Raw genomic sequence first — 112,471 nt, forward strand, 5'->3', positions numbered from 1 at the left:
TGGGTTGGTGGGCCGGGGGCGGGGCCTCCGGGGTGGGCATTCTGTACCGCATATTTATGTGCATGGCGGGCAGCACTCGTCGGTGCCGTCGCTGCCGCACATCAAATACACGTCAGCGTCCAGAACGCCCGCCCCTACGACCCCACCCCCTCCGAATCGACAGCGACCAACGGCCGGTGGGTGGTCACAAGGCAGTCCAGGGCACCGCCCCTGCCTAACGCGCCCGCGCTAGGGCGTGTCGTCAAATGCCCGCCTGCCCAGCGACGCCTGGCACGGCACCCCGCTGCGTTGTCGAATCGTCCGAGTAGCCCACTACGAGGACGACTCTCCGCCTTGCGATGCACGACACCAGACGCCGGTGGGCCCGCCCTTCGGGCGGCCGGCGCTCATTTGACGACACGCCCTAGCGGCGAACCCGATGCCGAATGACGTGGGCGCAATTCTCATGGCCGCGGCGGTCATGCGCACACAAGAGGGGGCGTGGCTGGGGTGCCTCCCCCCTGACCGAAGGCTGGGGAGGGACGAGCGCCGGCACCGAATGATGTGGGCGTAGGGCCATGGAGCCGTGGGGGTCAGAGAGCGGTTCGGGGTACCCCTGCACGCCTATCTGACCCCCCACCGGCCGTTGTGCGCCCGTACCTCGGGAGGGGGTGTGTCGGGGTGCGCCCGGAAACGACGAGCGGCGGACGCGGTGCCCAAGGATGTTGGCGTAGACCGCGAGCGTTGAGGACGTGCGCCGGCGCGGCGCCGACCCCCGACGTACTTGCGCAGGCCCGCACCAATCGCGCCGGGCAATCGGGCGGGAGGGTGGGGGAGAAACCCCAACCCCAGCCACAAACGACCCGCAGACAACCACCCACCGGGCAGCCCGGCGCAGCCGCCCGCAGGCTCATCCCGAAGGGACAAGCGCCCCCCGCGCCCCCACCAACGCAGCCTCGCAGAGAACAGGCACCGGCACCACGATCCCGCACCGCCCGCACACGGGCCCCGCCCCGGGGTAGTGGTTGAGCCCGTTCCGCCATCGCAGCCGCTGCTCACCGCAGACCGGGCACCCCGCCCCCGGCCCGGCGTCGATCGCCGCGATGAGGCGGCGCAGCACGTCCGCCAGCCGGTCGTCCGGGTGGACGCGGGGGTCCTCGCACCAGGCGACCCCGTTGCCGCCCCACGTGCGCCGGTGCCAGTCGTCGAGCGCGCCGGGCTGCCGGATGCCGTAGTACTTCTCCTCCTTGCGGCGGGCCGCGAACTCCCGCTCGTAAGTGAGCCAGACCGCTCGCGCCTCCTCCAGTTCCGCGAGGGCCGTGACGAGCCGGACCGGGTCCGGCTCGCGGTCGTCGGGCGCGATCCCCGCGCCGGTGCACAGGTGGTCCCAGGTCGCGCGGTGCCCGTACGGCGCGAAGCGCTCGAGGCACCTGCGCAGGTAGGTGCGGCGCTGGGTGGGGGAGCGCCGGGGATCGCGCACCTGTCTGGCGAGGCTCCGGAATCCGGCCATGGTGTGCCACCTCCGTCGTCGGTGTCGCATCGCTGTCGAATGGACGTAACGGACGGCGTTCCGGATCCATCCCCGGCGCGGCGAGTTCCAGCCGGGATGGCGTAGCTGAAACGTGACGCATGTTCACCTTACTCGGCGGTCATCTCCCGAAGTAACCTGCGTCACACCGCGCTTCGGGAGGAGTGGTCATGCGATCCAGAATTGGCAGGTTCAGGACAAGCCTCAGAACGGCCGCGGCGGCGGCGGTGCTCGCCCTGGGGGCGAGCCTCGTCGCGCCGCTGCCCATGGCGGCGCACGCCGCCCCCGTCACCGACTACTGCCAGGGACGGTGCTCGGACGTCCTGCCGCCGGGCCAGAACGGCAACGCGACCCTCGCCCAGATCCTGCTGAACCAGATCTTCGGCACCCAGCCGGAGCACGCGGAGGACCAGCTCGGTCCGTACGCGAACCTGGCCGGCGGGTACCAGAACCTCACCGACGCCACCATCAACACCTTCTTCAACGACGCCTCCTTCGGCGTCCCGGCCGGGCAGGTCGCCTCGACGACCTCGCCCCGCAGCGACGTGACGATCACCCGCGACAAGAAGACCGGGGTCCCGCACATCTCCGGCACGACGCGGTACGGGACCGAGTTCGGCGCCGGGTACGCCGCGGCGCAGGACCGGCTGTGGCTGATGGACCTGTTCCGGCACGTGGGGCGCGGTCAGCTGACCTCGTTCGCCGGCGGCGCCCCCGCCAACCAGGGTCTGGAGCAGGAGTTCTGGCGCGCCGCGCCGTACACCGAGGAGGACCTGCAGGCCCAGATCGACTGGATCGCCACGCAGAACGGGGAGCGCGGCCGGCAGGCGCTGGCCGACGTCAACGCCTACGTGGACGGGATCAACGCCTACATCGCGGCCTCCGACAGTGGCCGCTACTTCCCCGGCGAGTACGTGCTGACCGGCCACAAGGACGCCATCACCAACGCCGGGACGATCGAGAGGTTCAAGTCCACCGACCTGATCGCGCTGGCCTCCGTGATCGGCGCGCTGTTCGGCACCGGAGGCGGCGGTGAGGTGACCAACGCCCTGTCCCTGCTGGCCGCCCAGCAGAAGTACGGGGTCACCGAGGGCACCAGGGTCTGGGAGTCGTTCCGGGAGCGCGACGACCCCGAGGCCGTGCTGACCGTGCACGACGGCCAGAGCTTCCCCTACGCCGTCCGCCCGGAGAACCCGCGGGGCAGGGCGCTGCCCGACGCCGGGAGCGTGACGGTGGAGCCGCTCGTCCACGACCGCACCGGCAGCGCGGGCACCGCGAAGGCCTCCGCGGCGTCGAAGAGCGCCACCACGAGCGCGCTCTCCGCGAACACCCGTGGCATGTCGAACGCGCTGCTGGTCAGCGGCGCGCACACCGCGAGCGGCCACCCGATCGCCGTGTTCGGCCCGCAGACCGGCTACTTCGCGCCACAGCTGCTGATGCTCCAGGAGATCCAGGGCCCCGGCATCAGCGCCCGCGGCGCCTCCTTCGCGGGCCTGAGCATGTACGTGGAGCTCGGCCGCGGCCAGGACTACGCGTGGAGCGCCACCACCTCGGCCCAGGACATCACCGACACCTACACCGTCGAGCTCTGCCAGGACGACGTCCACTACCTCTACCGCGGCACCTGCACGGCCATGGAGAAGCTGGAGCGCAGCAACTCCTGGAAGCCCACCACCGCCGACGGCACGGCGGCCGGCTCCTACCGGATGCAGATCTACCGCACCGAGTACGGCCCGGTGACGCACCGCGCGACGATCGACGGCAAGAAGGTCGCCTACGTGGCGCTGCGCAGCTCGTACATGCACGAGGCCGACTCGGTCGTCGGCTTCCAGATGCTCAACGACCCCTCCGCCGTCACCGACGCGGCCTCCTTCCAGCAGGCCGTCCAGCACATCAACTACACCTTCAACTGGTTCTACGCCGACTCCCGTGAGGCCGCCTACTTCAACAGCGGCGCCAACCCGGTGCGGGCCGCCGACGTCGACCCGACCTTCCCCGTCCGCGCCGAGCCCGCGTACGAGTGGCGCGGCTTCGACCCGGCCCACAACACTGCCGACTACACGCCCGCCTCGGAGCACCCGCAGTCCGTCGGCCAGGACTACTACGTCTCCTGGAACAACCGGCAGGCGAAGGGCTACGACGCGGCCGGGTTCGGCAACGGCTCGGTGCACCGCGGCAACCTGCTGGACGACCGGGTGAAGAAGCTCGTCGCGGCGGGCGGCGTCACCCGCGCCCAGCTCACCAAGGCGATGGCCGATGCGGCGCTGACCGACCTGCGCGGCGAGGACGTGCTGCCCGGCCTGCTCAAAGTGCTGCGCAGCGGAGCGGTCTCCGACCCAGCGGTGTCCGCGGCCGTCACCAAGCTCTCCGACTGGGTGGCCGCCGGTGCCAAGCGCCGGGAGACCTCGCCGGGTTCGCACGCCTACGCCAACGCCGACGCGGTGCGGATCATGGACGCCTGGTGGCCGCTGCTGGTCAAGGCCCAGTTCGAACCGGGCCTGGGGAGCGAGCTGTACGCGGCACTGACCGCCAACCTCACCGTGGACGAGGCGCCCTCGGCCGGGCACGGCCCGACCGGCTCGCATGCCGGCAGCTCCTTCCAGTACGGCTGGTGGTCCTACGTCGACAAGGACGTACGGGCGGTGCTCGGCGAACCCGTGCGGGGCGGTCTGGCCCGCACCTACTGCGGCGGCGGCGACCTCGCGGCCTGCCGTGACGTGCTGACCGGCACCCTCAAGCAGGCCGCCGCCAGGACCGCCGCCCAGGTGTACCCGGGTGACGAGAACTGCTCGGCCGGCGACCAGTGGTGCGCCGACACGATCATCCACCGCACCCTCGGCGGCATCAAGCACGGCAAGATCAGCTGGCAGAACCGCCCGACCTACCAGCAGGTCGTGGAGTTCCCCGCCCACCGCTGACCCGCCGAGCACGGCCCGCGCGGGCCGGCGAACGGCCTACGGCCTCAGGCCAGGAGCCGGCCCGCGCGCAACACGATCCGCGCCAGTTCGGGGTGGCAGATGTCGCTGTGCGCCCCGGACGGCGGGCCCCCGCGGCTCACCACGGCCGAGGCGTCCACGCTCACGCAGCCGGCCCGGGGGAACGCCCCGCGCAGCGCCTCGGCCAGCGGCACGTCCATGGTGCCGTCGACCGCCTTGATGCCGTCGTGGCCGGTGGCCCCCCAGCGGTCGCCGAGGTCCGGCCCGAACCCGCGGTCGTCGCCCGCCAGCCGGGAGGCGATCGGGTACATCGTGCCCAGCGCCGTGTCGTGGCGCGAGTAGCAGGACACCACCGGGCCCGCCACCTTGAGCCGGGCGGTGCCCAACGCGCCGCCGTGCGCGCCGTCGTGGGGCAGCCGGGACGCGAACGCGTAGTGCGAGAAGGCGCCCTGGAGCAGCGTCACCGACTTCACCGCCCGCACCCCCTCCGGCAGTCCGCGCAGCGCGTAGGAGACCAGCCGGCCGCCGAAGCTGTGCCCCACCAGGTGGACGGAGAGCGAGGGGTGGGTGCGGGCGAGGCGGCCGAGGAGCGGGCCGAGTCCGCGCTCGCCGACCGTACCGGCCCGCCGTTTCATCGCGTAGTACGTCGCCTGGCGCAGCATCTCCTTGGCGCCGTTCCACAGCCGCGTCCAGCCGCCGCCCGCCAGCGGCAGCCGGGCGCCGCCCTCCAGGGCCGCCGCGTACTCCTCGCAGGCGGCCACGGGATCGCCGCACAGGACGGCCGGTTCCGCGCCCGGCGCCGCGTCCGAGGTGTCGTCCGCGCACAACCCGGCGACGGTCTGCGGTGCGACCCCGGTCAGGCGCCGCACCAGGGCGGCGAACTCCACGAACGGCTCCTCGCCGTCGGGGCGTTCCTCCAGCAGTTCGGCGATCCGGCGGATCTCGTCCTCGTGCCCGGGGAAGACCGCCACGAGCGCGTCGCGGCTGGCGGCGTCGAGCGCCGGCTCCGGCCGGGGCGGCTCCGGGACGGGCAGCAGGGCCTCGAAGTCCGGGATCGGCTCGTCCGAGAAGCGCATGGAGGGCCACAGCACGCCGACGTAGCCCAGGACCGTGCCGGGCCGGGCCCGGCCGGCGAGCAGCCCGGGGACGGGGGCGAGGAAGCGGTCGTACAGGGCGGTCGCGCCGGAGCGGTCGTTGTTCCAGCCGTGCGAGAAGACCAGCAGATCGGTGACGCCCCGCGCGCCGACACCCGCCGTGAGCCGGTCGCGCTGCGCCCGGTCGGGGTCGCCGTCCGCGTCGAAGGTCAGCTCCCAGTACGGTTCGACACTCATCCCCGGCATGACCGTCCCCCTGGTTCGCCCGGACCGATGCGGTCGCATCATCCCAATCCGGCGCGGGTGCGGCCATACACCGCGCGGGGGGAATCCCGCCACCGGCCCGGTGCGCCCTTCCCAAGGTATGACCGACCGCTTAGTATGTTGACCGGAGCCGTTCCGAGTCGAAGTCGAAGGAGACGCGATGGAAGCGCTGCGCGATGCCCGGGTGGTCGTCACCGGTGCTGGGGGCGGGATCGGGGCGGCGCTGGCCCGGGGGTTCGCGGCGCAGGGCGCGCGCGTGGTCGTCAACGACCTGGACGAGGACTGCGCCAAGGCCGTCGCGGACGAGATCGGCGGCATCTGCGTCCCCGGTGACGCCTCCGCCGTCGTCGGGCCCGCCCGCGCGGCCCTCGGCGGGGGCGTCGACGTGTTCTGCGCCAACGCCGGAGTCGGCAGCATGGCCGGGGCCGAGGCCGAGGACGCCGTGTGGGAACGGGTCTGGGACGTCAACGTCATGGCCCACGTGCGTGCCGCCCGGGCACTCCTCCCGGAGTGGCTGGAGCGCGGCGAGGGCCGCTTCGTCGCCACCGTCTCCGCCGCCGGGCTGCTGACGATGGTCGGGGACGCCCCGTACTCGGTCACCAAGCACGGCGCCCTGGCCTTCGCCGAGTGGCTCGCCCTCACCTACCGGCACCGGGGCGTGCGCGTCCACGCCGTCTGCCCGGAGGGCGTGCGCACCGACATGCTGCGCGCCGCGGGCCCCGCGGGCGACCTCGTGCTCGCCCCCACGGCCATCGAGCCGGAGGACGTCGTCGCGGCCGTGCTCCAGGGCATCGCCGACGAGCGCTTCCTGATCCTGCCGCACCCCGGGACGGCCGCCCACTACGCCGCCCGCGCCGGGGACACCGACCGCTGGATCGGCGGGATGAACCGGGTGCAGCGGAAGCTGGAGGAGGGGCACGGCGCGTGAGCCCGTACGCGAACAAGCCCTGGCTGCGGCACTTCGACGAGGAGCTGCACACCCTCCCCGACCCGCCGGTCACCCTGCTGCACGCCTTCCGCGAGGTCGTCGCCCGCGTCCCCGACCGCACCGCGCTGGCGTACTTCGACGGCCGCCTGAGCTACCGCGAACTCGACGCGCTGTCGGACGGGCTCGCCCGGTACCTCGCCGCCCGCGGCTTCGCGCGCGGCGACCGGATGGCTGTCCTCCTGCAGAACGTGCCGCAGTTCGCGGTCGCGCTGCTCGGCGCCTGGAAGGCCGGCGGCACCGTCGTGCCGGTCAACCCCATGTACAAGGAGCGCGAACTCGCCCATGTGCTGGCGGACGCCGGGGTCACCGCCCTGGTGTGCGCCGACCGGGCCTGGGACGCGTACGTGCGCCGGACGGCGGCCGGGTCGCCGGTGCGGATCCCGCTGACGACCAGTGAACTCGACCTGCAGACCAGGGACGACGAGCGGGTCCTGCCCCAGCGGCGCACACCGCCCGGGGACACCGACGACCTGCTGGCCGCCGCACGCGGCGGCGCGGCCGGCCCGGAGCTGCCCGACCCCGGGCTGACCGGGGCCGACGTCGCGCTGATCAGCTACACCTCGGGGACCAGCGGCGTCCCCAAGGGCGCCATGAACACCCACGGCAACATCAGCTACAACGCCGACCGGCAGCGCGCGCACAGCGTCCTGCCCGACGGCGCCACGCTCTTCGCCCTCGCCCCGCTGTTCCACATCACCGGCATGGTCTGCCAGCTGGCCGCCGGCCTGGTCGCGGGCTCCACCGTCGCGCTCGCCCACCGGTTCGAGCCGGGCGTCGTCCTCGACGCGCTGCGCGAGCACCGCCCGGCGTACATGGTCGGCCCCTCCACCGCCTACATGGCGCTCATGGCGCGGCCCGACGCCACCGCCGAGGACTTCTCCTCCTTCCACCTGCTCTACTCCGGCGGCGCCCCCGTGCCGCCCGCGCTGGTCGCCGCCTTCCGCGAGCGCTTCGGCCACTACCTGCGCAACGGGTACGGCCTCACCGAGTGCACGGCGCCCTGCGCCAGCGTCCCCGCGGGGCTGGAGGCCCCGGTCGACCCGGTCTCCGGGACGCTCTCGGTCGGCGTCCCGGGCCCCGGGACGATGGTGCGCATCGTGGACGACGAGGGCGCCGACGTGCCCTTCGGCGAGCACGGCGAGATCGCCGTACGCGGGCCCATGGTGGTCCCCGGCTACTGGAACCAGCCGGAGGCCTCCCGTGCGGCGCTGCCCGGTGGGGAACTGCGCACCGGCGACATCGGCTTCATGGACGAGGAGGGCTGGCTCTTCGTCGTCGACCGCAAGAAGGACATGATCAACGCCTCCGGCTTCAAGGTGTGGCCGCGCGAGGTCGAGGACGTCCTGTACGCCCACCCCGCGGTGCGCGAGGCGGCCGTGGTCGGGGTCCCCGACGCCTACCGGGGCGAGTCGGTGAAGGCCTTCGTCAGCCTCCGGCCGGGGGCCGAGGCGGACCCCGCGGAACTGGTCGGGCACTGCAGGGACCGCCTCGCGGCGTACAAGTACCCGCGCGAGGTCGAGGTCCTGCCCGAGCTGCCGAAGACGTCCAGCGGCAAGATCCTGCGCAGGGAGCTGCGCGCACGGAGGGATTGAGCCACATACCGGTCGGTATGCTGTCCGGGCGCACCGGTACGGAGAGAGGGCAGGCCATGGCACGGAGCACCACCCCCCCCAAGGCGACCGCGACCGCGGTACCCCAGCGGCTGCTCGCCGAGGCCACCCGCCTCTTCGCCGAGCGCGGGTACGACCGGACGTCGGTGCAGGAGATCGTCGAGGCCGCCGGGGTCACCAAGGGAGCGCTCTACCACTACTTCGGCAGCAAGGACGACCTCCTGCACGAGATCTACGGGCGCGTGCTGCGGCTGCAGATGGAGCGCCTGGAGGCGATCGCCGGCAAGGAGACGGCCCCGGTGGCCGAACGCCTGGTCGAGGCCGCCGCCGACGTCGTCGTCACCAGCATCGACAACCTCGACGACACCAAGATCTTCTTCCGGTCTATGCACCAGCTCAGCCCGGAGAAGCAGAAGGCGGTGCGGGCCGACCGGCGCCGCTACCACGAGAAGTTCCGCGCACTGGTCGAGGAGGGGCAGCGCGAGGGCGTGTTCCGGCCGGAGGTCCGGCCCGACCTCGTCGTCGACTTCTTCTTCGGGGCCGTGCACCACCTCGGCACCTGGTACCGGGAGGACGGGCCGCTGTCCGCCGGCCAGGTCGCCGCCGACTTCGCAGACATGCTGCTGCACTCCGTGCGGCAGCCCTGAACCGAACCGGGAGCAGACCGCATGAAGGCATGGCGAGTGCACGAGAACGGGGAGCCGCGCGCGGCGATGCGCCTGGACGAGGTCCCCGACCCGCAGCCGGGCCCCGGTGAACTGCTCCTGAAGGTCCGGGCCGCGAACGTCAACTTCCCCGACGCGCTGCTGTGCCGGGGGCACTACCAGGTGCGGCCGCCCCTGCCGTTCACCCCGGGCGTCGAGCTCTGCGGCGAGGTCGTCGCGGCCGGCGAGGGGGTCACCGGGCACACGGCCGGCGACCGGGTCATCGCCCCGGCCGCGCTGCCCGGCGGTGCCTTCGCCGAACTCGCCGTCGTCCCCGCCGCGAACGTGCTGCCCGCGCCCCCGGCCCTGGACGACGCCGAGGCCGCCGCCCTCCACATCGGCTACCAGACCGGCTGGTTCGGGCTGCACCGGCGGGCCGGGCTGCGCGCCGGCGAGACGCTGCTCGTGCACGCCGCGGCGGGCGGTGTCGGCAGCGCCGCCGTCCAGCTCGGCAGGGCCGCGGGCGCCACCGTCATCGGGGTGGCCGGCGGCCCCGACAAGGCGAAAGTGGTGCGGGAGCTGGGCGCCGACGTCGTCGTCGACCGGACCGCCGAGGACTTCGTAGCCGTCGTCAAGGAGGCGACCGGCGGGCGCGGCGCCGACGTCGTGTACGACCCGGTGGGCGGCGACGCCTACACCCGGTCGACCAAGTGCATAGCCTTCGAGGGCCGCATCCTGGTCGTGGGCTTCACCAGTGGCACGATCCCCAGCCCCGGCCTCAACCACGCCCTGGTCAAGAACTACTCCGTCGTCGGCCTCCACTGGGGCCTGTACAACACCCACGACCCCGCCGCGGTGCGCCGCTGCCACGACGAGCTCACCCGCCTCGCCGCGGAGGGCGCCGTCAGGCCCCTCGTCAGCGAGCGCGTCCCGCTGGAGGGCGCGGCGGACGCCGTCCAGCGGGTCGCCGACGGCGCGACGACCGGCCGCCTGGTGGTCGTGCCCGGCTGACCGCGCGGCGGGCACCCGGCCGCGCGGCGGATCCCACGCGGCCGGCCGGGTCCTCACGCGCCGCGATGCGGTGGCGCCGCGGCGGGGTGCCGTGGGGCCACCGCGGGGCCGCCGCTGGGTCAGCCCTCCTGGGCGTGGCGCTTCAGCTCGCGGCGCGCCAGGGAGCGCTTGTGGACCTCGTCGGGGCCGTCGGCCAGCCGCAGCGTGCGGGCCGCCGCGTACAGCTCGGCCAGCGGGAAGTCCTGGCTGACGCCGCCCGCGCCGTGCAGCTGGATGGCGCGGTCGAGGATCAGCCCGACCTTCTCCGGGGTGGCGATCTTGATGGCCTGGATCTCGGTGTGGGCCCCCCGGTTGCCGACGGTGTCCATCAGCCAGGCGGTCTTGAGCACCAGCAGCCGCAACTGCTCGATCTCCACCCGGGCCTCGGCGATCCACTGCTGGACGACACCCTGTGCCGCCAGCGGCTTTCCGAAGGCGACCCGCCCCGTGGCCCGGCGGCACATCAGCTCCACCGCCCGCTCGGCCATGCCGATCAGGCGCATGCAGTGGTGGATGCGGCCCGGGCCCAGCCGTGCCTGCGCGATGGCGAAACCGCCGCCCTCCTCGCCGATCAGGTTCTCCGCGGGGACCCGCACGTCGTGGAAGACGACCTCGGCGTGGCCGCCGTGGTCCCCGTCGTCGTAGCCGAACACCCGCATGCCGCGGCGCACTTCGAGGCCGGGGGTGTCCCGCGGTACGAGGAGCATGCTCTGCTGGCGGTGCCGCTCGGCGGACGGGTCGGTCTTGCCCATGACGATGAAGATCCGGCAACGGGGGTTCATGGCGCCGGAGATGAACCACTTGCGGCCGTTGACGACGTACTCGTCGCCGGCCCGCTCGATCCGCGTCTCGATGTTGGTCGCGTCGGACGAGGCGACGTCGGGCTCGGTCATCGCGAAGGCCGAGCGGATCTCGCCCGCGAGCAGCGGCTCCAGCCAGCTCTTGCGCTGCTCCTCGCTGCCGAACTCGGCCAGCACCTCCATGTTGCCGGTGTCCGGCGCGGCGCAGTTGAGGGCCGGCGGGGCGAGGTGCGGGCTGCGGCCGGTGATCTCGGCCAGCGGCGCGTACTGCAGGTTGGTCAGCCCGGCGCCGCGCTCGCCGGGGAGGAAGAGGTTCCACAGTCCGCGCTCGCGGGCCGCCGCCTTCAGCTCCTCGACGACCGGCGGCGCGGACCAGACCTCCTCGCCCACAGCCGCCTCGCGCTGCCGGTGGAAGACCGGTTCCGCGGGGTACACGTGCTCGTCCATGAACGCGAGCAGCCGCCCGCGCAGTTCCTCGGTCCTGGCGTCGTACGCGAAATCCATGGCTCAGCCTTCCTGAAGCGTCCGCAGGCCGTTGTCGATGAAGGCCGGGACCAGGGCGCCGATCCGGTCGAAGCCGGCGCCGAGGGTCTGGCCGAGGGTGTAGCGGTAGTGGATGCCCTCGAGGATCACCGCGAGCTTGAAGTAGGCGAACGCGGTGTACCAGGCGACCGAGGACACGTCACGGCCGGAGCCGGCCGCGTAGCGCTCGACGAGCTCGGCGGGGGAGGGGTGGCCGGGCGCGCCCCCGGTGACGGAGACGGGAGTGCCGGGCGTCGGACGCAGCTCGCCGTACATCAGCAGCAGCCCGAGGTCGGTGAGCGGGTCGCCGAGGGTGGACATCTCCCAGTCGAGGATGGCCCGGACGGTGTCGTCGGCGCCGACCAGGACGTTGTCCAGCCGGTAGTCGCCGTGCACGACCGTCGCGGGCGCGGAGGCCGGCAGCCGGGTGCCGAGCAGGGCGGAGAGCTCGTCGATCCCGGGCAGTTCGCGGCTGCGCGAGGCGTCGAGCTGCTTGCCCCAGCGGCGCAGCTGCCGTTCCAGGAAGCCGTCGGGCCGCCCGAAGTCGTCCAGTCCCACCGCCCGCGGGTCCACGGCGTGCAGCGCCACCAGGGTGTCCACCAGCCGCAGCACGATGTCGCGGGTGCGTTCCGGTCCGAGCGCCGTCAGCTGCCGCTCGGTGCGGTAGGGCGTGCCCTCGACGAAGTCCATCACGTAGAAGGGCGCCCCGACGACCTCGGGGTCCTCGCAGAGCAGCACGGCCCCGGGGACGGGCACGGGGGTCTCGCGCAGGGCGCTGATGACGCGGTGCTCGCGGGTCATGTCGTGCGCCGTGGCCAGGACGTGGCCGAGCGGGGGACGCCGGACGACCCAGTGGGAGACGCCGTCGGTCACCGCGTAGGTCAGGTTCGACCGGCCGCCCTCGATGAGCTCGCCGTCCAGCGGGCCCGCCAGCAGCCCGGGCCGCTCGGCGTCCAGGTGCCGCCGCAACCGCTCCAGGTCGAGTCCCGGTGGGTTCTCCGTCCCGCTCATCCTTGCTCCTCGCCGCTGCCGTGGGCACCTGTCCCGGCTATCATGCCGACCAGTCGGTATGTCGTCCAGTCCGCCGCCCCGCCCGCCGCCGGGAAAAGCAGGTGACCGGCGTTGCGGACGCTGCGAGACTGATGACCATGATCCCGCCCGCCGCGCTCGACTCGCTGTACGGACTGGCCCACGGCGACGCGTTCGGCGACCGCTGGTTCTTCACCTCGCGGGAGGAGCGGGAGGGCGGCATGGCGCACCGGATCGCCCCCGAGGACGTTCCCTGGTACTGGACCGACGACACCGCCCAGGCCCTGGTGCTCTTCGGGCACCTGGCGGGGAACGGCGGATCCGTCGGGCAGGACTCCCTGGCGGCCGGCCTCGCCGGTGCCTACGCCGCCGATCCCCACCGCAAGTACGGGCCCTCCATGCACGACGTCCTGCGCCGCATCGGCGCCGGCGAACGCTGGGCGGACGTCGTCGGCGAGCAGTTCGGCGGGCAGGGCTCGTACGGCAACGGCGCCGCGATGCGGGTGGCACCGCTGGGCGCGTGGCTCGCCGCCGACCTGGAGGGCGTGGCCGGGGCCGCCGCGGCGCAGGCCGCCGTCTCCCACCACCACCCCGAGGCCGCCGTCGGCGCCGTCGCCGTGGCGCTCGCCGCCGCCTTCGCCGCGCGCAGCCGGGGCGGACCGGCGCCGCGGGACCTGCTCGCGCGGGTGGCCGACCGGCTGCCCGACAGCGAGGTGCGCTCCGGGCTGCGCATCGCGAGCCGTTTCCCGGAGGCCACGTCGGTCCGGCACGCGGCCGAGGTCCTGGGCTCCGGCTACGGGGTCTCCGCGCAGGACACCGTCCCCTTCGCGCTGTGGTGCGCCGCGCGGCACCCGGACGACCTGGAGGGCGGTCTGTGGGACACCGTCGCCGGGCTCGGGGACATGGACACCACCTGTGCGATCGCCGGCGGGGTCATCGCCGCCCGCACCGGGGTCGGCGAGCTGCCCTCCGCCTGGAGGGCGGCCCTGGAGCCGTTGCCGGACTGGGTCCCGGCGCCGTCCGGCGAACCGGTGTAGCGCCGCCGACCTGCGCGTTCTTGACGGGCATCCGGACGCCACCTAGGGTCGCGTTCTGGTGGACGCACAGGATTCACATATATGAACGCGAGGGGTGGCGTGCCGTGGCACAGCAGAGGGATCTGACGATCACCGGGGTGAGCCTCACCCCCGTCCTCATCTCCGACCCGCCGCTGCTCAACACCCAGGGCGTGCACCAGCCCTACACCCCGCGCCTGATCGTCGAGGTGACCACCGCGGGCGGGGTGAGCGGCGTCGGGGAGACCTACGGCGACACCCGCTACCTGGAACTCGCCCGGCCGCTGGCGGAGGCCCTGCCGGGCTGCCGCGTGGACGACCTGAACAACCTTCCGGTCCTCGCGGCGCTGGTGTGCGCGCCCCCCGAGGAGACCACCGACGCGGTGGACGCCGGCGGCCTGCGCGGCGTCCAGACCGCCGACAAACTGCTGCTCTCCGTGGTCTCGGCCTTCGAGGTGGCCTGCCTGGACGCCCTCGGCAAGGCGCTCGGGCTGCCCGTGCACGCCCTGCTCGGCGGGAAGGTCCGCGACACCGTCGACTACAGCGCCTACCTGTTCTACCGCTGGGCCGAACACCCCGGCGGCCACGGGGAGAAGGACGACTGGGACGCCGCGCTGGACCCCGCCGGGGTGGTCGCGCAGGCCCGCAGGCTGGTGCGCGAGCACGGCTTCACCTCGTTCAAGCTCAAGGGCGGGGTGTTCGCGCCCGAGCAGGAGATCGCCGCCGTACGGGCCCTCGAGCAGGCCTTCCCCGAGCAGGCGCTGCGCCTGGACCCCAACGGCGCCTGGTCCGTGGAGACCTCGCTGCACGTGGCGCGGGAGCTCGGCGACGTCCTGGAGTACCTGGAGGACCCGGCCACCGGCACCGCCCTGATGGCCGAGGTGTCCGCGGGCACCGACGTGCCGCTCGCCACCAACATGTGCGTGACGACCTTCCCCGAGATCGCCGAGGCCTTCGCCAAGGACGCGGTCCAGATCGTGCTCTCCGACCACCACTACTGGGGCGGGCTGCGCAACACCCGTGAACTGGCCGCGATCTGCCGCACCTTCGGGGTCGGCCTGTCGATGCACTCCAACACCCACCTGGGCATCAGCCTGGCCGCCATGACCCACGTCGCCGCCACCGTGCCGGACCTCCACCACGCCTGCGACTCGCACTACCCCTGGCAGACCGAGGACGTCATCACCCGCCGGCACGAGTTCCGCGGCGGCCGGCTGCCCGTCTCCGACGCCCCCGGGCTGGGGGTCGAACTGGACCGGACGGCCCTGGCCGCGCTGCACCGCCGCTGGCTGGAGGACGACGGTACCTTCCACGTGCGCGACGACGCCGCCGCCATGCGCAAGGCCGAGCCCGGCTGGGCCGCCCGCCGCTGGTGACCCGGCGACGGGCGGCCCGCACGGCCCTCAGGCCAGGCACTCCGGGATCCGGCCGCCGTTCAGCACGGCCATGTCGGTGATCACCGGCGGCAGGTCCAGCGGCGAGCCGAGCGGCAGGCCGTCCAGCTCCGCGTAGGCGCGGTGCAGGTTGGCGACCAGCCGCTCCGGCTCGCGCAGCGTCGCGAACCCGCCGAGGTCGGCCGCCCGCGCCACCTCCATCGGCGTCCGCCCCGCCTTGTGGCCCTCGGCCGCAAGCTCGGCCACGAAGCGCAGGTAGCCCTCGACGGTCGCGTACACCGAGGGGTCGCAGATGCCGCCGTGGCCGGGCACGACGACCTCGGCGTCGAGCGAGCGCAGCACCTCCAGGGCGCGCAGCGAACCCTCGAGGGAGCCCATGGGGACGAACGGCGCGCCGCCGTTGAAGACCAGGTCGCCGGTGAAGACGACCTTGCGCCCCGGGAGCCAGACGATCGTGTCGCCGAGGGTGTGCGCCACGCCGGGGTGCAGCAGCTGCACCTCCTCCTCGCCGACGTGGAGGGTGAGGCGGTCCTCGTAGGTGACCGTCGCCGGGACCACCGGCACCTCGCCGTACTCCACGTCCGGCCAGATCGCGTGCAGTTGGTGCCCGGCCGCGATCTGCTCGGTGACGCACGCCGAGTGGCCGACGATGCGGGCGCCCTCCGCGAAGACGCTGTTGCCGTAGGTGTGGTCACCGTGGTGGTGGGTGTTGACCACGTGCGCGGGCATCGGCGCGCCGGAGGCGAGGAGGGCGTCGCGCAGCATCAGGGCGCGGCGTTCGGTGGCGGCGGTGTCGATCAGCAGCGTCGTGGCCCCGTCGGTCACCCAGCCCGCGTTGTTGAGGCACCACCCCCCGTCCGGCTGGACGTAGGCGTGGACCCCGGGGGCGATCTCCTCGGTGAACGGATGGTCGGTGTGCAGCTGTGACATTTTGACGCCTTTCCCTGGTCAGACGCATGGAACGTATCAGGGCAGGGCGTACGGGCGACGACGTGGAGGCGTCGCCCCGCCGCCGTGACGCCTACAGGACGAGCGAGAGCAGCAGCACGAAGACGATCCCCACGACGGAGATCACGGTCTCCATGGCGGACCAGGACTTGAGGGTCTGCGGGACGTCCATCCCGAAGTACTCCTTCACCAGCCAGAAGCCCGCGTCGTTGACGTGCGAGAAGAACAGCGAGCCCGCGCCGACGGCGAGCACCAGCAGCGCGGCGTGCGTCCCGGTCATCCCCTCGGCCAGCGGCGCGACCAGACCGGCGGCGGAGATGGTGGCCACGGTGGCGGAGCCGGTGGCGACCCGGATCAGGACGGCGATCAGCCAGGCCAGCAGCAGCGGCGAGATGTTCCAGCCGTCCGACCAGCCGAGGATCATGTCGCCGATGCCCGCGTCGATGAGGGTCTGCTTGAAACCGCCGCCGGCGCCGACGATCAGCAGGATGCCCGCGATCGGGCCGAGCGACCTCTCTACCGTCGTGGAGATCCGCTCCTTGGTGAAGCCGGCCGCCCCGCCCAGGGTGAACATGCCCAGGACGACAGCCGACAGCAGGGCGATCAGCGGTGAGCCGATGACGTCGAAGACCCGGAAGACCAGGCTGTCCTGGTCGTCCACGAGGACGTCCACCAGCGCCTTGCCGAGCATCAGCACCACCGGCAGCAGCATCGTGGCCACGGTGGGGGCGAAGCCGGGGCGCTGGTCCAGGTCGTCCGAGGCCCGGGTGGGCGTGAGGTGCTCGGGCGGGGTGACCTTCACCCAGCGGTCGGCGACCCGCCCGAAGAGCGGGCCGGCTATGGCGACGGTGGGCAGCGCGACGAGCACGCCGAGCGCGAGGGTGGTGCCGAGGTCGGCGTGGATGGATTCGATCGCGGCGAGCGGGCCCGGGTGCGGCGGCACCAGGCCGTGCATCACCGACAGGCCGGCCAGCGCCGGGACGCCGATCCGGATCAGGGAGTGGTTGCCGCGCCGGGCCACCAGCAGGACGACGGGGATCAGCAGCACGATGCCGACCTCGAAGAAGAGCGGCAGCCCGATCAGGCCCGCGATCAGCGCCATCGCCCAGGGCAGCCGCCGTTCGCCCGTCCTGGCCAGGACGGTGTCGACGATCTGGTCGGCGCCGCCGGAGTCGGCGAGCAGCTTGCCGAGGATCGCGCCGAGCGCGATGAGCACGCCCACACCCGCGACGGTCGAGCCGAGGCCGGTGGTGAAGCTGGCGATGGTCTTGGCGAGGGGGGCGCCCGCGACGGCACCGAGGACTCCGGTGCCGATGGTGAGGGCGAGGAAGGCGTGCATCTTCCAGCGGGTGATCAGCAGGACGATCACCGCGATGCCGGCGAGCGCGGCGACGGCCAGGCGGGTGTCGCCCGCGCTGGTGATCGGCTCCGTCGCCGCGGGGGCCGCGGCCAGCAACTCGGCGCTGAGTGCAGACACGTTTCTACTCCGTGGGGGGAGGGGGTGGGGGACGGTGGCGGGGGAGGACGGGCTCAGTGGGGGAGCACGGCCAGGGCGCGGTCGGTTATCCGCCGGGGGTCGCCCTCGACGGTGACGACGGCGCCGGCCTCGTCGGGTTCCAGCGGTTCGAGCGCGTCGAACTGGGAGCGCAGCAGGCCCGCGGGCATGAAGTGCTCCATCCGCGCCGCCAGGCGCGCGCCGATCAGCTCCTCGGACCCGTCGAGGTGCAGGAAGAACAGACCGGGGGTGTCCTTGCGGAGCCGGTCGCGGTAGCGGCGCCGCAGCGCCGAGCAGCTGACGACGCCGCCGCGCTCACCGCGCTCGACGATCCACGCCGCGATGGCGTCGAGCCAGGGTGCCCGGTCCTCGTCGTCCAGCGGGTGCCCGGCCGACATCTTGGCGATGTTCGCCGGCGGGTGGAAGTCGTCCGCCTCGGCGTAGGGGACTCCCAGCCGCTCGGCGAGCAGCCCCCCGACGGTGGACTTGCCGGAACCGGACACGCCCATCACCACCACCAGGGGAAGGTGCGGGGCCCGCGGGCCTGCCTCGGTCATCACTGGTACCTCCTCGTCCGCGTGACCGCCCCAGGAAACGCCATAGGTACTACTTATTCAAGGGGCCGACATCAAATCGTCACACGAAGCGTTGGCCGCATAGGCTGTCGCCCATGGACGGGTTCATCGATCGGCAGGCGGAGCACGGCGGTCTGCACGCCCGTGTCCTGGCGGAACTCGGTCCGGCCATCGCCTCGGGCGCGTACCCGCCGGGCACGGTGCTGCGCATCGACGAACTGGAGCAGCGTTACGGCGTCTCCCGCACCGTCGTCCGCGAGGCCGTACGCGTCCTGGAGGCCATGCACCTCGTCGAGTCGCGGCGCCGGGTCGGCGTCACGGTGCGCCGCACCGAGGAGTGGAACGTCTTCGACCCGGCCGTCATCCGCTGGCGCCTGGCCGGGGCGGACCGGCCCCGGCAGCTGCGTTCGCTCACCATGCTCCGCACCGCCGTCGAGCCCGTGGCCGCCGGTCTGGCGGCGACCGCCGCGACCCCGGAGCAGTGCCGCGAACTGACCGTCCTCGCCGCCGAGATGGCCGCGGCGGGGCGGGCCGCCGACCTCGACGAGTACCTGGTGCACGACGTGGCCTTCCACCGGGTGGTGCTCACCGCGTCCGGCAACGAGATGTTCGCCCGGCTCGGCGACGTCGTCGCGGAGGTGCTGACCGGGCGCACCGCGCACCACGTCATGTTCAGCGCCCCCGACCCCGAGGCGGTCACCCTCCACGTGCGCGTCGCCGAGGCGGTCCGCGCCCGCGACGCGGAGGCCGCGGAACGCCTGATGCGCGAGATCTGCGTCGGCGCGCTGCGCGAACTGGACGTCCTGGCCCCCTGACCCGCGAACCGCCGCCCTGCCGCGCCCTTGCCGGGACCGGGTCAGCCGGTGGGTCCGGCGTGGCGGAGGACGGCGTCCACGGTCTCCTGCGGGGTCTGGCGTGAGGTGTCCAGCCACAGGCCGATCCGCGGGGTGCCGGCCCGCAGGGCGCGGTCGAGGTCGGCCGGCGTCCAGGCGCCGTAGGCCCGTTTGGCCCGCCCGGCCTCGCGGGCGGCGATCGCCTCCGGGGAGGGCACGAGCACCACGACGTGCAGTGGCCGGGTGCGCAACAGGGCGATCGTGCGCGGCAGTTCGTCGCCGAGGATGACGTCCTGCAGCACGGGGGTGAACCCGGACGCCGCATAGGCGTCGGCGCTCGCCGCCGCCAGGGAGTGCCGCAGCCGCAGTTGCCGCAGCGCCTCCTCGGTCAGGCCCGCGACGTCCCCCGAACCGTCGCCGGGCAGCGCCTCCGCCCGCCCTCCGACGATCATCCGCCGGAACGAGTCGCCGCGGACGTGCGCCGAGCGGGGCAATCGTTCGGCCAGTGCCTGTGCCACCGTCGACTTCCCCGACGCGGGGATCCCGGTGATCAGGAACATCGCTCGCACCTCACCGCCGTGTGCCCTTTCCCTCACGCCGCCCGGCACCGCGTGGTGCCCAGGGCGACTCTATGTTCGAGACATGTCAAGCGGAACGTTTCCGCGCACCGAAAACCAGGTGACCGGGGCGGAGTCGGGGTGCTGCACTGGGGATCATGACGCCTCCGCCGCCCGCCCCGCCGCCCCAGCCGTACCGCTGGGCGCTGTCGCGTGCCCGCGGCGGGGCGCCGCCGGACCGGCTCGGCACCCTCACCGAGGGCGCCGCACGCCCCCGCCTGTGGTTCCTGCCCGAACTGACCGTGTGCGCGGGGAAGGTGCTCGCCCGCTCCGGCGGCGCCGACCTGTGCTTCGTCGGCCGCTCCCTGGACAGCATGTACGACCTGCTGACCGGCGCCTTCGAGGGCTCCTCCCGGGAAGGGAGCCTGCTGCGCCTGCCGTTGTCGCTGCGCCTGCGCCCGGTACCGCCACCCGCCCACACGGCCCGGCTGCGCGAGCACCTGGCCGCGGCCGGCCTCGCGCCGCACGCCCTGGCCCGCCGCACCCGCCCGGTGGCGCTGGTCGACCTCGTCTCCGGGGGCAGCACCTACGACGCGCTGTTCGCCGCCCTCGCCGACTGGGTGCGCGAGAGCCGTGAGCCGTGGCCGGTGATCCGCCGCAAGCTGCGCTTCGTCGGGGTCACGGCCCGCCGGCGGACGAGCCCGAACACCTGGCGCTGGCAGCAGAACACCGCGGGCGACTGGGCGCGTTCCCTGCCGTCCGGGCACGTCGCCGGGGTGTCGCTGCACCCGGTGGTGTGGTCGTACTTCGGCGACTCGCAGGCGAAACTGCAGCCGTCCTTCCCGCCGCCGCGCTGGTTCGACGCGTACGCCGCGGAGCCCTGGCACGGACCGGACCTCCCCGCGGCGCTCGCCGAGTCGCTGGCCCTGGTCGAGGCGGGTCGCGGACGGGCGGTGCGCGGGGAACTGGTGCGGGTGATCGCGGGGGAGCCCGGTTTCGCGGACCGCGAGGTCCGCGCCCTCGTCGCCCCGCTGCGCGGCCTGGCGCCGACCGGCTCCCGCCCCCGTTCCCGCGCCGGGGGCGGTTCCCGTGCCCGGGCCGGGGCGCGTCAGCGGTCCTTGCCGCGGGCCTCCATGACCGGGCGCAGCCGCTCCAGCAGCGCGTAGAGGGCCGCCTGCTCGCCCTCGTCCAGGGTGTCCAGGGCGCCGTGGGTTGCCTGCATCTCGTCCCGTACGCGACGGATGGTCTCGCGCCCGAGGTCGGTGGCCACGACGTTCTTGACCCGGCGGTCGGTGGCGCTCACCTCGCGGCGGACGAAGCCGTGCGCCTCGAGCCGGTCGACGATGCCGGTGACGTTGGACGCGTCGCACACCAGCCGCTCGGCCAGTCCGCGCATCGGCACCGGGCCGCCCAGCTGGGCGAGCACCTTGGCCTGCATGGAGGTCAGCCCGTGCCGGGCGGCAGCGGCGGCGAAGTCCTGCCACTGGGCGGTGCCGATGGCGGCGAGCAGCTCCAGCAGCTCGATCTTGGTGGGCTGCGCGGTCGTCGCGGCGGTCGGGGCGCTCATGTCTGCGAGTGTACTCAAAAGCTTGAGATGGTAAATGATTAGCTTGAACTCTTCAAGTTCTTGCCGCGTCCTCGCTCAGCGCGGGCCGAGGAACACCAGCAGCGCGCCCGCGACGGCGAGCACCAGGACGCACAGCAGCGCCCAGGACGCAGTCCCGTACGTCATCGCGGCGGGCCGCGCCGGGTTCAGGGCGGCGATCCGCCGCTGGGCGGTGACGGAGAACGCCAGCCATGCCAGCGCGCACAGCGAGAGCCCCAGCAGTCCGGCCGGGGACACCCCGTGCAGCAGCGCCTCGCGCCCGGCCAGCAGCGCCGCCACCGCGAAGGCGAGGGTGGTGCGCCGCCAGGCCAGCCGGGTCCGTTCGGGCTGCAGGCCCGGGTCGCGCGCCGTGTCCCCGCCCGGGGCCGTCATCAGCCCGCCCACCCCAGCACCGCCGTGAGCAGCATCGCCACCGCCACCAGCGCCACCAGCACGGCCAGCAGGGCGGGGAAGCGCGAGACCGGCAGGTCCTCCCCGCGCCGCATCGCCCGCTCGGAGCGCACCCAGTGGTTCACCGCGCGGACCGCGCACATGGCGCCGCCGACCACCAGCACCACCGCGAGCGTCACCCGGACCGGACGGCGCAGGTCCCGCAGGAACTGGTCGACCGCGAACCCGCCGCCGACCAGTGCGAGGGCGGTGCGCAGCCAGGCGAGGAAGGTCCGCTCGTTGGCGAGCGAGAAGCGGTAGTCGGGCGTCGTCCCCTCGGCCCGCACCCGCGCCGGGGCGAACCACAGGGCGACCGCCCCGAACGCGGCCCGCGCATGCTTGATCACGGCCCCCACAGTACCGAGCGCCGTCCGGCCGGGCGCGTCCTGGGCGGGGCCGTGAAGGGACGGTCCGCGGACGGCATAGTGTAACAGTTGATCCAGAAATGGTAGGCTCGCGCCATGGCGCGCACCAGGGAGTTCGACCTCGACCAGGCCCTCGACCGTGCGATGGACCTGTTCTGGCGCCGCGGCTACGCGGCGACGTCCCTCCAGGACCTGCTGACCGAGCTCTCCATCGGCAGCGGCAGCCTCTACGCCGCCTTCGGCTCCAAGGACAAGCTCTACGCCCGCGCCCTGGAGCGCTACTGCTCCCAGTACGCCGGCGGACTCGTGGAACTGCTGGAGAACGCGGACGAGATCCGCCCCGCCGTCCGCACCGCGCTGACGCAGATGGTCGAGGCCGACCTGGAGGACCCGGAACGCGGCTGCCTGCTGGTCAACGCCGCCACCGAGCGCGGGGACGACCCCGGCACCATGGACCGGGTCGCGGTCACCCTCCGCCTGCTGGAGTCCGCCCTCGCGGCGGCACTGGAGAAGGCGCGGGCCCGGGGGGAGCTGTCCGCCGACAAGCAGCCGGTGGAGCTCGCGCGCTTCCTCACCACCTTCGTCCAGGGCCTGCGCGTCGTCGGCCGGGCCCGCCTCGGCCGGGCCTTCGTCGACGACGCCGTCGCCACCGCCCTGCGCTCCCTGGACTGATCGCGCCGCCCGCCCGCCCACGACCGTGGCCGGAACGGGCCGCACGTGGCCGGAACCACGGCGGTGCCCCGCGGTGTCCCCCTCCCCATGGGACCGATCGTCACCGGCATCCGCAGGCTCGTGCTCTTCGGCTGGACGGAGGCGCGCTGCTGCGCCTTCGCCGTCGCGCTGATGGCGGGCGTGGCCGGCTCGCGGCTGCTGCCCCCGCTCCCCGTCGCCCGCTACGACCTGCTGCTCTGCTACGGGGTCGCGCTCAGCGCGCTGTTCTGGGTTTGCGGCTGGGAACGCGGACGTGACGTCGCCGTCATCGCGGTCTGCCACGCCGTCGGGCTGCTCTTCGAACTCGTCAAGGTGCACCTGGGGTCCTGGAGCTACCCCGAACCCGCGCTCACCAAGTTCGGCGGCGTCCCGCTCTACGGGGGCTTCCTCTACGCCGCCGTCGGCAGCTACGTGTGCGCCGCCTGGCGGCTGTTCGAGCTGGGCCTGACCGGCTACCGCCGCCGCGCCATGACGATCCTGGCCGCGGCGGTGTACCTCAACTTCTTCACCCACCACTGGCTGCCCGACGCGCGGTGGCTGCTGGCCGTCCTGCTGCTGTGGGCCACCGCCGGCACCTGGGTGCACTTCACCGTCGACGGGGCGCGCCTGCGGATGCCGCTCGCGCTCTCCTTCGTCCTCATCGGCTTCTTCCTCTGGGTCGCGGAGAACGCCGCCACCTACGTGGGCGCCTGGCGCTACCCCGACCAGGAGCACGGCTGGGTGCCGGTCTCCCTCGCCAAGTTCGGCGCCTGGGCGCTGCTGATCAGCGTCACCTTCGTCGTCGCCAGTCGCGCAGCCGCTCCCAGGCCTCCAGGCCGTCGGGCACCCATTCCCGCTCCGGCAGGAGGCGTTCCAGTTCCTCCTCCGTCACGAAGTCGTGCCAGGCGACCTCCTCGACCTGAGGCGCGACCGGCAGATCGCAGCGCACCTCGTACACCCGGGACCACCAGGTGTGACCCGCCGCCGCCCCCTCCCCCTCGTACAGGAAGCTGAACAGCGGCGTCGGACGCGGCAGACCGCAGACCCCGAGCTCCTCCTCCGCCTCGCGCAGCGCCGCGTCGTCGTACGCCTCGCCCGCACCCACCACACCGCCGACGAACATGTCGTTGAGCGAGGGGAACACCAGCTTCTGCGCGGTGCGGCGGTGCACGAACACGCGCCCCTCGCCGTCCCTGGCCAGGATGAAGACGCAGCGGTGCCGCAGGCCGCGCGCGGTGGCCTCGCCGCGCGTCGCGCGACCGACCACCCGGTCCTTCTCGTCCACGATGTCCAGCAGTTCGTCCGCCGAGCGCGGCGCGTCCTCCATGGTGCCTCCCGTCCGTCCCGGGCCCGTGGTGCCCCTGGCGCCCCATGATCGGTCCCGGGGCGGGTTCGGGCCAAACTCCCGGCCCGGACCCCGTCGCCGCCGCACCGGGCGCACAATCGCACCATGACGACCGCCCACACGAAGGCGCCGGGCCCTGCGGGGGTGCCGCTCCTCGGGTCCCTGCTCGACCTGCTGCGCGACCCCCTCGGCACCTACGAGCGCGCGCGGAGCGACCACGGCGACCTCGTCCGCCTCACCGCGGGCCCACCGGGACTCCGCGCCGAGGTGTACGCGGTGTTCTCACCCGAGGGCGCCCAGCAGGTGCTGGCCACCGACTCGGCCGGCTTCCGCAAGGACAACGCGTTCTACGAGGAGGTCCGGCAGTCGCTCGGCAACGGGCTCCTCACCAGCCAGGACGCCGACTACCAGCGGCAGCGCAGGCTCCTGCAGCCGCTGTTCACCCCGCGGCGCGTCGACGGCTACGCGACCGCCGTCACCGCCGAGGCGACCGCCCTCGCCGGCACCTGGCACACCGCGCCCGGCGGCACCGTCGACGTCCTGGACGACATGCACGGCCTGACCCTCCGCACGATCGCCCGCGTGCTGTTCGGCGGCGCGGTCGAGCCGGCCGTCGACGCCGTCCGCCGCCGCATGCCGGTGGTCGACGACCACATCCGGCGGCGCGGCTTCGCCCCGGTGCGCACCCCCCGCCACTGGCCGACCCCGCGCAACCGGAGGGCGGCCGCCGCCACCGCGGAGCTGTACGCGGTCTGCGAGGACATCATCGAGCGCCGCCGCGCGGAGGGCGGCGACGGCCAGGACCTGCTCTCCCTGCTCGCCTCCGCCCGGGACGAGGACGGCCGCCCCCTCGACCCCGCCGAGATCCGCGACCAGGTGCTGATCTTCCTGCTCGCCGGGCACGAGACGACCGCCACCTCGCTCGCCTTCGCCCTCCACCTGCTCGCCCGCCACCCCGAGGCGCAGGCCCGGGCCGCGGACGAGATCGACCGGGTGCTCGGCGACCGCGTGCCCGGCGCCGCGGACCTCGACGCCCTGCCCTGGCTCACGGCGGTCATCAAGGAGGCCATGCGCCTCTACCCGGCCGCGCCCGTCATCGGACGGCGCGCGGTCGACGCCACCCTCGTCGCGGGCCACCCCGTCCCGGCCGGCGCGGACGTCATCGTCGTCCCCTGGGTGATCCACCGCCACCCCGGCCACTGGACGGAGCCCGACCGCTTCGACCCCGGCCGCTTCTCCCCGGAGGCGGAGGCCGCCCGCCACCGCTACGCCTGGCTCCCCTTCGGCGGCGGCCCCCGCGCGTGCATCGGCAGGCACCTGTCCGTGCTGGAGTCGGTGCTCGCCCTCGCCGTGCTGCTGCGCGGCCACGAACTGACGGCCGTCGACCAGGACGTACCGCTCGGCGCCGGCATCACCCTCCAGGCCCGCGGACCCGCCCGCTGCCGCGTCACGCCCCGGGCGGCGGCGCGGCCGGCGGACTGACCCGCGTCCGGTTCCCCCGGCCCGGTCCCGCCGAACCCTTCATCCGGGCACGCCGGGGCCGGTAGCGTGCCGCTCCGGGACGGGCCGCCGCCGCTCCGTTCGCGCCGCGACGAGGCGTGTGCGAGCGTGGCCGGAGGCGTATCCGCACACGCCGCGGGTAGGGAATCGGGCCCCGAACGGTCCTACGGGAGGCGAGTGATGAAGCGACCCAGGATCCTGGTCGTCGGCGGCGGCTTCGCGGGCATGGAGTGCGTGCACCGGCTGGAGCGGCGGCTGACCCAGGACGAGGCCGAGATCACCCTGGTCACGCCATGGAGCCACCAGCTCTACCTGCCCCTGCTCCCCCATGTCGCCGCCGGCGTGCTCACCCCGCAGGCGGTGGCCGTCCCGCTGCGCCGCATGGTGCACCGCAGCGAGGTCATACCCGGGCGGGCGATCGGGGTCGACCCGGCCGCGAAGGCCGTCGTCATCAAGAAGATCACCGACGAGGAGCTCGTCAGGGAGTACGACTACCTCGTGCTGGCCCCCGGCAGCGTGACCCGCACCTTCGACATCCCCGGCCTGACCGAGTACGGCCGCGGCATGAAGACCCTGGCCGAAGCGGCCTACATCCGCGACCACGTCATCGCACAGCTGGACCTGGCGTCCGCAACGACGGACCAGGCCGAGCGGGAGTCGCGGCTGCAGTTCGTCGTCGTCGGCGGCGGCTACGCCGGCACCGAGACGGCCGCCGTCCTGCAGCGGCTGACCACGGCGGCGGTCAAGCGCTACCCGCGCCTCGACCCGGCCCTCATCAAGTGGCACCTGATCGACATCGCGCCCCGCCTGATGCCCGAACTCGGCGAGAAGCTCGGGCTGAAGGCGATGCAGATCGTCAGCGAGCGCGGGGTGGAGGTCTCGCTCGGCGTGTCCGTCGCCGAGGTCACCCCCGACACCGTGACCTTCACCGACGGGCGCAAGCTGCCCTGCCGCACCCTCATCTGGACGGCCGGCGTCGTCTCCAGCCCCCTGGTGACCACCCTCGGCACCGAGACCGTCAAGGGCCGGCTCGTCACCGACCCCGAGATGTGCATACCCGGCGCCGACGGGGTCTTCGCCCTCGGCGACTCGGCCGCCGTCCCCGACCTCGACGTGGGTGGCGGCGCGGTCTGCCCGCCCACCGCCCAGCACGCCATGCGGCAGGGCAAGGCCGTCGCCGAGAACGTGGTCGCGGCGCTGCGCGGCCGCCCCCTCCGGCCGTACCGGCACCGGGACCTCGGCCTGGTGGTGGACCTCGGCGGGGTCGAGGCGGTCTCCAAGCCCCTCGGCATCCCGCTCAGCGGCCTCCCCGCCCAGGTCGTCGCCCGCGGCTACCACCTCGGCGCGCTGCGCACCTTCCCCGCCCGCTTCCGCGCCGCCGCGGGCTGGTTCCTCAACGCCGTCGCCGGGGACGACTTCGTCCGCACCGGCTTCCAGGCCCGCAGGCCGGCCGCGCTGAAGGACTTCGAGGTCACCGACATCTACCTCTCGCCCGAGGAGATCCGCCGCCACGTCGAGTCGCTGCGCGCGACGGCCGCCTGAGCCCGTACACGAGCACCACCCACCACCCACATCTGAACACCGACACCGCTGACGGCGAGGGACATGACCCAGCGACGTGAGACCCTGCGCATCGCCAACTGCTCCGGCTTCTACGGCGACCGCCTATCGGCCGCCCGTGAGATGGTCGAGGGCGGCCCGATCGACGTACTGACCGGCGACTACCTCGCCGAGCTGACGATGCTGCTGCTCTGGAAGGCCCGGCAGCGCGACCCCGAGGCGGGCTACGCCCTCTCCTTCCTCGCCCAGATGGGCGACGTCCTGGCCACCTGCCTGGGCCGCGGCATCAAGATCGTCGTCAACGCGGGCGGGCTCAACCCCGCCGGGCTGGCCGGCAAGCTCCGCGAACTGGCCGCCCTGGCGGGGCTGAACCCCTCCGTCGCCCACCTGGAGGGCGACGACCTGATCGACCGGCTGCCCGAACTCCAGCGCGCGGGGCACCCGTTCGCCCACCTGGCCACCGGACTCCCGCTCGCCGACGCGGACGTGCGCCCGCTCACCGCCAACGCCTACCTCGGCGCCTGGGGCATCACCGAGGCCCTGCGCGCCGGGGCCGACGTCGTCATCTGCGGCCGCGTCACCGACGCGTCCCTCGTCGTCGGCCCCGCCGCCTGGGCCTTCGACTGGGCCACCGACGACTGGGACCGGCTCGCCGGCGCGGTCACCGCCGGGCACATCATCGAGTGCGGGGCCCAGGCCACCGGCGGCAACTACTCCTTCTTCACCGAGATCGAACGGCCCGTGCGCCCCGGCTTCCCCATCGCCGAACTGCGGCCCGACGGCTCCAGCGTCATCACCAAGCACGAGGGCACCGGCGGAGCGGTCACCGTCGACACCGTCACCGCCCAGCTGCTCTACGAGATCGACCGCCCCGCCTACCTCAACCCCGACGTCGTCACCCGCTTCGACACCGTGACCCTGCAACAGCAGGGCCCCGACCGCGTCCTGGTCTCCGGCGCCCGCGGCGAACCCGCCCCCGACACCCTCAAGGTGTGCCTCAACCACCACGGCGGCTACCGCAACGCGGCCTCCTTCGTGCTCACCGGCCCCGACATCGAGGCCAAGGCCCGGTTCGCCGAGGCGTCCCTGCTCGACGCGACCGGCGGCCCGGCCGGCTTCGCCACGTACGACCTGCGCACCGAGCCCACCGCCTCCGGCGCCCGGCTCACCCTCACCGTCAAGGACCCCGACCAGGACAAGGTCGGCCGCGCCCTGTTCGGCGCCGTCGTCGGCACCGGCCTGTCCACGGCGCCCGGGCTGCACATGGAGCACTTCTCGCCCCGGCCCACCGAGTACGGCGTCCACTGGCCGGCCCTCGTCCCCGCCGCCCTCGTCCACCCCGAGGTGGTGCTGCAGGACGGCACCCGCGTCCCTGTGCCGCGTCCGCCCGCCACCTCGGTACGCGTCCCCGCGCAGCCCCCGGCCCCGCCCGGGCGGCCCGCCGAGGGGCCCACCGTGCGCGCCCCGCTGGGCCTGCTCGTCGGCGCCCGCTCCGGCGACAAGGGCGGCGACGCCAACGTCGGCCTCTGGGCCCGCGACGACGCCGCCTACACCTGGCTGCGCCACTGGCTCGACGTCGAACGGCTGCGCGCCCTGCTGCCGGAGACCGCCAAGCTCCCCGTCAGCCGCTACGAACTGCCCAACCTGCGCGCCCTCAACTTCGTCGTCCACGGCCTGCTCGGCGAGGGCGTCGCCGCCTCCACCCGCCCCGACCCCCAGGCCAAGGGGCTCGGTGAGCACCTGCGCGGCCTGGAGGCCGACATCCCCGCCGCGCTCGTCCCCGGGCAGCGCCGCGAGGACGTGAACGTGACCGCGCCATGAGCAACCTCGACGTCCATCCCGCGCCCGCCACCTGCGGCGGGCGCGAGGACGTGTCCGCGCGGCCCGTCCACGACCTCCTCACCGGACGCCTCGTCCCGCTCGGCGAGAGCACCGCCGTACGCCGCCTGCTTCCGGGCCTCGGCCGCCGCATGGTCGGCGCCTGGTGCTTCGTCGACCACTACGGGCCCGACGACATCGCCGACCAGCCCGGCATGCAGGTGCCCCCGCACCCGCACATCGGGCTGCAGACCGTCAGCTGGCTGCACGAGGGCGAGGTGCTGCACCGCGACACCCTCGGCAGCCTGCGGACCGTCCGCCCGCGGGAACTGGGCCTGATGACCTCCGGCCGGGGCATCGCCCACTCGGAGGAGTCCCCCCGGGAGCACGCCCGGCTCCTGCACGGCGCCCAGTTGTGGGTCGCCCTCCCGGAAGCGGCACGGCACCGCGAGCCCTCCTTCGAGCACCACGCCGACCTGCCGGTGCTGCGGGGCGGGAACGGCCTGACCGCCACCGTCGTCCTGGGCGAACTGGACGGCGCGGCCTCGCCCGGCACCGTGCACACGCCCATCGTCGGCGCCGACCTCGCGCTCGCCGCGGGCACCGACGTGACGCTGCCGCTGCGGCGGGACTTCGAGTACGCGGTGCTGTCGATGTCCGGCCGCGCCGACGTCGACGGCGTCCCCGTCGAGGCCGGTTCCATGCTCTACCTCGGCTGCGGCCGCACCGGACTGCCGCTGCGCGCCGAGTCCGCCGCGGGCCTGATGCTGCTGGGCGGCGAGCCGTTCGAGGAGAAGCTCGTCATGTGGTGGAACTTCGTCGCCCGCAGCGGGGAGGAGATCGCCCGGGCCCGCGAGGAGTGGAACACCGGCAGCGCCTTCGGCACCGTGCACGGCTACGACGGCGCCCGCCTCCTCGCCCCGGAACTCCCCGCGACCCCCCTCAGGCCCCGCGGCCGCGACCGCTGAGCACCGCGCGGCGCGCGCCGCCGACGCCCCTGGTAGGGCTCTGCCGGGGGGCTGGTCAGGGGTGGGGCCGGTGGTTCGCCGTGGTCATGACGCCGGACGGCCCGCGGGCTCGCTCGGCGCCGACGGCCGGGCACCGCGGCAGCGTGACGCCGGGCCCGTCGCCACGTGCCGCACCCACAGCGCCTCGACCTCCCGGCCGTTCTCCAGGGTGTGGGTCGGCGGCCCGTCGGCGGGGACGAAGCCCGCAGCGGCGAGTGCCCGAGCGGACGCGGTGTTCGTCGGCTCGTAGCCGGCGCGTACGGTCCGTAGTCCGAAGTGGGTGTGCGCGAGCAGCAGGGCTGCCCGGAACAGTTCCGCGCCCAGTCCCGTGCCGCGCGCATGGGGGGCCAGCCAGCCGCCGATCTCCTGGAGGACGGGGTTCAGTTGGATGCACCCGGCGTATCTGCCGTCGTCCCGGCGGACACCCACGAGAACCTCTCCTTCTCCTGTGGGCTCGAAGGACTTCGTCAGCATGTTCCGTGTCCACGGGGCCGCACGGAGCGAGGCGGGGTCACCAGGACGCACATTCAGGACGGCTTCTCGGATACGGGCGTCAGCCAGGTGGGCAGTCGCCTCGTGTTCCGCTGAACCGAGCCACTGCTGCGCTTCAGGGTCCGCGGCGGCGGCAAGCACAGCGACGACGTCCAATGCCGTCTCCGGTGTACGGAACGACAAGTGCTCTGTCCCCAGGACGTGCCGACGGTACGCGCACATGCCCGGCAAGGGCGGCAGTGGCGCCGCCGGCCCCCGACGCAGCCGTGACCAGACCATGTCGCCCCCTCGGACGTTCCAAGGCTCCCCAGCCGCGGATGGCATGCGGAGTCTAGACCGCTGATCGGGAAGGCTCCACGGCCGTCGACCGGATGCGGCTGTGGCGCGTGCGGCGTGAACCGTCGTCCGGGTGCTCCTGGCCACGAGGGCCCGAGGTGTGTGGCGGCCGTTCGCCGCCTGGCAGGACCGCCCGGCGCGGCGGACTCCGCGGACGCGCACGCGGTGCGGCCGTCCTGTTCGGGGTCGGGCCTTCCCGGCCAAGGGGTGCCGGAGGCCCGCCGCCCGCGGCAGCCCGGGGTGGCGTCCGGTGCTGCCCGCCGCCCGCCCGCGGCCGTCAGACGCGGAAGACCGAGCCGACGAACTCCGTCAGCAGCCGTTCCTTGAGGGGGACCGGCAGCGCGTCGAGCAGCGCGAGCACCGGGGCCATCCGGCGCGGCAGGGCGGCGCCGCCGCCCATGCCCGCGAAGGCCAGGACGGCCTCGACCTCCTCCGGGCCCAGGGTGTCCGGGTCGAGCCCGGCCGCGAACTGCGCGATCGCCGGGTCCACCGCCACCGGTTCCAGGGCGCGCGCCGCCTTCGACGCCGCGTCCAGGTCGGTGAGGAGGGCGTCCACCAGCCCGGCCGCCGCGGGGGTCAGGGTCAGGTGCAGATTGGGCGGCAGCCCGTCGAAGGACAGCTGCGGCTGCAGGTACCAGCCGCGTTCGCGCATCTCGTCGGCGAGGTGGAGCAGCAGGCTCAGGTCCGGCTCGCCGTCGGCGCCGAGCAGCGTGAACGCGACGAGCCCGGCCTGGGGATCGCCCAGCACCCGCACCCCCTCGACCGCGCGCAGCCCGGGCAGCAGCCGGTCGGCCGCCGCGGCGGTGCGCTCGGCCAGCGCGCGGTAGCCGTCCTCGCCGATGTGCCGCTGCACGGCCCACGCCTGGGCCAGGAGCCCGGCCGACTTGGTGCCCTGCACCGTCGGGTTGACCACGGGGTAGCCCGGCCAGCCCGCGTGCGCGAAGTACTGGTGGCGGCGCAGCTCCGCGTCCCGGTAGAGCACCACGGACGCGCCCTTGTCGGCGTAGCCGTACTTGTGCAGGTCCACCGAGAGCGAGGTCACCCCGGGCACCGACAGGTCGAAGTCCGGTACGTCCCGCCCCGCGCGCCGCAGGTGGGGCAGCAGCCAGCCGCCGATGCACGCGTCGACGTGGCACAGCACGCCCCGGCCGGCCGCCGCGGCGGCGATCTCCGCGACCGGGTCGACCACCCCGTGCGCGTACGAGGGCGCCGAGGCCACCACCAGCGCCGTGCGGTCGGTGATCGCGGCCGCCGTGCCCGCCGCGTCGGCCCGCATGGTCCCGCGGTCCACCGGCACCACCACGGGCTCCAGGCCCAGGTAGGCGGCGGCCTTGTGGAAGGCGGCGTGCGCGGTGGAGGGCAGTACCAGCTGGGGCGCGGTCACCCCGCGCACCGCGCGGGCGTGGTCCCGGGCGGTCTTCACGGCCAGCAGGATGGACTCGGTGCCGCCGCTGGTGAAGGTGCCCTGGGCGCCGGGTGTGCCCAGCAGCGCCACGGCGGCGGCGACCAGGTCGTTCTCCAGCCGTGCGACGCTGGGGAAGACCGTCATGTCGAGCCCGTTGACGGTGGCGAACTCCGCGTACGCGGCGGCGGCCAGCTCGTCCACGCCGGACAGCCCGGAGTCGTAGACGTACGCGAAGGTGCGGCCGCCGCGCGTGGGGGCGTCCTGCGCGCGCAGCCCGGCCAGCCGCGCCAGCACCTCGCCGGCGGGAAGGCCCTGCGGGAGGGCGGGGGAGGGAACGGGCTCACTGGTCATGGTCGTCGTTGTCCTCGGGCCGGTCGGTACGGACGGGGGTCTGCGGGGCGGGACCGGCGGGGTCCTCGCGGTAGCGGTGGAGCAGCCACAGGCTCGCGGCCGCGAGCAGCGCGGGCAGCACGCTCATGCCGGCCGTGATGCCCGCCAGGGCCGAGTCCGGCTGGTCGGCGTGGTGCGAGGCGTCCGAGGAACGGAACCCGCTCACCGCCAGCACCAGCGCGAAGGCCCCGGCGCCCAGCGCGAACGCCAGCGTCTCGGCGGCCGTCCACAGCCCGGTGAAGGTGGCCGCCCGCCGCCGCCCGGTACGGACCGCGTCCGCGGCCAGGGTGTCGGCGAGCATCGTCAGCGGCAGCAACTGCAGCCCCGCGTAGGCGATCCCCACGGCCGCGACCGCCGGGTAGCCGAGGCCCGGCCCGGCGTACGGGGTGAGGGCCAGCAGCGCGGCGGCGGCGACGAAGAGCAGCGAGGCGCACCACTGCGCGTACTTCACGCCACGGGCCCGGGCCAGCCGGTTCCACAGCGGCATCACCAGCACCAGCGGGCCGATCATGCAGACGAACAGCGGGGTGACCGCCCCGGCCGCGCCCAGGGTGTACGTGGCGAAGTACTGGACCCCGGCCAGCATGACGCCCACGGCGAGCGCCTGCAGCGTCCACATCCCCACCAGGAACAGGAACGGCCGGTTCTCCCGGGCCGCCGCCAACTGCGCCCGCAGCGACGCCTCCGACTCGCTGCGGGCGACGGAGGGCGCGTGCCGGGTGAAGTGCCAGGCGCCGAGCATCCCCACCAGCAGCAGCACCGCCACGACCGCGCCCATCAGCCGGTAGCTCGCGGGGGTGTCGCCGTTCTCGTGGGCGACCGCCGGGGCCAGCGCCCCCGACAGCAGGATCGCCACCCCGAGGAACCCCACGCGCCAGCCCAGCACCCGGGCGCGCTCGTCCGGGTCCTGCGTCATCTCGGCCGGCATCGTCACGTACGGCACCTGGAAGACGGCGTAGGCGGTCGCGGCGAGCAGGAAGAACACCGCCACGTAGCACGCGGCCGCCGCCCCGCGCAGCGGCGGCGCCGCGAAGACCAGCGCGAACAGCGGAGGCAGCGTCAGCGCCCCGGCCAGCAGGAACGGCCGTCGTGAACCGCCCTGCAGGCGGCTGCGGTCGGCGGCCGCGCCCACCAAGGGGTTGATCAGCACGTCCCACGCCTTCGGCAGGAAGACGGCCGCGCCCGCCACGGCCGCCGGCACGGCCAGCACATTGGTGAGGTAGTAGAGCAGGATCAGGCCCGGCACCGTGCCGAAGGTGCCGGTGCCCAGCGACCCCAGGCCGTAGCCGATCCGCACCTGCCGGGGCAGCGGCGGGCCGGAGGCGCGGCGGGCGTCCTCGGCGGGTGCGGAGGGCAGCGTCTCGGACATGGCTCCCCTGCGGGTCCGGGCCGTGTCGCGGCGGGCGGGCGGATGCGCGTACGCGACGGCGCGGCGTGCCGTGGCCGGACGCCGCGCCGTCAGGCGTAGGAGATCACGCCGACCCGGGACTCGGACAGACCCCTGAGCAGGTCAATTCACGCGGGTACCGGCCCCGCCACCACCCGGCCCGCGACCTCGCCGAAACCGATGCGGGTGCCGTCCGGTCCCGGGGCGCTCGCCGAGATGACGAGCTCGTCGCCGTCCTCAAGGAACGTCCGCTTCGTGCCGTCCGCCAGGACGAGCGGCTCCTCGCCGTTCCACGTCAGCTCGATCAGCGCACCCCGCTGCTCACGCAGCGGGCCGCTGACGGTGCCCGAGGCGAAGAGGTCGCCCGCCCGCAACGAGGCCCCGTTCACGGTCATGTGGGTGAGCATCTGGGCGTACGTCCAGTACATGGTGGAGAACGGCGGACGCGAGACGACCTCGCCCCGCAGCCGGACCTCCACGGCGATGTCGAGCCCGCGCGGCGGCGTCCCGGCGCCGCGGTCGTCCAGGTAGGGCAGGATCCCCACGTCGTGCGGCGGCGGGTCGACGCGCGCCGCGGACAGCGCGTCGAGGGGGACGATCCACGGGGAGACGGAGGTCGCGAAGGACTTGCCCAGGAACGGGCCGAGCGGCACCGTCTCCCAGGCCTGGATGTCCCGGGCGGACCAGTCGTTGAGCAGGCAGACCCCGAAGACGTGCTCCTCGGCCTCCGCCAGTGGCACGGGTTCGCCATGCGCCGTCGGGCCGCCGACGACGAAGCCGAGCTCGGCCTCGAAGTCCAGCCGCTCGCACGGCCCGAAGGACGGGGCCGAGAGGCCGGCGCCCCTGCGCTGCCCGTTGGGACGCACCACCGGCGTCCCCGAGACCACGATCGTGCCGCTGCGGCCGTGGTAACCGATCGGCAGGTGCTTCCAGTTGGGGGGCAGCGGCTCCCCGTCCGGGCGGAAGATCCGGCCGACGTTGGTGGCGTGGTGCTCCGAGGCGTAGAAGTCGACGTAGTCGGCCACGTCGAAGGCCAGGTGGAGCGTGACGGAGTCGCGCGGCAGCAGGTGCGGCTCGACGGCCGGCCGGTGGGCCTCGTCGGTCAGCCACGCGGTGACCAGCGACCGCACCGCCGTCCACGCCGAACGCCCGGCCGCCAGCAGCGGGTTGAGCGTCGGCGCGGTCAGCAGCCCGGCCTCCGGGCCGGCCGTCCCGGCACCGGCGGTGCGGGCGGCGGCGCCCGCGTCGAGCACGTGGTCTCCGATCGCGACGCCGATCCGGCGTTCCCGCGGGCGGTCCGCGGTGGTGAACACCCCGTACGGCAGATTGTGGACGCCGAAGGGGGAGTCGTCCGGCACGGCGACCCAGGTGGGGGCGGCCATGGCACCTCCAGATACGTCGGGGCCGCGCTTCCTCGCGCGGTCGGCTCACCCTAACGTCCAGCGTGCCCTGCGCCTCGGTGCGGCCCCGCGTCGGTAGTCTCGCCGGACATCACCCGTTCCGCCCCATTCGCGAGCGAGGAGGCCGGCGATCAGCCACCCCGGGAACCAGCCTCAGGAAGCGGACCAACTGCGCGAACTCCTGTGCCGGCCGGCGTACCGCAGGACCCTGGTGTTCTCCGCGCTGATCGGCATCCCGGTGTCCTTCCTGGCCTTCTGGTTCCTCGTCGCGCTGCACGAACTGGAGCGGCTGCTGTGGCAGGTGCTCCCCGGGCAGTTCGGCCTGCGGACGCCGCCGTGGTGGTGGCCACTGCCGCTGCTCACCCTCGCCGGCGTGGTCGTGGGCCTGGTCGTCACCCGCCTGCCGGGGCGCGGCGGCCACGTCCCGGCGGGCGGCCTGCACACCGGCGGGATCACCCCGTCCGCGTTGCCCGGGGTGGTCCTCGCCGCCCTCGCCGGCCTTCCGCTGGGCGCGGTGCTCGGACCCGAGGCCCCGCTCATCGCCGTCGGCGGCGGACTCGCCCTGCTCTTCCGCGACCTGGTCCGCTCGCCGGCGACCCCGCAGAACAACGCGCTGCTGGGCGCGGCCGGTTCGGCGGCGGCGATCGCCACGATCTTCGGCAATCCCGTGGTCGCCGGAGTCCTCCTGATGGAGGTGGCCGGGATCGGCGGGCCCCAGCTGTTCGCCGTGATGCTGCCGGCCCTGCTCGCCAGCGGCGTGGGCGACATCGTGTTCACCGGCTTCGGCCGCTGGACGGGACTGAAGACGTCCCACCTCGACATCGGCCTGCCCCGGCCGCCCACGCTCGACGCCGGCGACGTGGTGTGGGGCGTGCTGCTCGCCCTGGCCGTCGGAGCGGGCGTGCACCTGACCGTCACCGGCGGCAGGGCCGCCGCAGTGTTCGTCTCCCGCCGGCCGCTGCCGCACACCGTGCTCCTGGCGCTCGCCGCCGGTGCCTGCGCCGCCGGGTACGCGCTGGCAACCGGCCGTACCCCGGAGGAGGTCGCCTCCTCCGGGCAGACGACGCTGGCGCGGATGGCCGCCGACCCGCACCTCTGGCCGGCCGGCGCCCTGGTCGCGGTGCTGCTGTGCAAGGGCGCCGGCTACGCGCTGTGCCTGGGCGGCCTGCGCGGCGGCCCGATCTTCCCCTCGCTCTTCCTGGGCGGTGCCGCCGGCCTGCTGGCCGCCCCGCTGCCGGGGTTCGGGGTCGTACCGGCGATGGCGGCGGGCATGGCCGCGGCCGGCGCCGCCGCGATGCGCCTGCCGGTGAGCACTGTGGTGCTCGTGGTGCTGCTGCTCGGCAACGCCGAGTCGGTGCCGGTCGTGGTGCTCGCGGTGGTCGTCTCCTTCGTGGTGGCCGAACTGCTGCCGCAGGGCCCCGACATCCCTCCGCTGCCGCCGCTCAGAGGCGGGCGCCCGCCCGCCCCCGGCCGGGCGCCCCGCCCGGCGTCGTCGCGCCCGTGACGACGTCCCGACGGCGTGCCGCGCCACCGCGCGGGCGTCAGACGGTCTCCGCCCGGACCCGTCCGGCGCGGACGGCGTCCACGAGCGCCCGGTGGTCCCGCTCGTTCTGGTCCGCGTACGCCTCGGCGAACCGGGCGACCGCCCGGTCGAAGACGTCCGAGCCCCCCAGGTACGCCGCGATCGCGATCCGGTCCCCGGACCGCGCGTGCGCCCTGGCCAGGGTGGCGCCGCACACCTCCCCGAACAGCGTCATCGTCCGCGGGACGAGGTCCTCGGCCACCACGATGCCCTTCCAGTCGCGCAACTGCCGTACGTAGAAGTCGCGCTGACGCCCGTCGACGCCGTACAGGCGCTCCCAGCCGAGGAAGATGTCGCTGGTCGCCTGCATCAGGCGCTGCCCGGCGACCACCCGCTCGCCCTGCGTACGGTGCGTCCCCGCCCCCGCGTAGGGCGCCAGGACCGACTCCTCGGCCTCCTTGGCCTGCAGGAACAGCGGATCCCCGTCGTCCTTGCCCAGCAGGAGCAGGATCCAGCAGCGGGTGCCCACGCTGCCGACCCCGACGACCTTGCGCGCGCAGTCGGCGAGCCGGTACTGCTCGAGCAGGAAGCGGCGGTCGGGCTGCAGGGTGTGCCCGTACCGCTCGACGAGCCGGGCGATCTCCTTCTCCAGGGCGGCGCGGGCGTCGCCGTCGAGCAGGTCGCGCAGCGGCATCAGCAGCGGGGGATCGGGGGCGATCAGCCGCCGGCCCTCGATCACCCGGGTCAGCCTGTCGAAGGCCTGCAGGGTGTCGCGCGCCCGGGCCCGGGCCCGGGCGCGCTCCCAGCGCGCCACGTCCCCGCCGCCCATCATCGGCGCGAACTGCTGCTGCAACTCGTCCGCCTCGAAACGGGTGTACCAGACCTGCAGGTTGCCCATCCCCGCGAAGCCGCGCATCCGGCGCCGGTATGCGCCCACGGCCGCCCGCACCACCCGCGCGCGTTCGGCCGCCGAGAAGCCGTTGGCGCGCGCCCCGCGACGACCAGGCTCGCGGCCAGGCGCTTGACGTCCCACTCCCAGGGGCCCGGCAGGGTCTCGTCGAAGTCGTTGATGTCGAACATCAGCCGCCGCTCGGGCGAGGCCAGCAGCCGGAAGTTCAGCAGGTGCGCGTCCCCGCACAACTGGGCCCGCAGGCCCGAGCGCGGCGTCCCCGCCAGGTCCCGGGCCATGATCGCGGCGGCCCTGCGGTAGAAGCGGAACGGCGACTCGGTCATGCGGCCGTAGCGGATGGGCACGAGTTCCGGCACGCGCCGCGCCGACTGCTCCTCCACGACGTCCACCGGGTCGGGCCGGTCCGCCGCGGGCGCGTACTCGGCGTGCGCGGACCGCGGCGCCGCCTTGCGGGCCGCCTTGCCGTGCGCGGCCCGCTCGCCGGGGGGTCCCCACCGGGCGTCCACGGTCATCGCGGTCACCGTCCTCCGGGCCGCACGGCCCGCGGGGAACGGGCGGGTGCGCGGGCCACCTCAAACGTAAGCCCGGCCCGTGGGCACGGCGAATCGGGCCCGGACGCGGGCCGCCCGGGTCCTGCGACGTGCGGGCCACCCCGGACGCCGCTGCGTCCGGCCGTTGATGACCCCTGGTCAGGCGTTCCCGCCGACGACGGTGAAGCTCATCCAGGGCTCCGCGTCCGGGACGCCCGGGTTGCTGGTCTTCGTCGCCAGGTAGTAGCTCTCCGTGCCCTCCAGGTTCTTGCAGCCGGGGCCGGTGTGCAGGACCACGTCGTTGAGCGTCTTGTTCGTGATGGACCGGGCACCCGTGGGCGGCAGCTGGTGGCAGCCGTCCACCGAGGGGTTGTCGATCTGCACCACCTTGTTGTCGGGGGTGGTGTACACCACCGAGCCCACCGCTGTGGGGGTCACACCGGAGCAGCTCGCGGCGCCGAGCAGGAGGAACAGTGCGCCGGCGCGGATGCCGTGCCGCCGGGGATCGGCCATGGTGAGCGTCCTCGTCTGTGCGGAGAGCGGTGCGAGGGCAACGCTGCCCCCGGCCGCCGGCGCTGTCATGCCGGGCGCGACCAGTCGGCCGATCGTCCGCCGCCCCTTTCACCTGCCCGGGTGACCGCGGGGCGGGCGTCCCCACCGGGGAGAGGTCCCGGACGCCGCAAACGCCTGTGGGCGGCACCGCCGGTCTCCCGGTCGTGCCGCCCACAGGCGTCTGTGTGGTGTCCGAGGGGGGACTTGAACCCCCACGCCCGATAAAGGGCACTAGCACCTCAAGCTAGCGCGTCTGCCATTCCGCCACCCGGACAAGGTGTTCGCCGCCCGGCACTCGGCCCGGCGACGTGGAAAACAATAGCAAACATCCGGAGGTCCCCGATCACACGCCTGCCGTGACGGGAGCAGGGCGGCCGGCCCGGGGCCCTCGCGGCGCGCGGAGGGGGCGCGGGAGGATGGCGGGGACCGACGAACGAAGGAGACAGCGTGAGCGAGTCGAACTCGGCCGCCCGTACGACCACCGCAGAGGACGAGGTCGTCGACCTCTGCCGGGACCTGATCCGGATCGACACCAGCAACTACGGCGACCACTCGGGGCCGGGTGAGCGGGCCGCCGCCGAGTACGTGGCGGAGAAGCTCGCCGAGGTCGGCCTGGAGCCGCAGGTCTTCGAGTCCCACAAGGGACGGGCCTCCACCGTCGCCCGCATCGCCGGCGAGGACCCCTCCCGCCCGGCCCTGCTGATCCACGGCCACACCGACGTCGTCCCCGCGAACGCGGACGACTGGACCCACCACCCCTTCTCCGGCGAGATCGCCGACGGGTGCGTCTGGGGCCGCGGCGCGGTCGACATGAAGGACATGGACGCGATGACCCTGGCCGTCGTGCGCGACATGCTGCGCAGCGGCCGCCGGCCGCCCCGCGACATCGTGCTGGCCTTCCTCGCCGACGAGGAGGCGGGCGGCGTCTACGGGGCACGGCACCTGGTCGACCGGCACCCCGGGCTGTTCGAGGGCGTGACCGAGGCCATCGGCGAGGTCGGCGGCTTCTCCTTCACCGTCAACGAGGACGTCCGGCTGTACCTGATCGAGACCGCCCAGAAGGGCATGCACTGGATGCGGCTCACCGTGGACGGCACCGCCGGCCACGGCTCCATGACGAACACCGACAACGCCATCACGGAGCTCTGCGAGGCGGTCGGGCGGCTCGGCCGGCACGAGTTCCCGGTACGGGTGACCAAGTCCGTGCGGGGATTCCTGGACGAGCTCGGCGACGCCCTCGGTACCGAGCTCGACCCGGAGGACATGGAGGCGACGCTGGCCAAGCTGGGCGGCATCGCGAAGATCATCGGGGCCACGCTGCGCAACACCGCGGCCCCCACGATGCTGGGCGCCGGCTACAAGGTGAACGTCATTCCCGGCCAGGCCACCGCGCACGTCGACGGGCGCTTCCTGCCCGGGCACGAGAAGGAGTTCCTGGCCGACGTCGACCGGATCCTCGGTCCCCGGGTCCGGCGCGAGGACGTGCACTCCGACAAGGCGCTGGAGACCAGCTTCGACGGTGCCCTGGTCGAGGCCATGCAGGCGGCGCTGAAGGCCGAGGACCCGATCGCCCGCGCGGTGCCGTACTGCCTGTCCGGCGGGACCGACGCCAAGTCCTTCGACGACCTCGGGATCCGCTGCTTCGGATTCGCCCCGCTGCAATTGCCGCCGGAGCTGGATTTCGCGGGGATGTTCCACGGCGTGGACGAGCGGGTGCCGGTCGACGGACTGAAGTTCGGCGTGCGCGTTCTCGACCGTTTCCTTGCGAACTGCTGAGACGACGCTCGCATCATCGACATTTCTTGCCGCTTAGCCGAAAAGAGTGAATGAATCCCGGCGGCAGTAGCGCGCCTCCTCCCTGGTCGTTGGTTCGTGTGCGGTCCGAGGTTGGGGCCGTTTTGCCAACAAGGAGGAAAAATGATCAAGAAGGTCGTCGCTGCTGCCGCTGTCACCGGTGGGCTCGTGGCTGCGGGTGCCGGCGTGGCCGTCGCCGACTCCGGCGCTCAGGCTGCCGCCGTCGGTTCCCCGGGGGTCCTCTCCGGCAATGTGATCCAGGTGCCCGTCAACATCCCGGTCAACCTGTGCGGCAACACGATCAACATCGTGGGGCTGCTGAACCCGGCTCTGGGCAACGCCTGCTTCAACAACTGACGCCGCGGCGGGCCGCACTGCTGCAGGCCTGATCCCGGCGGCCCCGGAGGCGCCATCTCCGCGTTCCGGGGCCGCCGCACCGGCTAGGGGTGGGACACCGGTCATCCGGCCCCGGGGGGTCATTCATTCCCCCGGCGGGCGATAGTCCGCCGGTTTCCGTATCGGAAAAGCAAGAGGCAAGGACATTCAATGCGACAAGTCGCGAAAAAGGGGCTGCTCACCGCAGTCGCGACAGGCGGCGTGCTCGCCGTCACCACCGGCGGTATGGCCTACGCGGACTCCACCGCGTCCGGCGTCGCCGCCGGCTCTCCGGGCGTTCTGTCCGGCAACACCATCCAGGCGCCGGTGAACATTCCGATCAACGCCTGCGGCAACACCGTCAACGTCGTCGGGCTCCTCAACCCGGCGGCGGGCAACACCTGCGTCAACGGCTCCATCGACCACGGCAAGGGCCACGGCTACGGCCAGGGCAAGGGCTACGGGAAGAAGGAGAGCGGCGGCTACGGCGGCGGCAAGAGCGGCGGCTACGGCCAGGGTGGCGGCAAGGGCGGCAAGAGCGGCGGCTACGGCGGCGGCAAGGGCTACGGCCAGGGCGGCAGCAAGGGCTACGGCGGCGGCAAGGGCTACGGCAAGGGCCACGACGGCGACGAGGGCTACGGGCACCGCGGTGGCGGCGCCTCGGCCCGCGCCGCGGCGGTCGGCTCCCCGGGCGTCCTGTCCGGCAACGTGATCCAGGCGCCGATCAACATCCCGGTCAACGTCTGCGGCAACACGATCGACGTCATCGGGATCCTGAACCCGGCGGCGGGCAACACCTGCGCCAACACCGGTGGCTACTACCACCACGAGGGCAAGGGTCACCACCACAAGCCCGGGCACCACGGCAACCGCCACAAGCCCGGCAAGGAGAACGAGAAGGAGAACGAGGGCGGCGGTGGCGGCGGCGGTGGCGGCGGCGGCGGTGGCGGCGGCGGTGGCAACCAGCCGCAGTCCATGGGCCACGGCGGCGGTCCGTCCCTGGCCCGCACCGGTGCCGGCGACATCGCCACGGGCCTGCTGACCAGCGCCGGTCTCCTGCTGGGCGGTGCGGTGCTCTTCCGCCGCGCCCGCGCGGTCAAGAACTGAGCGGCACGGTCTCACCCCTTCGGGGCCCCGCGTTTCGCGGGGCCCCGTTCCGCGTCCGGGGGCGACCTCACCAGGTGGCGCGTATCTGCCGGATGATCCGTCGGCGCAGCCGCACCCGGCGGCTGCCGTCCGGATAGAGGCGGAGCCGGTCGAGCTCCCAGTGACCGTACTCGGCGTGGTCGGTCAGCAGGCGCTGAGCCTCCTTGCGGGAGACTCCCCGCGGCACGTACACATCTCTGAATTCGTATTCGGGCATCGCATCTATTGTGCGGGGAGCGCCCCGGTACGGATAGCGTCTTCTGCATGTCTGATGCCGCGCAGCCCACCGTTGCCGAGGTACGAGCCGCCGTCGAGGCGGTGAAAGCCGCGCTGGACCGCCACCTGGACGCGATCGAGAACCGCACCGGGGAGGACGATCCCGCGGTCTACCGGGCCTTCGAGGGCCTCGCCTCGGCCGCCGAGGCCTACGACGAGCTGCTCTACGACACCTACGACGAGGTCACCCCCTTCGAGGTGCCGCTCGGGGACACCCTCCCCGACTACGCCGGGCCGGGGGAGCCGGGCGCGATCAGCGTCCTGATCCGCCGGGACTACACCGTGGCCGACCCCCAGCGGCTGCGCCGGCAGGCGGAACGGGTCTCCGGCTCCACGGCGGAGGACGGCGGGGACATCGGCGCGGCCGTGGGCGCCCTCTTCGGGGAGTACGAGCCCGACGAGATCGCCGAGCGCCACAAGGAGTTCGGCCTGGAGGAGGGCGACTCCACGCTCTGGGTGACCGCGGCGGGGCATGCCGAGCCCGGCGAGTGGCTCTCCGCGCCCTTCGACCAGGCGGACCCGCGGCACCTGCTCTGCCGCTTCGACGTCAGCGCCGTCTACGACGACGAGGCCGAAGCGGACGAGCTCGACCGGCTGGCCTGATCCGGCTCGGACACGGCCCGGCCGCGGGCCCGGGGGAGCCGCCCCGGGCCCGCGCCCCGGGTCACTCCGCCGCGGCGGCGGCCGCCTGCTCGCGCAGGATGTCCCGCAGACGGGTGGTGCGCTCCCGGGCGGGGACCTCCGCCACGGCGTGCGGGAGCGCCTGATCGACGCCCTGCACCACGGACAGATGGCGTTCCCCGCGGCTGAAGGCGGTGTAGACCCAGGCCCGGGTCAGGTCCTTCGCGGCGTCCCCCGGCAGGACCACGACGGCGGCCGGCCAGCGGCGGCCCGCCGCCTGGTGCGCCGTGACGGCCCAGCCGTGCCGCACCTCGCCGGGAACGGCGTCGGGCGCGACCACGACCTGCGTGCCCCCGCAGTCGAGCCGCAGCCCCTCCGCGCCGGCGGAGACGACGGTGCCCGGCACGGCCGTCCCGGGGGCCGGCGAGTGGACGATCCGGTCACCCGGGTCGAAGCCGCCGAAGCGGCCGGGCCCCGGGTTGAGCCGCTCCTTGAGCGCGGCGTTGAGCGCGCGGGTGCCGGCGGCACCGCCGTGGCCCGGGGTGATCACCTGGGTCTGCTCCGGGGGGACGCCGATGACCCGGGGCACGGAGTCCGCGACCAGTTGGACCGTGCGGTGCACGGCCTCGCCGGCGTCCCGCACCGGGACGATCACGACCTCCTTCCCGGGGGCGTCGACGGTGGCCAGCTCGCCGAAGCCGATCCCGGAGACCAGTTCGCCGACCGGGCCGGGGTCGGGCGTGCGCGAGGCGACCTGCGGGCACACCTTGGCCGCCAGCAGGTCGGCGAAGACCCGGCCGGGCCCCGGGGACCACAGCACCGCCGGGTCACCGGAGAGCACCAGGCGCGCGCCGTCGGGCACGGACTCGACCAGGGTCGCCGCCGTCTCCACGTCGAGCTGGGGCGCGTCCAGCACCGCCAGCAGGTCCAGCGCCAGGGCGCCGTCCTCGTCCCGGCCGGGGCCCTCGTGGCCCGAGAGCAGCCCGGCGAGGGTGGCGGTGGCCTCCGCGTCCACGGACCCGGCCAGCCGCCGCCTGCCGTCCTCGGTGGCCGCGACGGCCCAGGCCCGCAGCCCCAGGGAGCGGGCGGCCGCCACGAGCGCCGCCGGCTCCCCCCGGGCCGCCTCCGCGCCGGTGTGGACGACCAGACCGCTGCCGGCCGCGGCCCGGACCAGCGCCGCCGCGGACGGGGACGGGGCCGCGGCCGCCGCGCCCTCCCAGTCCTGGGACGCGTCCGCGTCGAAGGTGTTGAGGAGCCTGCCCAGGCCGTCCGCGAGGCTCTCCTCGGCGAGCGCGTAGCGGTCCAGGCCGAGGAGCAGCCGCACCGGCGCCTCCTCGTCCTCCTCGCCGGCCGCCGGACGGGCACCGGCGCTCTCGTCCGGGACGTGGAAGACCAGCACCAGGCCGTCCGCGACGGCGGCCTTCAGGGTTTCCTCGGCGCCGGTGACCCCGTTCTGCCCGAGTGCCGCGCCGAGCGTCCCCCATTCGAGCGCGGTGTGGCCCCGCTCGGCGGCCCGCTCCAGCAGCCAGACGACCAGCGCGCGCACCCGGCGCGCGTCGTCGGGGCCGGCCTCGCCGCCGAGCAGCGTCTTGGCGAAGCCGTCGGCCTGGTCCACCCGGACCCCGGCGAGCGCCAGCACCTGCCACGGGTCCTCGCGCAGCGTCTCACCGGCCCGTTCGCCCAGCGCCGTCACGGCGGCCTCGGCCATGCCCTCGGGGGCCCCGCCCGCCGCCAGCACCGTCCGTGCGGCCGCGACCGCGTCTTCGCTGAGCCGGTCGGGCAGCGCGGGCCGCGCCACGGGGGCGGGCGCCGGGGCGGGCGCAGGGGAGGGGGCGGCCGCGGGCGGCGCCGCGGCGGGACGTACGGGCCCGCCGCTCCTGGCGGGCGCGGTGGGACGCTCGCCGCGCTCGATGGCCCGCACCGCCGCGGCCAGGTCCGAGAGTTCGGCGGGGAGCTGCGAACCAACGCCCTCGGTCGAGGGCCGGGGCCGCCGGGGAGCCGCGGACTCCTCGGCGGCGGCCTCCTGCGGCTCGGCGCCCTCCTCGCGGGCGCCGTCCTCGCGGTCGTCGCGGTCCTCGGTCACGGTGGCCTCCGTTGTACGGCGGACTACGGCCGGGGCCCGATCACAGCGTGCTCCAGTCGTGGTCCGGATAGCGGTGCACCGGCGCAGAGACGTCGTCCAGCGCCTGGCAGATCTCATCGGGAAGACTAAGGGTCTCCACTGACAACGCGGCAGCGAGCTGCTGGGCGTTGCGCGCCCCGACGATCGGGGCGACGACCCCCGGGCGGTCCCGCACCCAGGCGAGCGCCACCTGCAGGGGGCTGGCGGCCAGCCCGTCGGCCGCTATGGCCAGCGCGTCCACGATGAGCCGGGCCGTCTCGTCGAGGTAGGGGGCGACGAAGGGCGCCATGTCCTCGGAGCCGCCGCGGGAGTCCTGCGGGGTCCCGTGCCGGTACTTGCCGGTCAGCACCCCGCGTCCCAGCGGCGAGGAGGGCAGCAGCCCCACCCCCAGGTCCAGCGCGGCGGGCAGCACCTCGCGCTCGATGCCGCGCTGCAGCAGCGAGTACTCCATCTGCGTGCTGGCCAGCGGCGTGCGCGTGGGCAGCGCCTGCTGCCAGGTGGCCGCCTTCGCCAGCTGCCAGCCGCAGAAGTTGGACACCCCGACGTAGCGGGCGCGGCCGGAGCTCACGGCGAGGTCGAGGGCCTGCAGCGTCTCGTCGAGCGGGGTGGTCGCGTCGTACGCGTGCACCTGCCACAGGTCGACGTGGTCGGTGCCGAGCCGCTGCAGGGACGCGTCGAGTGCCGCCAGCAGGTGGCCGCGCGAGGTGTCGAAGCGGCGGTAGGGGTCGGGCACGCTGCCGGCCTTGGTGGCGATCACCAGGTCCGAGCGCGGCACCAGGTCCTCCACCAGCCGGCCGAGGAGGTACTCGGCCCCGCCGTCCCCGTACACGTCGGCGGTGTCCACGAGCGTGCCCCCGGCCTCCCAGAAGGCCTTGAGCTGGTCGGCGGCGTCGAGTTCGCCGGTGTCGCGCCCCCAGGTCAGCGTGCCGAGCCCGAGCCTGGACACGCGCAGTCCCGTACGGCCGAGGTGCCTTTGCTCCATGAGGGGTGAGATTACTGGTCGTCCGGGACCTTTGGGCAGGAGTGACGTACCCGACAGGCGCCGGCGCGCGCCCGGAGCGATAAGGTCCGGGGAACAAAGACGTTACTCATCGGTAAGGGGATCGCCATGCGGCTCGGGATCAACCTCGGCTACTGGGGCGCCGGGATGGACGCCGACAACCTCGCCGTGGCGCAGGAGGCGGACCGCCTCGGCTACTCCGTGTGCTGGGCGGCCGAGGCCTACGGCTCGGACGCGCCCACCGTGCTGTCCTGGGTGGCCGCGCAGACCGAGCGCATCGACGTCGGCTCCGCGATCTTCCAGATCCCGGCCCGTACGCCCGCGATGACGGCGATGACCGCCGCCACCCTCGACTCCCTGTCGGGCGGCCGCTTCCGGCTGGGCCTGGGCGTGTCCGGCCCGCAGGTCTCCGAGGGCTGGTACGGCGTCAGGTTCGACAAGCCGCTGGCCCGCACGCGCGAGTACGTCGAGATCGTCCGCAAGGCGATGTCCCGGGAGCGGCTCAGCCACGAGGGCGAGCACTGGACGCTGCCGCTGCCCGGCGGCCCCGGCAAGGCGCTGAAGCTGACGGTGCATCCGGTGCGCGAGCGCGTCCCGCTGTACATCGCCGCGATCGGCCCGAAGAACCTGGAGCAGACCGGCGAGATCGCCGACGGCGCCCTGCTGATCTTCCCCTCGGCCGACCACCTGGAGGACACCGCGCTCCGCCACATCCGGGCGGGCCGCGAGAAGGCCGGGAAGACCATGGACGGCTTCGACGTCTGCCCCACCGTGCCGCTCGCCGTCGGCGAGGACGTGGACGCGCTGGCCGACCTCTTCCGCCCCTACACCGCCCTGTACGTGGGCGGCATGGGCAGCCGCGAGCAGAACTTCTACAACCGGCTCGCCCGGCGCATGGGGTTCGAGAAGGAGGCCGCCGAGATCCAGGACAAGTACCTGTCCGGCGACAAGGACGGCGCCGCCGCCGCGATCCCGCGCGAACTCATCGACTCCACCACCCTGCTGGGTTCCGTGGAGCGGATCGCCGACCGGATGCAGGCGTACGCGGGCGCCGGCGTCACCACGCTGACCCTGGCCCCGGCCGGGTTCACCCTGGACGAGCGGGTCGCCGCGCTGCGCGCGGGCGTCGAGGCGCTGGAGCGCGCCGGACTCGCGGAGTAGGGGCCACGGGCCCACGGCGCCGGTCCCGGCTCAGCCCGGGACCAGGCGCCCCATCATCCGCCCGAAGGCGATCAGGCGCGCTATCTGGCCGGCCCCGCCGTCGTCGAGGGACTTGCTGAACCGGAAGGCCTCCGGGCGGAAGCGGGCGGAGGCGATCTGGCCGTCGGCGTCGCCGCGCACCGCGCTCAGTTCCTGCGGCGTGGCGGTGGCCAGCACCACGTACACCCCGCGGTCGATGCGCCGGCCCTGTTCGTCGCGGCCCACCAGCGTGCGCATGCCGACGTGGCCGATCGCGTCCAGGGGCAGCACCTGCAGCGAGGAGTCCAGCACCCGGCCGCCCGGCGCGTCCTCGTCGGCGACCTCCTCGCTGTGCCACAGGATGAGCCGCCGGCCGTCGCAGACCGCGGCCTCCTGCCACACCGAGGTGCCGGCCTCCGTCAGGTCGACGACGCGTTCCAGGGTGAAACCGCGCACCCGCCGCCGGCCCAGGATCCCGTCGATCGCCTCCAGGGCCACGTCGGCGTGGAGGAAGTAGGCGCGTGCCGCGTCGTCAAGGCGCGCGTAGGGGGCCCAGTCCGAGCCCGCCGGGCCCACGGGGCGTGCCGTCGTCCGGCTGCGCGTCGCCTTGCTGAACATGTCTTGGTCGTGACCCCTCCGAGGGGCTATGAAATCACGGGCACTTCGGCCGGCGGCAGCGCCCCTCGGTTTCCGCGGCCGTGGTGGGGGCTCGGGGGTCTTCCCCGCCACGGCCGTCACCAAACTCAACGCCCGAGGGCGCCAGGGGTTACGTGTCCGGTGCCGTACGGCCCTCATCCGTTCGGCCGAGTTGACGCCCGGGCCTGTTGCCTCCCGCATTGCGGGCGACTTGACTCGTCTTTTGCGTATGCCCGATTCGCGCAGGAGGTACGTCATGCTCTCCGCCCGGAGTCTGTTCCAGGAGATCCTCGACAACGACGACTCCTTCCGGCTGTTCTGCTCCATCGCGGCCAGCGGTGAGGCGCAGGGCGGCTGGGAGAACGGCAGGATCGCCGCACTGGTCCCCGAGTCCCAGCGTGAACTGGCCCCCAAGATCGCCCGGCACGGCGCCGACGAGGACAAGCACGGCCGGATCTTCCACGCCCTGATGCGCAAGCGCGGCCTCGAACCCGTCCCGGTCCCCCCGGACACCGACTACACCATGCTCCTCGAACGCGGCGGCATCGGCCTCGCCCACGACAAGCTGCGCCGCGACGAGCCCCTGACCGTGCAGGACGTCGTCACCTACCTCGCCCACAGCCGGGTCACCGAACAGCGCGCCTCCGAGCAGATGGCCCTGCTCACCAAGTACTTCGCCGACCACCCCGACATCGGCAGGGCGGTCCGCATGATCTCCGCCGACGAGGACAACCACCTCGCCTACTGCCACGAGGAACTGCTGCGCTTCGCCGGCACCGGCCACGGCGCGGCCATCGAGCGCGTCCTGCGCGAGTGCGTCCGCGCCGAGATCCGCGTCTACCGCGACGTCAGCCTCGCCGTCATGGCCCACATGGGCCGGATCCTCGGCTGGTCCGCCGCGAAGGCCGCGGTGCTGCGGGCCGGCATCCACGGGACCTACGCGTACGAACGCCTGGGCGGCTGGCGGCGGATGGTACGGCTGGTGATGCCCCAGCGCCGCGACGCGCTCGGCGGCCCCGAGCCCGCGGCGGAACCCGCGGTCTGAGCCGCCTCCCGGCCCCGCCCGCACCGTACGGACCCCGGGCGGGGCCGGGGACCGCTCAGAGCCAGCCGTGCCGCTTGAACATCCGGTACAGCAGGATCTCGGACACGGCGATGACCGCCAGGACCGCCGGGTAGCCCCACACCTGGTGGAGTTCGGGCATGTAGCGGAAGTTCATGCCGTAGATGCCCGCGATCATGGTGGGCACCGCCGCCATGGCGGCCCACGACGAGATCTTGCGCATGTCGTCGTTCTGCCGCACCCCCACCTGGGTCAGATGGGAGCTCAGCACGTCGCTGAGCAGCCGGTCGAGGCTGTCCACCTGCTCGTTGGCCCGGGTCAGGTGGTCGGCCACGTCGCGGAAGAAGGGCCGGGTGCCGGCCGCCACGTGCGGCACCGTTCCCGCCGAGAGCCGGATCATCGGCTGCATCAACGGCGCGGTGGCCCGCCGGAACTCCAGCAGCTGGCGCTTGAAGCCGTAGATCCGGCTCGCCGTGCTCTCGGCGCCCCGGCGCGCGACGGACCTGCGGCCCTCCGGGGCGAAGACCTCCGTCTCCAGGTCCTCCAGGTCGGCCTGCAGATCGGCCGCGACGACCATGTAGTCGTCCACGACGGCGTCGCTGATGGCGTACATCACCGCGGTGGGACCGTGCTTGAGGACCTCGTGCTCGGCCTCCAGGCGGTGCCGGATCTCCCCCGGGGCGATCGCCTCGCCGTGCCGCACGGTGACGACGAAGGCCTCCCCGACGAAGATCATCAGCTCGCCCGCGGTGACGGTGTCCCGCTCGTCGTCGTACGAGACCGGCTTGAGGACCAGGAACAGCGAACCCTCGTACACCTCCAGCTTGGGCCGCTGGTGGGCGCAGAGCGCGTCCTCCACGGCCAGCGGGTGCAGCCCGAACTCACGGCTGACGAGGTCGAACTCCTTCTCCGTCGGCTCGTACAGGCCGATCCAGACGAAGGCCCCCTCCGTGGACCGCGCCGCGTCCAGCGCGTCGGAGAGGTCGTCGGGGGCGGCGGTGCGCTCCCCGTCGCGGTAAATGGCGCAGTCGACGATCACACCTGTCTTCTTCCGCGATACGTCGGCGCCACACCGGACGAGCGGTGGTCGTATGGTGGCGGTCATGCCCACCGTGATCCTGGTCCGGCACGGCCGGTCCACCGCCAACGCGGAGAAAGTGCTGGCCGGACGGCTCCCCGGAGTCGCCCTCGACGAGACGGGACGTGACCAGGCCGCCGCGCTGGCGGCCCGGTTGGCCGCGCTGCCGCCGGCCGCCGTCGTCACCAGCCCCCTGCAGCGGTGCCGGGAGACCGTGCAGCCCCTGCTGGACGCCCTGCCCGGGGTGCCGCTCCACGTCGAGGAGCGGATCTCGGAGTGCGCCTACGGCGACTGGAGCGGCCGCAAGATCGCCGAGCTGGCCGACGAGCCGCTGTGGGGTGTGGTCCAGCGCTACCCCTCGGCCGCCGTCTTCCCCGGCGAGGGGGGCGAGTCGGTGCGCGCCATGCAGGCCCGCGCGGTCGACGCGGTGCGCGACTGGAACGCGCGCGTGGAGAAGACCCACGGCCCCGACGCCCTCGTCGTGATGTGCTCCCACGGCGACATCATCAAGTCCGTGGTCGCCGACGCCCTCGGCATGCACCTCGACCTCTTCCAGCGCGTCGCCGTCGACCCCTGCTCGGTCACCGCGATCCGCTACACCGCGGAGCGGCCCTTCCTGCTCCGGCTCGGCGACACCGGCACCCTGGACGGACTGCGCCCCAGGGAACGGCCCACCGCCGCCCCGGGCGACGCGGAGGTCGGGGGCGGTGCGGGCGCACCGTGATCAGCTTCCGCAGTAGGGTGGACCGAACCGCGAAGACACCGAACTAACGGAGCAGGACGTGCCTCGTCAGGTGTTCCTCTACGACAAGCCCGAACGCTTCGTCGCCGGCACCGTGGGCCAACCGGGCCAACGCACCTTCTTCCTGCAGGCGAGCGCCGCCGGCCGGACCACCAGCGTCGCGCTGGAGAAGACCCAGGTCGAGGCACTCGCCGAGCGCATCGACGAGCTGCTGGACGAGGTCGTGCGCCGCACCGGCGGCGCCGCCCCCGTGCCCGCCGTCGCCCCCACGGAGCTGCTCGACAGCAGGCCGCTCGAGGTCCCCGTCGAGGAGGAGTTCCGGGTCGGCACCATGGCACTGGCCTGGGACGGCGCCGAGGAGCGGATGATCCTGGAGGCCCAGGCGCTGGTCGAGATCGAGGCCGAGGACGAGGAGGACCTCGAGGCGGCCGAGGAGATGCTCCTGCAGGACGACGAGAACGGACCCCCGCTGCTGCGGGTGCGCCTGACCGGTGCCCAGGCCCGTTCCTTCGCCAAGCGCGCCCTCGACGTCGTCGCGGCCGGCCGCCCGCCCTGCCCGCTGTGCAGCCTGCCCCTGGATCCGGAAGGACACGTATGCCCGCGTCAGAACGGGTACCGGCGGTCGGCGACGGCCTGAGCGGGGACATAGCCGGCCAACTGCTCGCGCACGGCGAACTGACCGTGCGCGGGCGGCTGCGGGACGCCTCCAACGCCGTGCTCTACTGCGCGGTCGAGCACGACGGCGTACGTGCCCACTGCGTGTACAAGCCGGTCGCCGGCGAGCGGCCGCTGTGGGACTTCCCGGACGGGACGCTCGCCCAGCGCGAGGTCGCCGCGTACCTGGTCTCCGAGGCCACCGGCTGGGGCCTGGTGCCGCCGACCGTGCTGCGGGACGGGCCGTACGGCGAGGGCATGGTGCAGCTGTGGATCGAGACCCCCGAGGAGGGCGGCGAAGGGCTCCTCGCCCTCGTCGAGGGGGAGGAGGCGGGCGAGGGCTGGAAGGCCGTCGGCTTCGCCGAGGTCGGCGAGGGCCGCACCGCGCTGCTGGTGCACGCCGACGACACCCGGCTGCGCCGGCTGTCCGTCCTGGACGCCGTGATCAACAACGCCGACCGCAAGGGCGGCCACCTGCTGCCGGCCGCCGACGGGCAGCTGTACGCGATCGACCACGGCGTGACGTTCAACACGGAGAACAAGCTGCGCACCCTCCTGTGGGGCTGGGCCGGCGAACCGCTCACCGACGAGACCGTCGAGGTCCTCGGCAAGCTCTCCGCGGAGCTCGCCGACGGGGGTCTGGGCGCCCGGCTGGCGGAACTCATCACGGCGGACGAGCTCGACGCGCTCCGCGCCCGTGTCGCCGCGCTGCTCGACTCGGGACGTCATCCCGAGCCCTCGGGGGAGTGGCCCGCCATCCCCTGGCCGCCCATCTGACCCGGGGGCCGGGCGCCCCGGGCGTACCCACCGTTCGTTTGTGGATCACGCGGGCGGTTAATCTCATGACATGCATGCCTGGCCCGCTTCCGACGTCCCTGCCCTCCCGGGCACCGGGCGCGACCTCCGCCTCCACGACACCGCGACCGGTGGCCCGGTAACCCTGAGCCCCGGTCCGGTCGCCCGCATCTACGTGTGCGGGATCACCCCCTACGACGCCACCCACATGGGTCACGCGGCCACCTACAACGCGTTCGACCTCGTGCAGCGCGTGTGGCTCGACACGAAGCGCCAGGTCCAGTACGTCCAGAACGTCACCGACGTCGACGACCCGCTGCTGGAGCGGGCCGGCCTGACCGGTGAGGACTGGACGGCCCTCGCCGAGCGCGAGACCACCCTGTTCCGCGAGGACATGACCGCCCTGCGGATGCTGCCGCCGGCCCACTACATCGGCGCCGTCGAGGCCATCCCGGGGATCGTCCCGCTGGTCGAGCGGCTGCGCGAGGGCGGCGCCGCGTACGAACTGGACGGCGACATCTACTTCCACGTCGACTCCGACCCGCACTTCGGCAGCGTCTCCCACCTGGACGCGGCCGCCATGCGCGCCCTGTCGGCCGAGCGCGGCGGCGACCCGGACCGCCCGGGCAAGAAGAACCCCGTGGACCCCGTCCTGTGGCTCGCCGCCCGTGAGGGCGAGCCCAGCTGGGACGGCGGCAGCCTGGGCCGGGGACGCCCCGGCTGGCACATCGAGTGCGTGGCGATCGCCCTCGACCACCTCGGCATGGGCTTCGACGTGCAGGGCGGCGGCTCCGACCTCGCCTTCCCGCACCACGAGATGGGCGCCTCGCACGCCCAGGTGCTCACCGGCGAGTTCCCCATGGCGAAGGCGTACGTGCACGCCGGCATGGTCGCGCTGCACGGCGAGAAGATGTCCAAGTCCAAGGGCAACCTGGTCTTCGTCTCCCAGCTGCGCCGCGACGGGGTGGACGCGGCGGCCATACGGCTCAGCCTGCTGGCCCACCACTACCGCCAGGACTGGGAGTGGACGGACGAGGTCCTCGCCGGCGCGGTGGAGCGGCTGGCCCGCTGGCGCGCCGCCGTCTCGCGGCCCGACGGCCCGCCGGCCGAGGCGCTGCTGGAGGAGATCCGCGAGGCCCTCGCCGACGACCTGGACGCCCCCGCCGCGCTCGCCGCCGTCGACCGCTGGGCCGCCCGGCAGGAGACCGAGGGCGGCACGGACACCGGCGCCCCCGGCCTGGTCTCCCGCGCCGTGGACGCCCTGCTCGGCGTCGCGCTCTGACGCGGCGGGAGTTCCCCGGGCCCTGCCCCGGGGGCTCCCGCGGAAACGACCCGGCCGCCGTCCCCTGTGCGGGGCGGCGGCCGGGCCGTGTTCGTTGACGTGCCGTACGGGTCACTCCCCGTCGGCGCCGTCCTCCTTCTCCTCGCGGTCGTCCTTCGGCTTCTGCGACATGTCCCGCAGGTACGGGCCCGCCTCGGACTCGCCCGACTGGGGGTCGCGGCGCCGCAGGTAGCGTTCGAACTCGCGGGCGATGGCCTCGCCCGAGGCCTCCGGGAGCTCCGCGGTGTCGCGGGCCTCCTCCAGTGTCTGGACGTACTCGGCGACCTCGCTGTCCTCGGCCGCGAGCTGGTCCACGCCGACCTGCCAGGCACGGGCGTCCTCCGGCAGCTCGCCGAGCGGGATGCGCAGGTCCAGCAGGTCCTCGAGACGGTTGAGCAGCGCCAGCGTCGCCTTCGGGTTCGGCGGCTGCGACACGTAGTGCGGCACGGCCGCCCACAGGCTGACCGCCGGGATGCCCGCGTGGGTGCAGGCCTCCTGGAGGATGCCGACGATGCCGGTGGGGCCCTCGTAGCGGGACTCCTCCAGGCTGAGCGCGGTCGCCAGGTCCGGGTCGGAGGTGACGGCCGTGACCGGCACCGGACGGGTGTGCGGGGTGTCGCCCAGGAGGGCGCCCATCACCACCACCATCTCGATGCCGAGCTCATGGGCGAAGCCCAGGATCTCGTTGCAGAACGAGCGCCAGCGCATGCTGGGCTCGATGCCCCGTACGAGGACGAGGTCGCGTGGTTTGGGGGTCTCGATGCGGATGACGGACAGCCGCGTGGTGGGCCAGGTGATCCGCCGTGTGCTGCCGTCCATCCAGACCGTGGGACGGTTGACCTGGAAGTCGTAGTAGTCCTCGGCGTCCAGCGCGGCGAACACCTCGCCCTTGAACTCCCGGTCCAGATGCCCGACCGCGGCGGAGGCGGCGTCCCCGGCGTCGTTCCAGCCCTCGAACGCGGCCACCATGACCGGGTCGATCAGCTCGGGAACCCCCTCGAGCTCGATCACCCAGCGCCTCCTTCCGGCCGGAAGGGGGATGGTGCCACCCCCGCCGGCTGCCGTTCCTTCGCGTGCTGCACCAGCCTACGGCTTCGCGGGACAGGTGCCGCCGCCTTCGTTAGGGGGATGATCCCCAGAGTCATCGGACGTACGCGTCCGGTCAGCCACCGCTCCACGCGGAGCGGTACGCGGCCCAGTCCGCCGGGGTCGCGGCGAAGTCGACGTACAGCGCGACGCCGAAGCGCTCGCGCGAGGGCGCCTGGCGGGCCAGGCCGAGCCGGGCGCCGCGCACGGCGGCCGTGACGGTCTCCGCCCAGGCGTGGCGGCCCAGGTTGTTCGTGTGGTAGCCGGGCAGGCCGACGAGCAGGTCGGTGTCCTGCGGCGTCACCTCCAGGGCGAGCGCGGTCTGCTGCGCCACGTAGCCGCCGTAGAGGCTCTCGAGCGGCAGGGCGGTGTCGTAGGTCATCATCGCGACCTGGTCCACGCGCCGGGCCACCTCCGCGAAGTAGTGCTGGGACCACCACTTGGGGTGGTTGAACAGCGGGCCGCTCACCGAGTGCAGCGAGGGCAGCGGGTCGATCTGGTGGGTCGCGACCGACAGCGGCGCGCCGCGGGCGGCGGTGAGCCGGTGCACCGAGTCCAGCAGCGTGAGGAAGCCGCGGTCGTCGGAGTACATCGGCTCCAGGTCCAGGTGGACGCCGTCGAAGCCGGCCGCCAGGACCTGGGCGGCGCTGCCGGCCACCCGGGCGCGGGTCGCCGGGTCGTCCAGGTGCAGGCCCTCGGAACCGTCGTGGGACAGGACCTGGCCGAGCCACGCCTGGACGCGTACCCCCGGCAGCGCGGCGTGCATCCGGCCGATCATGTCCCGCGCCCGCGGGTAGAGGCCGGCGTCGAGGCGGCCGTCGAACTCCAGGGGCCCGGTGTGCACGTACAGGTCCCGGGTGCCGCTGCCGCGCAACTCCCGGGCCAGCGCCTCGAGGTCGGCGTCGTCGCGTTCCCCGTCGACCCAGGCGTGCCCGAGCCACACCGCGTTCCGGCCGCGGTCGGCCCCGGCGCCGGAGGGGTCGCCGGCGTACTCCAGCCGCAGGGCGACCCCGGCGGCCAGCACCGGGAGGAGGACGACGAGGACGGCCGTCAGCGCGCCGCGGCGCAGCGTGCGGGCCGAGGGGCGGCGCAGGCGCAGCCTGAAGCGTGGATTCATCCGATCCCTCTTTTCGATCACTCTTACGAAGGACCGGACGCGCCCCGGCGCCGTGCGGTTCGCCCGCCGGGAGTCAGAGCGTGGAGCGCAGCCACTGCTCCACGCTGGCGACGTGCACCGTCGCCCACGACCGCGCCGCCTCGGCGTCCCGGTCCCGCAGGGCCGCCAGGATCGCCCGGTGCTCGTGCAGGGTGCGGCTGACCGCGTCCTCCTGCGTCAGCCCGCGCCAGATCCGCGCCCTGGTGGTCGGTCCCGACAGCCCGTCCAGCAGTGAGCACAGCACCGAGTTGCCCGAGGCCTGCACGATGCCGCGGTGGAACTCCAGGTCGCACGCGACCAGTTCCTCCACCGACGGCGTCGTCCCCAGTGCCTCCAGCTGCTCGGTCAGGGCCTCCAGCTGGGACTCGGCGATGCGCGTGGCCGCCATCGCCGTCGCCGCGGGCTCCAGGATGCGGCGCACCGCGAGGAACTCCAGGACGGTGTCGTCGCGGTGGAAGTCCACCACGAAGCTCAGCGCCTCCAGCAGCAGCTGCGGGTCCAGGCTGGTGACGTAGGTGCCGTCGCCCTGCCGTACGTCCAGGATCCTGATCAGGGACAGCGCGCGGACCGCCTCACGCAGGGAGTTGCGCGACAGCCCGAGCTCCGCGGCGAGTTCGCTCTCCTTGGGGAGCCGGTCGCCGGGCCGCAGCGCGCCGGAGACGATCATCCCCTTGATCTTCTCGATCGCCTCGTCGGTGACCGCCATGAGCCCCTCGCCTCCCCGGACATCCGATGTATCGGGCCATTATGCCCGCACGGCCGCGCGCCGGAAGCCCCCCGCGGGGTGCTGCTCCACCGTTGTGCGGCCTCCCGCGCCGCGGAACGCGCGAAGGCCGTGTCCGCTGCTGCGGACACGGCCTTCGAACTGCTGCGTCACCGTCGGGACGACAGGATTTGAACCTGCGACCCCTTGACCCCCAGTCAAGTGCGCTACCAAGCTGCGCCACGTCCCGGTGAGGTCCCCCGGAGTTGTGCCCCGGAAGATCACGTAAAGAGGAGGATACCCGAACCTCGCTGATCAGCCGAATCGCTCGATGCGGATCCGGTCGAGCGGCTGCCCGGCGTCCGCCAGCAGACGCGAGGCGTGCTCGGCGAAACCGTTGCCGCCGCACACGTACGCCTCCCAGCCGCCGGGCGGCGGATCCGCGAGGTGCGGGGCCAGGTGGGCGGCGGTGAGGCGGCCCTCGGCGCGGGTGAGCAGCACGGTCGTCTCCGGGCCGTACTCGGCGGCGTAGATCAGGTCCTGGCGGGTGCGGGCCGAGACGATCAGCCGCAGCGGCACGTCCAGGCCGCGCAGCCGGCGGTGGCGCACCATCGCCATGAGCGGGACCACGCCCGACCCGGCGCCCAGCAGCAGCGCCGGATGGTCACCCGTCCAGGCGAAGAAGCCGCTGTGCGGGCCGCGGACCTCGACGGTGTCGCCCGGCCGGGCGACGGTGTGCAGGTACCCGGAGACCTCGCCGCCGGCCACGTGGTCCAGGGTCAGCTCGATGTGGCCGGAGGCGTCGGGGGCGGAGGCGACCGAGTAGTTGCGCTGCGCCGTGTAGCCGTCGGGGGCCGTGAGGCGCAGCGTCAGGTACTGGCCGGGCCGGTGGCCCGCCCAGCCGGGCACCGCGAGGCGGAAGGTGGAGGTGCGCGGGGTCTCCCGGCGGATGTCCGTGATCACCGCGCGCCGCCAGACCGAGGACGCGGCCTCGGGGACCGCGATCCGGCCGGGCACGGCGAACCGGGTCGGCGGGACGAACGCCGGGACGGGGGCGGCGCCGGGGGCGGCGAGGTCAGTCATGGGCGTAGCGCTGCTCCTGCCAGGGGTTGCCCCGGTGGTGGTAGCCGTTCTGCTCCCAGAAGCCCGACTCGTCGTGGTCGAGAAGGCGCAGGCCCGCGATCCACTTGGTGCTCTTCCAGAAGTACAGGTGCGGGACGACCAGCCGGGCCGGGCCGCCGTGCTCGGCGGCGAGCGGGGCGCCGTCGTACTCCCAGACGATCCAGGCGCGGCCGCCGGTGACGTCGGCGAGCGGCAGGTTGGCGGCGTAGCCGGTGTGGGACCAGGCGACGACGTGGGTGGCCGCGGGGGAGGGGCGCGCCGCCTCCAGGAAGGCGTCGACCGACACCCCGCCGAAGCGCACGCCGAACTTGGACCAGCCGGTCACGCAGTGGATGTCGCCCCGGTACTCCGAGCCGGGCAGGGCGTGCGCCGCGTCCCAGTCCCAGGTGTGCGGGCGGTCCACCAGCCCGTCCACCCGCAGCGTCCAGTCCGCCGCCGCGATCACGGGCGTGACCTCGGCGGAGAGGACCGGCCAGGTGTCGCGGGCGTCGTACTGGCCGGGAGGCAGCCGCGGATCGCGGTCGGCGGCGCGGCTGCGCCCGGTGAAGCCACGCGTGGGTTCGACGGCGGAGGTCACGCGGGGTGCTCCAGCTCCAGCGCCTCCACCTCGCGCAGCGCGGCCGGCTCGTCGAGGGTGAGCAGCACCCGGTCGCGCATCAGGACCCGGCCGTCGACGACGGTGTCCCGTACGTCCGCCGCGGCGGCCGCGTACGCCAGCATCGACCAGGGGTCGTGGCGCGGCGTGAGGTGCGGCCCGCCGAGGTCGAGCACGGCCAGGTCGGCGCGCTTGCCCGGCTCCAGGGAGCCCAGCTGGTCGGCGAGGCCCAGCGCGCGGGCGGCCTCGATCGTCGCCATCCGCACCGCCTGCTGCGCGCCGACGGCGGTCGGGTCGCCGCCGGCCTTGTGCACCAGCGCGGCGGCCCGCACCGCGCCCAGGACGTCGAGGGTGTTGGAACTCACCACCCCGTCGGTGCCGAGCCCGACGGTGACCCCGGCGGCCAGCAGCTCGGGGACGCGGGCGATGCCGCAGCCCAGCTTCAGGTTGGAGACCGGGCAGTGCGCGACGGCGGTGCCGGTCCTGGCCAGGGCGGCGATCTCGCCGTCGGTCAGGTCCACGGCGTGCGCCAACAGCACGTCGGGCCCGAGGACGCCGAGGGAGTCCAGCAGCTCGACCGGCCGCTTGCCGTGCGCCTCGACCACCGTCGCGACCTCGGCCGCGTTCTCTGCCGCGTGGACGTGCAGCAGCGCGCCGTGCTCACGGGCCAGCGCGCTGATCGCGACGAGCTGCTCGGGGGCGAGGGTGTAGGCGCTGTGCGCGAAGACCACCGGCCGGGTGCCGGGCGCCCGGGCGGTACGCGCGGCCAGGTCGGCGGCGGCCCAGGCCATCCGGTCGCCGTAGGGCCGGCCGTCCGGCGGCCCGGGCACGTCCATGAAGGTCGGTCCGGCCAGCAGCCGCCAGCCCGCCGCCCGAGCGGCCTCCTCGGCGGCCTCGTGGAACCAGTACATGTCCAGGCCCGTGGTCACCCCGGCCCGTACGCTCTCCGCCACGGCCACCCGCACGCCCGCGGCCACCGCCCGCGGCGAGAGCAGCTCGGCCTCGCGGGGGATCACCCGGGCCAGGAACTCCTGCAGGTCGACGTCGTCCGCGCAGCCCCGCAGCAGGGTCATCGCCAGGTGGGTGTGGGTGTTGACCAGCCCGGGGAGCACCAGGCACCCCGTGGCGTCGATCTCCTCGGCGGCGTGATGGGCCGCGCGCACCTGCGCGGTGGGGCCGACGGCGACGATCTCGCCGTCCCGCACGGCGACCGCGCCGTCGGTGACGACGGTGCCCGCCGCGTCGACGGTCAGCACATCGCCGCCGTGCACCAGCAGATCGGCGTCCTGAGCGCTCACTTCTCGTCGCTTCCGTACTCGGTGGCCAGCAGATGCAAGGCGTCCAACGCTACCCGGCTGCCGCGGGCGACCCCCTCGGCGACCACCACCCGGTGCGGGTCGTAGCCGCCCGTGGCCTCCACGTCGACCAGGTCGTCGGCGTTGGCGCCGTCGACGACGAGCGCCCCGCCGGCCACCAGGCCGCGCGTCGAGGCCAGCACCAGCAGCGCCGACAGCTCCATCTCGATCGCGGCGATCCCGGCCGCCGCGTACGCCGCGCCGGGCAGCGGCAGGAAGCCCGGCTGGAAGGCCGCCCGCGTCCACACCACGCCCCGGTGGTGCGGCGCCCCCGCCGCCCGGGCCGCCCGCTGCAGCGCGAGCACCGCCTCCGGCGCCGCGTACGCCGGGTACTCCGGCGGCAGCAACTGCTGCGTCACCCCGTCGTCCCGTACCGCGGCCTCGGCGATCACCAGGTCGCCGTCCCCTATGCCGGCGCGGATGGCGCCCGCCGTGCCCAGGCGCAGGATCGTGCCGACGCCCGCCTCGGCCAGTTCCTGGAACAGGCACATGGCGCCCGGCCCGCCGACCCCGTGCGAGGACACCACGACGGGGGTGCCCTTCCAGGCGCCGGTGAAGGTGCGGTACTCGCGGTGGTGCGACACCTCGCGCGGCTCCGTGAGCAGGGCGGCGACCTCCGCGGCGCGCGCCGGGTCGCCCACGACGACCGCGTGCCGGGGCAGCCCCGTACGCGGGATGCGGGAGATGGGCAGCTGATCCGTGGTCATCGGGCCTCCGGGCCGGGCGGGACGATGCTGTGCGGATCAGCCTATGGCCCGGCCTCAGGCCGTCCGACGGCGGAGCAGCGCGAACGCGGCCCAGCTGACGAGGACGGCGAGGGCCAGCACGATGCCGGTCTCGACGAGCTGCAGCGGCCAGAAGTGCGAGGCGGGGTGGACCACGGCGTAGGCGTCGGCGGCACCGAAGTCCGCCAGGCACCGGTGGAGATCCGTCGGCAGATCCAGATTGCACTGCGGACCGGCCAGTGATCTTCCGTCGGGGGTGACGACGCCGACCTCGATCCGGTCGGCACTGCCGGGCAGGTGGGCCGCCTGGAGGCCGGTCCACCGGGTCGTCGGCCACAAATGGGACCGGACCGTGGAGAGGACGACGTGGATCAGGAGGGTGGCGAAGAAGGCCAGGCCGAGGCCACTGAGCGCGCGCCGCATCAGCAGGCCGCCCAGGGCGCCCAGCGCCAGGCCGAGCAGGACGTGGGCGAGCCCGACGGGGCCGCCGGCGAAGAAGATGTCCGTCTCGTACCACCCGGGGGCCCGGGCGGCGTCGCCCGAGGTCCACACCCACCGGAAGAGGAGGGACAGGGCCGCCGTGCCCGCGGTCAGCAGCAGAGCGGGCAGGGCGAGCTTGGCGGCGAGCCAGCGGGCCGGACTCACCGACTGGGTCCAGGCGAATGCGGCCGTGCCGTTCTCCACCTCACGGCCGATCAGAGCGCCGCCGGCGTAGACGGCCACGACGAACGGGAGGAGCAGGATCGCGCGGGCGGTGAGATGGAGGGCGGCGAAGTCGTCGAACGGAGGGGAGCCCGGTACCGGGGACGTTCCGCCCGGCTCGTACGACCACAGCAGCCAGCCGGATCCGGCCGCGACGAAGGCGATCCACAGCCACAGCGCCGTACGGTGCAGGCGCAGCACCGACCAGGGCACGCCACGCAGGAGCGGCGGTCGGGGGGCGGGGGCGACGGCGGTCATACGGCGATCTCCTGGCGGGGTGCGGGCGGGGCGTCGGCGGTGAGCAGGGCGGGCGTCAGGGGGTTGCGCAGATGGGCGAGGACCAGCTCCTCGAGGGTGGGCTCCTCCACGAGCCAGTCGCCCTCCGGCGCCCCTACGGGGCGGACCAGCGCGGTCCGCCCGCGTCCGTTGGCGTGCTCCTCGACGACGGTGTGGGGGCCGAAGTCCGCGCCGGTGCCGGTGAGTCTGCGGTGCGCGGTCAGCAGGTCGTCGGTGTCGCCGGCCAGCCGGACCCGGCCCCCGCCGAGCAGCAGCAGGTGGTCGCAGACGCCCTCGAGTTCGGCGACGACGTGCGAGGAGATCACGATGGTGGTGCCGCGCTCGGCCGCCGATGCCATGAGGGCGCCGGTCAGCTCGTGGCGGGAGAGCGGGTCGAGGTCGGCCATCGGCTCGTCCAGGAGCAGCAGTTCGGCCCGCTTGCCCAGGGCCAGGGCGAGCGCCACGCGGGTGCGCTGCCCGCCGGAGAGGGCGCGGACGCGCGCACCGGGCGTCAGGCCGCCGCCGTAGGCGATTCGTTCGGCGGCCTCCCGGTCCCAGCGGCCCGGGTTGAGTTCGGCGCCGAGCCGCAGGGTCGCCGCCACGGTGAGCTGCGGGTGGAGCGGCTTGTCCTGGGCGACGTACGCCAGCCGCGCGCGGGCCGCGCCGGGCGTCGTGCCGTACACGCGGAGCTCCCCCTCGGTGGGGCGCAGCAGCCCCGCGGCGAGCGCGAGCAGCGTCGACTTGCCCGCGCCGTTGGGGCCGACGAGCGCGCAGATCCGGCCGGCCGGAAGCCGGAAGGAACAGTCCCGCAGGACGGGGTCCCGGCCCCACGCGTAGCGCATGCCGAGCCCGGCCGCCTCGAGGGCGGCCGCTTCCTGGTTCATCTCTCTCCCTCGGAGAACTCCTGGTCCAGTACGGAGTGGAACAGTGCCGCCGCGTCCTCGCGGTCGAGGCCGGCGACGCGTGCCCGGCGCATCCAGTCGGCCAGTTCGCCGGCGAGCGGCGAGTCCGCAGGGCCGGCGCCCAGCGACTTCTGGACGAAGGTGCCGAGGCCCCGGCGCGCCTCCACCAGGCCCTCGCGCTCCAGTTCGCGGTACGCCTTGAGCACGGTGTTGGGGTTGACGGCGGTCGCCGCGACGACCTCGCGGGCCGTCGGCAGCCGGTCGCCGGGCTCCAGCAGCCCCAGCCGCAGGGCCTGTTTGGTCTGCTGGACGATCTGGAGGTACGTGGCGACACCGCTGCGGCGGTCGATGCGGAACTCGACCATGCGCGAAACACCCTTTCACTAAGCAAGTGATGAAAGGGTGGGGCCTCGGCTGACGTCCTGTCAAGCCGCGGACGGCCGCGGGGCACGCCCGCGACGGTTCGGCGCGCGCCGAAACGTCCGGGGCGCATGCTGGGGACATGGTGCGGAACAACCACGCGGGAAGCGCCCTCGCCGCCCTCGCGGCGCTGCTCGCAGACGAGACGAGGGCGGCGATGTGCCTGGCGCTGCTCGACGGCCGGGCCTGGACGGCGGGCGAGCTGGCCCGGCACACCGGTGTGGCGCCCTCGACCGCCAGCGAGCACCTCGGCCGGCTCGTCGCGGGCGGGCTGCTCGCCGAGGAACGCCAGGGCCGTCACCGCTACGTACGCCTCGCCGACGCCCGTACCGCGCAGCTCGTCGAGGACCTCGCCGCACACGCCGGGCCGCCGCCCGCGCCGCGCACCCTCGCGCAGGCGGGTGCCGGGAGCGCCATGGCCCGCGCCCGGACCTGCTACGACCACCTCGCCGGACGCCTGGGCATCCTCGTCACGGACGCCATGACCGAGCGCGGACTGCTCACCCAGCGCACCGGCTTCGCCCTCACCGACGAGGGCGTGCAGTGGTTCGCCGGACTCGGTGTCGACCTGGCCGCCGCCCGCACCGGCCGCCGCCCGCTCGCCCGGCCCTGCCTGGACTGGACGGAGCGCCGGCCGCACCTGGCGGGCGTCGCCGGGGCCGCGCTGTGCGCGCACGCCCTCGCGTCCGGCTGGTGCGTGCGCATCGGCAGCGGCCGGGCCCTGAAGACCACCGCGCGGGGCCGGGCCGCCCTGCGCACCCACCTGGGCATCGCGCCCGACGCCCTGGAGGCACCCACCGCATGAACCGCTTCGAGGCCTTCCGCGCCCTCCACCGGGCAGGCCGCCCGCTCTTCCTGCCGTGCGCGTGGGACCGCGCCTCCGCGGCCGCCCTCGCCGCCCGCGGCCACCCGGCGATCGGCACCACGAGCCTGGGCGTCGCCGCCGCGGCGGGCCTGCCGGACGCGGCCGGCGCCACCCGGGAGACGACCCTGCGGCTGGCCCGCGACCTCGTACGGCTGCCCGTCCTGGTCAGCGTCGACATCGAGGCGGGCTTCGGCGGCACGCCCGAGGACGTCGCCGAACTCGCCGCCGGTTTGGCGCGGCTGGGCGTCGCGGGCGTCAACATCGAGGACGGCCGCCCCGGCGGGGCGGGCCTGACCGACCCCGCCGCGCAGTGCGCCCTCATCGCCGCGGTCAAGGGCGCCGCCCCCGGGCTGTTCGTCAACGCCCGCACCGACACCTACTGGCTCGGTACCACCGAGGACCCGCGGGACGAGACCCGCCGCCGCGCCGCCGCCTACCTCGCGGCCGGCGCCGACGGGATCTTCGTGCCCGGCCTCGCCGACGACGGCGACATCGCCTCGCTCGCCGCGGACCTCGACGCCCCGCTCAACGTCCTGCTGCCGCCCGGCGGCCCCGGGCTGCCCCGCCTCGCCGCGCTCGGGGTGAGCCGGGTCAGCACCGGCTCGCTGCTCTTCCGTGCCGCGCTCCACGCCGCCGTCGACACCGCCGGGCACGCCCTGCACGGCGCACCGCTCCCCGCGGGCCTGCCCTCGTACGCCGACGCCCAGGGGCTCGCGGACGTCTACGTCCCGCAGGAAACGCGGCGGCCCGGGCGTCCGGGGTGAGCGGGGAGGTCGTTCCGCTCCCCCCGGGGCGCCCGGGCCCACGGGTCGGGGGTGTCAGTCGCGCCGGGCGGCCAGCAGCGACTCGACCCGCTCCCGGACGTCCGCGGTGTCCAGGCCGCGCACCGTCAGGGTGGTGCGGCGGCGCAGCACGTCGTCCGCCGACTCGGCCCACTCGTGGTCGCGGGCGTACACGACCTGGGCCCATATCTCCGGTGCGTCCGGGTGGATCCGCTCGCCGAGCGCCGGGTCCTCGTTCACCATGCGGGCGATGTCGAAGGACAGCGCGCCGTAGTGGGTGGCGAGGTGACGCGCGGTCAGCGGGTCGATGCGGTGGCCCGGGTCGCGGTCGACCAGCAGCCGGTGGGCGACCGCGTTGGGGTTGGCGACGCCGGGCAGCGGCACCCGGCGCGGCAGGTGGTCCAGGGGCTCCATGTCCTCGTTCAGCGGACCGCCGGGCAGCTTGGCGAGCTTGGCGATGACGGTGCGGCCGATGTGCCGGTACGTCGTCCACTTGCCGCCCGCCACCGACAGCATGCCGCCGCTGCCCTCGGTGACGACGGTCTCGCGCTTGGCCTTCTCCACCCCGCCGGGGCCGCCGGGCAGCACCCGCAGGCCCGCGAAGGCGTAGGTGATCAGGTCGGGGGACAGGTGCTCGTCCCGTACGGAGTGAGAGGCCTCGTCCAGGATCTGGCGGATGTCGGCATCGGTGGCCCGCACGTCCGCCGGGTCGCCGGTGTACTCCTCGTCCGTGGTGCCCAGCAGCAGCTGGTCCTCCCACGGCAGGGCGAAGGTGATGCGGTACTTGTCGATCGGGGTGGCCATGGCCGCCCGCCACGGGGCCTTGCGCTTCAGCACGATGTGGGCGCCCTTGGACAGCCGGATGCTGGGGGCGGCGCCCGTGTCCTCCATCCGGCGCAGGTGGTCGACCCAGGGGCCGGTCGCGTTGAGCACCAGCCGCGCGTCCACGCCGAACGCGGTGCCGTCCAGCCGGTCCTCGAGGTCGGCTCCGGTGACCCGGCCGCGGGTGAAGCGCAGTCCGGTTACCTCGGCGTGGTTGAGGACGACGGCACCCGCCTCGACGGCGGCGCGCACCGTCATGACGGCCATCCGGGAGTCGTTCATCTGGTGGTCGTAGTAGACCGCGACGGCCTTGAGGTTCTCCGTGCGCAGGGCGGGGTTGGCGGCCGCCGCCCTGGCCGGGGAGATGATCCTGCCGACCCCGTCGCCGAAGGCGGACAGCGCCGAGTAGGCGAAGACACCCGCGCCGAGCTTGGCCGCGCCGACCGGGCCGCCCTTGTAGACCGGCAGGTGGAAGGTGAGCGGGTTGACCAGGTGCGGAGCCACGTCCCTGGCCAGGACCCGCCGTTCCATGTGGTTCTCCGCCACCAGCTTGACCGCGCCGGTCTGCAGGTAGCGCAGACCGCCGTGGACGAGCTTGGAGGAGGCCGAGCTGGTGGCGCCGGCGAAGTCGCCGGCGTCCACCATCGCCACCCGCAGCCCCGACTGCGCGGCGTGCCATGCCACGGAGGTGCCCAGGATGCCGCCGCCGATGACCAGCAGGTCGTAGGTGGCGCGGCTCAGCAGTTCCCGGGTCTCGGCGCGGCCCGGGTTACGGCCGGCGGTCGGACGCGTCCCGAGCGCCGGGACGTGCTGCGTGGTGGTCATGTTCGGTTCAGTGCTCCTCTTCGATCCAGCCCATGGTCCGCTCGACGGCCTTGAGCCAGTCCTTGTACTCGCGGTCGCGGACCTCGGCGTCCATACGGGGGGTCCATTCGGCGGCCCGGCGCCAGTTGGCGCGCAGCTCGTCGGTGTCCGACCAGAAGCCCACCGCGAGGCCGGCCGCGTACGCGGCGCCCAGGCAGGTGGTCTCGGCGACCAGCGGGCGCACGACCGGTGCGTCCAGGAAGTCGGCGAGGGTCTGCATCAGCAGGTTGTTCGCGGTCATGCCGCCGTCGACCTTGAGCGCGGTGAGCTCCACGCCCGAGTCCTTGGTCATGGCGTCGACGATCTCCCGGGTCTGCCAGGCGGTCGCCTCCAGCACGGCGCGGGCGATGTGCGCCTTGGTGACGTACCGGGTGAGGCCGGCGATCACACCGCGGGCGTCGGAGCGCCAGTACGGGGCGAACAGACCGGAGAAGGCGGGCACGAAGTACGCGCCGCCGTTGTCCTCCACCGACAGGGCGAGGGTCTCGATCTCGGCCGCGGTCTTGATCAGGCCCATCTGGTCGCGCATCCACTGCACCAGCGAACCGGTGACGGCGATCGAGCCCTCCAGGGCGTACACCGGCTTCTGGTCGCCGATGCGGTAACCGACGGTGGTGATCAGGCCGTTGTAGCTGTTGATCGGCTTCTCGCCGGTGTTCATCAGCAGGAAGGTGCCGGTGCCGTAGGTGGACTTGGCCTCGCCCTCGGAGTAGCAGGTCTGGCCGAACAGGGCCGCCTGCTGGTCGCCGAGCGCGGAGGCGACCGGCACGCCCGCCAGGGCGCCGGAGGCGGCCTCGCCGTACACCTCGGCGGAGGAGCGGATCTCCGGGAGCACCGCGGCGGGCACCTCGATCGACTGGAGGATCTTGTCGTCCCAGTCGAGGGTGTGCAGGTTCATCAGCAGGGTGCGGGAGGCGTTGGTCACGTCGGTGACGTGCCGTCCGCCGTCGACGCCGCCGGTGAGGTTCCAGATCACCCAGCTGTCCATGGTGCCGAAGAGGATGTCCCCGGCCTCGGCGCGCTCGCGCAGGCCCTCGACGTTGTCGAGCAGCCAGCGGATCTTGGGTCCGGCGAAGTAGGAGGCCAGCGGCAGTCCGGTCTCCCGGCGGAAACGGTCCTGCCCGACGTTGCGGCCGAGTTCCTTGCACAGGGCGTCGGTGCGGGTGTCCTGCCAGACCAGGGCGTTGTGCACCGGCTCACCGGTGTTCTTGTCCCACAGGACGGTGGTCTCGCGCTGGTTGGTGATGCCGATGGCCTTGACGTCGGCGGAGGTGATGCCGGCCTTGTGGACCGCCTCCTCGACGACCTCCTGCACGTTGGTCCAGATCTCGGCGGCGTCGTGCTCGACCCACCCCGGCTTGGGGAAGATCTGCTCGTGCTCCTTCTGGCCGACCGAGACGATGCGGCCGTCCTTGTCGAAGATGATGCAGCGCGAGGACGTGGTGCCCTGGTCGATGGCCGCGATGAACGGGCCGGTGGTGTGGGCGTCGGTCACGGTGTGCTCCTCGGGTCCTTGGGAAGTCGGGGCTGCTTCTCAGAATGCGATCTTGTACAGGCCGGCCGCGAGGACCGAACCGACGATCGGGCCGACGACGGGTATCCAGGCGTACCGCCAGTCGGAGCCGCCCTTGTTGGGCAGCGGCAGCAGGGCGTGCACGATGCGCGGACCGAGGTCGCGGGCGGGGTTGATGGCGTACCCGGTCGGCCCGCCGAGCGAGAGGCCGATGCCGACCACGACCAGCGCCACCATCAGCGTGCCGGTACCCGAGACCGCGAGGCCCTTGGTGAGGCCGAGGGTCAGGATGAACAGCACCAGGACGAAGGTGCCGATGATCTCCGTGGCGAGGTTCTGCGCGACGTTGCGGATCTCGGGGCCGGTGGAGAAGATGCCCAGCACCGGGCCGGGGCCCGTGGCCTGCTTCTCGGCGGCCGCGGTGGCCTGCGCCCCCGGGCCGCCGGTGATCTCGGCGTCCGTCAGGTGGGCCTGGAACTGGCCGTAGTAGGTGATCCACACCAGGGCCGCGCCGATCATCGCGCCGAGCATCTGGCCGGCCAGGTAGACCGGGACCTTGCCCCATTCGCCGCTGTCGACCGCGAGACCGATCGTGACGGCGGGGTTCAGGTGGGCGCCGGAGAGGGAACCGGAGATGTAGGCGCCGGCCAGGACCGCGAAGCCCCAACCGAAGGTGATGGCCACCCAGCCGGCGTTACGGGCCTTGGATCCCTTGAGGGTGACAGCCGCGCAGACGCCGCCGCCGAGGAGGATCAGAACAGCGGTACCGATGGTCTCGCCGATGAAGATGTGGTCGCTGGACACTCGCGACTCCTTTGTCCTTCGTCCAGGGGAAGGCGGACCCCGGTCCCGTTCCGGAGTCCGTGGGCCTGTCACCAGGCCCTCGGCGGTCCCACGGTTACGTACACCTTACCGACTCGTCGGCTGGTGTTCGACAATGTCGACCGTCGAACGAGAGTGTTCTCCTGCGCGACCGGACCCGTCAAGGGTTCGTCAGGTTGCGGAAAGGTCTCCGAGTCGGCGCGCGGCCGGGCGCCGTCCGGGGGTCGTCCGGGCGTCAGAAGCGGCCGGCGCCCAGGTCGCGCGAGACCGCCCTGGCGCAGTCCCGTACCGCCGCGACCAGTTGGGGCCTGATCTCGCCGTCCGCGCAGACCCGTTCGACCGCGCCGGTGACGGCCACCGCCCCCACGGTCATGCGGTGCCGGTCGTGGATGGGCGCGGCGATGGAGGCCACGCCGTCCCAAGTCTCCTCCAGGTCGGCGCTCCAGCCGCGGGCGCGGGTGAGATCCAGCACACCCTCGAACGCCACTCCCTCGGTGACGGTGCGCGCCGTCAGCGGCTCGCGCTCCCTCTCGACCACCTCGCTGTGCGCCACCGGGTCGTACGCCGACAGCACCTTGCCCAGCGCGCTGCTGTGCAGCGGGTGCATGGCCCCGACCTCCAGCACCTGACGGCTGTCGTCCGGACGGAAGACGTGGTGGACGATGAGCACCCCCTGCTGGTGCAGCACCCCCAGGTAGACGGCCTCGCCGCTGGAGCGCGCCAGGTCGTCGGTCCACACCAGGGCGCGGGCCCGCAGCTCGTGCACGTCCAGGTAGCTGTTGCCCAGCCGCAGCAGCTCCGCCCCCAGCTGGTAGCGCCCTGAGACCGGGTCCTGCTCGACGAAGCCCTCCTGCTGCAGCGTGCGCAGGATGCCGTGCGCGGTGCCCTTCGCCAGGCCCAGGGAGGAGGCCACGTCCGACAGGCCGAGCCTGCGCTCTCCGCCGGCCAGCAGGCGCAGGATCGCGGCCGCCCTGGCGAGCGACTGGATGGGACCTGGCATGAACAACCCCTCCGTTAGGAACGACCACGCGCCTCGATGACTGATTCGACAATGCTGAACGATGTCAGACGATGCCGACCATCATCATCCCAGAGAAGAGTGTGGCACCGCCGTCCGCCCCTCGGAATGCCCCGCGGCGGAATCCGGGGGCACGGCTACGCTGGCCTGGTGTGTACCAGCAGGACCGGCACACACCAAGCCGACAGCCGTCGCATCCCAGGGAGCACACCCATGGCCCAGCCGTCCCTTCCGTCCACGAGCGGTGCCCGAGGCGCAGCACTGCGAGAGGCCCTGGCGACCCGGGTGGTCGTCGCCGACGGGGCGATGGGCACGATGCTCCAGGCGCAGAACCCCACCCTCGACGACTTCCAGGGGCACGAGGGCTGCAACGAGGTCCTCAACGTCTCTCGCCCCGACATCGTCGCCTCCGTCCACCGCGAGTACTTCGCCGTCGGCGTGGACTGCGTGGAGACCAACACCTTCGGCGCCAACTTCTCCGCCCTCGGCGAGTACGACATCGCCGACCGCATCTTCGAGCTCTCCGAGGCCGGCGCCCGGATCGCCCGCGAGGTCGCCGACGAGTTCTCCGCGGCGGACGGCCGCCAGCGCTGGGTCATCGGCTCGATCGGGCCCGGCACCAAGCTGCCGACGCTCGGTCACGTCGACTACGCCGTCCTCAAGGAGGGCTTCCGGCAGAACGCCGCAGGCCTCGTCTCCGGCGGCGCCGACGCCCTCCTCGTCGAGACCTGCCAGGACCTGCTGCAGATCAAGGCCGCGGTGCTCGGCACCAAGGAAGCGCTCGCCGAGGCCGGACTCGACCTGCCGCTCTTCGTCCAGGTCGCCGTCGAGACCACCGGCACCATGCTGCTGGGCTCCGAGATCGGGGCCGCGCTGACCGCACTGGAACCGCTCGGCATCGACACCATCGGCCTGAACTGCTCCACCGGCCCCGCCGAGATGAGCGAGCACCTGCGCTACCTCGCCCGCCACGCCCGCGTCGGCATCTCCTGCATGCCCAACGCGGGACTGCCCATCCTCGGCAAGGACGGCGCCCACTTCCCCCTCGACCCCGAGGGTCTCGCCGACGCGCAGGAGGCCTTCGTCCGCGAGTACGGCCTCGCCCTGGTCGGCGGCTGCTGCGGCACCACCCCCGAGCACCTGCGCCAGGTCGTCGAGCGGGTCCGCGGCCACCAGGTCACCCCCCGCACGCCGCGCCCCGAGGCGGGCGCCTCCTCGCTCTACCAGACCGTCCCCTTCCGCCAGGACACCTCGTACCTCGCCATCGGCGAACGCACCAACGCCAACGGCTCCAAGAAGTTCCGCGAGGCCATGCTGGACGGGCGCTGGGACGACTGCGTGGAGATGGCCCGCGAGCAGATCCGCGAGGGCGCCCACCTCCTCGACCTGTGCGTCGACTACGTCGGCCGCGACGGCGTCGCCGACATGAACGAGATCGCCGGACGCCTGGCCACCGCCTCCACCCTGCCGATCGTCCTGGACTCCACCGAGCCCGAGGTGCTCCGCGCCGGCCTGGAGAAGCTCGGCGGGCGCGCCGTGATCAACTCCGTCAACTACGAGGACGGCGACGGCCCCGACTCCCGCTTCGCCCGCACCACCCGCCTCGCGGCCGAGCACGGCGCCGCCCTGATCGCCCTCACCATCGACGAGGAGGGCCAGGCCCGCACCCCCGAGAGCAAGGTGGCCGTCGCCGAACGGCTCATCGCCGACCTGACCGGCAACTGGGGCATCGACGAGGGCGACATCATCGTCGACTGCCTGACCTTCACCATCGCCACCGGCCAGGAGGAGTCCCGCAAGGACGGCATCGCCACCATCGAGGCGATCCGAGAGCTCAAGCGCCGCCACCCCGACGTGCAGACCACCCTCGGCCTGTCCAACATCTCCTTCGGCCTCAACCCGGCCGCCCGCATGGTGCTGAACTCGGTCTTCCTGCACGAGTGCGTCGAGGCCGGCCTGGACTCGGCGATCGTGCACGCGTCCAAGATCCTGCCGATCGCCCGCATCCCCGAGGAGCAGCGCGAGGTCGCCCTGGACCTGGTGTACGACCGGCGCCGCGAGGGCTACGACCCGCTGCAGCGCTTCCTCGAGCTGTTCGAGGGCGTCGACACCAAGTCCGTCAGGGCGAGCCGCGCCGAGGAACTGGCCGCGCTGCCGCTGGAGGAGCGCCTGCAGCGGCGCATCATCGACGGCGAGAAGAACGGCCTGGAGGCGGACCTCGACGAGGCCCTGACGACGCGTCCCGCCCTCGCCATCGTCAACGACACCCTCCTGGAGGGCATGAAGGTCGTCGGCGAGCTGTTCGGCTCCGGCCAGATGCAGCTGCCGTTCGTCCTGCAGTCGGCCGAGGTGATGAAGACCGCCGTCGCCCACCTCGAACCGCACATGGAGAAGTCCGACGCCTCCGGCAAGGGCACCATCGTGCTGGCCACCGTCCGCGGCGACGTCCACGACATCGGCAAGAACCTCGTGGACATCATCCTGTCCAACAACGGCTACAACGTCGTCAACCTCGGCATCAAGCAGCCCGTCTCGGCGATCCTGGACGCCGCGGGCGAGCACTCCGCCGACGTCATCGGCATGTCCGGCCTGCTGGTGAAGTCCACGGTGATCATGAAGGAGAACCTGGAGGAGCTGAACCAGCGCGGCCTCGCCGCCACCTACCCGGTCATCCTCGGCGGCGCCGCCCTCACCCGCGCCTACGTCGAGCAGGACCTCCACGAGCTCTACGAGGGCGAGGTCCGCTACGCCCGCGACGCCTTCGAGGGGCTGCGCCTGATGGACGCCCTCATCGCCGTCAAGCGCGGCGTGCCCGGCGCCACCCTCCCCGAGCTGAAGCAGCGCCGCGTGGCGGCCCGCGCGGGCGTCGTCCCCGAGCCCGAGGAGAACCGCGGCCAGATCCGCTCCGACGTCGCCGTCGACAACCCGGTGCCGACCCCGCCGTTCTGGGGCTCCCGGGTCGTCAAGGGCATCCCGCTCAAGGACTACGCGTCCTGGCTGGACGAGGGCGCGCTCTTCAAGGGCCAGTGGGGACTGAAGCAGGCGCGCGCCGGCGGCCCCACGTACGAGGAACTGGTGGAGACCGAGGGCCGCCCGCGGCTGCGCGGGCTGCTGGACCGCCTGCAGAGCGAGGGGCTGCTCGAGGCCGCCGTCGTCCAGGGCTACTTCCCCTGCGTCTCCAAGGGCGACGACCTGATCATCCTCCACGAGGACGGCACCGAACGGACCCGCTTCACCTTCCCGCGCCAGCGCCGCGGCCGCCGCCTGTGCCTGGCGGACTTCTTCCGCCCCGAGGAGTCCGGCGAGACCGACGTCGTCGGCCTGCAGGTCGTCACCGTCGGCAACCGGATCTCCGAGGCGGCCAACGAGCTGTTCGCCGCCGACGCCTACCGCGACTACCTCGAGCTGCACGGCCTGTCCGTCCAGCTCGCCGAGGCGCTGGCCGAGTACTGGCACGCCCGGGTCCGCTCCGAACTCGGCTTCGCCGGGGAGGACCCGGCCGCCATGGAGGACATGTTCGCCCTGAAGTACCGGGGCGCCCGCTTCTCCCTGGGCTACGGCGCCTGCCCCGACCTGGAGGACCGCGCCAAGATCGCGGAGCTGCTGGAGCCGGAGCGCATCGGGGTCCGCCTCTCGGAGGAGTTCCAGCTCCATCCGGAGCAGTCCACCGACGCGATCGTCATCCACCACCCGGAGGCCAAGTACTTCAACGCGCGGTAGCCGGACGTACGTCGTAGACTGGACGGTCCGATACGGCACCTGGCCGGTCGCACGCCCCCACCACCCGGGCGCGAGGCGACCGGCCTTTGTGCCCCCTGGAAGCAGAGGAGTGGGGCGCATGACGAGCGGTATTCCCGCTATCGAGATCCGGCCCGCCCGGGAGGCGGGCCTGCAGGCCGTGCTCCTGGACATGGACGGCACGCTGGTCGACACCGAGGGATTCTGGTGGAACGCCGAGGTCGAGGTGTTCGCCGAACTCGGCCACGTCCTGGACGACACCCACCGCGAGGTCGTCGTCGGCGGCCCCATGGCCCGCAGCCTGGGACACCTCATCTCGGTCACCGGAACGGACGCCACGCTCGCCGAGCTGTCCACCCTGATCAACCTGCGCTTCGTCGAGCTCATCGGCCGCGGCGTATCGCTGATGCCGGGCGCCCAGCGGCTGCTGACCGACCTGGCCGCGCACGGGGTGCCCGCCGCGCTGGTCTCCGCCTCCCACCGGCGCATCATCGACGCCGTCATGCTCTCCCTCGGCTCGCACCACTTCGCCTTCTCCCTCGCCGGGGACGAGATCGAGCGGACCAAGCCGTACCCGGACCCCTACCTGCTGGCCGCCGCGCGGCTGGGCGCGGACCCGTCACGGTGCGTGGTCGTCGAGGACACCCCCACCGGCGTGGCGGCCGCCGAGGCCGCCGGCTGCCGGGTCGTGGCCGTCCCGTCCATCGCCGCCGTCGCGCCGGCCCCCGGGCGGACCGTGGTCCGCTCCCTGGAAGGGGTCGACGTGCCATTTCTGCGCTCTCTGATTACAACCGTTCACTGAGAGTCGCCGTGAATTGAACGGAAACTCTGGGCGCCTGCCCGGCTATTTTCCGTGACGATTCGCGGCGCCGAATTGTTTACCGGCCAGTACCCCGGGGTGTGATACTTTTCACATCCGCCGGTCTCGACAGGGCGCCCCGGGCATGGTCCACCCCGTCACATCGCCATGCGGTCGGAGTGGTTGTGTCCGGATTGGGGGAGCGGCGGGCTGTTCGTTCCGCTGTCCGGATATCGGTACGGCACACCCTGTTATCCAGCCGTGACGTGGACTCAACTTCTCCGTGTTCGGGGGCGGTCCGCCGGAATGCCGGGGCCCCGCAATTCCGGGTATCGTCGCCCCGCTCAACACTGCGCGGCCGGGGGCCGGAAGAGGGAGAACAACGAGGATGAATCGCAAGCTACTGGTGCTGCCGGCCCTGCTGGGTCTCGCCGCGCCCGTACTCGCCGGGTGCGGTGACTCGACCGGCGGTGGCGGTGGCGGTGACGCGGTCGTCATCGGCACCACGGACCCCATCGAGGTGTCCGCGGACCAGCCTTCCCCCCTCGACCCGGCCACGGCCTACGACGGCGGCACGTACAGCTTCTTCAACAACACCTTCCAGATGCTCCTCGGTTACTCGCGCAGCTCCACCACCCCCGAGCCGGACGCCGCCAAGTCCTGCGGGTTCTCCGACACCAAGTCGGAGACGTACCGCTGCACGCTGCGCGACGGCATGAAGTTCGCCAACGGTCACGACCTCACCTCCGAGGACGTCAAGTTCTCGGTCGACCGCGTGATGAAGATCAACAGCGACATCGGCCCGGCGAGCCTCCTGGTGGGCATCGACAGCGTCGAGGCTCCGGACCCGAAGACCGTCGTCTTCCACCTCAAGGCCTCCGACGCCACCTTCCCCTACAAGCTGGCGACCCCGGCCGCGGCCATCGTCGACAGCGAGGTCTACAGCGCCACCGAGCCGCTCAAGGGCCTGAAGATGGAGGGTTCCGGCCCGTACAAGCTGGACTCGTGGGAGAACGGCAAGGCGGTCCTCAGCGCCAACCCGAACTACAACGGCCTGTTCGACAAGCGCGCCAACGACAAGGTCGAGGTCCGCTTCTTCCCCTCGGCCCCCGAGATGCTGAAGGCGCTCAAGGCCGGCGAAGTCGACCTGGTGAACCGCACCCTCACGGCGGACCAGATCAACGAGCTCCAGCAGGACACGGTCCAGGACGTCAAGCTGACCGAGACCCAGGGAGCCTCGGTCCGCTTCATGTTCTTCAACCTCGACGACCCCTCGGTGAAGCCCGACGCCGTCCGTGAGGCCCTCGCCCGCGTCCTCGACCGCGACGCCCTCACCCGCGACGTGACCGGCCGCACCGCCGCCCCGCTCTTCGGCGCCGTCCCGACCGGCATCACCGGCCACGCCAACTCGTACTTCAACACGTACGGCGAGCCCGACCGCGACAAGGCCGCCCAGGTCCTGTCCTCCGCCGGCATCAGCACCCCGGTCAAGTTCACCTGGACCTACCCGACCGAGCACCCCTCCACCCCGGACAAGGAAGAGGCGCAGCTGCTGAAGAAGCAGCTCGAGGCCACCGGGCTGTTCAAGGTGGACCTCCAGCCGATCACCTGGAAGAAGTTCCTCAAGGGAATCGCCACCGGCCAGTTCGCCGCCTACTCGCTCAGCTGGCTCCCCGACTTCCCGGACGCCGAGACCTACATCGCGCCGTTCTTCGCGGACGACGGATTCCTCGACCTCAACTACAAGGGGTCGACCATCAAGAACCAGCTCCTGCCGGCCACCCGCCAGTCCGCCAACCGCAGCAAGACGGACAAGGACTTCGCGCAGATGCAGGAGATCCTGTCGCGTGAACTCCCGATGATCCCGCTGTACCAGGACAAGCAGTTCGTCGCCAGCCGCGACGGCATCACGGGAGCCGAATGGTTCCTCAATTCCTCTTCCAGCGCCCAGTTCTGGGAGATTGGTCGCGGTGTGACAGGATGAGCCACCGGTCGGCCGGACCCGTGAGTTGTCTCCGGGTCCGGCCGACCGGGGCCCGCCCCTGCGACGAAGCTGTGAGGGAAGTCTCGTGAGGAATCGAGTCCAGCGACTGGCGCTCCCGCTCTCCGTGACGGCGGTCGTCGTCGCCGGCTGCGGCACGGGAGGGGCGGACGGCGAGGCCGGCGGAGACCCCCTCACGATGGGCATCACGGACAAGGTGACCGCGGTCGATCCGGCGTCCGGCTACGACGTCGGCTCCTGGATCGTGTTCACCAACGTCTTCCAGTCCCTGCTGAGTTTCCCCAAGGGCGCGACCACGCCCGAGCCGGAGGCGGCGGAGAGCTGCAAGTTCACCGACGAGGGCAGCAAGACCTTCGACTGCACGCTGCGCAAGGGCCTGAAGTTCAGCAACGGTGAGGCGCTGACGTCGCAGGACGTGAAGTTCTCCTTCGAGCGGACCGTCAAGATCAACGACGAGAACGGTCCCGCGGTGCTGCTGGACTCGATCAAGACGATCGACACCCCGTCGCCGGAGCGGGTGGTGTTCCACCTGAAGTACTCCGACGCGACGTTCCCGATGAAGATCGCCTCGGGTGCGGGGTCGATCGTGGACCACACGCAGTACCCGGCGGACAAGCTGCGCACCGATGGCGGGGCGACGGGCTCGGGCCCGTACAAGCTGGACTCCTACGAGGCCGGTGACAAGGCGGTGTTCACCGTCAACGAGGGCTACCAGGGGTCGGCGGAGATCCGTAACTCCGGTATGACGATGAAGTTCTTCGGTGACGAGCCGGCGTTGAAGACGGCGGTCGAGGACGGGTCGGTGGACCTGGCCTACCGTGGTCTGGACTCGGCCGACATCGCGTCGCTGCAGCGCAGTTCGATAGCCGGCGACACCGGGATCCAGGTGGTGGAGGGCACCGGTGCCGAGGTGCAGCACCTGGTGTTCAACGTCAAGGACCTGGTGGTGGGCAACAAGGCGGTGCGCCGGGCGGTGGCGTATGTGATCGACCGGAAGGCGTTCATCCGGGACGTGTACCAGCGTACGGCGACGCCGTTGTACTCGATCGTGCCGCAGGGGATCACCGGTCACAACACGGCGTTCTTCGACCGGTACGGCGAGGGCGGTGACGTGGCGGGGGCGCAGTCCGCGCTGTCGCAGGCGGGGATCACCGCGAAGGTGAAGTTCACGCTGTGGGCGACGCCGGTGCGTTTCGGGCCGGGCACGGTGGCGGAGCTGAAGGCGATCGCCAAGCAGCTCAACGACAGCGGGCTGTTCGACGTGGACGTCAAGACCACCGACGCCGACCAGTACGCCAAGGACATCGAGGCGGGCAAGTACGCGGCGTACGTGCGCGGCTGGGTGCCGGACTACCCGGACCCGGACAACTTCACCGCCCCGTTCTTCGGCGACGGAAACGTGCTGTCCAACAACTACGTCAACAAGAAGATCACCGAGCAGTTGATCCCGCACACCGCCGCCGAGGCCGGCCGCGCCGACACCACCGCCGACTTCGAGGAACTCCAGGACATCGTCGCCGACGACGTGCCCATGATCCCGCTCTGGCAGGGCAAGCAGTACGTGGTCTCCAAGGACAACATCAACGGCCTGGAGTGGACCCTCGACCCCTCCACCGTCTTCCGCTTCTGGGAGATCCAGAAGGGCGCCTCGGCCTCCTGAACACCAGGGCCCGCACAGGGGCCCCGGCCACCCCACACGCCCCGGGACGCTACTGCGCCCCGGGGCGCACCAGTCCGCTCTCGTACGCGTACACCGCCGCCTGCACCCGGTCGCGCAGCGCAAGCTTCGTCAGCACATGACCCACATGGGTCTTCACCGTCGTCTCGCTCACGAACAGCTCCGCGGCGATCTCCGCGTTCGACAGGCCCCGCGCCACCAGCTTCAGCACCTCGACCTCCCGGTCGGTCAAGGTGTGCAGCGCCTGCGGCACCGGCTCCTCGCCCGACGGCAGCCGGCCCGCGTACTTGTCCAGCAGACGCCGCGTGATGCTCGGCGCCAGCATCGCCTCACCCGCCGCGACCACCCGGATCGCCTGCACCAGCTCGTGCGCCGGGGCGTCCTTCAGCAGGAAACCGCTCGCACCCGCACGCAACGCCTCCACCACGTACTCGTCGAGGTCGAAGGTCGTCAGCACCAGCACCTTCGCCGGACCGTCCCGGCCCGGCCCGGTGATCTGCCGCGTCGCCTCCACCCCGTCCATCCGCGGCATGCGGATGTCCATCAGCACCACATCGGGCTGCAGCGCCCGCACCTGCTCCAGGGCCTGCTGGCCGTCCCCCGCCTCGCCGACCACCGCCAGGTCGCCCTCCGCCTCCAGGATCATCCGGAAGCCCGTACGCAGCAGCGGCTGGTCGTCCACCAACAGGACGCGAATAGCCACAAAATCTCCTTCGCCCTCAGGACTCCCCATTCTTCCCCACGACGGGCAGCGGATACGGTGGGGGAGTCCCCCCGAAAGACGGGCACACCTCCCGGTGGTCGCACCAGTCGCACAGCCGGCTCGGGCGCGGCCGCCAGTCACCCGACTCCGTGGCCCGCCGGATCGCCTCCCACAGCGCCTCCAGCTTCCGCCCCACCGCCCGCAGCTCACCCTCCGACGGGTCGTACGTCAGCACCTCGCCACTGCCCAGGTAGACCAACTGCAGCCGACGCGGCACCACGCCCCGCAGCCGCCACAGCACCAGCGCGTAGAACTTCATCTGGAACAACGCCTCGTCCGCGTACTCCGGCCGCGGCGCCTTGCCGGTCTTGTAGTCCACCACCCGCAGGTCACCCGAGGCCGCCGCGACGTCCAGACGGTCGATGTAACCGCGCAGCGTCAGCCCCGACTCCAGCTCCGTCTCCACGTACAGCTCACGCTCGGCCGGCTCCAGCCGCGTCGGGTCCTCCAGCGAGAACCACCGCTCGACCAGCCCGGCCGCCTCCTCCAGCCACTGCGCCAGACCCTGCCCGTCCTCCGCGGCGAACAACTCCGACAGCTCCGGACGCTCCTCCAGCAGCCGCTGCCACTGCCCCGGCACCATCGCCCGCGCCCGGTCCGCCGTCCGCTCCGCCGCCGGCACGTCGAAGAGACGCTCCAGCACCGCGTGCACCACCGTGCCCCGCGTCGCCGCCTGGCTCGGCTTCTCCGGCAGCCGGTCGATCACCCGCAGCCGGTACAGCAGCGGACACCGCATGAAGTCGGCGGCGCGCGACGGCGACAGGGAGGACGGCGGCCTCGGAGGAACGGCTTCGGTGCTGGTGCCCATGGCAGGACCCTACGGGGTGGCGCCGACAGCCGGTGTCGGGTCCCCGCAACCGGGCAATACCATCGACGTCGGAGCGTCAGCGACACGAGGGGAACCAGTGAGCGAGAGCCAGCAGCCGCCGCCGGGCGGCGAGGGGACTCCCGGAACCGGCGACGGGCCCGCCAAACGCCCCCCGGGACCCGGCGGCGGCATCCTCATGGGCCGCTTCTTCGGCGTGCCCGTCTACGTCGCGCCCAGCTGGTTCCTCGTCGCCGCCCTCATCACCTGGGTCTTCGGCGGCCAGCTCGACCGCGTCCTGCCCGAGCTCGGCGGCGTCCGCTACCTCGTCTCGCTCTTCTTCGCGGTCGCCTTCTACGCCTCCGTGCTCGTCCACGAACTCGCCCACACCGTGGCCGCCCTCTGCTTCGAGCTGCCCGTGCGCCGCATCCAGCTGCAGTTCTTCGGCGGCGTCTCCGAGATCGAGAAGGAGTCCGAGACCCCCGGCCGCGAATTCGTCCTCGCCTTCGTCGGCCCCCTGCTCTCCCTCGTCCTCGCCGGGGTCTTCTACCTCGGCATGTACGGCGTCGAACCCGACACCGTCCCCGGCGTCCTGCTCGCCGGACTCATGATCAGCAACCTGCTCGTGGCCGTCTTCAACCTGCTGCCCGGCCTCCCGCTCGACGGCGGACGGATGCTCCGCGCCGTCATCTGGAAGATCAGCGGCAAGGCCATGACCGGCACCATCGCCGCCGCCTGGACCGGACGCGCCCTCGCCATCGCCGTCCTCGTCGGCCTCCCGCTGCTGTCGTACGCCGGCGGCATGAACGACGGCGGCGACGGCGCCACCGGCTTCGACTCCCTCACCGACGCCCTGCTCGCCGCCATCCTCGCCGCCATCATCTGGACCGGCGCCGGCAACAGCCTGCGCATGGCACGGCTGCGTGAGCACCTCCCCGAACTCCAGGCCCGCACCCTCACCCGGCGCGCCCTCCCCGTCGCCTCCGACACCCCGCTGTCCGAGGCCCTGCGCCGGGCCAACGAGGCCGGCGCCCGCGCCCTCGTCGTCGTCGACGGCCAGGGCACCCCCACCGCCGTCGTCCGCGAAGCCGCCATCGTCGGCGTCCCCGAGCACCGCCGCCCCTGGGTCGCCGTCTCCGGCCTCGCCCAGGACATCAAGCCCGGCATGAAGGTCTCCGCCGAACTCGCCGGCGAAGACCTCCTGGACACCCTGCGCGCCACCCCCGCCACGGAGTACCTCGTCATCGAGAACTCCGGCGAGGTCTACGGCGTCCTGTCCACCGCCGACGTGGAGAAGGCCTTCCTCGCAGCCATGGCGAGGCCCTCTTCCTAGGGCTCGGTTCGCCTCCGGGGCGCCCCAGCCGGTGTCGACGGTCGACCGTGCTCGGTCACTCGTTCCTCGCGACCTCCGCGCGCTCTCCCTTTCGACACCGTCCGCGCCCCTTCGGCTCACTCGCCGAGGCAGTAGTCGGATGTGCACGGGCGCCGACCGCTGGGGTGTCTGCGATGACCCGGCAGGCGCGCGCCCCCCTTCGGCTCACTCGCCGAGGCAGTAGTCGGATGTGCACGGGCGCCGACCGCTGGGGTGTCTGCGATGACCCGGCAGGCCTGGACGGCGCCCACGCACCCCCGCGAGTGAGCCGAAGGGGCGCGCGCCTGTCGAAAGGGGGAGCACACGGAGGCTCCGAGGTACGAGGAGCCGAGTATGGTCGACCGTCGACAGGTGCAGAGGGCGCCCCGGAGGCGAACCGAGCCCGAGAAAAAGAGAGCGCCCCGGAGGCGAACCGAGCCTTCAAAAAACACCGGTAGGCTTGTCGGCATGTCCGAACCGACCGGTGCCGCCCGCCGACGCGGGCCCTTCAAGGTCGGGGACCAGGTCCAGCTCACCGATCCCAAGGGACGCCACTACACGTTCACGCTCGAGGCCGGGAAGAACTTCCACACCCACAAGGGTTCCTTCCCCCACGACGAGCTGATCGGCGCCCCCGAGGGCAGTGTGGTCCGTACCACGGGAAACGTCGCCTACCTCGCGCTGCGCCCCCTGCTCCCCGACTACGTCCTGTCCATGCCCCGCGGTGCCGCCGTGGTCTACCCCAAGGACGCGGGGCAGATCCTGTCGATGGCCGACATCTTCCCCGGCGCACGCGTCGTGGAGGCGGGCGTCGGCTCCGGCTCGCTCAGCATGTTCCTGCTGCGCGCCGTCGGCGACCAGGGGATGCTGCACTCCTACGAGCGCCGCGCCGACTTCGCCGAGATCGCCACCCAGAACGTCGAGCGGTACTTCGGCGGCCCGCACCCCGCGTGGCAGCTCACCGTCGGCGACCTCCAGGACAACCTCAGCGACACCGAGGTCGACCGGGTCATCCTCGACATGCTCGCTCCCTGGGAATGCCTCGAGGCCGTCTCCAAGGCACTCGTCCCCGGCGGCATCCTCTGCGCCTACGTGGCCACCACGACCCAGCTCGCCCGCACCGTCGAGGCGATCCGCGAGCACGGCACCTTCAACGAGCCGTCCGCTTGGGAGACGATGGTCCGCACCTGGCACATCGAGGGACTGGCCGTACGCCCCGACCACCGCATGATCGGGCACACCGGCTTCCTGCTGACCGCCCGCCGCCTCGCCGACGGCGTCGAGCCCCCCGTACGGCGCAGGCGCCCCGCGCCCGGCGCGTACGGCGAGGACTACACCGGCCCGGGCGGCGGCAAGCCGGCCACCGGCGCGTAACCACCCGACCCCGAAGCGCCGTCGCCGGACACCCCGGCGGCGGCGCTTCGCCACACCCCGTGGACATCTCCCGCAACACGGGCCCCGGTCGTACCAACTGACTGTGACCTGTGGCACGATGCTGGCCACCCCGCTCGACCAACTCCACAGGAGACAGGCGCGTGCAGCCATCCGCAGGGCCGGCCCTCCCGCACACCCGAGCCCGCTCGGTGCACTGGATCACGACCGCCGCGGTGATCGCCGCCGTCATGGGCAGCGCCGCCCTCGTGCAGCCCGCCGGCGCCTCCACGGGCAGAACCGCCGCCGACGCCAAGGCCGGCAAGCCCGCCCCCGCCGACGTGGCACCCCCGGACCCCCGCGCCGCCCGCTTCCCCCTGGAATGCGCCGGCGCCCCCGTGGACGTCGTGGACCGCGCCTCCGCGGACCTCGACGGGGACGGCCGCCCCGAGACCGTCGCCGTCGCCCGCTGCCACTCCGAGACCGGCACCCCGCCCAGTGGCCTGTACGTGCTGTCGACGGATCCGGCCGCCGGCGGCACCCCCCGGATCGCCGAGACCCTCGTCGGCCCCGAGGAGCAGCGCAGCTTCAAGGGACTGCGGATCGACGGCCGTACCGTACGGGCCACCGTCCTCGGCTACTCCACCGACGACGTGCCCCGGTGCTGCCCGGACCAGCAGCGCGACTACAGCTGGGAATGGCGGTCCGGCACCTACTACGAGATCCCCGGACCGCTCGCCGGCGGCGTGTGACAGATCACTCCGCGTCGGGTCCGTACAGCTCTACACTGTCCGAAACCCGACGCACATGAATGCAGTCGCCAGGGCAGTCCCTGGCCGAATCCACCACATCGGTCAACAACGGCAGGGGAACCGGGACCGTGGCCCCGGGTGCCTGACGGAGTTCGGCGTCGTCGCCCTTCACGTAGGCGAGCCCGTCGATGTCCAGCTCGAACACCTCGGGCGCGTACTGCACACAGATGCCGTCCCCGGTGCACAGGTCCTGATCGATCCAGACCTCAAGCGCCTCGACGACTTCCTCGCTCACCGGTACCTCGCCTGCCGTTCATCGTTCGGGAAGGGACAGCCCATGACGGGCGTTGACCGAACCGACGATACAACCGGCCGCTTTCGGATGGTGATGGCTGGGTATCTCCCTGGCGGGAGGACGTGCGCAAGGGTGAAGATCGGACACACCCAGGACGTCTTTGTGATCTAGGGGTTTCAACCCCTACTGGCCCAGGTAGGGTCTGGAAGCGTCCAGCTCCCCTTGGAGGAGGTGAGGACCGTGGCGGCCCACGACGACGACATCAACCGTGGCGGCCGACCCGCTCGTGGATCGGAAGACCCCATGAGCCAGGTCGCCTTTCTTGAGCAGGAGATCGCCGTCCTGCGACGTAAGCTCGCCGACTCTCCGCGGCACACGAGGATTCTCGAGGAGCGGATCGTCGAGCTGCAGACCAACCTGGCAGGCGTGTCCGCTCAGAACGAGCGGCTGGCGAACACCCTCCGCGAGGCCCGCGACCAGATCGTGGCCCTCAAGGAAGAGGTGGACCGCCTCGCACAGCCCCCTGCCGGATTCGGCGTGTTCCTGCAGGCGAACGACGACGGGACGGCCGACATCTTCACCGGCGGCCGCAAGCTGCGGGTGAACGTCAGCCCGTCCGTCGAGCTGGACGACCTCCGGCGCGGCCAGGAAGTCATGCTCAACGAGGCGCTCAACGTGGTCGAGGCCATGGAGTTCGAGCGCATCGGAGACATCGTCACCCTCAAGGAGATCCTCGAGGACGGCGAGCGGGCCCTGGTCATCGGGCACACCGACGAGGAGCGGGTGGTGCGGCTCGCCGAGCCGCTGCTGGACGGCACCCTCCGCGCCGGCGACGCGCTGCTGCTCGAACCGCGCTCCGGATACGTCTACGAGCGGGTCCCCAAGAGCGAGGTCGAAGAACTCGTCCTCGAAGAGGTCCCCGACATCGACTACCGCCAGATCGGCGGCCTGCGGAACCAGATCGAGCAGATCCGCGACGCGGTCGAACTGCCCTACCTGCACGCCGAGCTGTTCAAGGAGTACGAGCTCCGCCCGCCCAAGGGCGTGCTCCTCTACGGCCCCCCCGGCTGCGGCAAGACCCTGATCGCCAAGGCGGTCGCCAACTCCCTTGCCAAGAAGGTCGCCGAGGTCACCGGGCAGCCCCAGGGCAAGAGCTACTTCCTGAACATCAAGGGCCCCGAGCTGCTGAACAAGTACGTCGGCGAGACCGAGCGGCAGATCCGCCTGGTCTTCCAGCGTGCGAGGGAGAAGGCCGGCGAGGGCACCCCCGTCATCGTCTTCTTCGACGAGATGGAGTCGCTGTTCCGGACCCGTGGGTCCGGCGTCAGCTCGGACGTGGAGAACACCATCGTCCCGCAGCTGCTCGCCGAGATCGACGGCGTCGAGGGACTGGAGAACGTCATCGTCATCGGCGCCTCCAACCGCGAGGACATGATCGACCCCGCGATCCTGCGGCCCGGCCGCCTGGACGTGAAGATCAAGATCGAGCGCCCGGACGCCGAGGCGGCCAAGGACATCTTCTCCAAGTACCTCGTCGCGACCCTGCCGCTGCACTCGGAGGACCTGTCCGAGCACGGCGAGTCCGCCGAGGCCACCGTCGACGCCATGATCCAGTCGGTCGTCGAGCGGATGTACTCCGAGTCCGAGGAGAACCGCTTCCTGGAGGTCACCTACGCCAACGGTGACAAGGAAGTCCTCTACTTCAAGGACTTCAACTCCGGCGCCATGATCCAGAACATCGTGGACCGGGCCAAGAAGATGGCGATCAAGGCCTTCCTCGACCACAACCAGCGCGGTCTGCGCGTCTCCCACCTGCTCGCCGCCTGCGTGGACGAGTTCAAGGAGAACGAGGACCTGCCCAACACCACCAACCCGGACGACTGGGCCCGCATCTCCGGCAAGAAGGGCGAGCGGATCGTCTTCATCCGCACCCTCGTCACCGGCAAGCAGGGCGCCGACACCGGTCGCTCCATCGACACCGTCGCCAACACGGGCCAGTACCTGTAACACGCGACCACCCCCCGGCTGCGGGTGCCCACGCAGGGGCACCCGCAGCCGGAGCATTTCACCCCGGCACCACCCAGGAAAGCGCGTAATGATCTCCCCACCACCGCCATCGCGTTCTAGGCTCAGCGGTACCGCACGAGGTCCCATCGCGAAGCGGTACTTGAGCGACCGGCCCACCACGGGCCGCAGCCGGGCAAGGAGGGCCGCATGACCGTACGGCGAGTAATGGGCATCGAGACGGAGTACGGGATCTCCGTCCCGGGCCACCCGAACGCCAATGCCATGCTCACCTCGTCCCAGGTCGTCAACGCCTACGCGGCGGCGATGCACCGGGCGCGCCGCGCCCGCTGGGACTTCGAGGAGGAGAACCCGCTGCGGGACGCCCGCGGCTTCGACCTCGCCCGAGAGGCCGCGGACACCAGCCAGCTCACCGACGAGGACATCGGCCTCGCCAACGTCATCCTCACCAACGGAGCACGGCTCTACGTCGACCACGCCCACCCCGAGTACAGCGCCCCGGAGGTCACCAACCCCCGCGACGCCGTCCTGTGGGACAAGGCCGGCGAGCGCATCATGGCCGAGGCCGCCGAACGCGCCGCCCAGCTCCCCGGCGCCCAGCCGATCCACCTCTACAAGAACAACACCGACAACAAGGGCGCGTCCTACGGCACCCACGAGAACTACCTGATGAAGCGGGAGACCCCCTTCTCGGACATCGTGCGCCACCTCACGCCCTTCTTCGTCTGCCGCCAGGTCGTCACCGGCGCCGGCCGCGTCGGAATCGGCCAGGACGGCCACGAACACGGCTTCCAGATCAGCCAGCGCGCCGACTACTTCGAGGTCGAGGTCGGACTCGAGACCACCCTCAAGCGGCCCATCATCAACACCCGCGACGAGCCGCACGCCGACGCCGAGAAGTACCGCCGGCTGCACGTGATCATCGGCGACGCCAACCTCTCCGAGATCTCCACCTACCTCAAGCTCGGCACCACCGCACTCGTGCTGTCGATGATCGAGGACGGCTTCATCAACGTCGACCTCGCCGTCGACCAGCCCGTACGCACCCTCCACCAGGTCAGCCACGACCCCACCCTGCGACGCCTCATCACGCTGCGCAGCGGGCGCACCCTGACCGCCGTCCAGCTCCAGATGGAGTACTGCGAGCTGGCCCGCAAGTACGTCGAGGACCGCTTCGGCACCGACGCCGACGACCAGACCAAGGACGTCCTCGGACGCTGGGAGGACGTGCTCAACCGGCTCGAGGGCGACCCCATGAGCCTCGCCGGCGAACTCGACTGGATCGCCAAGCGCGAACTCCTCGAGGGCTACCGGCGCCGCGACTCCCTCGACTGGGACGCCGCCCGGCTGCACCTCGTCGACCTCCAGTACGCGGACGTACGCCCCGAGAAGGGCCTCTACAACCGCCTGGAGGCCCGCGGCCGCATCCAGCGGCTGGTGACCGAGGACGAGGTCGTACGGGCCATGAGCAAGCCCCCGGAGGACACCCGCGCCTACTTCCGCGGCCGCTGCCTGGAGCAGTACGCGGACGACGTCGCGGCGGCCTCCTGGGACTCCGTGATCTTCGACCTCCCCGGCCGGGACTCCCTGCAGCGCGTCCCGACGCTGGAGCCGTTGCGGGGCACCCGCAACCACGTCAAGGAGCTGCTGGACCGCTGCCGCACCGCGGAGGAGCTGGTGCGGATCCTGTCGGGCGGCTGAGCAGGGCTGAAATCCGTCCGAACCGGGAATCATCGGGGTGGCCCCCGGACGTTGGGCAATACCGGGGGCCGAAGTCAGACCCTCCTTGTAGGGTCTGATCTTGTAGGACATGGACACCGAGCGGGGTGAGGGACACATGGCTACCAAGGACACCGGCGGCGGGCAGCAGAAGGCCACGCGTTCGACCGAGGAGGTCGAGGAGACCGCGCAGGACGCGCAGGGCGCCTCCGACCTCAAGGAGCGGCAGGAGAAGCTGTCGGACGACGTGGACTCCGTGCTGGACGAGATCGATGACGTCCTCGAGGAGAACGCGGAGGATTTCGTACGCTCGTTCGTTCAGAAGGGTGGACAGTAGTCCACGTACATGAACGAGGGGGGCGTGAAGCGGTGCTCTCGGTGTAAGGAGCTGCTGCCACGCGGGGCGTTCGCCAACAACAGGGCCTCACGCGACGGCCTCCAGGCCTACTGCCGGGAGTGCTGGGCCGAGTACCACCAGCAGAGGCAGCTGGCGAGGGGCAAGAACGTGCGGCCGCGAGTGCTTGTGCCTGACGGGCACAAGCACTGCCGTCGTTGCGGGGAGACCAAGCCGCACAGCGAGTGGGACCGCAACAGCAGTGCCTCGGACGGCCTGTCGAGCCGGTGCAAGTCGGGCCGGGCGGTGGAGGGCCGGGCCGGCCACCTCAAGCGGAAGTACGGGATGACCGAGGCCGAGCGGGACGCCATGGTCGCCGAGCAGTTCGGCATTTGCTGCATTTGTTTGGACGCCCCGGCCGAACATGTGGATCACGACCACGGGACGGGTAGGGTCCGTGGCGTACTGTGCTTCAGCTGCAACGCCGCGCTGGGGCAGTTCAAGGATCGGCCCGACGTCATACGGCGGGCGGCCGCCTACGTGGAAGGAAACGTGTGGAAGCCAACACTCGTAGCACCGGGCGTCTACCAGCTGCCTTCCTGACGCCTGGCTCGTCCTCGTTCGTGGACTTCCTGGGGGCGCACGCGCCGGGGATGCTCCCGGGCAACCGGACCCTGCCCGCCGTGAAGGGGGCCGTCGAGCTGCCGCACGGTACGACGATCGTGGCGGCGGCCTTCCCCGGCGGTGTGGTGCTCGCCGGTGACCGGCGGGCCACGATGGGCAACGTCATCGCGCAGCGGGACATCGAGAAGGTCTTCCCGGCCGACGAGTACTCGGCGGTCGGCATCGCGGGCACGGCGGGCCTGGCGGTGGAGATGGTGAAGCTGTTCCAGCTGGAGCTGGAGCACTACGAGAAGATCGAGGGCGCGACGCTCTCGCTGGAGGGCAAGGCGAACCGCCTGTCGACCATGATCCGAGGGAACCTGGGGATGGCGCTGCAGGGGCTGGCGGTGGTGCCGCTGTTCGCCGGTTACGACACGGACCGTGAGAAGGGGCGGATCTTCTCGTACGACGTGACGGGTGGCCGTTCCGAGGAGCACGGGTTCGCGGCGACGGGTTCGGGCTCGGTGTTCGCGCGGGGTTCGATGAAGAAGCTGTACAAGCCGGATCTCACGGAGTCGCAGGCGACGACGTTGGTGGTCCAGGCGCTGTACGACGCGGCGGACGACGATTCGGCGACCGGTGGCCCGGATCTTGGGCGGCGGATCTACCCGATCGTCACGGTGATCACCGACGAGGGTTTCCGCAAGCTGACCGAGGCGGAGGCGTCGGAGATCGTCCGGGCCGTCCACGAGCGGCGGCTGGAGCTGCCGGACGGCCCGCGGGCCGCGCTGCTCTGAGCTGGTCGTCCGAGATGCACTCGCTACTGACAGAAAGGGACGGATAGCCGGTGTCGACGCCGTTCTATGTCTCACCCCAGCAGGCCATGGCCGACCGTGCCGAGTTCGCCCGCAAGGGCATCGCGCGCGGGCGCAGCGTCGTCGTGCTGCAGTACACCGACGGCATCGTCTTCATCGCCGAGAACCCGTCCCGTGCCCTGCACAAGGTCAGTGAGATCTACGACCGGATCGCTTTCGCGGCGGTGGGCAAGTACAACGAGTTCGAGAACCTGCGGATCGGTGGGGTGCGCTACGCCGATCTGCGGGGTTACACCTACGACCGGGACGACGTGACGGCGCGTGGTCTGGCGAACGTGTACGCGCAGACGCTGGGCACGATCTTCTCGAGCGTGGGGGAGAAGCCGTACGAGGTGGAGCTGATCGTCGCGGAGGTGGGTGCGGACTCCTCGGAGGACCAGATCTACCGGTTGCCGCACGACGGTTCGATCGTGGACGAGCACGGTGCGGTGGCGGTGGGTGGCAACTCCGATCAGATCGGCAGTTACCTGGACCAGCGGCACCGTGACGGCATGACGCTGGCGGAGGCGCTGAAGCTGGCGGTGGAGTCGCTGAGCCGGGACAGCAACGGCAGTGACCGGCAGCTCACGGCGGAGCAGCTCGAGGTGGCGGTGCTGGACCGTACGCGGCCGCAGCAGCGCAAGTTCAAGCGGATCCTGGGTCGGCAGTTGTCGCGTCTGCTGGAGGGGGAGGGGGCGGCGGCGCCTTCGGTGGAGAAGGCGGAGAAGCCGGCTCCGTCGGCTGCTCCCGTGGAGGGGGACGACGACCTTCCGGAGCTCGACGAGGACGTGTGAGAGGTGTGACGGGCTGAGGCCCGTTCCCGACGCCCCGGTCGCCTTTTCGGCGGCCGGGGCGTCGGTCGTCTCAGGGGTGGCGTGGTGGGGCGGTGGAGCCGCGTACGACGAGCCGGACGGGGAGTTCGGTGGTGGTGGCGGTGACGGGGTGGTCGGCGAGGGTGTGGAGGAGTGCGGTCATGCCTTCGGCGCCGACGGCGTCGGCGGGGAGGGTGACGGTGGTGAGTTCGGGTTCGACGGCGGTGGCGAGGGCGGAGTCGTCGTAGCCGGTGACGGAGACGTCGTGGGGGACGCGCAGTCCGTGGCGGCGCAGTGCCTTGCAGGCGCCGACGGCGAGGACGTCGTCGTCGCAGACGAGGGCGGTGGGGGGTGGGCCGGGGCGGGCCAGGAGGCGTTCGGTGGCCCGGCGGGCGTCCTCGTAGGTGAGGGGGGCGCGTTCGGTGGGCGGGGTGGTGCCGAGGGCGCCGGCGAGGGCCTGGGCGCGTTCGCGGAAGGTCCAGGTGTCGATGTCGGCGGCGAGGTGGGCGATGTCGCGGGGGTGGTGGCCGAGGTCGAGGACGTGCTGGGCGATCTGGCGCATGCCGTCGGCGATGGCGAGGTTGACGGTGGCGGCGGGGCCTGGTCCCGCAGGGTCGGCGTCGAGCATGACGAGGGGGAGGCCGCCGTCGCCGATGGCGGCGAGGGCGTCGGCGGCCATGGAGGAGGCGATGATGCCGTCGAGGGCGGCGCGGGCGGAGCCGAAGGGGTCGCGGGCGGGGCCGACGCCTTCGGGGGAGGGGTAGAGGACGACGCCGAAGCCGTGGTCGTCGGCGATGCGGGCGGCGCCGGTGTAGACGCGGGCGAAGTACTCGTTGGTGAGGGTGGGGACGACCAGGAGCGCGGTGCGGGTGCGGCCGAGGCGGAGGTTGCGGGCGGCGAGGTTGGGGCGGTAGCCGAGGTCGCGGGCGGCGGTGCGGACGGTGTCGGCGGTGCGTTCGGAGACGCGGCCGCGCCATTTGTCGCCGAGGACGAGGGAGACGGTGGCCTGGGAGACGCCGGCGGCGCGTGCGACGTCGCGTGAGGTCGGGCGCGCTGTGTCGGTCACCGTGGGGGCCTCTTTCGGGTGGTCGTCGGGGGTCTCGGGCCGGGGTGCGGGGGGTCCGGCGGCTGGACCGGTGGGCTGGGCTCATGGTACGTATGACCCACGACGTTATACGTACAACTTGCGAAGGGGCGGCCATGGGGACCGGCTACGCGGACCTGCTGCGGGCCCGGTACGCGGTGCGGCTGCTGACCGGGACGCTGGTCGGCCGGCTGCCGAACGCGACGGCGGCCCTGGGCATCGTGCTGCTGACCCGCGCGCAGGGCGGGGACTTCGCCCTGGCGGGCGCGCTGTCGGCGGTCTACGGCCTCGCCAACGCCGTGGGGCAGCCGCTGCTGGGCCGGGCGGTGGACCGGCTGGGGCAGCCGCGGGTGATGTTCCCCGCGGCGGTGGCCTCGGCCGCCGGGATGGCGCTCTTCGCGTTCTCCGGGCCCCGGCCGCTGCCCGTGGCGTACGCCGCGATGCTGGTGGCGGGGTTCTTCACGCCGCCCCTGGAGGGCGGGCTGCGGGCGCTGTGGCCGGACGTGCTGAAGCGGGAGGACCGCATCCACGCCGCCTACGCGCTGGACGCGGCGGCGCAGGAGGTCATGTTCGCGGTGGGGCCGCTGCTGGTGACGCTGCTCGTTGCGGCGTTCTCGGAGACGGCGGCGCTGCTGTGGATCGCGGTGGTCGGTGTGGCGGGGGCGCTGGGCGTGGTCACCGCGCCGCCGTCGCGGGCGTGGCGGACGCAGCCGCGCACCCCGGACTGGCTGGGGCCGTTGCGGGCGCCGGGGATGCGGGCGCTGGTCGGCTCGTTCTTCTTCGTGGGGCTGGCGCTGGGGTCGATCGCGGTGGCGGCGGTGGCGTACGCGGACGGCCACGGTGGCGGGATGGTCTCCAGCTACGTGCTGTCGGGGATCGGTGCCGGGGCCCTGGCGGGCGGGGTGGTGTACGGGGCGCGGCAGTGGGCCGGGGTCCCGGAGCGGCGGTTGCGGCTGCTGATGGCGGGGCTGGCCGTGGGCTACCTGCCGCTGGCGCTGGTGCCGGGTGTGCCGCTGATGGCGGGCCTGGCGGTGCTGGCGGGTCTGTTCCTCGCGCCGTCGCTGGCCTGCGCGTTCGTGGTGGTCGACCGGCACGCCCCGGTGGGCACGGTGACCGAGGCGTTCTCATGGATCGTCACCACGTTCGGCGTGGGCGCGGCGGTGGGGACGGCGGTGGCGGGCCCGGCCGCGCAGTACGGCGGTGCGGCGGCGGCCTTCGGTGTGGCGGGGGCCGGTGGGGTGGTGGCGCTGGCCGTCCTGCTGGCCAGTGGGCGTTACCTCATGCCCGCCGGGCCGGCAACCGGGACGGAAAAAGATCGAATCGCCGTGGTCGAACCCGGTTTGAGGTCCACGCATCAGGCGTAAGGTCTCATCATGGACCGCCGCATTTTCGGGCTGGAGAACGAGTACGGCGTCACGTGCACGTTCAGGGGACAGCGGCGTCTGTCCCCGGACGAGGTGGCGCGGTACCTCTTCCGCCGTGTCGTGTCATGGGGTCGCAGCAGCAACGTCTTCCTCCGCAATGGCGCCCGTCTCTACCTCGACGTGGGTTCGCACCCGGAGTACGCCACTCCCGAGTGCGACAACGTGACGGAACTCGTCACCCACGACAAGGCAGGGGAGCGCATCCTCGAGGGTCTCCTGGTGGACGCCGAACGGCGTCTGCACGAGGAGGGCATCGCGGGTGACGTCTACCTCTTCAAGAACAACACCGACTCCGCCGGCAACTCCTACGGGTGCCACGAGAACTACCTGGTGGCCCGGCACGGGGAGTTCTCCCGCCTCGCGGACATCCTGATCCCGTTCCTGGTGACCCGGCAGCTGCTGTGCGGCGCGGGCAAGGTGCTGCAGACCCCGCGCGGCGCGGTCTACTGCGTCAGCCAGCGGGCGGAGCACATCTGGGAGGGCGTCAGTTCCGCCACGACGCGTTCCCGGCCCATCATCAACACACGGGACGAGCCGCACGCGGACGCCGAGCGCTACCGGCGGCTGCACGTCATCGTGGGCGACTCCAACATGTCCGAGACGACCATGCTGCTGAAGGTCGGGGCGACCGACCTGGTGCTGCGCATGATCGAGGCGGGCACGGTGATGCGGGACCTGACGCTGGAGAACCCGATCCGGGCGATCCGCGAGGTGTCGCACGACATAACGGGCCAGCGCAAGGTCCGCCTCGCCTCGGGCCGGGAGGCCTCGGCCCTGGAGATCCAGGAGGAGTACTACTCCAAGGCGGTGGACTTCTGCGACCGGCGGGGCATCCGCAGCGGTGTCATCGAGCAGGTCCTCGAACTGTGGGGCCGGACCCTGGAGTCGATCTCCAGCGGTGACCTGGACAAGATCGGTACCGAGATCGACTGGGTGATGAAGTACCGCCTGATCGAGCGTTACCGGGCGCGTGACAACATCACGATGTCGCACCCGCGCATCGCGCAGATAGACCTCGCCTACCACGACATCCACCGCCGCCGCGGGTTGTACTACCTGCTGGAGAAGCGGGGGCAGGCCAAGCGGATCTGCAACGACCTGAAGATCTTCGAGGCCAAGTCCGTGCCGCCGCAGACGACGCGGGCACGGCTGCGCGGCGACTTCATCCGCCGTGCCCAGGAGCAGCGGCGCGACTTCACCGTCGACTGGGTGCACCTGAAGCTCAACGACCAGGCGCAGCGCACCGTGCTGTGCAAGGACCCCTTCCGGTCGGTGGACGACCGGGTGGAGAAGCTGATCGCCGGCATGTAGCGGCGTCGGCGTGGACGACGCGGGGCCCCGTACGTGTTCGTACGGGGCCCCGCCCACGTCGTAGAGTGGCGCGCGGCCCAGAAAACGCAAGATCGACCTGATGGGGATCCCCGTGCGCCGACGCTCTCTTCTCCTCGCCGTCCCTGCCGGCCTGCTCACCCTCGCCGGCTGCGGTGACGACAAGTCCGGCAAGTCCGCGACCAGCGCCACCCCCTCGGGTTCCGCGTCCGCGACCGCGCCGGTGAAGATCGTGGACGGCCCGCTGCCGGACATCACGGCCGGTACGAAGTTCGGTGAGAAGCCGACGGTCGCCAAGGGCCCGGGTCAGCCGAGCAAGGACCTGGCCGTCAAGACGCTGGTCCAGGGCAGCGGCACGACCGTCGCCGAGGGCGACTACCTCCAGGCGAACTACCTGGGCCAGGTCTGGGACACGGCGAAGGTCTTCGACAACTCCTGGGACCGGGGTGCCCCGGCCATCTTCCCGATCGGCGTGGGCCGGGTCATCCCGGGCTGGGACAAGGCCCTGGTGGGCAAGAAGGTCGGCGACCGGGTCGAGCTGGCGATCCCGCCGAACCTGGGCTACGGCGCGCAGGGCCAGCCGGACGCCGGCATCAAGGGCACGGACACGCTGGTGTTCGTCGTCGACGTGGTGGACACCTTCAACGCCAAGAGCTCCGCCAAGGGCAAGGCCGTCCCGCAGAACGACGCGAAGCTGCCCAAGGTCGGCACCAACACCGACGGCGCGGCGCCCTCCGTCGAGGTGCCCAAGACGGCGGCGCCGACCAAGCTGGTCGCGAACTACGTGCTGGAGGGCGACGGCCGGCCGGTCAAGCCCACCGACACCCTGCTGCTGCAGTACAAGGGCGTGGTGTGGAACGGCGGCAAGGAGTTCGACTCCAGCTACAAGAACGGCCAGTTGGCCCAGTTCCCGCTGCAGCAGCTGATCAAGGGCTGGCAGGAGGGCCTGGTGGGCAAGAAGGTCGGCAGCCGCGTCATGCTCGTGGTGCCGCCGGACCTCGGCTACGGCGACAAGGAGCAGCCGGGCATCCCGGCCAAGTCCACCCTGGTGTTCAGCCTCGACATCCTCGCGGTGATGTAAGACTAGGCAGGTTGTCCGCACCTCTTTAGGAGCACGTACGTGAGCATCGAGAAGCCCGAGATCGACTTCCCCGGTGGCGAGCCGCCGGCCGAACTGGTGATCAGGGACATCTGGGAGGGCGAGGGCGCCGAGGCCAAGGCGGGCCAGAACGTCACCGTCCACTACGTGGGTGTCGCCTTCAGCACCGGCGAGGAGTTCGACGCCAGCTGGAACCGCAACTCGCCCTTCACCTTCCCGCTCGGCGGCGGCCGCGTCATCAAGGGCTGGGACCAGGGCGTGCAGGGTATGAAGGTCGGCGGCCGTCGCGAGCTGACCATCCCCGCGCACCTCGCCTACGGCAACCAGAGCCCGAGCCCGCTGATCAAGCCGGGCGAGACGCTGATCTTCGTGGTGGACCTGCTGTCGGTCTGACCGACCCGTCCGGCCCGGCCACGATCCGGAGCCCCCGCCGACCGGCACCGCCGGCCCGGCGGGGGCTCCGTCGTGCCGGGCGCCGGGGCGGGCCTGGTGGGGGACGGCCACCGGAACCGGCCTTCGCTTCAGCCGCCGGGCCCGGCCGCGATAGGGTCTCGACGGAGAGCTGAAGAAGGAAGAAGGTTGCGTCGAGTGGCGATTGCCAAGGCCGAGCGGCTGATGAACCTGGCGCTGTGCCTGATGAACACCCGGCGCCCGGTCAGCAAGCGGGAGCTGCGGGCGTCCATCGAGGCGTACCACGAGATCGGCTCCGACGAGGCGTTCAACCGCATGTTCGAGCGGGACAAGGACGACCTGCGCGAGCTCGGCATGGTCATCGAGACGGTGGAGAGCCTCGACGGCGAGATCGGCTACCTCGCCCGCCGCGACCGCAACCGGCTTCCCGAGATCGCCCTGGACGCCGAGGAGGCGGCCGCGCTGAGCCTGGCCGCCAAGGTCTGGCAGCAGGCGCGCTTCGCCGAGGCCGCCAGCGGCGCCCTGCAGAAGCTGCGGGCCGCGGGCGTGCCCTTCCACGACGAGGACGACGGCGACGAGGACGCCGTGCGGGAGCCGGCCGGGCACAGCGCCCTGGAACCCCGCATCCCCACCCCGGAGCCGGCGTTCGAGCCGCTGATGGTCGCCACCCGGGAGCGCCGCGCCGTCGCCTTCGACTACCGCAAGGCCAACGCGGTGCGCCCCGAGCCGCGCCAGGTGGAGCCGTGGGCGCTGGAGTGCTGGCGCGGCCACTGGTACCTGGCCGGCTGGGACCGCGACCGGGGCGCCGTGCGCGTCTTCCGGCTCTCCAGGATCACCGGCCGGGTCCGCACCCGCGGCGGCGCGTTCACCACCGAGGTGCCCGACCACGTCGACGTCCGCGCCACGGTGGCCAGCTGGGCCGGCGAGGGCGCCACCGCGACCGCCAGGATCCGGCTGCGCCGCGACTCGGGGTACCCGCTGCGGGCCCGTGCGGTGGAGATACTCCCGGTCGACGCCGACTGGGACGAGCTGGAGATCCCGTACGGGCACGGACTGGACGCCTGGCTGGTGGAGTTCGGCCCGGACGTGGTCGTGCTGGGGCCCGACGAACTGCGGGCCGACGTCGTGGACCGGCTGCGCGCCGTCGCCAAGGGCTGAGCGGGGGAGTACGGAGAGATGGCCAACGCGATCGACCAGACGCGCCGGATGCTGTCGCTGGTCACGTACCTGCGGGAGCGCCCCGGCGCCCGCGTGAGCGACGTGGCCCGCGCGTTCGGTGTCACCGAGGCCGAGCTGATCGGCGACCTGAACGTGCTGCCGCTGTGCGGCACGAGCTTCCGGGGCGGCGACCTGCTCGACATCGACACCGACGGCGAGCGGATCTGGTGGCACAACGTGGACGACGTCGCCCAGCCACTTCGGCTGGCCGCCGACGAGGCCGCCGCGCTGCTGGTCGCCGCCCGCGCCGTCGCCAACCTGCCGGGACTGCGCGAGAGCGACCGGCAGGCGCTGCTGCGCGCCACCGCCAAGATCGAGGGCGCGGCCGGCGAGGCCGCCGGAGCGTCCTCCCGGCTGTCGGTCACCTTCGAGTCCGAGGGCAGCGTGTTCGCGGACGTCGACCGCGCCATCGCGGAGCGGCGCCGGCTGTGGATCCGCTACTACTCGCCGTCCCGCGACGAGCTCACCGAGCGCGAGGTCGACCCGATCCGCCTGTTCGCGGTCGGCCACACCTACTTCGAGGGCTGGTGCTACCTGTCGGAGGACCGGCGCACCTTCCGGCTCGACCGGGTCGCCGAGATCCGGCTGCTGGACCAGCCCAGCGACCCGCCGCGGGTCGAGCCGCGGGACCTGTCCCAGGGCCTGGTGCAGCCGGCCGGCGACGACCCGGAGGTCGTGGTCGAGGTCGGCCCCGGCGGCCGGTGGGTGGCCGAGTACTACCCGCACGACCTCGCCGAGGAACTCCCCGACGGCGGCCTGCGGATCACCCTGCGCACCCCCGACCCGGGCTCGCTGCGCCGTCTCGCGCTGCGGCTCGGCCGCGACGGCCGCATCGTGTCCCCGGCCGACCTCGCCGGCAGCGCCCGTGACGCCGCCGCCCGGGCCCTCGCGGCCTACGGCGAGTGAGGGGCGCCCGCGTGGACGACCTCGACATCCTGGACACCCTCGGTGCGGTCGGCCGGGCCGGCGACTCCGCCGCGGAACCGCCCGAGGTGATCTTCCGGGCCTCCTGCCCTGAGTGCCGGACCAGCTTCGAGCTGTCCGCCGACGCCCTGCGGCTGGCCATCGGCGGCAGCCACCGCACGACCTTCTACTCCTTCACCTGCCCCGACTGCGGCGCCTCCGTGCGCAAGCCGGCCGGCGACCGCATCGTGGAGCTGCTCACCGACGGCGGCGTCCGCACGATGCGGCTGCACACCGGCTGAACCGCTACGCTCGGCTGCCATGTGGTGGCTCTACCTGTACGTCGGCCTCGCGACCGCCGGACTGCTCGTGCTCGGCGTCCTGGCCCTCCGCGTGTACGCCGAGGTGCGCGGCCTCGCCCGGCAGGTGGGGCGCAGCAGCGACCGCCTGCTGCGTGCCTCCGAGGACCTGCGGCGCGCCGCGGAGCCGCTGGCGCGCGGCGCCGGCGACCTGTCCCGCTGAGCACGGCCCCGCCGGGGGCGGCGTCCGGCCGGGCACCGTCCGTCCCGGGCCGTACCGCCCCGTCGCCGGCTCCGGGAAACGCCGGGTAAGCGCTGTCCGGCGCACCCTCGTCGTTCCCCGTCCTGGAAGGTACGCTGCTGAGGTTGCCCCGGGAGAGCGCGGCGGGGGCGGCAACGGCAACGACGCCGGGGGATTGCCAGGCGTTTACCCCCGCACGTTACGATCGCTGCCAGAGCGGACACCGTGTCCACGGACCCGGGGTTCGCTGCTCAAGAACCCATGCCGCCTCGGTGAGAAGGTAAAGCTTATGTTCGGCAGGCTCGGCGCCCCTGAGATCATCCTCATCCTTGTCGTCGTTCTGCTGCTGTTCGGGGCCAAGCGTCTCCCCGACATGGCCCGCGGCCTGGGCAAGTCGATGCGCATCCTGAAGAGCGAGGCGAAGGCGATGAAGTCGGACGACACCGCCGCCCCGCAGGCGCCGGCGCAGGCCGACGCTCCCACCGACGCGCAGGCCGCGCCGAGGACCATCCAGGCCGCGCCCGGTGACGTCAACAGCGCGCGTCCGGTCTCCGAGCCCCAGCAGCCGCGCCAGACGCAGAGCTGACACGACGGCACAGGTACGGGCCGCCGGCGGGGACGCCGGCCACCGCGTGAGATGAGGACCTGGGTTGCTCAAGTCTGCCCGCAGTAAGCCGTCGAAGGACCCCGAGGGGCGCATGCCGCTCGTGGAGCACCTGCGCGAGCTGCGCAACCGGCTCACCAAGAGCGTGCTCGCGATCGTCGTGGTGGCGATCGTGGCCGCCTTCTACAGCCAGCAACTCCTGGAGTTCCTGGCCTCCCCGGTGCCCAAGTGCGGTCCCGGGATCGTCAGCAGCGGCGGCAACTGCGCCATCGTCACGTTCGACTCGCTGACGGCGCCGTTCGCGCTCACGATGCAGGTCTGCTTCATGGCCGGCGTCATCGGCGCCAGCCCGGTCTGGCTGTACCAGCTGTGGGCGTTCATCGCCCCCGGCCTGCACCGTCACGAGCGCAAGTACACCTACGCGTTCGTGGGTGCGGCGCTCCCGCTCTTCCTGGGCGGCGCCTTCCTCGCCTACAAGATCATGCCGGTCAGCATCAAGGTGCTGATCAGCTTCACGCCCGAGGGCTCGTCCAACCTGCTGAAGCTGGACGGCGTACTGGACTTCACCATCCGCATGGTGCTGGTCTTCGGCCTCGCCTTCGAACTCCCCCTGCTGCTGGTCATGCTGAACATGGTCGGCATGGTCACCGGCCGCCGCATGGCGGGCTGGTGGCGCGCCGTGGTCATGGGCGTCTTCGTCTTCGGCGCCGTCGCGACGCCGACCACCGACCCGGTCAGCATGATCGCCCTGTCCGGCCCCATCGTCGTCCTCTACTTCGGCGCGGTCGCGTTCTCCCTGCTGAACGACCGCCGCCGGCGCTGGCGCAACCCCGACGCCGGGCTCTCCGACGACGAGGCCTCCGAGCTGGACCTCACACCGGAGCCGATCGGCCCCGGCGAGCGCGTATCGGCCTCCGTGCCCGAGCAGGCAGGGCCCGTCGAGGACGGACGCCGCTCCGGCGACTTCGACGACGCGACCTGACACCGCGCGGCCCCCGGCGGGGCCCCGCCCGGACCTCCGGGCGGGGCCCCGCCGTCGTACGGCGCGGGCCTCCGGCGGCGCCGGCGGCCCCTCCGGAAGAAGGGGCGCCGCTGATCTCGACGCTCCGGCTACCGCACGGTAAGGTCCGCGCGTGACCAGCGAGATCACCATCGTCGCCAACCCCACCGCCGGACGCGGACGGGGCGCCCTTGCCGCGGGACCGGCCGCCGACGCACTGCGCCGGGCGGGCTTCGGCGTGCGCACCGTCGTCGGCACCGACGCGGCGGACGCCCTCGCGCGGGCCCGCGAGGCCGTCGCGGAGGGCACCGGGGCACTGGTCGCGGTGGGCGGCGACGGCATGGTGTCGCTCGCCCTGCAGGCCGTGGCCGGCACCGGAACGCCGCTGGGTGTCGTCGCCGTCGGCACCGGCAACGACTTCGCCCGGGCGACCGGGCTGCCGGTACGCGAGCCCGCCGTCGCCGGGGAGGCCGTCGCCCGGGCGCTGACGCAGGGGTCCGTCCGCGAGATCGACCTCGGCCGCGTCGGCGACCGGTGGTTCGGCACGGTCCTCGCCTCCGGCTTCGACTCCCGCGTCAACGACCGCGGCAACCGGATGCGCCGGCCCAGCGGGCGGCTCCGCTACGACGTGGCGATGCTCGCGGAACTGGCCGCGCTGCGCCCCGTCCCGTACCGGATCACCCTCGACGACGGCACCGAGACGGAGGTCGAGGCCACCCTCGTCGCCGTCGGCAACGGCACCTCGTACGGCGGCGGCATGCGCATCTGCGCCGGCGCCGAACTCGACGACGGGTGCTTCGACGTCTGCGTGGTCGGGCCGTGCAGCCGCAGCACGCTGCTGCGGGTCTTCCCCCGGGTCTACCGCGGCACCCACCTCTCCCACCCCGTGGTGACCGTGCACCGGGCGGCCGCGGTCACCCTGGCCGCCGAGGGCGTCACCGGCTACGCCGACGGCGAGCCCCTCGGCCCCCTGCCGCTGACCGCGCGGACCGTCCCGCGGGCCCTGCGGCTGCTGACGCCCCGGTAGCGGGGCGGTGCCGTCAGCCCGGCCGCTCAGGCCGCGGGAGCGGAGCGGAACGCGTCGACGGCGAGGGCGAGGTCGACCAGTTCGCGGGGGCGGGTGAGGCGGCGGCCGGTGAGCAGTTCGAGACGGCGCAGGCGGTTGAGGACCGTGTTGCGGTGGCAGTCCATGCGTGCGGCGGCGGCGCGGGGCGAGCCGTCGCACTCCATCCAGGTGGCGAAGGTGCCCAGCAGCGACTCGCGTTCCTCGTCGGTGAGGTCCCGCAGAGGGCCGAGGACGCGCTCGGCCAGTTCGCCGGCGAGCCGCCGGTCCGCGGCGGCCACCACCGTCGGCATCCGCTCCTCCCACAGCGCCACCTCGCCGTCGGAGGCACACGTGGGCAGGGCCAGTTCGGCGAGCGTCAGTGCCCGGCGCAACTCGGCCAGGCCGCGTACGACCGGGCTGACGCCCGCCCGCAGTCCGGGGACCGCGCCCAGGAGCGCGGCGAGCGCCCCGGGGGAGCGGTCGCCGAGCAGGACGACCAGGACCTCGCCCCTTCCGCGGGGCACCCGCAGCACCCGGCTGCCGGCGCCCACCGGGAAGGCGTCGTCGCCCGGCGTGCCGGAGGCCGAGGCCCGCACGCTGGTCACCGCGACGACGAAGCGGCCGTCGCCCGGCACGCCCAGGGCCTGGGCCGCCGCGCGCACGCCGAGGCTGTCGGTGCGTCCGTCCAGCAGCGCGCCGAGCACGTGGACGGCCTGCCCGCCGCCGGCGGACCCGCCCTCGCCCAGGGTCTCCCGGTAGGCGTCGGCCAGGATCGTCGTCGTGCGCTCCCGGAACCCCCACATGCGCGGGGCGACGTGCACCATGAGCGGGATGCCGGCGGGGTGGTGCGCGGCGACGGTGTCGACCAGCCCCTGCCACACGACCGCGCCGCCCACGGCGAAGACGTGCGCCAGCAGTTCCGGCGGCATGCCCCGCGCGGCCTGGCGCCGGCCGGCCTCGCGCACGGAGCGGGCCGCGTCGGCGTCCCGTTCCGGGTCGGCGAGCCGGTCGAGGTGCATGGTGATCATCCTCGCGAAGCCGTCCAGGGAGCAGTCGGGGTCGTCGGCATGGTCCACAAAGCCGGGTACCTCGGCGTGCAGCCGGGCCATGACCCGCTCCGACACCTCGCCGACCTGCTCCTTCATGCGCAGCGCCGCCGTCCGCAGCAGCTCCCGCACCGCCTCGTCCTGCCCCTGCGGGCGCGCCGTCACCGGGCCGCTCCCGGGTCGTGCGTCGTGCGGATCCGCTCGGCGTCCAGGGCGAGGGCCAGATGGACCACGTCGCGCGGGCGCGCCACGGAACGGCCGGTCAGCTCCTCCACCCGCCGCAGCCGCCGGCGCACGGTGTTGGCGTGGCAGAACAGGGCGGCCGAGGCCCGCTCGACGGAGCCGCCCGCCTCCACCCACGCCTCCAGGGTCTCCAGCAGCACGGTGGCCTCCGCGGCGTCGGCCTCGCGCAGGCCGCCCAGCACTCCGGCGGCGACCTCGCTCGCCACGTCCGGGCGGCGGGCGAGCAGCCCGGCCGGGTAGCGGCGGTCGAGGACGGCCACCTCGCCGTCCCGGGTGCAGGTGCGCAACGCCAGTTCGGCCAGTTCCCTGGCGTGCCCGACCTCGCCCAGCCGGTCCACCTCCGGGCTCAGCCCGGCCCGCGTCCCGGGGGGCACCTCCAGCGCCGCCGCGAAGTCGCCGACGGCCAGGTCGTCCAGCTCGGCGAGCAGCACCTCGCCGCCGGCCGGGAGCGACGCGCGGTGCACCCGCACCCGGGAGGGCACCGCGCTGCGGGGACGTGCGGGCGGCCGGACACCGGCGGCGGCGCGGACGACGGCGACCGCGAAGCGCCCCTGCCCGGGCAGGCCGAGGGCGTCCGCGGCCTCCGCGAGGCCCGGGGCGTCCAGCCGCCCGGCGAGCAGGGCCTCCAGCGCCCTGCGGCCGCGCTGCCGGTGGAACGTCACCTCGCCGCGGGCCCGCACATAGGCGTCGGCCATCAGCCGGCTGTCGCGCTCGAACAGGTCCCAGACCTCCGCCGCCGCGCGGGCGATCAGCTGCGTCCCCTCGGGACCCTGGCCCGACCCCGCCCGGACCAGCGTGAGCCACAGCGCGTCCCCCGCCGTACGGCAGGCGCCCATCATCGGCTCGAGCGGGAAGCCCTGCCAGGCCCGGCGTTCCCCCACCCACGACAGGTACTCGGCGGACACCGCCGAGCGCCCGGGATCGGCGAGCGAGTCGAGGACGGCGGCCACCGACCCCTCGGTCTCCGCCAGGAACCCGGCCGGGGCCAGCGCGGGCTCCCGGTAGGCCGGGTGCCGGTCCCGGATCCGCTCGACGATGTGCTCCGCCACCGGCCCCACCTGCCCGCGCACCTGCGACGCGGCGGCCCTCAGCACCTCGTGGTGGCCCTGGCCAGGGGCGTCCGTGGCAGCCGCCGTGCTCACCGGACGCGTCGGCGCGGGCCTGGCCATCGGGTCTTCCTCTCGGCTCTCCGGGCGCGGGACGCGGAGCCCCGAGGTCGGCGGGCACCGCACCGGCATTCCTACCGGCTGGTAGGCGGGCCCGGAAGACAGGTGACGCAAACGTGACCGACATCCGGACGGAACCCTCACATCAGCGAACACGTGGCCGAACGGGACGGCGCGGGCGGTGCCGCTGCACAGCCCGGCGCCCGGGCCGTTGGGAACCGCGACCAGAAACGCCCCCACCCCTCGCCGAACCGGCCGTCATCTCTTCCCATGGAGCTCCCGCATCACCGGCCCCGGGCGATGGCCCCGGCCGCGCCCGCGGCGGCCCCCCGCGGTCCCACCCTCCAGGAGCCAGCACACCGTGACCCGGAAACAGCGCCTCAGGCCCACCGTCGTCCTCACCACCGCCCTCGCCTGCGCCCTCACGGCCTGCGGCGGGGACACCGGCAACGTCGCCGACGACGGCCCGGTCGACGCGCACGGCGTGAAGATCGGGCCGGGTGTGACCGACTCCACCGTCACCCTGGGCGTCCTCACCGACCTGTCCGGCCCGTACGGCTCCCTGGGCCGCTCCGTGCTGCAGGCCGAGAAGCTCTACGTCGACCAGGTCAACGCCAAGGGCGGGGTGTGCGGCCGCAAGCTCAAGCTGCTCGTCCGCAACCACGGCTACGACGTCGAGACGGCCGTCGTCCAGTACAACGGCATGGAGCCGAAGATCGCCGCGATGCCGGGGCTGCTCGGCTCGACGATCATCAACGCCCTGCTCGACCGCATCGAGGTCGACGACCTGATGACGACGTCGCTGGGCTACTCCTCGGTCCTGCTCGGCCAGGCCGCCCTGACGACGATCAACTCCACCTACGACGTCGACATGGTCAACGGCTTCGAATACCTGGCGGACACCCGGGGCTTCGGACCGGACGACAGGATCGGCATCCTCTACCTGGACGGCGACTACGGCGGCAACGCGCGGCGCGGGGCCCGGTTCGTCGCCGAGCGGCGCGGCATGGTCCTCGTGGAGAAGAAGGTCGGACCCACCCAGGAGGACCTGTCCGAGCAGGTGAAGGAACTCGCCGCGTCCGGCGTGAAGGCGGTCCTGATCAGCACCAGCCCCCCGCAGACCGCCTCGGCGGTCGGCACCGCCGCCGCGATCGGCCTCGACGTGCCGTTCCTCGGCAGCGCCGTCGGCTACGACCCGCAGCTGCTGAAGACCCCCGCGGCCCCGGCGCTGCTGAAGATGCTGGAGCTCGTCGCCCCGACACCGGCGATGACCGACGACTCCCCCGAGGCCGTCGAGCTCGTCGAGGAGTACCGGCGCCGCTACCCGGGGGCCCCGCTGGACCAGGGGCTGGAGACCGGGCACAACACGATGGCCGTCGCCGTCCAGGACCTGAGGTCGGCCTGCGAGGCCAAGGACCTCAGCAGGCTGGGCATCATCGCCGCCCACCGCGGGCTGAAGGGGTTCGACCCCGGGCTCGGCCCGGCCCTCGACTTCTCCGACCCCTGGCGGCCGAGCGCCACCCAGAGCTACATCGTCAAGCCGGCGCAAGGGGTGCCCGGCGGTCTGGCCGGGGTGAAGGACGCCTTCAAGGTCCCGTTGGTGGAGGAGTACATCGCCCGCATGATCTGAGCCGTCCGGGACGGGGGCGCGGGCGCGGCGCGGCGCGATGCCCGGGGCGTGGTGCGGGGCGGCGCCCGGGGCGCGACACGCCCTAGCCCCCGCGCTCTGGGTTTTGCTTCGGCAAAAAGATCATGTCGACTGTCAGTGCGGCCCGGTAGTCTCGTTTTCAAGATGAACGACGAGATGTCTCCCGCCGAGCGTTACGCGGCGTCCCGGGTCCGCGCCGCCGAGCAGGCCACCGCTCTCGCGGGCTTCCGCGAGCTGTACGACTTCGGGCTGGACCCCTTCCAGATCGAGGCCTGCCGGGCCCTCGAGGACGGCAAGGGCGTGCTGGTGGCGGCACCCACCGGCTCCGGCAAGACCATCGTGGGCGAGTTCGCCGTCCACCTGGCCCTCGGCGAGGGCCGCAAGTGCTTCTACACCACCCCCATCAAGGCGCTGTCGAACCAGAAGTTCACCGACCTCGTCAAGCGCTATGGCGCCGAGCGGGTCGGCCTGCTGACCGGCGACAACAGCGTCAACGGGGACGCGCCGATCGTGGTCATGACCACCGAGGTGCTCCGCAACATGCTGTACGCGGGCTCCCAGGCGCTCGACGGCCTCGGCTACGTGGTCATGGACGAGGTGCACTACCTCTCCGACCGCTTCCGCGGCGCGGTCTGGGAGGAGGTCATCATCCACCTCCCGCAGTCCGTGACCCTGGTCTCGCTCTCCGCGACCGTCTCCAACGCCGAGGAGTTCGGCGACTGGCTCGACACCGTCCGCGGCGACACCCAGGTGATCGTGTCCGAGCACCGCCCGGTGCCGCTGTGGCAGCACGTGCTGGCGGGCCGCCGGATGTACGACCTGTTCGAGGAGAAGCAGGGCGCAGGCCCGGGGGCGCAGCGCGCCGTCAACCCCGACCTGGTGCGGCTGGCCCGGACGGAGAACCAGCGCGCCTTCAACGGCCGCGACCGGCGCGGCGGCAAGATGCGCGAGGCCGACCGCGAGCGGGAGCGCCGCCAGCAGCGCCGGATCTGGACGCCCAGCCGCGTCGAGGTCATCGAGCGGCTGGACGCGGAAGGGCTGCTGCCCGCCATCACGTTCATCTTCAGCCGGGCCGGCTGCGAGTCGGCGGTGCAGCAGTGCCTCTACGCGGGCCTGCGGCTCAACAACGACGAGAACCGGGCCAAGGTCCGCGCCATCGTCGAGGAGCGCACCAAGTCCATCCCCGACGAGGACCTCAACGTCCTCGGCTACTTCGAGTGGCTGGAGGGCCTGGAGCGGGGCATCGCCGCGCACCACGCCGGCATGCTGCCGACCTTCAAGGAAGTCGTCGAGGAACTCTTCGTGAAGGGCCTGGTCAAGGCCGTCTTCGCCACCGAGACGCTGGCGCTGGGCATCAACATGCCGGCCCGCTCCGTGGTCCTGGAGAAGCTCGTCAAGTGGAACGGCGAGGCCCACGCCGACGTCACCCCCGGCGAGTACACCCAGCTCACCGGCCGTGCCGGACGCCGCGGCATCGACGTCGAGGGCCACGCGGTCGTGCTGTGGCAGCGCGCCTTCGACCCGGTCCACCTGGCGGGCCTGGCCGGCACGCGCACCTATCCGCTGCGCTCCTCCTTCAAGCCCTCGTACAACATGGCCGTCAACCTCGTCGGCCAGTTCGGGCGGCACCGCTCCCGGGAGCTGCTGGAGACCTCGTTCGCGCAGTTCCAGGCCGACCGCTCGGTGGTCGGCATCTCCCGCCAGGTGCAGCGCAACGAGGAGGGCCTGGACGGCTACCGCGCCTCCATGACCTGCCACCTCGGTGACTTCGACGAGTACATGTCGCTGCGCAGACAGCTGAAGGACCGCGAGGCCGACCTGTCGCGACAGGGCGCCAACCAGCGCCGGGCGGCCGCCTCCGAGGCGCTGGAGAAGCTCCGCCCCGGCGACATCATCCACGTCCCGGCCGGCAAGTTCGCCGGCCTGGCGCTGGTCCTCGACCCGGGCGTGCCCGCCGGCCGCAGCCCCGGCCACCACAACCGGCACGACCCGTTCCACCACGACGGCCCGCGCCCGCTGGTGCTCACCGCGGAACGGCAGGTCAAGCGGCTCGGGCAGATCGACTTCCCGGTGCCGGTCGAGGCGCTGGACCGGATGCGCATCCCCAAGTCGTTCAACCCGCGCAGCCCCCAGTCCCGGCGCGACCTGGCCTCCGCCATGCGCTCCAAGGCCGGCACGGCCGGCATCGCGCCGCAGCGGCAGCGCCGCCAGCGCTCGGCCGCCGCCGACGACACCGAGATCGCCCGGCTGCGCACCGAGATCCGCTCGCACCCCTGCCACGGCTGCGACGAGCGCGAGGACCACGCCCGCTGGGCCGAGCGCTACCAGCGGCTGCAGCGCGACACCAAGCAGCTCGAGCGCCGCATCGAGGGCCGCACCAACACGATCGCCCGCACCTTCGACCGGATCTGCGCCCTGCTCACCGACCTCGGCTACCTCGAGGCCGACCAGGTCACCGCCGACGGCCGCCGGCTGGCCCGGCTCTACGGCGAGCTCGACCTCCTGGCCAGCGAGTGCCTCCGCGACGGCGTCTGGGACGGCCTCGGTCCCGCGGACCTGGCCGCCTGCGCCTCCGCGCTGGTCTACGAGTCCCGCTCCGCGGACGACGCCCTGCCGCCGCGGCTGCCGTCGGGCAGCGCCAAGCAGGCGCTCGGTGAGATGGTCCGCATCTGGGGCCGCCTCGACGCCCTCGAGGAGGACCACCGCATCAACCAGGCCGAAGGCGTCGGCCAGCGCGAGCCCGACCTCGGCTTCGCCTGGGCGGCCCACCGCTGGGCCTCCGGCCACGGCCTGGACGCGGTGCTCCGCGACGCCGACATGCCCGCGGGCGACTTCGTGCGCTGGACGAAGCAACTCATCGACGTCCTCGGCCAGATCGCCGACGCCGCGCCCGAGGGCAGCCCGGTGCGGCGCAACGCCCGCAAGGCCGTCGACGGGCTGCTGCGGGGCGTCGTGGCGTACTCCTCGGTGGGCTGACGCCCGCGGGGCGCGCCCGGCGCCGGTGCGGGGTCCTGGCGGCTGCGGGTGTCGGGGTCGGTTGTTCGGCTGTCCCGGCATCTCGCGCCCTGTGCGCGCACGGCGCCGGCTGCGGACGGGGAGGGCGGGGTGCGGCCCGGTGGGCGGCTGAAGTTCAGGCGCCGGAGCGGGGCCGGTTGTTCGTGCGGTTGCGGTCTCGTTGCCGTCCGCGGGTGCAGATGGCCGGTGACCACGCTTCCTCACGGTGGGTGGCGCGTCCGCCGTAACCGCTTCCCCGGCACCGGTCTCCGTCAGCGTGATGTCCGGTCGTCCGCGGACCCGAACGGGGGCCCTGTGCGAGGATCGGGGCGTGAGCACCACGGGACGGCGCGTCGGGCGCCCGCGTGCGCAGGCGAGGCCGGACAGCGGCATGACCGCCCGCGAGGAACTGCTGACCGCCGCGGCCGAACTCTTCACCACGCAGGGCTACGCGGCCACCACGACCCGCGCCGTCGCCGAGCGCGCCGGGATGCGGCAGGCCTCGATGTACCACTACTTCGGCGGGAAGGAGGACCTCCTCGCCGCGCTCCTGGAGGGCACCGTCCGCCCGTCCCTGGAGCTCGCCCACGCGCTGGTCGCCCGCACCGACGCACCCGCGGAGGCCCGGCTGTGGGCGCTGTGCCGGGCGGACGTCGCGCTGCTCTGCGACGGCCCGCACAACCTCGGCGCGCTCTACCTGCTCCCCGAGGTCCGTGCGGGGCGCTTCGCCGGCTTCCGTGCCGTCCGGGGCGAACTGAAGGCCGCGTACACCGCCCTGATGGCCGCGACGACCCCGGGCGCCGCGCTGCCCGCCGCCGAACTGGCCGTCCGCGCCGGCCTCGTCTTCGGCCTCATCGAGGGCGTGATCCTCATCCGGCGTGACGGCCCGGTCCCCGACCCCGCCTCCTTTGCTTTTGCGACCGCCGACGCGGCACTGCGCGCCGCCGGCTGCCCGGACGGCGCCCTGCCCGCCCTGCACCGCGCCGCCGAGGCACTTCCGGCGCACTGACGCGGCCCGGCGGCCGTCCGCTCAGTCCCCGACGAGCCGGACCGCCAGGGCGACCAGGTCCGCACGGCGCAGCACACGCCCCGGAGAGCCGGGCATCGGCACATGCAGGGGAGCCGTCCAGCGTTCGGGTACGGCCGTGAGGCCGTACACCGCGCCGGCGAGGGTGCCCGTGACGGCGGCGACGGTGTCCGTGTCGCCGCCCACGTCGACGGCCGCGCGCAGTGCGGCCTCGAAGTCACCGGTGGTCCGCACGGCCCAGACCGCGGAACCGAGGCAGGGCCACACGGCGCCGTTGAACTCCGTGGCCAGGTCCGGGTGCCAGCCGGGCGCGAGGACGGCCGCCCACCGCTCGTGGAAGGGTTCGGGCACCTGCGCCAGGGCGTCGGCCACGACGGCGGGCGCGACGGGGTCGCCGCCGTCGAGGGCGACGCGTACGAGGTCGTGGAGGATCGCGCTGCCCTCCCAGGCGGCGCGGTCGCCGTGGGTGAGGGCGGCCAGCCTGCGGGCCGCGTCGAGGGAGACTGCGCGTCCCCGTCCGGCGAAGTGGACGGCGGCGGGCGCGGCCCGCATCAGGGCGCCGTTGCCGGCTGCCCGGTGGTTCGTCTGGAAGTGCACCGCCGCCGCCAGGTTCCAGGGGTCCCCGGAGAACAGGACCGCCTCGGTCTGCAGCCCGATGTCCTTGGGGTCCGCGGCCGCCCAGCGCACGAAGCGTGCGAAGACGTCGGGCAGGTCGAGGGTGCGCCGTTCCAGCAGGGAGTCGGCGACGAGCACCGCCATCTGCGTGTCGTCGGTGGCCTCCCCGGGGTCCCAGCCGCCGCCTCCGCACATCTCGTGGCCCGTGCCGGACTCCGGGAAACGGGCGCTGAACGCGCCCGGCGGGCCGAACTCGAAGGGCGCCCCGAGCGCGTCGCCGACGGCCGATCCGACGACCGCGCCGGCCGCGCGTTCCCCACGGGGCGTCACTTCCTGCCTCCTGCGCCGACGGTGAGCGGCGGCGAGAGCATGACGGCCGGGGCGACGCGGTTCCAGGGCAAGGGGTGCACGGCTGAACCGTAGGCGCTCGCCGTGCCGTCCGGTGGGGCGGGGGCCTTCACGTGCCGGGCAGGCGGTCCTGTTCGACGTCGAAGCGTCCGACGCGGGGGGCCGTGCCGAGGCCGTGCTTGCGGCGGCAGCCGCGGCCGCGGCCCCACAGCCGGGCGTCGTGCGCGGTCAGCGGCCGGTGGCAGTCGGCGCAGAGGACACGCGGACGCTCCCCGGGCGGCTGCCCGTCGGTCATCAGGCCAGGGAGCGGGGAGGGTTCGGGTACGGGTGCGGCCATGGGGCCAGTGTGGCAGCGCAGGCTGCCGTGCGCGCGGGTGCCGCCGGCTTCGGGGCACTCATGTGCTCACGCCAGGCCCGGGGCCGCGGAAACGGTGACGGTGCGTCAGGAAGCCAGGGCCCGGGGCGGGTTCTCCTGCTCCTCCTCGATGCGGCGGTTCCACTCCGGCTTGGAGGCCTGCCAGCCGTCCTCGTCGTGCCCGGTGCGCCAGTAGCCCGAGATCGACAGCCGCTCGCGCGGAACGCCGAGTTCGACCCGCAGCAGACGGCGGAGCTGCTTGACGAAGCCCGCCTCGCCGTGGACGAAGGCCTGTACGTCACCCGGCGGGAACTCCAGCCCCGCCACGAGCCGGACCAGGGCCTCGCCCACCCGGCCGGAGCCGCGGTGGACCCAGACGATCTCGGCGTCACCGGGCGTGGAGAGCTTCTGCTCCTCCTCCGGGCCGGAGACCTCGAGGAACACCCGGGCGGGCGCCCCTTCGGGGAGCCGCTCCAAGGAGGCGGCGATCGCCGGCAGCGCGCTCTCGTCACCCACGAGCAGATGCCAGTCGGCGGCCGCGTCGGGCGCGTAGGCGCCGCCGGGGCCGAGGAAGAGGACCTCCTCGCCGGGCCGGACGCGCGCGGCCCACGGGCCGGCCAGGCCCTCGTCGCCGTGGTGGACGAAGTCGACCGTCAGCTCGCGGGTCTCGGCGTCCCACCGGCGCACCGTGTACGTCCGGATGCGCGGCCACTGCTCGCGCGGGAAGTCGGCGCGGATCCGCTGGATGTCGAAGGGCTCGGGGTAGCGCACGCCCTCGGCCGGGAAGAGCAGTTTGATGTAGTGGTCGCTGTACTCGCCGACGGGGAAGCCCGTCAGGCCCTCGCCGCCGAGCACCACGCGGATCATGTGCGGGGACAGCCGTTCCACGTGCTGCACCCGCGCGCGGTTGAGCTGCGGCTTCCTGCGCACCGGACGGTCTGCCATGAGCACACTCCTCGCATCAAGTTAGGCAAGCCTAACCCATTCGCCCCGTCCCGTGCAGCCCGGTCTCGGAAAGATCACGAGATCTTGGAACACCGGTTCCGATCCGTCGTCCTGAGATTTTGATGGGACGAGCGCGATCAGACGCTACCCGGGAGGCCCGCGCGCATGCGTTCCGAAACCGCCACCGCGATCACCGCAGGACCGCGCGGACTGCCACTGCTGGGCAACCTCCCGCAATTCGCCAAGGACCCGCTCACCTTCTTCACCGCGCTCCGCGAGTGCGGGGCCGGGCAGGTCACCTGGGCCATGGGCCGCACCCCCGCGCGCTTCCTCAATGATCCCGCACTCATCGGGGAACTGCTGTCGGCCCGCGAGTCCACCTTCTCCCTGCCCGACCTCGGCTGGTCCTTCCGCTACCTGATGGGCGAGGGCGTCGTCGTCGCCAAGGGCGCCGACTGGCGCCGCAAGCGCTCCCTCGTCCAGCCCTCGGTACGCCCCCGGCAGGTGCGGGCGTACGCGCGGACCATGGCCGACTGCGCGCGGGAGCTCGCCGACCGCTGGGACGGGGGCGAACGGATCGACGTCCGCCGCGAGATGACCGGCCTGACCCAGCGCATCGCCGTACGGACCGTGTTCGGCACCGACGCGGCCCGCGAGGAGGTCATCGGCCGCTGCATGGACGTCGCGCAGCGGCAGATGGGAGCCGAGTTCCGCGGACTGGGCGCGATGCTGCCCGACTGGTTCCGCACCCCGGGCCGGATCCGCTTCAAGGCCGCCGTCGACACCCTCGACGCCGAGGTGGCCCGGATCGTCGCCGCACGCCGCGAGACCGGCGGTGAACGCGACGACCTGCTCGGCCGGTTGCTCGCCGCCGTCGACGAGGAGGGCGTCCCGCTCACCGACAAGGAGATCCGGGACGAGACCGTCACCCTCTACAACGCCGGCCACGAGACCACCGCCACCACCCTCACCTGGGCCTGGCACCTGCTGTCCCGCAACCCCGACGCGCGCGAGGCGCTCACCGGGGAACTGCACCGGGTGCTCGGCGGCCGTACCCCCGGCTTCGACGACTACGCGGAACTGCGCTGGACCGAGGCCGTGGTGAAGGAGACCCTGCGCGTACGTCCCACGGTCTGGCTCAACCTGGCCGTCGCCGAGGAGGGCGCCACCCTGGGCGGCGAGCCCGTACCGGCCGGCACCCAGGTATGGATCAGCCCCTGGGCCACCCACCGCGACCCGCGCTGGTGGCCGCGGCCCGAGGAGTTCCGCCCCGAGCGCTGGCTGGAGGGCGCACCCGACACGATCACCGACCACACCTGGTTCCCCTTCGGCGGGGGCACCCGGGCCTGCCTCGGGGCGCGCTTCGCGATGGTCGAGGCCGTGATCGTGCTGGCCACCCTCGGCAGCCGCTTCCACCTGGACACCGGCGACGAGGAGATCGGGCCGGCCGTCGGCCTCACCCTCCAGCCCGACCGCGACGTGCGCGCCGTCACCCGGCCCGTTCCGGCCCCAGCACGCTGAGCAGCCGCTGCAGCGAGCCGCCCAGCCCCCAGCGTTCGGCCAGCGCGGCCAGCTCCTCGGGACGGCGCGGCTCGCGCGGCAGCTCCGGGGTGAACTCCGGCAGCGGCACGTCCGAGGCGACCCGCACCACCTCGGGCGCGACCGCCACGTACTCCCGGGCCTCATGGAGGCGCTTGCGCTGCGCCGGGGTGACCTTCGAGGCGGGGTCGTGGGCCGCGGCCATGATCCCGGCCAGGTCGCCGTACGCCTCCAGCAGCTTCGCCGCCGTCTTCTCGCCGATGCCCGGCACGCCCGGCAGGCCGTCGCTCGGGTCGCCGCGCAGCAGCGCCAGGGTCGCGTAACCGGGGCCGTCGGTACCGTACTTGGCGCGCAGCCAGGCCTCGTCCACCGCGTCGAGCGCGCCCACGCCCTTGACCGGGTACAGCACCCGCACCCCGTGGGCGTCGTCCACCAGCTGGAAGAGGTCGCGGTCGCCCGTGACGATGTCCACCGGGCCCGCCGCCAGTCCCGTCAGGGTGCCGATGACGTCGTCCGCCTCGTACCCCGCGACGCCCACCCGGGCGATGCCCAGCGCGTCCAGCACCGCCTCGATCACCGGGACCTGGGGCGAGAGGGTGTCCGGGACCTCCTCGACGTCCGAGCCGCCGGGCACCTCCTCGGCCACGCGGTGCGCCTTGTACGAGGGGATCAGGTCCACCCGCCACTGCGGCCGCCAGTCCGCGTCCATGCAGGCCACCAGGTCGTCGGGGGAGTGGTCGGAGACCAGGCGGGCGATGAAGTCCAGCAGCCCGCGCACGGCGTTGACCGGCGTGCCGTCCGGGGCGCGCACCGAGTCGGGCACGCCGAAGTAGGCGCGGAAGTAGAGGCTGGCGGTGTCCAGCAGCATCAGGCGTCGAGTCACATGCCGATGATGCCGCACGCCGCCGACAC

General features: G+C 73.2%; 101 protein-coding genes, 2 tRNA genes and 2 pseudogenes. 56 read left to right on the forward strand and 49 right to left on the reverse strand.

Annotated elements, in window-relative coordinates; all coding sequences use genetic code 11:
* Positions 1-889 precede the first annotated feature (889 nt).
* Entirely contained in the window at positions 890-1,489 is a 600-nt protein-coding gene (locus ACFZAU_RS32820; RefSeq protein ID WP_499603709.1) for a hypothetical protein, read from the reverse strand.
* 188 nt (positions 1,490-1,677) lie between these two features.
* Here ACFZAU_RS32820 and ACFZAU_RS32825 point away from each other — a divergent pair, with 188 nt between their 5' ends.
* Positions 1,678-4,425, forward strand: a complete 2,748-nt coding sequence (locus ACFZAU_RS32825; protein WP_500555199.1) for a penicillin acylase family protein — start codon at positions 1,678-1,680, stop codon at positions 4,423-4,425.
* A 44-nt stretch (positions 4,426-4,469) separates the two neighbouring features.
* On the opposite strand, the gene ACFZAU_RS32830 is transcribed toward ACFZAU_RS32825, so the two are convergent.
* Positions 4,470-5,774: a serine-threonine protein kinase gene (locus ACFZAU_RS32830; RefSeq protein ID WP_500555200.1), complete on the reverse strand. Its 1,305-nt coding sequence runs from the start codon at positions 5,772-5,774 to the stop codon at positions 4,470-4,472.
* Between the two features lie 187 nt (positions 5,775-5,961).
* Between ACFZAU_RS32830 and ACFZAU_RS32835 the strand changes: the two genes are divergently transcribed.
* From ACFZAU_RS32835 to ACFZAU_RS32850, 4 genes are read left to right on the forward strand one after another with little or no spacing between them, the layout of a single operon-like run.
* On the forward strand, positions 5,962-6,729 hold the full coding sequence (locus tag ACFZAU_RS32835) for an SDR family oxidoreductase (protein WP_500555201.1): 768 nt from the start codon (positions 5,962-5,964) through the stop codon (positions 6,727-6,729).
* Complete coding sequence (locus ACFZAU_RS32840; RefSeq protein ID WP_500555202.1) at positions 6,726-8,381, forward strand: long-chain-fatty-acid--CoA ligase; 1,656 nt, start codon at positions 6,726-6,728, stop codon at positions 8,379-8,381. The genes ACFZAU_RS32835 and ACFZAU_RS32840 overlap by 4 nt, the downstream gene beginning before the upstream one ends.
* Positions 8,382-8,437: 56 nt before the next feature.
* Positions 8,438-9,046 carry a TetR/AcrR family transcriptional regulator gene (locus ACFZAU_RS32845; protein WP_500511324.1) on the forward strand — a complete coding sequence of 203 codons (609 nt, stop codon included), beginning with the start codon at positions 8,438-8,440 and terminating at the stop codon, positions 9,044-9,046.
* A 21-nt stretch (positions 9,047-9,067) separates the two neighbouring features.
* Positions 9,068-10,054, forward strand: a complete 987-nt coding sequence (locus ACFZAU_RS32850; protein WP_500555203.1) for an NADPH:quinone oxidoreductase family protein — start codon at positions 9,068-9,070, stop codon at positions 10,052-10,054.
* Positions 10,055-10,173: 119 nt separating this feature from the next.
* On the opposite strand, the gene ACFZAU_RS32855 is transcribed toward ACFZAU_RS32850, so the two are convergent.
* Positions 10,174-11,397, reverse strand: a complete 1,224-nt coding sequence (locus tag ACFZAU_RS32855; protein WP_500555204.1) for an acyl-CoA dehydrogenase family protein — start codon at positions 11,395-11,397, stop codon at positions 10,174-10,176.
* Positions 11,398-11,400: 3 nt separating this feature from the next.
* Positions 11,401-12,426 carry a phosphotransferase family protein gene (locus tag ACFZAU_RS32860; RefSeq protein ID WP_500555205.1) on the reverse strand — a complete coding sequence of 342 codons (1,026 nt, stop codon included), beginning with the start codon at positions 12,424-12,426 and terminating at the stop codon, positions 11,401-11,403.
* Between the two features lie 131 nt (positions 12,427-12,557).
* On the opposite strand from ACFZAU_RS32860, the gene ACFZAU_RS32865 reads away from it, so the two are divergent.
* Together ACFZAU_RS32865 and ACFZAU_RS32870 are read left to right on the forward strand one after the other, a co-directional pair.
* Positions 12,558-13,481 (forward strand): ADP-ribosylglycohydrolase family protein, encoded by a 924-nt coding sequence (locus ACFZAU_RS32865; RefSeq protein ID WP_500555206.1) that lies wholly within the window; start codon positions 12,558-12,560, stop codon positions 13,479-13,481.
* A gap of 104 nt (positions 13,482-13,585) precedes the next feature.
* Positions 13,586-14,875 carry a glucarate dehydratase family protein gene (locus ACFZAU_RS32870; protein WP_500555207.1) on the forward strand — a complete coding sequence of 430 codons (1,290 nt, stop codon included), beginning with the start codon at positions 13,586-13,588 and terminating at the stop codon, positions 14,873-14,875.
* Positions 14,876-14,902: 27 nt separating this feature from the next.
* Here the strand turns inward: ACFZAU_RS32870 and ACFZAU_RS32875 are convergent, their stop codons facing one another.
* From ACFZAU_RS32875 to ACFZAU_RS32885, 3 genes are all read right to left on the reverse strand, one after another.
* Positions 14,903-15,823: an MBL fold metallo-hydrolase gene (locus ACFZAU_RS32875; protein ID WP_499603690.1), complete on the reverse strand. Its 921-nt coding sequence runs from the start codon at positions 15,821-15,823 to the stop codon at positions 14,903-14,905.
* 91 nt (positions 15,824-15,914) lie between these two features.
* Entirely contained in the window at positions 15,915-17,318 is a 1,404-nt protein-coding gene (locus ACFZAU_RS32880) for a GntP family permease (protein WP_500555208.1), read from the reverse strand.
* Between the two features lie 53 nt (positions 17,319-17,371).
* Entirely contained in the window at positions 17,372-17,893 is a 522-nt protein-coding gene (locus ACFZAU_RS32885; RefSeq protein ID WP_500555209.1) for a gluconokinase, read from the reverse strand.
* Between the two features lie 113 nt (positions 17,894-18,006).
* Here ACFZAU_RS32885 and ACFZAU_RS32890 point away from each other — a divergent pair, with 113 nt between their 5' ends.
* A complete protein-coding gene (locus ACFZAU_RS32890) occupies positions 18,007-18,726 on the forward strand; it encodes a FadR/GntR family transcriptional regulator (protein ID WP_499603685.1) in 720 nt (239 codons plus the stop codon).
* 41 nt (positions 18,727-18,767) lie between these two features.
* Here ACFZAU_RS32890 and ACFZAU_RS32895 read toward each other — a convergent pair whose 3' ends face one another.
* Complete coding sequence (locus tag ACFZAU_RS32895) at positions 18,768-19,304, reverse strand: AAA family ATPase (protein WP_500555210.1); 537 nt, start codon at positions 19,302-19,304, stop codon at positions 18,768-18,770.
* 155 nt (positions 19,305-19,459) lie between these two features.
* On the opposite strand from ACFZAU_RS32895, the gene ACFZAU_RS32900 reads away from it, so the two are divergent.
* Positions 19,460-20,467 carry a hypothetical protein gene (locus ACFZAU_RS32900; RefSeq protein ID WP_500555211.1) on the forward strand — a complete coding sequence of 336 codons (1,008 nt, stop codon included), beginning with the start codon at positions 19,460-19,462 and terminating at the stop codon, positions 20,465-20,467.
* Here ACFZAU_RS32900 and ACFZAU_RS32905 read toward each other — a convergent pair.
* From ACFZAU_RS32905 to ACFZAU_RS32915, 3 genes are all read right to left on the reverse strand, one after another.
* Positions 20,410-20,868, reverse strand: a complete 459-nt coding sequence (locus tag ACFZAU_RS32905; protein WP_499603679.1) for a MarR family winged helix-turn-helix transcriptional regulator — start codon at positions 20,866-20,868, stop codon at positions 20,410-20,412. The two genes, ACFZAU_RS32900 and ACFZAU_RS32905, sit on opposite strands and share 58 nt — an antisense overlap.
* Before the next feature lie 75 nt (positions 20,869-20,943).
* A complete protein-coding gene (locus ACFZAU_RS32910; RefSeq protein WP_500555212.1) occupies positions 20,944-21,279 on the reverse strand; it encodes a DUF202 domain-containing protein in 336 nt (111 codons plus the stop codon).
* Entirely contained in the window at positions 21,279-21,683 is a 405-nt protein-coding gene (locus tag ACFZAU_RS32915; protein ID WP_500465560.1) for a YidH family protein, read from the reverse strand. Before ACFZAU_RS32915 ends, ACFZAU_RS32910 begins: the two co-directional genes overlap by 1 nt.
* Positions 21,684-21,797: 114 nt before the next feature.
* On the opposite strand from ACFZAU_RS32915, the gene ACFZAU_RS32920 reads away from it, so the two are divergent.
* The gene (locus tag ACFZAU_RS32920) at positions 21,798-22,373 is read left to right on the forward strand and encodes a TetR/AcrR family transcriptional regulator (RefSeq protein ID WP_500555213.1); all 576 of its coding nucleotides are present in this window, start codon (positions 21,798-21,800) and stop codon (positions 22,371-22,373) included.
* 171 nt (positions 22,374-22,544) lie between these two features.
* A pseudogene (locus ACFZAU_RS32925) lies at positions 22,545-23,129 on the forward strand (DUF817 family protein); the annotation flags it as partial.
* Between the two features lie 52 nt (positions 23,130-23,181).
* Here the strand turns inward: ACFZAU_RS32925 and ACFZAU_RS32930 are convergent.
* The gene (locus tag ACFZAU_RS32930; protein WP_500555214.1) at positions 23,182-23,718 is read right to left on the reverse strand and encodes an NUDIX hydrolase; all 537 of its coding nucleotides are present in this window, start codon (positions 23,716-23,718) and stop codon (positions 23,182-23,184) included.
* A gap of 123 nt (positions 23,719-23,841) precedes the next feature.
* Between ACFZAU_RS32930 and ACFZAU_RS32935 the strand changes: the two genes are divergently transcribed.
* The 4 genes from ACFZAU_RS32935 (at position 23,842) to ACFZAU_RS32950 (ending at position 29,582) form a co-directional block, all read left to right on the forward strand.
* Positions 23,842-25,218: a cytochrome P450 gene (locus ACFZAU_RS32935; RefSeq protein ID WP_500555215.1), complete on the forward strand. Its 1,377-nt coding sequence runs from the start codon at positions 23,842-23,844 to the stop codon at positions 25,216-25,218.
* A 198-nt stretch (positions 25,219-25,416) separates the two neighbouring features.
* On the forward strand, positions 25,417-26,778 hold the full coding sequence (locus tag ACFZAU_RS32940; protein WP_500555216.1) for an NAD(P)/FAD-dependent oxidoreductase: 1,362 nt from the start codon (positions 25,417-25,419) through the stop codon (positions 26,776-26,778).
* A 63-nt stretch (positions 26,779-26,841) separates the two neighbouring features.
* Entirely contained in the window at positions 26,842-28,617 is a 1,776-nt protein-coding gene (locus tag ACFZAU_RS32945) for an acyclic terpene utilization AtuA family protein (RefSeq protein ID WP_500555217.1), read from the forward strand.
* Complete coding sequence (locus ACFZAU_RS32950) at positions 28,614-29,582, forward strand: pirin family protein (RefSeq protein WP_500555218.1); 969 nt, start codon at positions 28,614-28,616, stop codon at positions 29,580-29,582. Before ACFZAU_RS32945 ends, ACFZAU_RS32950 begins: the two co-directional genes overlap by 4 nt.
* 84 nt (positions 29,583-29,666) lie before the next feature.
* On the opposite strand, the gene ACFZAU_RS32955 is transcribed toward ACFZAU_RS32950, so the two are convergent.
* The 4 genes from ACFZAU_RS32955 to fahA form a co-directional block, all read right to left on the reverse strand.
* Positions 29,667-30,437: a GNAT family N-acetyltransferase gene (locus ACFZAU_RS32955; RefSeq protein ID WP_500555219.1), complete on the reverse strand. Its 771-nt coding sequence runs from the start codon at positions 30,435-30,437 to the stop codon at positions 29,667-29,669.
* A 289-nt stretch (positions 30,438-30,726) separates the two neighbouring features.
* On the reverse strand, positions 30,727-32,205 hold the full coding sequence (locus ACFZAU_RS32960; RefSeq protein WP_500555220.1) for a pyridoxal phosphate-dependent decarboxylase family protein: 1,479 nt from the start codon (positions 32,203-32,205) through the stop codon (positions 30,727-30,729).
* Positions 32,195-33,613, reverse strand: a complete 1,419-nt coding sequence (locus tag ACFZAU_RS32965) for an MFS transporter (RefSeq protein WP_500555221.1) — start codon at positions 33,611-33,613, stop codon at positions 32,195-32,197. The genes ACFZAU_RS32960 and ACFZAU_RS32965 overlap by 11 nt, the downstream gene beginning before the upstream one ends.
* Positions 33,614-33,759: 146 nt before the next feature.
* Entirely contained in the window at positions 33,760-35,013 is a 1,254-nt protein-coding gene (fahA, locus tag ACFZAU_RS32970) for a fumarylacetoacetase (protein ID WP_500555222.1), read from the reverse strand.
* 229 nt (positions 35,014-35,242) lie between these two features.
* On the opposite strand from fahA, the gene ACFZAU_RS32975 reads away from it, so the two are divergent.
* Positions 35,243-36,535, forward strand: a complete 1,293-nt coding sequence (locus ACFZAU_RS32975) for a chloride channel protein (RefSeq protein WP_500555223.1) — start codon at positions 35,243-35,245, stop codon at positions 36,533-36,535.
* 37 nt (positions 36,536-36,572) lie between these two features.
* Here ACFZAU_RS32975 and ACFZAU_RS32980 read toward each other — a convergent pair.
* The 3 genes and pseudogenes from ACFZAU_RS32980 to ACFZAU_RS32990 all read right to left on the reverse strand — a co-directional run bounded on the left by ACFZAU_RS32980 (position 36,573) and on the right by ACFZAU_RS32990 (position 38,819).
* Positions 36,573-37,975: pseudogene (locus ACFZAU_RS32980) on the reverse strand (DUF2252 domain-containing protein).
* A 177-nt stretch (positions 37,976-38,152) separates the two neighbouring features.
* The gene (locus tag ACFZAU_RS32985) at positions 38,153-38,506 is read right to left on the reverse strand and encodes a hypothetical protein (protein WP_500555224.1); all 354 of its coding nucleotides are present in this window, start codon (positions 38,504-38,506) and stop codon (positions 38,153-38,155) included.
* Positions 38,507-38,731: 225 nt separating this feature from the next.
* Positions 38,732-38,819: transfer RNA gene (locus ACFZAU_RS32990), tRNA-Leu, on the reverse strand.
* Between the two features lie 173 nt (positions 38,820-38,992).
* Here ACFZAU_RS32990 and ACFZAU_RS32995 point away from each other — a divergent pair.
* From ACFZAU_RS32995 to ACFZAU_RS33005, 3 genes are all read left to right on the forward strand, one after another.
* Positions 38,993-40,321: a M20/M25/M40 family metallo-hydrolase gene (locus tag ACFZAU_RS32995; RefSeq protein ID WP_499603652.1), complete on the forward strand. Its 1,329-nt coding sequence runs from the start codon at positions 38,993-38,995 to the stop codon at positions 40,319-40,321.
* A gap of 141 nt (positions 40,322-40,462) precedes the next feature.
* Positions 40,463-40,696, forward strand: coding sequence for a chaplin (locus ACFZAU_RS33000; protein ID WP_018559022.1), 234 nt, complete (start codon positions 40,463-40,465; stop codon positions 40,694-40,696).
* Between the two features lie 189 nt (positions 40,697-40,885).
* The gene (locus tag ACFZAU_RS33005; protein WP_500555225.1) at positions 40,886-41,821 is read left to right on the forward strand and encodes a chaplin; all 936 of its coding nucleotides are present in this window, start codon (positions 40,886-40,888) and stop codon (positions 41,819-41,821) included.
* A gap of 67 nt (positions 41,822-41,888) precedes the next feature.
* Here the strand turns inward: ACFZAU_RS33005 and ACFZAU_RS33010 are convergent, their stop codons facing one another.
* Positions 41,889-42,077 (reverse strand): DUF5703 family protein, encoded by a 189-nt coding sequence (locus ACFZAU_RS33010; protein ID WP_026250995.1) that lies wholly within the window; start codon positions 42,075-42,077, stop codon positions 41,889-41,891.
* 47 nt (positions 42,078-42,124) lie between these two features.
* On the opposite strand from ACFZAU_RS33010, the gene ACFZAU_RS33015 reads away from it, so the two are divergent.
* Entirely contained in the window at positions 42,125-42,739 is a 615-nt protein-coding gene (locus ACFZAU_RS33015) for a hypothetical protein (protein ID WP_500555226.1), read from the forward strand.
* A 61-nt stretch (positions 42,740-42,800) separates the two neighbouring features.
* On the opposite strand, the gene ACFZAU_RS33020 is transcribed toward ACFZAU_RS33015, so the two are convergent.
* The gene (locus tag ACFZAU_RS33020) at positions 42,801-44,840 is read right to left on the reverse strand and encodes a helix-hairpin-helix domain-containing protein (protein ID WP_500555227.1); all 2,040 of its coding nucleotides are present in this window, start codon (positions 44,838-44,840) and stop codon (positions 42,801-42,803) included.
* Positions 44,841-44,880: 40 nt separating this feature from the next.
* Positions 44,881-45,861: an aldo/keto reductase gene (locus ACFZAU_RS33025; RefSeq protein ID WP_499603644.1), complete on the reverse strand. Its 981-nt coding sequence runs from the start codon at positions 45,859-45,861 to the stop codon at positions 44,881-44,883.
* Between the two features lie 126 nt (positions 45,862-45,987).
* Between ACFZAU_RS33025 and ACFZAU_RS33030 the strand changes: the two genes are divergently transcribed.
* On the forward strand, positions 45,988-47,040 hold the full coding sequence (locus ACFZAU_RS33030) for an LLM class F420-dependent oxidoreductase (protein WP_500555228.1): 1,053 nt from the start codon (positions 45,988-45,990) through the stop codon (positions 47,038-47,040).
* A gap of 30 nt (positions 47,041-47,070) precedes the next feature.
* On the opposite strand, the gene ACFZAU_RS33035 is transcribed toward ACFZAU_RS33030, so the two are convergent.
* Positions 47,071-47,676, reverse strand: coding sequence for a hypothetical protein (locus ACFZAU_RS33035; RefSeq protein WP_499603641.1), 606 nt, complete (start codon positions 47,674-47,676; stop codon positions 47,071-47,073).
* 274 nt (positions 47,677-47,950) lie between these two features.
* On the opposite strand from ACFZAU_RS33035, the gene ACFZAU_RS33040 reads away from it, so the two are divergent.
* Entirely contained in the window at positions 47,951-48,739 is a 789-nt protein-coding gene (locus tag ACFZAU_RS33040; RefSeq protein WP_500555229.1) for a ferritin-like domain-containing protein, read from the forward strand.
* Between the two features lie 55 nt (positions 48,740-48,794).
* On the opposite strand, the gene corA is transcribed toward ACFZAU_RS33040, so the two are convergent.
* Positions 48,795-49,796, reverse strand: a complete 1,002-nt coding sequence (gene corA, locus ACFZAU_RS33045) for a magnesium/cobalt transporter CorA (protein ID WP_500555230.1) — start codon at positions 49,794-49,796, stop codon at positions 48,795-48,797.
* A 64-nt stretch (positions 49,797-49,860) separates the two neighbouring features.
* On the opposite strand from corA, the gene ACFZAU_RS33050 reads away from it, so the two are divergent.
* The 4 genes from ACFZAU_RS33050 (at position 49,861) to mshC (ending at position 53,308) form a co-directional block, all read left to right on the forward strand.
* Positions 49,861-50,559, forward strand: a complete 699-nt coding sequence (locus ACFZAU_RS33050) for a histidine phosphatase family protein (protein ID WP_499603636.1) — start codon at positions 49,861-49,863, stop codon at positions 50,557-50,559.
* Positions 50,560-50,617: 58 nt separating this feature from the next.
* Positions 50,618-51,214, forward strand: a complete 597-nt coding sequence (locus ACFZAU_RS33055; protein WP_499603634.1) for a DUF3090 domain-containing protein — start codon at positions 50,618-50,620, stop codon at positions 51,212-51,214.
* Complete coding sequence (locus ACFZAU_RS33060; RefSeq protein ID WP_500465936.1) at positions 51,172-52,008, forward strand: SCO1664 family protein; 837 nt, start codon at positions 51,172-51,174, stop codon at positions 52,006-52,008. The genes ACFZAU_RS33055 and ACFZAU_RS33060 overlap by 43 nt, the downstream gene beginning before the upstream one ends.
* Positions 52,009-52,078: 70 nt before the next feature.
* Complete coding sequence (gene mshC / locus ACFZAU_RS33065; RefSeq protein WP_500465937.1) at positions 52,079-53,308, forward strand: cysteine--1-D-myo-inosityl 2-amino-2-deoxy-alpha-D-glucopyranoside ligase; 1,230 nt, start codon at positions 52,079-52,081, stop codon at positions 53,306-53,308.
* 111 nt (positions 53,309-53,419) lie between these two features.
* On the opposite strand, the gene ACFZAU_RS33070 is transcribed toward mshC, so the two are convergent.
* The 11 genes from ACFZAU_RS33070 to ACFZAU_RS33120 all read right to left on the reverse strand — a co-directional run bounded on the left by ACFZAU_RS33070 (position 53,420) and on the right by ACFZAU_RS33120 (position 62,334).
* Positions 53,420-54,358 (reverse strand): PAC2 family protein, encoded by a 939-nt coding sequence (locus ACFZAU_RS33070; protein WP_500555231.1) that lies wholly within the window; start codon positions 54,356-54,358, stop codon positions 53,420-53,422.
* Between the two features lie 151 nt (positions 54,359-54,509).
* Complete coding sequence (locus ACFZAU_RS33075) at positions 54,510-55,550, reverse strand: glycoside hydrolase family 18 protein (RefSeq protein ID WP_500555232.1); 1,041 nt, start codon at positions 55,548-55,550, stop codon at positions 54,510-54,512.
* Between the two features lie 73 nt (positions 55,551-55,623).
* A complete protein-coding gene (locus tag ACFZAU_RS33080; protein ID WP_499603626.1) occupies positions 55,624-56,295 on the reverse strand; it encodes a FadR/GntR family transcriptional regulator in 672 nt (223 codons plus the stop codon).
* Between the two features lie 173 nt (positions 56,296-56,468).
* Positions 56,469-56,542, reverse strand: a tRNA-Pro gene (locus tag ACFZAU_RS33085).
* 65 nt (positions 56,543-56,607) lie between these two features.
* Positions 56,608-57,375: a ferredoxin reductase gene (locus ACFZAU_RS33090; protein WP_500555233.1), complete on the reverse strand. Its 768-nt coding sequence runs from the start codon at positions 57,373-57,375 to the stop codon at positions 56,608-56,610.
* Positions 57,368-57,991, reverse strand: a complete 624-nt coding sequence (locus ACFZAU_RS33095; RefSeq protein ID WP_500555234.1) for a sulfite oxidase-like oxidoreductase — start codon at positions 57,989-57,991, stop codon at positions 57,368-57,370. The genes ACFZAU_RS33090 and ACFZAU_RS33095 overlap by 8 nt, the downstream gene beginning before the upstream one ends.
* Entirely contained in the window at positions 57,988-59,307 is a 1,320-nt protein-coding gene (locus ACFZAU_RS33100; RefSeq protein WP_500555235.1) for an amidohydrolase, read from the reverse strand. The genes ACFZAU_RS33095 and ACFZAU_RS33100 overlap by 4 nt, the downstream gene beginning before the upstream one ends.
* On the reverse strand, positions 59,304-60,071 hold the full coding sequence (locus tag ACFZAU_RS33105; RefSeq protein ID WP_500555236.1) for a phosphorylase family protein: 768 nt from the start codon (positions 60,069-60,071) through the stop codon (positions 59,304-59,306). The genes ACFZAU_RS33100 and ACFZAU_RS33105 overlap by 4 nt, the downstream gene beginning before the upstream one ends.
* A 54-nt stretch (positions 60,072-60,125) precedes the next feature.
* Positions 60,126-61,049 carry an ABC-2 membrane transporter-related protein gene (locus ACFZAU_RS33110; protein ID WP_500555237.1) on the reverse strand — a complete coding sequence of 308 codons (924 nt, stop codon included), beginning with the start codon at positions 61,047-61,049 and terminating at the stop codon, positions 60,126-60,128.
* The gene (locus ACFZAU_RS33115) at positions 61,046-61,951 is read right to left on the reverse strand and encodes an ABC transporter ATP-binding protein (protein WP_500555238.1); all 906 of its coding nucleotides are present in this window, start codon (positions 61,949-61,951) and stop codon (positions 61,046-61,048) included. The genes ACFZAU_RS33110 and ACFZAU_RS33115 overlap by 4 nt, the downstream gene beginning before the upstream one ends.
* A complete protein-coding gene (locus ACFZAU_RS33120; protein WP_500465947.1) occupies positions 61,948-62,334 on the reverse strand; it encodes a GntR family transcriptional regulator in 387 nt (128 codons plus the stop codon). Before ACFZAU_RS33120 ends, ACFZAU_RS33115 begins: the two co-directional genes overlap by 4 nt.
* Positions 62,335-62,471: 137 nt before the next feature.
* Between ACFZAU_RS33120 and ACFZAU_RS33125 the strand changes: the two genes are divergently transcribed.
* Both ACFZAU_RS33125 and ACFZAU_RS33130 read left to right on the forward strand, forming a co-directional pair.
* On the forward strand, positions 62,472-63,194 hold the full coding sequence (locus ACFZAU_RS33125) for an ArsR/SmtB family transcription factor (RefSeq protein WP_500555239.1): 723 nt from the start codon (positions 62,472-62,474) through the stop codon (positions 63,192-63,194).
* Positions 63,191-64,018, forward strand: coding sequence for an isocitrate lyase/PEP mutase family protein (locus ACFZAU_RS33130; protein ID WP_500555240.1), 828 nt, complete (start codon positions 63,191-63,193; stop codon positions 64,016-64,018). Before ACFZAU_RS33125 ends, ACFZAU_RS33130 begins: the two co-directional genes overlap by 4 nt.
* Before the next feature lie 54 nt (positions 64,019-64,072).
* Here the strand turns inward: ACFZAU_RS33130 and ACFZAU_RS33135 are convergent, their stop codons facing one another.
* The 4 genes from ACFZAU_RS33135 to ACFZAU_RS33150 form a co-directional block, all read right to left on the reverse strand.
* Positions 64,073-65,683, reverse strand: coding sequence for a glycerol-3-phosphate dehydrogenase/oxidase (locus ACFZAU_RS33135; RefSeq protein WP_499603586.1), 1,611 nt, complete (start codon positions 65,681-65,683; stop codon positions 64,073-64,075).
* A gap of 7 nt (positions 65,684-65,690) precedes the next feature.
* On the reverse strand, positions 65,691-67,217 hold the full coding sequence (gene glpK / locus ACFZAU_RS33140; RefSeq protein ID WP_499603585.1) for a glycerol kinase GlpK: 1,527 nt from the start codon (positions 67,215-67,217) through the stop codon (positions 65,691-65,693).
* Positions 67,218-67,256: 39 nt separating this feature from the next.
* Complete coding sequence (locus ACFZAU_RS33145) at positions 67,257-68,039, reverse strand: MIP/aquaporin family protein (RefSeq protein WP_500555241.1); 783 nt, start codon at positions 68,037-68,039, stop codon at positions 67,257-67,259.
* A 253-nt stretch (positions 68,040-68,292) separates the two neighbouring features.
* Complete coding sequence (locus ACFZAU_RS33150) at positions 68,293-69,057, reverse strand: IclR family transcriptional regulator (RefSeq protein ID WP_500555242.1); 765 nt, start codon at positions 69,055-69,057, stop codon at positions 68,293-68,295.
* 231 nt (positions 69,058-69,288) lie between these two features.
* On the opposite strand from ACFZAU_RS33150, the gene metH reads away from it, so the two are divergent.
* From metH to ACFZAU_RS33170, 4 genes are all read left to right on the forward strand, one after another.
* Positions 69,289-72,795, forward strand: a complete 3,507-nt coding sequence (gene metH, locus ACFZAU_RS33155) for a methionine synthase (RefSeq protein WP_500555243.1) — start codon at positions 69,289-69,291, stop codon at positions 72,793-72,795.
* Positions 72,796-72,913: 118 nt separating this feature from the next.
* Positions 72,914-73,615, forward strand: coding sequence for an HAD family hydrolase (locus ACFZAU_RS33160; RefSeq protein ID WP_500555244.1), 702 nt, complete (start codon positions 72,914-72,916; stop codon positions 73,613-73,615).
* A 385-nt stretch (positions 73,616-74,000) separates the two neighbouring features.
* Positions 74,001-75,596 carry an ABC transporter substrate-binding protein gene (locus ACFZAU_RS33165; protein WP_500555245.1) on the forward strand — a complete coding sequence of 532 codons (1,596 nt, stop codon included), beginning with the start codon at positions 74,001-74,003 and terminating at the stop codon, positions 75,594-75,596.
* An 85-nt stretch (positions 75,597-75,681) separates the two neighbouring features.
* Positions 75,682-77,274, forward strand: a complete 1,593-nt coding sequence (locus ACFZAU_RS33170; RefSeq protein WP_500555246.1) for an ABC transporter substrate-binding protein — start codon at positions 75,682-75,684, stop codon at positions 77,272-77,274.
* A gap of 49 nt (positions 77,275-77,323) precedes the next feature.
* Here the strand turns inward: ACFZAU_RS33170 and ACFZAU_RS33175 are convergent, their stop codons facing one another.
* Together ACFZAU_RS33175 and ACFZAU_RS33180 are read right to left on the reverse strand one after the other, a co-directional pair.
* Positions 77,324-77,995, reverse strand: a complete 672-nt coding sequence (locus ACFZAU_RS33175; protein ID WP_450386271.1) for a response regulator — start codon at positions 77,993-77,995, stop codon at positions 77,324-77,326.
* Between the two features lie 16 nt (positions 77,996-78,011).
* Positions 78,012-78,863 (reverse strand): RecB family exonuclease, encoded by an 852-nt coding sequence (locus tag ACFZAU_RS33180; RefSeq protein ID WP_500555247.1) that lies wholly within the window; start codon positions 78,861-78,863, stop codon positions 78,012-78,014.
* Positions 78,864-78,960: 97 nt separating this feature from the next.
* Here ACFZAU_RS33180 and ACFZAU_RS33185 point away from each other — a divergent pair, with 97 nt between their 5' ends.
* The 3 genes from ACFZAU_RS33185 to ACFZAU_RS33195 all read left to right on the forward strand — a co-directional run bounded on the left by ACFZAU_RS33185 (position 78,961) and on the right by ACFZAU_RS33195 (position 82,334).
* The gene (locus ACFZAU_RS33185) at positions 78,961-80,193 is read left to right on the forward strand and encodes a site-2 protease family protein (protein ID WP_500555248.1); all 1,233 of its coding nucleotides are present in this window, start codon (positions 78,961-78,963) and stop codon (positions 80,191-80,193) included.
* 486 nt (positions 80,194-80,679) lie between these two features.
* Positions 80,680-81,585 (forward strand): tRNA (adenine-N1)-methyltransferase, encoded by a 906-nt coding sequence (locus ACFZAU_RS33190; RefSeq protein WP_499603570.1) that lies wholly within the window; start codon positions 80,680-80,682, stop codon positions 81,583-81,585.
* A 161-nt stretch (positions 81,586-81,746) separates the two neighbouring features.
* Positions 81,747-82,334: a hypothetical protein gene (locus ACFZAU_RS33195; RefSeq protein ID WP_500555249.1), complete on the forward strand. Its 588-nt coding sequence runs from the start codon at positions 81,747-81,749 to the stop codon at positions 82,332-82,334.
* 4 nt (positions 82,335-82,338) lie between these two features.
* On the opposite strand, the gene ACFZAU_RS33200 is transcribed toward ACFZAU_RS33195, so the two are convergent.
* Positions 82,339-82,629, reverse strand: coding sequence for a ferredoxin (locus tag ACFZAU_RS33200; protein WP_499603566.1), 291 nt, complete (start codon positions 82,627-82,629; stop codon positions 82,339-82,341).
* Positions 82,630-82,869: 240 nt separating this feature from the next.
* On the opposite strand from ACFZAU_RS33200, the gene arc reads away from it, so the two are divergent.
* The 6 genes from arc (at position 82,870) to prcA (ending at position 88,958) form a co-directional block, all read left to right on the forward strand.
* Complete coding sequence (gene arc / locus ACFZAU_RS33205; protein WP_499603564.1) at positions 82,870-84,636, forward strand: proteasome ATPase; 1,767 nt, start codon at positions 82,870-82,872, stop codon at positions 84,634-84,636.
* 207 nt (positions 84,637-84,843) lie between these two features.
* The gene (gene dop, locus ACFZAU_RS33210; protein ID WP_499603562.1) at positions 84,844-86,355 is read left to right on the forward strand and encodes a depupylase/deamidase Dop; all 1,512 of its coding nucleotides are present in this window, start codon (positions 84,844-84,846) and stop codon (positions 86,353-86,355) included.
* A gap of 136 nt (positions 86,356-86,491) precedes the next feature.
* Positions 86,492-86,710, forward strand: coding sequence for a ubiquitin-like protein Pup (locus tag ACFZAU_RS33215; protein WP_500555250.1), 219 nt, complete (start codon positions 86,492-86,494; stop codon positions 86,708-86,710).
* A 9-nt stretch (positions 86,711-86,719) separates the two neighbouring features.
* A complete protein-coding gene (locus ACFZAU_RS33220) occupies positions 86,720-87,310 on the forward strand; it encodes an endonuclease VII domain-containing protein (protein ID WP_500555251.1) in 591 nt (196 codons plus the stop codon).
* A complete protein-coding gene (gene prcB / locus ACFZAU_RS33225; RefSeq protein WP_500463567.1) occupies positions 87,262-88,107 on the forward strand; it encodes a proteasome subunit beta in 846 nt (281 codons plus the stop codon). Before ACFZAU_RS33220 ends, prcB begins: the two co-directional genes overlap by 49 nt.
* 50 nt (positions 88,108-88,157) lie before the next feature.
* Entirely contained in the window at positions 88,158-88,958 is an 801-nt protein-coding gene (gene prcA, locus ACFZAU_RS33230; protein ID WP_499603554.1) for a proteasome subunit alpha, read from the forward strand.
* Positions 88,959-89,028: 70 nt separating this feature from the next.
* Here the strand turns inward: prcA and ACFZAU_RS33235 are convergent, their stop codons facing one another.
* A complete protein-coding gene (locus ACFZAU_RS33235; protein WP_500555252.1) occupies positions 89,029-90,042 on the reverse strand; it encodes a LacI family DNA-binding transcriptional regulator in 1,014 nt (337 codons plus the stop codon).
* Between the two features lie 134 nt (positions 90,043-90,176).
* Here ACFZAU_RS33235 and ACFZAU_RS33240 point away from each other — a divergent pair, with 134 nt between their 5' ends.
* The 11 genes from ACFZAU_RS33240 to ACFZAU_RS33290 all read left to right on the forward strand — a co-directional run bounded on the left by ACFZAU_RS33240 (position 90,177) and on the right by ACFZAU_RS33290 (position 99,615).
* The gene (locus ACFZAU_RS33240; RefSeq protein WP_500555253.1) at positions 90,177-91,424 is read left to right on the forward strand and encodes an MFS transporter; all 1,248 of its coding nucleotides are present in this window, start codon (positions 90,177-90,179) and stop codon (positions 91,422-91,424) included.
* A gap of 9 nt (positions 91,425-91,433) precedes the next feature.
* Positions 91,434-92,795, forward strand: coding sequence for a Pup--protein ligase (gene pafA / locus ACFZAU_RS33245; protein ID WP_431952161.1), 1,362 nt, complete (start codon positions 91,434-91,436; stop codon positions 92,793-92,795).
* Between the two features lie 112 nt (positions 92,796-92,907).
* Positions 92,908-93,894: an FKBP-type peptidyl-prolyl cis-trans isomerase gene (locus ACFZAU_RS33250; RefSeq protein WP_500555266.1), complete on the forward strand. Its 987-nt coding sequence runs from the start codon at positions 92,908-92,910 to the stop codon at positions 93,892-93,894.
* A 39-nt stretch (positions 93,895-93,933) separates the two neighbouring features.
* On the forward strand, positions 93,934-94,305 hold the full coding sequence (locus ACFZAU_RS33255; protein ID WP_499603547.1) for an FKBP-type peptidyl-prolyl cis-trans isomerase: 372 nt from the start codon (positions 93,934-93,936) through the stop codon (positions 94,303-94,305).
* Between the two features lie 195 nt (positions 94,306-94,500).
* The gene (locus ACFZAU_RS33260) at positions 94,501-95,481 is read left to right on the forward strand and encodes a helix-turn-helix transcriptional regulator (protein WP_500555254.1); all 981 of its coding nucleotides are present in this window, start codon (positions 94,501-94,503) and stop codon (positions 95,479-95,481) included.
* A gap of 18 nt (positions 95,482-95,499) precedes the next feature.
* Complete coding sequence (locus tag ACFZAU_RS33265; RefSeq protein WP_499603544.1) at positions 95,500-96,447, forward strand: helix-turn-helix transcriptional regulator; 948 nt, start codon at positions 95,500-95,502, stop codon at positions 96,445-96,447.
* Between the two features lie 29 nt (positions 96,448-96,476).
* Complete coding sequence (locus ACFZAU_RS33270) at positions 96,477-96,746, forward strand: hypothetical protein (RefSeq protein ID WP_500555267.1); 270 nt, start codon at positions 96,477-96,479, stop codon at positions 96,744-96,746.
* 19 nt (positions 96,747-96,765) lie between these two features.
* On the forward strand, positions 96,766-96,966 hold the full coding sequence (locus ACFZAU_RS33275) for a hypothetical protein (protein WP_499603542.1): 201 nt from the start codon (positions 96,766-96,768) through the stop codon (positions 96,964-96,966).
* Positions 96,967-97,273: 307 nt separating this feature from the next.
* Positions 97,274-97,570: a Sec-independent protein translocase subunit TatA gene (tatA, locus tag ACFZAU_RS33280; RefSeq protein ID WP_500463560.1), complete on the forward strand. Its 297-nt coding sequence runs from the start codon at positions 97,274-97,276 to the stop codon at positions 97,568-97,570.
* A 112-nt stretch (positions 97,571-97,682) separates the two neighbouring features.
* Entirely contained in the window at positions 97,683-98,570 is an 888-nt protein-coding gene (tatC, locus tag ACFZAU_RS33285; protein ID WP_499603539.1) for a twin-arginine translocase subunit TatC, read from the forward strand.
* Positions 98,571-98,721: 151 nt separating this feature from the next.
* Complete coding sequence (locus ACFZAU_RS33290) at positions 98,722-99,615, forward strand: diacylglycerol kinase (RefSeq protein WP_500555255.1); 894 nt, start codon at positions 98,722-98,724, stop codon at positions 99,613-99,615.
* Positions 99,616-99,641: 26 nt separating this feature from the next.
* Here the strand turns inward: ACFZAU_RS33290 and ACFZAU_RS33295 are convergent, their stop codons facing one another.
* Together ACFZAU_RS33295 and ACFZAU_RS33300 are read right to left on the reverse strand one after the other, a co-directional pair.
* On the reverse strand, positions 99,642-100,844 hold the full coding sequence (locus tag ACFZAU_RS33295; RefSeq protein ID WP_500555256.1) for an RsbRD N-terminal domain-containing protein: 1,203 nt from the start codon (positions 100,842-100,844) through the stop codon (positions 99,642-99,644).
* Positions 100,841-102,091: a helix-turn-helix domain-containing protein gene (locus ACFZAU_RS33300; protein ID WP_500555257.1), complete on the reverse strand. Its 1,251-nt coding sequence runs from the start codon at positions 102,089-102,091 to the stop codon at positions 100,841-100,843. The genes ACFZAU_RS33295 and ACFZAU_RS33300 overlap by 4 nt, the downstream gene beginning before the upstream one ends.
* A 358-nt stretch (positions 102,092-102,449) precedes the next feature.
* Between ACFZAU_RS33300 and ACFZAU_RS33305 the strand changes: the two genes are divergently transcribed.
* The 3 genes from ACFZAU_RS33305 to ACFZAU_RS33315 all read left to right on the forward strand — a co-directional run bounded on the left by ACFZAU_RS33305 (position 102,450) and on the right by ACFZAU_RS33315 (position 107,739).
* Complete coding sequence (locus ACFZAU_RS33305) at positions 102,450-103,718, forward strand: ABC transporter substrate-binding protein (RefSeq protein ID WP_500555258.1); 1,269 nt, start codon at positions 102,450-102,452, stop codon at positions 103,716-103,718.
* A 162-nt stretch (positions 103,719-103,880) separates the two neighbouring features.
* Complete coding sequence (locus tag ACFZAU_RS33310) at positions 103,881-106,712, forward strand: DEAD/DEAH box helicase (RefSeq protein WP_500555259.1); 2,832 nt, start codon at positions 103,881-103,883, stop codon at positions 106,710-106,712.
* A 349-nt stretch (positions 106,713-107,061) separates the two neighbouring features.
* Positions 107,062-107,739: a TetR/AcrR family transcriptional regulator gene (locus ACFZAU_RS33315; RefSeq protein ID WP_500555260.1), complete on the forward strand. Its 678-nt coding sequence runs from the start codon at positions 107,062-107,064 to the stop codon at positions 107,737-107,739.
* Positions 107,740-107,760: 21 nt separating this feature from the next.
* On the opposite strand, the gene ACFZAU_RS33320 is transcribed toward ACFZAU_RS33315, so the two are convergent.
* From ACFZAU_RS33320 to ACFZAU_RS33330, 3 genes are all read right to left on the reverse strand, one after another.
* The gene (locus ACFZAU_RS33320) at positions 107,761-108,702 is read right to left on the reverse strand and encodes an ADP-ribosylglycohydrolase family protein (RefSeq protein ID WP_500555261.1); all 942 of its coding nucleotides are present in this window, start codon (positions 108,700-108,702) and stop codon (positions 107,761-107,763) included.
* 127 nt (positions 108,703-108,829) lie between these two features.
* Complete coding sequence (locus tag ACFZAU_RS33325; protein WP_499603525.1) at positions 108,830-109,057, reverse strand: DUF6011 domain-containing protein; 228 nt, start codon at positions 109,055-109,057, stop codon at positions 108,830-108,832.
* A gap of 105 nt (positions 109,058-109,162) precedes the next feature.
* Complete coding sequence (locus ACFZAU_RS33330; RefSeq protein WP_500555262.1) at positions 109,163-110,020, reverse strand: siderophore-interacting protein; 858 nt, start codon at positions 110,018-110,020, stop codon at positions 109,163-109,165.
* A gap of 165 nt (positions 110,021-110,185) precedes the next feature.
* On the opposite strand from ACFZAU_RS33330, the gene ACFZAU_RS33335 reads away from it, so the two are divergent.
* Positions 110,186-111,541: a cytochrome P450 gene (locus tag ACFZAU_RS33335; protein ID WP_500555263.1), complete on the forward strand. Its 1,356-nt coding sequence runs from the start codon at positions 110,186-110,188 to the stop codon at positions 111,539-111,541.
* Here the strand turns inward: ACFZAU_RS33335 and ACFZAU_RS33340 are convergent.
* Positions 111,510-112,427, reverse strand: coding sequence for a 5'-3' exonuclease (locus tag ACFZAU_RS33340; protein ID WP_500555268.1), 918 nt, complete (start codon positions 112,425-112,427; stop codon positions 111,510-111,512). The genes ACFZAU_RS33335 and ACFZAU_RS33340 overlap by 32 nt on opposite strands.
* Positions 112,428-112,471: the final 44 nt, after the last annotated feature.

It is taken from the genome of Streptomyces sp. NPDC008238, from assembly GCF_042956445.1.
Classification (GTDB): Bacteria; Actinomycetota; Actinomycetes; order Streptomycetales; family Streptomycetaceae; genus Actinacidiphila.

Bases quoted from the DNA above. Each gene is read 5' to 3' on its own strand.
- ACFZAU_RS32820 (WP_499603709.1), bottom strand. From the start codon at position 1,489: ATGGCCGGATTCCGGAGCCTCGCCAGACAGGTGCGCGATCCCCGGCGC.
- ACFZAU_RS32825 (WP_500555199.1), top strand. From the start codon at position 1,678: ATGCGATCCAGAATTGGCAGGTTCAGGACAAGCCTCAGAACGGCCGCG.
- ACFZAU_RS32830 (WP_500555200.1), bottom strand. From the start codon at position 5,774: ATGAGTGTCGAACCGTACTGGGAGCTGACCTTCGACGCGGACGGCGAC.
- ACFZAU_RS32835 (WP_500555201.1), top strand. From the start codon at position 5,962: ATGGAAGCGCTGCGCGATGCCCGGGTGGTCGTCACCGGTGCTGGGGGC.
- ACFZAU_RS32845 (WP_500511324.1), top strand. From the start codon at position 8,438: ATGGCACGGAGCACCACCCCCCCCAAGGCGACCGCGACCGCGGTACCC.
- ACFZAU_RS32850 (WP_500555203.1), top strand. From the start codon at position 9,068: ATGAAGGCATGGCGAGTGCACGAGAACGGGGAGCCGCGCGCGGCGATG.
- ACFZAU_RS32855 (WP_500555204.1), bottom strand. From the start codon at position 11,397: ATGGATTTCGCGTACGACGCCAGGACCGAGGAACTGCGCGGGCGGCTG.
- ACFZAU_RS32860 (WP_500555205.1), bottom strand. From the start codon at position 12,426: ATGAGCGGGACGGAGAACCCACCGGGACTCGACCTGGAGCGGTTGCGG.
- ACFZAU_RS32865 (WP_500555206.1), top strand. From the start codon at position 12,558: ATGACCATGATCCCGCCCGCCGCGCTCGACTCGCTGTACGGACTGGCC.
- ACFZAU_RS32875 (WP_499603690.1), bottom strand. From the start codon at position 15,823: ATGTCACAGCTGCACACCGACCATCCGTTCACCGAGGAGATCGCCCCC.
- ACFZAU_RS32885 (WP_500555209.1), bottom strand. From the start codon at position 17,893: ATGACCGAGGCAGGCCCGCGGGCCCCGCACCTTCCCCTGGTGGTGGTG.
- ACFZAU_RS32890 (WP_499603685.1), top strand. From the start codon at position 18,007: ATGGACGGGTTCATCGATCGGCAGGCGGAGCACGGCGGTCTGCACGCC.
- ACFZAU_RS32895 (WP_500555210.1), bottom strand. From the start codon at position 19,304: ATGTTCCTGATCACCGGGATCCCCGCGTCGGGGAAGTCGACGGTGGCA.
- ACFZAU_RS32900 (WP_500555211.1), top strand. From the start codon at position 19,460: ATGACGCCTCCGCCGCCCGCCCCGCCGCCCCAGCCGTACCGCTGGGCG.
- ACFZAU_RS32905 (WP_499603679.1), bottom strand. From the start codon at position 20,868: ATGAGCGCCCCGACCGCCGCGACGACCGCGCAGCCCACCAAGATCGAG.
- ACFZAU_RS32910 (WP_500555212.1), bottom strand. From the start codon at position 21,279: ATGACGGCCCCGGGCGGGGACACGGCGCGCGACCCGGGCCTGCAGCCC.
- ACFZAU_RS32920 (WP_500555213.1), top strand. From the start codon at position 21,798: ATGGCGCGCACCAGGGAGTTCGACCTCGACCAGGCCCTCGACCGTGCG.
- ACFZAU_RS32930 (WP_500555214.1), bottom strand. From the start codon at position 23,718: ATGGAGGACGCGCCGCGCTCGGCGGACGAACTGCTGGACATCGTGGAC.
- ACFZAU_RS32935 (WP_500555215.1), top strand. From the start codon at position 23,842: ATGACGACCGCCCACACGAAGGCGCCGGGCCCTGCGGGGGTGCCGCTC.
- ACFZAU_RS32940 (WP_500555216.1), top strand. From the start codon at position 25,417: ATGAAGCGACCCAGGATCCTGGTCGTCGGCGGCGGCTTCGCGGGCATG.
- ACFZAU_RS32945 (WP_500555217.1), top strand. From the start codon at position 26,842: ATGACCCAGCGACGTGAGACCCTGCGCATCGCCAACTGCTCCGGCTTC.
- ACFZAU_RS32950 (WP_500555218.1), top strand. From the start codon at position 28,614: ATGAGCAACCTCGACGTCCATCCCGCGCCCGCCACCTGCGGCGGGCGC.
- ACFZAU_RS32955 (WP_500555219.1), bottom strand. From the start codon at position 30,437: ATGCCATCCGCGGCTGGGGAGCCTTGGAACGTCCGAGGGGGCGACATG.
- ACFZAU_RS32960 (WP_500555220.1), bottom strand. From the start codon at position 32,205: ATGACCAGTGAGCCCGTTCCCTCCCCCGCCCTCCCGCAGGGCCTTCCC.
- ACFZAU_RS32965 (WP_500555221.1), bottom strand. From the start codon at position 33,613: ATGTCCGAGACGCTGCCCTCCGCACCCGCCGAGGACGCCCGCCGCGCC.
- fahA (WP_500555222.1), bottom strand. From the start codon at position 35,013: ATGGCCGCCCCCACCTGGGTCGCCGTGCCGGACGACTCCCCCTTCGGC.
- ACFZAU_RS32985 (WP_500555224.1), bottom strand. From the start codon at position 38,506: ATGGCCGATCCCCGGCGGCACGGCATCCGCGCCGGCGCACTGTTCCTC.
- ACFZAU_RS33000 (WP_018559022.1), top strand. From the start codon at position 40,463: ATGATCAAGAAGGTCGTCGCTGCTGCCGCTGTCACCGGTGGGCTCGTG.
- ACFZAU_RS33005 (WP_500555225.1), top strand. From the start codon at position 40,886: ATGCGACAAGTCGCGAAAAAGGGGCTGCTCACCGCAGTCGCGACAGGC.
- ACFZAU_RS33010 (WP_026250995.1), bottom strand. From the start codon at position 42,077: ATGCCCGAATACGAATTCAGAGATGTGTACGTGCCGCGGGGAGTCTCC.
- ACFZAU_RS33015 (WP_500555226.1), top strand. From the start codon at position 42,125: ATGTCTGATGCCGCGCAGCCCACCGTTGCCGAGGTACGAGCCGCCGTC.
- ACFZAU_RS33025 (WP_499603644.1), bottom strand. From the start codon at position 45,861: ATGGAGCAAAGGCACCTCGGCCGTACGGGACTGCGCGTGTCCAGGCTC.
- ACFZAU_RS33030 (WP_500555228.1), top strand. From the start codon at position 45,988: ATGCGGCTCGGGATCAACCTCGGCTACTGGGGCGCCGGGATGGACGCC.
- ACFZAU_RS33035 (WP_499603641.1), bottom strand. From the start codon at position 47,676: ATGTTCAGCAAGGCGACGCGCAGCCGGACGACGGCACGCCCCGTGGGC.
- ACFZAU_RS33040 (WP_500555229.1), top strand. From the start codon at position 47,951: ATGCTCTCCGCCCGGAGTCTGTTCCAGGAGATCCTCGACAACGACGAC.
- ACFZAU_RS33050 (WP_499603636.1), top strand. From the start codon at position 49,861: ATGCCCACCGTGATCCTGGTCCGGCACGGCCGGTCCACCGCCAACGCG.
- ACFZAU_RS33060 (WP_500465936.1), top strand. From the start codon at position 51,172: ATGCCCGCGTCAGAACGGGTACCGGCGGTCGGCGACGGCCTGAGCGGG.
- mshC (WP_500465937.1), top strand. From the start codon at position 52,079: ATGCATGCCTGGCCCGCTTCCGACGTCCCTGCCCTCCCGGGCACCGGG.
- ACFZAU_RS33075 (WP_500555232.1), bottom strand. From the start codon at position 55,550: ATGAATCCACGCTTCAGGCTGCGCCTGCGCCGCCCCTCGGCCCGCACG.
- ACFZAU_RS33080 (WP_499603626.1), bottom strand. From the start codon at position 56,295: ATGGCGGTCACCGACGAGGCGATCGAGAAGATCAAGGGGATGATCGTC.
- ACFZAU_RS33090 (WP_500555233.1), bottom strand. From the start codon at position 57,375: ATGACTGACCTCGCCGCCCCCGGCGCCGCCCCCGTCCCGGCGTTCGTC.
- ACFZAU_RS33105 (WP_500555236.1), bottom strand. From the start codon at position 60,071: ATGACCACGGATCAGCTGCCCATCTCCCGCATCCCGCGTACGGGGCTG.
- ACFZAU_RS33110 (WP_500555237.1), bottom strand. From the start codon at position 61,049: ATGACCGCCGTCGCCCCCGCCCCCCGACCGCCGCTCCTGCGTGGCGTG.
- ACFZAU_RS33115 (WP_500555238.1), bottom strand. From the start codon at position 61,951: ATGAACCAGGAAGCGGCCGCCCTCGAGGCGGCCGGGCTCGGCATGCGC.
- ACFZAU_RS33120 (WP_500465947.1), bottom strand. From the start codon at position 62,334: ATGGTCGAGTTCCGCATCGACCGCCGCAGCGGTGTCGCCACGTACCTC.
- ACFZAU_RS33125 (WP_500555239.1), top strand. From the start codon at position 62,472: ATGGTGCGGAACAACCACGCGGGAAGCGCCCTCGCCGCCCTCGCGGCG.
- ACFZAU_RS33130 (WP_500555240.1), top strand. From the start codon at position 63,191: ATGAACCGCTTCGAGGCCTTCCGCGCCCTCCACCGGGCAGGCCGCCCG.
- ACFZAU_RS33135 (WP_499603586.1), bottom strand. From the start codon at position 65,683: ATGACCACCACGCAGCACGTCCCGGCGCTCGGGACGCGTCCGACCGCC.
- ACFZAU_RS33150 (WP_500555242.1), bottom strand. From the start codon at position 69,057: ATGCCAGGTCCCATCCAGTCGCTCGCCAGGGCGGCCGCGATCCTGCGC.
- metH (WP_500555243.1), top strand. From the start codon at position 69,289: ATGGCCCAGCCGTCCCTTCCGTCCACGAGCGGTGCCCGAGGCGCAGCA.
- ACFZAU_RS33160 (WP_500555244.1), top strand. From the start codon at position 72,914: ATGACGAGCGGTATTCCCGCTATCGAGATCCGGCCCGCCCGGGAGGCG.
- ACFZAU_RS33165 (WP_500555245.1), top strand. From the start codon at position 74,001: ATGAATCGCAAGCTACTGGTGCTGCCGGCCCTGCTGGGTCTCGCCGCG.
- ACFZAU_RS33180 (WP_500555247.1), bottom strand. From the start codon at position 78,863: ATGGGCACCAGCACCGAAGCCGTTCCTCCGAGGCCGCCGTCCTCCCTG.
- ACFZAU_RS33190 (WP_499603570.1), top strand. From the start codon at position 80,680: ATGTCCGAACCGACCGGTGCCGCCCGCCGACGCGGGCCCTTCAAGGTC.
- dop (WP_499603562.1), top strand. From the start codon at position 84,844: ATGACCGTACGGCGAGTAATGGGCATCGAGACGGAGTACGGGATCTCC.
- ACFZAU_RS33215 (WP_500555250.1), top strand. From the start codon at position 86,492: ATGGCTACCAAGGACACCGGCGGCGGGCAGCAGAAGGCCACGCGTTCG.
- ACFZAU_RS33220 (WP_500555251.1), top strand. From the start codon at position 86,720: ATGAACGAGGGGGGCGTGAAGCGGTGCTCTCGGTGTAAGGAGCTGCTG.
- ACFZAU_RS33240 (WP_500555253.1), top strand. From the start codon at position 90,177: ATGGGGACCGGCTACGCGGACCTGCTGCGGGCCCGGTACGCGGTGCGG.
- pafA (WP_431952161.1), top strand. From the start codon at position 91,434: ATGGACCGCCGCATTTTCGGGCTGGAGAACGAGTACGGCGTCACGTGC.
- ACFZAU_RS33265 (WP_499603544.1), top strand. From the start codon at position 95,500: ATGGCCAACGCGATCGACCAGACGCGCCGGATGCTGTCGCTGGTCACG.
- ACFZAU_RS33275 (WP_499603542.1), top strand. From the start codon at position 96,766: ATGTGGTGGCTCTACCTGTACGTCGGCCTCGCGACCGCCGGACTGCTC.
- tatA (WP_500463560.1), top strand. From the start codon at position 97,274: ATGTTCGGCAGGCTCGGCGCCCCTGAGATCATCCTCATCCTTGTCGTC.
- tatC (WP_499603539.1), top strand. From the start codon at position 97,683: ATGCCGCTCGTGGAGCACCTGCGCGAGCTGCGCAACCGGCTCACCAAG.
- ACFZAU_RS33300 (WP_500555257.1), bottom strand. From the start codon at position 102,091: ATGGCCAGGCCCGCGCCGACGCGTCCGGTGAGCACGGCGGCTGCCACG.
- ACFZAU_RS33310 (WP_500555259.1), top strand. From the start codon at position 103,881: ATGAACGACGAGATGTCTCCCGCCGAGCGTTACGCGGCGTCCCGGGTC.
- ACFZAU_RS33325 (WP_499603525.1), bottom strand. From the start codon at position 109,057: ATGGCCGCACCCGTACCCGAACCCTCCCCGCTCCCTGGCCTGATGACC.
- ACFZAU_RS33330 (WP_500555262.1), bottom strand. From the start codon at position 110,020: ATGGCAGACCGTCCGGTGCGCAGGAAGCCGCAGCTCAACCGCGCGCGG.
- ACFZAU_RS33335 (WP_500555263.1), top strand. From the start codon at position 110,186: ATGCGTTCCGAAACCGCCACCGCGATCACCGCAGGACCGCGCGGACTG.
- ACFZAU_RS33340 (WP_500555268.1), bottom strand. From the start codon at position 112,427: ATGCTGCTGGACACCGCCAGCCTCTACTTCCGCGCCTACTTCGGCGTG.